The organism is Enterococcus hulanensis (assembly GCF_005405485.1).
GTDB lineage: Bacteria > Bacillota > Bacilli > Lactobacillales > Enterococcaceae > Enterococcus_A > Enterococcus_A hulanensis.
This window is the reverse complement of record NZ_BJED01000020.1, coordinates 1-86,856: the sequence shown is the minus strand read 5'-3', so window position 1 is coordinate 86,856 and position 86,856 is coordinate 1. Positions and strand designations below refer to the sequence as shown.

Sequence of the window (86,856 nt, the reverse complement as noted above, 5' to 3'; positions counted from 1 at the left end):
TTGAAGCGCTACCAAAAGTCTGATCGCGCTGTCGCTGTCATTCGTTTCGTTATAGAAATTGCTAATGCGTTTTTCTAGTGTTTTACGCTTTAACGAAAAAATCTGTTTGCAGCTCAAGCCATACTCATCCATTAAAACTCCTCCTTTTCCATTTGATTCTATTTATTCAAAGTGCGTGTTATCAGTCACGCAAAACAGCAGTCTTATCCTCAATCACCCAATCAAGCACCGATCCCTCATCAACACAAATCAAACATAAACGATAATTCTCAAAAATTCTAATCCAAATTTTTAAAAATAATTTTAAAATAAGAGTTGTTATTTACTGATAACGGCTAATTAAGGATAAAATAATTATTTCTCCTTATTATAAGCAAACTGGTAGTTGACAAAATTTTTCCATAAAAAAGAGACCGCATAGATTCATGCGATCTCTTAAATAGTCTTTATTCAGCAGCAACTTTGCGTTTCTTCGCTGCTTTTTCACGTTCTGCTTTGTTTAGAATTTGTTTACGTAGACGAATGCTTTCTGGTGTTACTTCACAGTATTCATCGTCATTCAAGAATTCTAATGATTCTTCTAGCGTTAAGATACGTGGTTTTTTGATGACTGACGTTTGGTCTTTGTTAGCTGAACGAACATTGGTCATTTGTTTAGCTTTGGTAATGTTAACACCTAAGTCCTTATCACGGCTGTTTTCGCCGACGATCATTCCTTCATAGACTTCGGTAGTTGGTTCAACGAAAACTGTACCGCGTTCTTCCACGCTCATGATTGAGTACATCGTTGCTTTACCATTATCAACAGATACTAATGCACCATTACGACGTCCGCCGATCACGCCTTGGATCATTGGCAAATATTGATCAAAGGTGTGGTTCATGATTCCGTAACCGCGAGTCATTGATAAGAATTCAGTAGTGAATCCGATCAAACCGCGAGCTGGTGCCAAGAAGATCAAACGAATTTGACCATTGCCTGAATGGATCATGTCTTGCATTTCTGCTTTACGTTGTCCTAAAGCTTCAATTACACTGCCCATGTATTCTTCCGGAGTGTCGATTTGCACACGTTCAAATGGTTCGCATTTCACGCCGTCAACGACTCTTTCGATAACCTCAGGACGAGAAACTTGTAATTCGTAGCCTTCACGACGCATGTTTTCGATCAAGATCGATAGATGCAGTTCACCACGACCGGATACTGTCCAAGCATCTGGTGAATCAGTATTTTCAACCCGTAACGAAACGTCTGTATGCAGTTCTGACATCAAACGTTCTTCGATCTTACGTGAAGTCACATATTTCCCTTCGCGACCCGCAAAAGGCGAGTTATTAACTAAGAAGGTCATTTGTAAGGTTGGTTCGTCAATGTGCAAAATCGGCAGTGCTTCTTGATGATCGATCGGTGTCACTGTTTCACCAACGAAGATGTCTTCCATACCAGAAACGGCAATCAAATCGCCGGCTTTTGCTTCTTGAACTTCCAAACGCTGCAAGCCGAAGAAACCAAAGATTTTTGTTACACGGAAGTTTTTAATCGAACCGTCAAGCTTCATTAAAGATACTTGGTCGCCGACCTTCATTTTTCCGCGGAAGATACGGCCGATACCGATACGTCCTACGTAGTCATTGTAATCTAGTAAAGAAACTTGGAATTGCAAAGGCTCGTCGCTATTATCAACAGGAGCTGGAATTTTTTCAATAATCGTATCAAAAACAGGAGCCATCGTTGGTTCTTGTTCTGCAGGATCATCGGATAAGCTAGATGTTCCGTTGATCGCTGAAGCGTAAATAACTGGGAAATCTAATTGGTCGTCATCCGCACCTAATTCGATAAATAATTCTAGCACTTCATCAACAACTTCTTCTGGACGTGCAGAAGGCTTGTCGATTTTATTTACGACTACGATTGGTGTTAAATGCTGTTCCAACGCTTTTTTCAATACGAAACGCGTTTGCGGCATCGTACCTTCATAAGCATCGACGACTAATAACACACCATCAACCATTTTCATGATACGTTCCACTTCACCACCGAAGTCGGCGTGTCCTGGTGTGTCCATGATGTTGATTTTGTAATCTTTATAGTTTACAGCCGTATTTTTGGCTAAGATCGTGATACCACGTTCTTTTTCGATTGCATTTGAATCCATTGCACGTTCTTGTAAGCTAACGTGGCTGTCAAGGGTATCAGATTGTTTAAGCATTTCATCAACTAGTGTTGTTTTACCATGGTCGACGTGGGCGATGATAGCCACGTTGCGGATATCTTTTCTGTAATTCAATTTTAATTGCTCCTTTTCTTGTAACGCGAGACTCACTCGATTGACAATTATAACAGAAAATCATTAAGAGTGTTAGTAAAACATTTTCATTTTTTCAGAAAAAGTAGTTTCTTAAAGATTTTCTTTATCAAACGCTTGAATATCGGCCATCGCAGCCTGCGTTGCGCCTATGAAAAACTCCCGTCCTTGGAAGCTTAACGGCTGCTGATTTTTTCCGATAACAGTCATTCCCAACTGTTCCATCATAATCTTGCCGGCGGCGTAATCCCACGGGCTCAGCATGCTGACATAGCCAATCTGTGTCCCCTTGATGATGGCGATAAAATCCAGTCCGGCACAGCCTAATACGCGGATACCCATCGATGTCTGACCAATTTCTTGCGCATGATACAAATTTTTGCGATAAAGGGCCGCGTTCATACCGATTAAGCCTTCACTTAACGACTGATTGGCAGGAGCCGCAAGTTCTTCCTTATTAAGGAAGACTTTTCCGACTTTAGGTCCGCCCCAGAAAAGCTCATCTTGCATCACATCATAAATAAACCCTAATTGGCCTACGCCATCTTCATAGACAGCGATCATGATACAAAAATTTTCTTGCTGCATCACAAAATTCAGCGTCCCGTCAATCGGATCGATGACAAAAACACGCCCTTTATCGATCGGCGTCTGATCTTGTCCATTTTCTTCACCTAAAATCAATGCATCTGGATCATAGGCATTGATTTTTCCGACGATAAAGTCTTGGACCTCTTTGTCCACGTTCGTCACTAAATCCGTGCGTCCATTTTTCTGATCGACCTTCAGCGCATCCCCTAGTCCTGATTTGATTTTTTCAGCTGCCTCATAGATCCAGCCAATAATTTCTTTTTCCATCCTGATCTCTCCTAATAAGTCTGATTCTTCTTACCTATAGCTAACAAATTTACATTTTAAAACGTTTCGTAGTCGCTGCTTTAGCCTTTTGTACCGTGCGATAGATTGAATAATCGCTGACCGCTTCAAATTCTCGACCGATTCGTTTTTCTTCTCCGATACTTTTGACTACTGTTTTAAATTTTTTATGGCCGTTTAAAAAAGCTTCTTTATCTACACCATTTTCGTTCGCTTCCTCGACTAAATTCAAGAAATTGATAACGGTCGTGATCTCCTCATGTGTCCAATCCTCATCGATTGGGTAACCATAATTTGCCATTGATCCACACTCCATTCGAAATTAGTTTACCATAGAATCATCCATGCGCTGATTAAAGCCGCTTTTAAGTTAGCGTACGCTTAGATTGATAACCCGTTTTGTCTTGTTCAGTGATCTCTCTTAACACACGACAAGGATTTCCGACTGCGATTACATTATCCGGAATATTTTTTGTTACCACGCTGCCAGACCCGATGATTGTATTTTTCCCAATCGTCACACCTTGATTGATGGTAACGTTGGCACCTACCCAAACATTATCTTCTATCACGACATTTTTCGAATAACAGCCACCTGCCGCTCGTTCTTCTGGATCAGTCGCATGATTCGTTGTAAAAATCCCTACCCGCGGACCAAATAATACATCATTGCCAATCATGATTTCTCCGCCATCTAACAAGATGCAGTCAAAATTAGCGAAAAACCGATCTCCAAGATGGATATTTTTTCCAAATTCACAACGAAAATCTGGTTCAAAGAAGGGGGACTCGCCTGCTGAGCCTAGAATATTTCGCAAAATCGCTTCTCTCTTCTGCTCATCCTTTCCATACAGCGCATTGTACTCAGTCGTCGCCTTCACTGCTTGCTTCCGCATTTCGCTAAATACAGGCGAAAGGTCATCATACATTTCACCTGATCTTGATGCTTCAAAACCTAAAATTTCATTCATATATCTGCTCCTCGCTTATTACGACTGCTTAGCTTGCGCTAAAGTTGATTGATAGACAATATTCAGACGATTACCATAGTTTAAATAACCGCAATCCTCTACAAATATCTCAATGACTCGCTCGCACTGCCGCGCTCCTCTTGGATCATTCTTTTTGATCAAAAGCAGCCCATAGACAAATTTAGCGTACAGGTCATGATGAAGATATTTCAAATCACGATTCGGTGTCAAGTTTTTTAAATAGGCTAACATAATTTTTTCTGCCGAAGCCAACTGATTCTCGTCAATTAAATAACGGACAAGATGCAAGACAGCATCGAAGCGCCACTTTCGAACTTCAAAGCTGCCATGCTGTTGTGTTACTAATTGATTGGCGTAAAAGAAAGCTTCTTCCGGCTCGAAAAGATCACTATTATAAGTGATCAAGAAAAATTCAAACTTCCCCCATGTCTCCGTCTCTCTTAAATAATTGGTGATCGGCGCTAAATCAACTGTATAGCTTGGCAAAAAAATATAATTATAGAAACGTTTGCCGATAAGTGCCGCAAACAAGAAGCGTTCCTCCTTTGTTTGCTGATAGAGTTTTTCTTGTTTTTGCACAAATTTCTTCAAGGAAAATGAATTTCCGGCATGATAGGCTTGATCAATTTCTTCTTCGATTTCATACAACCAAATATCCAAACTTTCTTCAATCTCAAAGATGAACTCATCGATGGTGGTATTCAGCCGATTTAATAACTGGACTAAATTCGAAAAACGAATATCACCATTTTCCCGTTCGTATTTTCTTAAAAACTGAGGTGTTACGATCCCCTCAGACGTATTCATGATTGATTGATTTTTCTTTTCTCTGATTTCTTGGAAAAATTTTCCAGTCATTGGATTCAGCTCCTTGTCGCTTTTTTCATTTAATTATTCTCTTGCTAGCAGATTGAGCTAGCAAAAAGGAAACTTTTGTTTCTGCATTCTTAGAATACCATGAAAAAAAAGCGAGAAAATCAGAATTTTGAAAATATTGTTTCGAAAAAATAGATTTTTCCACTCCAAGCTTATACTTAGATCAAAAGAATAAAGGAGCGAGACAATGAAAAATTTAAACTTATCACAACAATACCTGCTCTTTACCATGAATCGAAATGGAAAAATTTCTTCTATTAATTATTATGTTGGCATGTGTCTGGTCATGGCAGGACTGCTTGATTTACAGGAAGCGCAGGTAATCGAACTTGAACAAAAGGAAATTATCATTTTAACGGATCAACTGCCAGAAGAACTGGAATATCTGAATTGCCTATTTGAAAAAATCACTCAGCTGAAAAAGAAACGCATCGACAAACTTGCCACGGCTTACGGCGCAACCTTTTTCGAAAAAGACTTGAAGCTGTTGGTCGCTCAAACTCGCAACTCATTAATCGACCTTAGAGAAATTACTGTCGAAACAGATGGAAATACGCTTTCTTACTTAGCAAAGGAAAAAACGATCGCGCAATTAGTTGCTCGCCTAGAGAATTTAAATTGCTTAGATTATGACGGTCTAAAGTTGGCGATCCTTTTAAAAAAATCCTCTTACTTGAAAAAGTACATTGAAAAGCCAGAACGGAAAATGCTGGAGGCGAAAATAAAGGAAGTAAAAAGTGATCCTGTAGCCAAGCAAACGCAAGTAATGATCTCACAGCTAGATTGGCTGATGGGGGCAATGGTGGCAATTACGGCGGTTTAAAGGTCGATTCGCGGAAAGTGTTAAGCATTTTGATTATAAAAAAAGCCAAAATCCTGTTAAGTGGATTTTGGCTTTTTGCTTTAAATATGGATCGGCATACCTAATGCTAACTCAGAAGCATCCATTACGATCTCACCTAATGATGGATGTGGATGAATTGTTAGAGCGATATCTTCCGCATTCATGCCTGATTCGATAGCTAAGGCTAATTCAGAGATCATATCACTGGCACCAACACCTGCGATTTGACCGCCGATGATAACATTGTCTTCAACCGTAGTTACCAAACGGATAAAGCCTTCTGTCTTGCCTAATGATAGTGCACGACCATTACCAGAGAATGGGAATTTGAAGGCTTTCGCTTCCAATCCGGCTTCCTTCGCATCTTTGATCGTCATACCGACAGTCGCTAATTCTGGATCAGTAAAGGCAACTGCTGGCATAGCTTTATAGTCAACGGCAACTTTCTTGCCAGAAATCGCTTCAGCAGCGATTTTAGCTTCGTAGCTGGCTTTATGAGCTAAAGCAGCACCAGGAACGATATCGCCGATTGCGTAGATGCTAGGTACGTTTGTGCGTCCTTGTTTATCAACTGTGATTAGACCGCGGTCTGTCATTTCAACACCAGCTTGTTCCAAGCCCATGTCGTTTGTGTTTGGACGACGCCCAACTGTTACCATTACGTAATCTGCATCGATCGTTTCTTCTTTTCCGTCAACTTCATAATGAACAGTCACGTTATCGCCATTATCAACAGCTTCACGGGCCATCGCAGAGGTAACGACTTTGATGCCTTTTTGCTTGAAGTCTTTTTCTACAAGCTGCACCATGTCTTTTTCGTAAGTCGGTAAAATTTGTGGTGTTCCTTCAAGAATCGTGACTTCAGCACCTAGATTGGCATATGCGCCGCCTAATTCAGCACCGATAACGCCGCCACCAATAATCACAAGTTTTTCCGGAACAGCTTCTAACGCTAAACCGCCTGTAGAATCCAACACACGTCCGCCAAACTTGAAGCCAGGAATCTCGATTGGACGAGAACCTGTTGCGACGATCGCATTATTGAAAGAATAAGTTTGAGCAGAATCAGGATGAATCACACGCAAGTTTTTGTCATCTACGAAGAAGGCTTCTCCTTCAATGATTTCTACTTTGTGTTTCTTCAACAGGAATTTTACTCCAGTCGTTAATTTATTAACGACTTCGTTTTCTTTCCAATCTTGGGTTTTAGCAAAGTCTAGCTTTACATTTTCACTAGTCACACCAAACATCGATGAATCAAGCGAATCTTGATAATGATGTCCAGCAGAAATCAACGCTTTTGACGGAACACAGCCGACGTTTAAACAAACACCGCCGATATATTCTCGTTCAATGATCGCTACTTTCTGTCCCATTTCAGCGGCGCGGATGGCGGCAACGTAGCCGCCGGGTCCAGCACCGATTACAACTGTATCTAATTCAATGGCAAAATCTCCAACTACCATGATTTTATCATCCTTCCATTAATAATAATTCTGGATCAGCCAACAAACGCTTGATATTGTTCATGGCTTTTTGCGCTGTCGCGCCATCAACGATTCGATGGTCGAAGCTTAATGAAAGTTTCATCACACGGCCAACCGCTAATTCGCCTTCATCGTTCACGATTGGTTGTTGCGCAATCGTTCCGACACCAAGGATCGCAACTTCAGGGTAGTTGATAACTGGAGTGAACCAGCCGCCGCCTACTGAACCGATATTTGAGATCGTGATTGTGCCGTTACGCATATCATCAGCAGCTAATTTGCCATCATGTGCCAGAGCAGCTTTTTCGTTGATTTCGTCTGCGATCTTGAACATGCCTTTAGTATCAGCATTCTTCACATTCGGTACATACAATCCATGATCAGTATCTGTTGCAATACCGATGTTGTAGTAATTTTTATAAACAATTTCTTGAGCAGCATCATCGATTGACGCGTTCAAGACTGGGTATTTCTTCACTGTCGCAGTCAAAGCTTTCACTACATATGGTAAGAAGGTCAATTTCGTGCCATTATCCAAAGCCACTTGTTTGAATTTCTTACGGTGATCCCAAAGCTTAGAAACTTCTACTTCATCATGCAAGGTTACATGCGGAGCAGTATGTTTGCTGTTGACCATTGCTTTTGCGATCGCTTTACGTGTAGGTGTCATCTTCTCACGCGTTTCCATTTCACCCATATTTGAAGTAAATGGTTGCGCAGGTTTTTCAGCTTTCGCTGGCGCTGCGTTCGAAGCTGCTGCTGTCGTTTCAGTTGTTTGTGCTTCTGCTTTTGCAGGGGCTGCTTGTCCGCCGCCAGAAACAAATGCATCGATGTCTTCTTTAACGACGCGCCCGCCTTTTCCTGTAGCAGTTACTTGAGTAATATCCACGTCTTTTTCACGCGCATATTGACGAACAGACGGCATCGCTAAGACGCGTTTGTCTGGATTGCTGGCTTCTACTACTGAAGAATCGCCTTTTGCTTCAGCTTTTGGTGCTTCCGCTGGAGCTGCTGATTCTGTTGAAGCAGCACTGGAATCATTATGTCCTGGTGCGTCAATTTCAACCAATACATCACCGACGTTGGCAACTGTGCCTTCGTCTACGATGATTTTTTTGATTGTTCCTGTGACTGGAGATGGAATTTCTTCCACTGATTTGTCATTTTGTACTTCTAATAGGGTATCGTCTTCTTCGATCTTGTCGCCCGCTTTGACGAACCATTTAACGATCTCGCCTTCTGCAATTCCTTCACCGATATCTGGTAATTTGAATTGGAAAACGCCGCCGCCATCATTAGCTTCGCTGCTTGCGCTAGCGTCAGCAGGTTCAGCCGCTGGAGATTCCGGTGTTTGTGATTCTGCCGCCACACCAGAGTCGCCTTCGTTATCTTCATGTCCAGGGGCATCGATTTCAACCAAAACATCACCGACGTTGGCAACTGTGCCTTCGTCTACGATGATTTTTTTAACCGTTCCTGTAACTGGAGATGGAATTTCTTCCACTGATTTGTCGTTTTGTACTTCTAATAAGGTGTCATCTTCATTGATCGTGTCGCCTGCTTTGACGAACCACTTCACGATCTCGCCTTCCGCAATGCCTTCACCGATGTCCGGCAATTTAAATTGGTAAGCCATGTTTTTATCGCTCCTATCATATTTCAGTAATTATTTTTTCAAAAATCGAAAAAATAAGTTTGATTGTTGTGTCATATACCATTTCACAAACCTTTTAAAGCAGGAAGTGAAACTGGTTGCTAAAATTCTACGATTTCTTTTACTTTTGCTTCGATATCTGCTGCATTTGGCAACCAAATACCTTCTGCTTGTCCGAATGGGAAAATCGTATCTGGAGCAGACACCCGTCCGATCGGTGCTTCCAATGAAAGAATTGCCCGTTCTGAAATTTCTGAGATTACTTGTGCAGAAACGCCTGCTTGTTTTTGTGCTTCTTGAACAACGACCACGCGACCAGTTTTTTCAACTGATTTGATGATTGTTTCAACATCAAGGGGAGCTACTGTACGCAAGTCAATAATCTCTGCGTTAATGTTTTCTTTTGCTAAGTTGTCCGCGGCTTTAATTGCCTCACGAACCATCGCACCGTAAGTAATGATTGAAACATCTGTTCCTTCTTTAGTAACGGCTGCTTTATCCAACGGTACTTCGTAAATTCCTTCTGGCACTTCTTCACGGAATGAACGGTAAAGCTTCATGTGCTCTAAAAATACTACTGGGTCATTGTTGCGAATCGATGCGATCAATAGACCTTTAGCATCATAAGGATTAGATGGAATAACCACGCGCAAGCCTGGAGATTGAGCCATCAAGCCTTCTAAGTTGTCTGAGTGAAGTTCTGGTGTATGCACGCCGCCGCCGAATGGTGCGCGAATCGTGATTGGCAAGTTACGTGTATTGCCCATACGATAACGCGTACGAGCCATTTGTCCAACGATCTCGTCCATCGCTTCAAACACAAACCCAAAGAATTGAATTTCAGGAACTGGACGGAAGCCTTGCAAGGCTAAACCAAAACCAAGTCCGGCAATTCCAGATTCAGCCAATGGTGTATCGAAAACTTGATCTTCACCGAATTTTTCTTGAAGACCTTCAGTCGCACGGAAAACCCCGCCGTTTTTACCAACGTCTTCACCGAAAATTAAAACTTCTTTGTCTTTTTCAAGCATCAGAGCTAAGGCATCTGTAATTGCTTGGATCATTGTTTTTTGTGCCATGATTATTTCGACTCCTTCGCTTCATAGAATTCAATTTGTTCTTTGATGTTTTGTGGTTGAACTTCGTACATGTTTTTCAAGAAATCAGAAACTTTTTGTTTTGGTACACGGTCAGCATCTGTGATCGCTTGTTTGATTTCTTCTTTTGTTGCTTCAATTACTTTTTCTTCTTGTTCTTCTGACCATAGGCCTTTATCTGTCAAATATTTGCGGAAGCGAACCAATGGATCTTTCTTCGTCCATTCGTCATCCATTTCTTTTGAACGGTAGCGAGTAGGATCATCCCCTGATAGTGTATGTGGACCGTAACGATAAGTTAATGTTTCGATCAATACCGGACCATTGCCGTTAGCTGCCCATTCACGAGCTTTTTTAGATACATAGTAAACAGCTAATGGGTCCATACCATCGACTTGGATACCAGGAATTCCAGCTGCAACAGATTTTTGTGCTAATGTTTTAGCGGCTGTTTGTTTTTCACGCGGTGTCGAAATAGCAAAGCCGTTGTTTTGGATATAAAATACAGCGTTTGCATGGTAAGCCCCTGCAAAGTTGATTGCTTCATAGAAATCACCCTGAGATGAACCGCCGTCACCTGTATAAGTGAAGACAACATTTTTACTGTCGCGTTTCTTCAAGCCTAGAGCCACACCGGCAGCTTGTACATATTGAGCTCCGATAATGATTTGAGGTGGTAAAGCTTGTAAATCAGCAGGATAGTTATTTCCGGCAACGTGACCGCGTGACCATAAGAAAGCTTCTGCTAAAGGCAGGCCGTGTTTGATTAGTTGTGGAACATCACGATAACCTGGTAATAAAACGTCTTCTTTTTCAAATGCAAAATGGCTGGCTAATTGGCTGGCTTCTTGTCCAGCAGTCGGTGCGAAGAATCCTAAACGACCTTGACGGTTTAATGCCGTAGAACGTTGATCTAACACACGTGACCAAACCATAGAAGTCATCAATTCCACAAGTTCGTCATCGGATAAGTCCGGAACCAGATTTTCATTCACAATCTTTCCATTCTCGTCCAGCGCTTGGTACACGGGGAAATCCGCGTTTACATCTTTTAGTAAGGCTTCAAAATCAATCGTTAACTCTTTTTCTGCCATGGTGTCACACTTTCCTCTCTTAATTTAAGTCTTGTTATCAGTGCAACAGCAAGTCAATCTGTATTATTGCTATTGCCCCTTCTTCTCTAAATTAGCATTTTTATATTCAATTGACAACAAACTTGCTCACCGATTCTGAACGAATTGAAGCGTTTCACTTTTTAACCTTGTGAAACCACGCGCAGCTTGTTTTTTTCAAAAAAAATTTGTCTATTAAATAGTAGCGGTCGAGTGCCTTGATAAATCGATATTTTATAATTATTTCACTCGTTTGCTTTTAAAAAAGGACTTAAATGGAATTTGTGAGAGGTACTTGAGGCTATTCATTTGTTGTAATTTTTCACAAAAAAAGAAACAGAATGGCAACACAGGCCATTCTGTTATAGTATTGGGCTAAATGAGCTAGCTTTTCAATTTAGATCCATTCTTTTGCTATTCTTATATAGATTACCTTACCTAATTGCGTTGCCAACATATAAGCAACCACGATACCGACATACCATACCCAATAGCTGCTTGGAAGATGAACAAAATCAAATTGTTCAGCAATCGGCGTTAAAACAACTAAGGCACCTACCACCACAGCCATTAATAAGCTGGCGAATACTTGCGGCGCTGGCCGGCTTTGAATAAATGGAATCTTCTTCGTCCGGACCATCAAGACAACTAAGGCTTGTGTCGTCAAGCCGATCATGAACCAGCCTGTTTGGAAGAGGTTTTGCGCCCCAACTGTATTGGCGCCAAAGATAAACCACATAACTAAGAATGTAATGATGTCAAAAACAGAGCTGATCGGTCCGATACAGACGGTAAATTTCAATAATCCTCTCGTTTCCCATTTCGTCGGAACTTCTAATTCTTCCTCATCCACGTTATCCCACGGAATTGTCAATTGCGCGATATCATAGATCAAATTTTGCAGCAGCAATTGAATCGAAAGCATCGGCAGAAACGGTAAAAAGGCGCTGGCAACTAAAATTGAGAAAACATTCCCGAAATTCGAGCTGATCGTGATCTTGATATATTTCATCATGTTGCTGAAGACACGACGGCCTTCGATCACGCCGTTTTCTAAAACACCTAAGCTCTTTTCCAATAAAATGATCGAGCTGGCATCTTTAGTGATATCGGCTGCGGTATCAACAGAGATTCCCACGTCTGCTTTACGCAAAGCTGGTGCATCATTGATTCCGTCACCCATAAAGCCAACCGTATGACCTTTTGTTTGCAGCGATTCGATGATTCGCGATTTTTGCATAGGATTTAATTTCGCGAACAAATTGACTTTTTCTGCCGCTTGATACAATTCATCGTCAGACATTTCATCAATCTGGCTCCCTAAAACAAAGTCCTCGGCAGGAATTCCAACATCTTGGCAAACTTTTTGTGCCACGATAGCATTATCACCAGTTAAAACCTTCACGGTAACACCATGCTGGTGCAGCGATTTGATCGCTGGTTTCGCCGAAGCCTTAGCCGGATCAAGGAAACCCATAAATCCGATCAAGGTCATATCTTTTTCGTCATCTGTTGAATAGATCGCTTCCTCATGAGCGTCACGACGAACAGCTACAGTGATTACCCGCATGCCTTGCCGGTTCATTTTTTCGTTAACAGCTTGCAGCTGCTGACGAATTTCAGTCGTCAATTCTAGAATTTCGCCATTGATTTCAACATATTTACAGATGGTCGCCATTTCTTCAACGGCACCCTTGGTGATCATTAATTGATGTTCGTCAGTTTTCACTACGACAGTTAAACGACGCCGTGAGAAATCAAAAGGGATCTCATCAATTTTTTGGACTGTTTGATACGGCAAACGACGATCCTGTTCTTCGAAATAATTGATTACGGCGATGTCCATCAGATTTTTCCAGCCGGTTTGATAGGTCGAATTCATAAATGCCAAGTCTAAAACTTGTTCATTCTCATTGCCCAATGGATCTAAATGTTGTACCAGCACCACGCGATCTTCGGTGATCGTCCCTGTTTTGTCGGTACATAAGACATCCATACTGCCTAAGTTTTGGATCGAAGCCAGTTCTTTTACGATGACTTTATGCTTTGAAAGAGTCAAAGCTCCTTTTGCCAAGTTAGAGCTTACGATCATTGGCAGCATTTCAGGTGTCAATCCTACCGCTACCGCAATCGCGAAGAAAAACGCACTGCTCCAATCACCCTTTGTTAAACCATTGATCAAAAACACAAGGGGAAATAGCACCATTACCATCCGCAGTAATAATTTACTGACCTTGGCTAAACCAATATCAAAGGATGTTTTTCCTCGTTTCGATGTCGCATTTTTCGCGATATCTCCGAAAAAGGTTTGTTGGCCTGTTTTTAAAATAATCGCTTTTCCTTGACCACTTAACACATCTGTACCCATAAATACCAGATTCGTTAAGTCCAATGCGGTTGTTTCTTCTGTCAATTCGGTATCTTTTGCCAGGTACTTTTCGACAGGCATTGATTCTCCCGTTAACGATGATTGGTTGACGAAAAGGTCTTTCGTCCAAATCAAGACGGCATCTGCCGGGATCATGTCACCCGTCGCTAACGTCAAAATGTCACCAGGTACGACTTCATCCATAGGTATTTCCTTTGTTTCACCATTACGTGTGATCGCCGCTGTGTTTTCGATCATTTCCTTTAATTCGATACTTGCTTTTTGAGAGCGGTATTCTTGAATGAAAGTAATCAAAACACTCGCCAGAATCATAATTGTCATTACGATTGCCGCTTCAATATCATTCGTCAATAAAGAAACAATTGCTAAAAGAGCTAATACATAAACAAATGGATCATTGAATGCTTGTAAAAACAATAAAATTCCAGGTGTTGGTTTTTGCGCAGAAACTTCGTTGGGACCATATTCTTCCAAACGGCTTTCCGCATCCTCTTCAGATAAGCCTTGTAGCGATGTCCGCAAGTTTAGGAAAAGGTCACGATCAGATAGGATCGCTAATTTTTTCAATTCTTGATCTTTGTTGATTTTGCGAGCAAGAAGGTTTTTTTTGTTCATCATAGTTGTTCCTCCTAAAATTCAGGACAACTGAAGTCGCCCCGTTATATTTATCTTTCGGTCGACTATCTTCATAATCCATCTTCCTCACATCCTTTCATCTATTATCTGTAGTGAATAATTGAAAACTGACGGTGGGCTTTAAAATTGCACATGCTTGTAGCAAAACGTTGGAACGGCAGCTATCTCGTTTCAAATGGATTTATTTTTCGAAAACCACGAAAAATAAGTCTGATTCTCACCACGCATACCATCCAACTAAGTATCTGCCCTATTATCTGATTTAAAATCCTTTTTTTGCCACCAAACTTTGAGCAACTGCGAAAAGTTGGACTGGCAGCTATCTCGTCTCGAGGTATTAACTTTTTCAAAAAACGAAAAAGTTAATTTTATTCTCGTTTCGCATACGATTTTTCTAACCTGCTAAAGCAGGAAGAAAGTTGAACTAGCAGCTATCTCGTTTTAATGGATTCATTTTTCGAAAACCACGAAAAACAAGTCTGATTCTCGCCACGCATACCATCCAACTAAGTATCTGCCCTATTATCTGATTTAAAATCCTTTTTTTTGCCACCAAACTTTGAGCAACTGCGAAAAGTTGGACTGGCAGCTAACTCGTCTCGAGGTGTTAACTTTTTCAAAAAACGAAAAAGTTAATTCTATTCTCGTTTCGCATACGATTTTTCTAACCTGCTAAAGCAGGAAGAAAAACTCGCAAAAAAGCGCGCACTCGAAAATGAGCACGCGCGAAAATTCATTCATGTTCATCGTCGAGCTTTAGCACTATAGGGCGTAGACAAAATCTGTCAGCTACGTTATGAATCACCTTCACGATGATCCCTGTTCTACCCATTGGCGTCTCTCGACATTTTTGGGCAGCAGCCTGTGTCCATATAGGAGCCTCACCTAACAATTATTCTTATTTACATCCTTACTATATGTTACTTACCTTCCGGTGTCAAACATTAACTGAAAAACTTTTTCGTTTTCAGAAACTCGTCAATTTTCTGATTAGGTTTGTTGCTAAAGTAGTCCGCAAATTTTTTACTCCAAATTTTGGTTTCCCGAGCTTCAGCAAATTTTTCCATTGTATCATCATAGTCTTCGATCAGCTGATAGTCATAGTCTTGGTACGTATCATAATGAATGACAGCTTCTTCAGGCAAACGGGGTTTGCTTCGCATTTCCACATTTGGCTTGCCAATGCTTAATCCAGCAATCGGCAGTACATACTCAGGCAGGTTCAGCAGCTCGCTGACCTCTGCAATATCTTTTCTGATCGAACCTACAACTACTGAACCCAGACCTAGGGCTTCTGTCGCAATCACTGCATTTTCTAAAGCTAAAGCAGCATCTGTCACAGCTGTGATCAACGGATCAAGTCCTTCATTAATAGGATAATCTACACCATAATGCTCAGCAACTTTTTTCGTCCGCTTCAAATCTGCCGCAAATACTAGGAAAACCGAACTATGCAGCATATGAGGGTTTCCAGGATTCAACGCCACCATTTTTTCGCGAATTTCCCGATCCTTTACAACAATAATGCTATACATTTGCCCATTCATCCAACTTGGTGCTTGCCGGCTTGCTTGTAAAATATTTTGCAGCTCATCATCAGTTATCTGATAGTTTTCATCAAAATTCCGATAAGTTCGGTGCTCCTTCAAAACCTCTAGTGCTTTCATTTAATTCCTCCTTAGTTCCTTTGAAATAGTCTGCAGCTTCGAAAAAAACTTTTCTCGTGTTCTTTCTGTTAACCGAGTGTAGTTCACTCTCATTGCCATTGTATCATTACTAAACAAAAATGCGGGGGCGATCAATAATTTTTCTCTCAAAAAAATTTCCCAGTCCGTTCGCGTCAATTTTTGATGTCGCCAAGTGAAATAAACATAGATTCCACCATCAATCGCAGAAAACTCCCAGTCTTCGGCCACAACCTGTGCCGCCTCAATAAATGCCGCAGCTCTTTGTTCCAGCTCAACGACCAGATTTTTTTGGTTTTGTTCAAACCGCGGATCAGTTAAAGCCGTATGAGCAATGACCTGAGGAAAGACACTGATAGAAAAATCCATCATCTGCTTGGCCTCAGACAATCGTTGAATCAAATCCCGATCAGCCACGATCCAACCAATTTTGATAGACGAACCAAAGATTTTCGACAACGAGCCTAAATGTATTACTTGATGAGGAGCCAGTTCCTTCAAAGAAGGCGGAATTTCGTCAAAATTCATTTCGCTGAAGACTTCATCTTCTACGATCGGCAGCTGATATTTACGGCTAAGTTCGATCAATTCATTTCTACGTTTTTTTGACATTGTTGAACCTGTCGGATTTTGAAAAGTAGGATTAAGAATGATCAGCTTGATTTTCTTAGTCAGAATCAATTGTTCAAGTTTATCGATTCGCATGCCCTCTTTGTCCATTTCTACACCATAAAGCTTGATTCCGGCAGTCGCGAAGATCGGCAGTGAATAAAGGAAGGACGGATCTTCAATAGCAACACTATCCCCGCTTTGCAGCATTACCTGCAATAATAAAAACATCGCCTGTTGCGCACCGGATGTGATCAAGACTTGATCCGAAGAAACCTCGATTTTTTGATCCGCCTTGATCCGCTGGCAAATAACCTGCTGCAACGGTCGATACCCTAATGGACTTTGCTTGCGTTCTTCCAACAATAATTCTTCCCATGTATAGGAAGGAAAACGAAAATCAGGGATCAAGTTCAGTGGTAATTCTCCAGAATAAAGATCAACCGCCTCCGGATCATTTAATAATTGCTGAAGCTTCTCTAAAAAAGGTTCTTTCGGATGTGATTCCTGCGTGAATAAACTTCGCCAATCAACACGAGGGATTGTACTTCTTCCCCAGTTTCCTTCATTGACGACCGTTCCACTCCCCTGACGCCGCAACACCCAACCGAGACTCACCAATTCATCTAATGCATGCACAACTGTTGAACGATTCACTTGATAATAATCTGCCAATTTCCGTTCAGCCGGCAATCGGTCTCCCGGCTGTAAGGTCCCATCTTGAATATAAGTAATAATTTGCTCCATGATCTGTTGATAGATCGGTGTTGATTTATTTTCTGATAGCTCCCACATAGTATTCCCTCATTTATTATTGGATGACTTAACGCTAACCCAATTATGAAAGACTGTCAATTATTCGTGCAAAAAAAGCTCATGCCAAAAATCAGCATGAGCTTTTAAAGTCTTCTAAAAATCTTTAAATCGTATCTCCATTAAAGATCGAATTTTTAACAACTACATAATCAACCTTTTGCAGCGCTTCTAAATCATTTCCGCCTGCATAAGAAATTGATGATTGTAAATCTTGCTGCATTTCAACTAAAGTGTCTTTTAAAGAACCTTTATAAGGAATCCAGATTTTTTTACCTTCAACATTTTTCTTTTCGCCTTTTTGAAACTCAGAGGCACTGCCGAAGTATTCCTTATATACAACACCATCTTCAACCATTGTTTCGCCAGGTGATTCTTCGTGACCTGCGAATAATGAACCAATCATCACCATCGTCGCGCCAAAGCGAATTGATTTCGCGATATCACCATGCGTACGGATTCCGCCGTCCGCGATAATAGGTTTGCGCGCTGCTTTTGCACACCAGCTCAACGCCGCCAGCTGCCAGCCGCCTGTACCGAAGCCGGTCTTGATTTTAGTGATACATACTTTACCAGGTCCAATGCCCAGTTTCGTCGCGTCAGCTCCAGCATTTTCTAATTCACGAACAGCTTCAGGCGTACCGACATTTCCGGCAATCACAAAAGTCTCTGGTAACAATTTTTTAATATGCTTGATCATATTGATTACCGGATCAGAATGTCCGTGAGCAATATCGATCGTAATAAAATCAGGGTTCAATTTCTCATCTGCTAATTGTTTTACAAAATCATATTCATATCCTTTTACACCAACACTGATTGATGTAAATAAGCCGCGAGATTGCATTTTCTTTATGAAGGGAATTCGTTCGTCTTCATAAAAGCGATGCATAATATAGAAGTAACCATTTTCCGCCAAAAATTCTGCAATGTTCTCATCGATGATCGTTTGCATATTGGCAGGTACAACCGGCATCTTAAAACTAAATTTCCCTAATTGTACAGTCGTGTCACATTCTGAACGACTGTTTACAATACATTTATTCGGGATCAACTGAATATCTTCATAATCAAATACTTTCATAATGGCCTCCAATGAATAAGATAGCTATCTCATTTTAATGTCTTCATTTTTTTGTTTTTTCACTCTGCAAACTGTGAAAAGCGTGACAGATAAAAAAACATAGGGCGTTATCGCCCTATGTAATTTACAACATATTCACTTAAAAAGCAAGCTGATTTTGAATTTTATAGCAAAAAACACGAACATTAACTTTTTAGACTAAGGCATTCCTTAATTTTTTTGCCTGCAGACTAACTAAAAAGATAACATCTTCCATTTCTTCCTCATTGGTCACTTTCATTTCGATCTGCTGAGTATTTTTTGACACATCTTCGAATTTTTCTTTAAACTCATCAGACATTACTTTTACCATCGGGGTTAAGTAGTTTATCCCGAAATCCGGGAATGGTGTGATCACTGAAAAATACTCCTCGTGGATCTTAATGCGGCAAAGCAGTCCATCATATTGTTCAATTACAAGCTGCCAGCCTGTTTGTTTTTGGAAAATATATTTTATTTTCGGATCATAATGTCTCATGATTTGAGCTAATAAAATCTTTAAATACTGAGAATTGGGTAGTCCGGACAAAATCGTCTGCAATTCGTGCTTCTCATCATCAGCTTTGGATCGTTTTCTTTCCATGGTCCTCTCCTCTTTCAATACACTCTGGAACGAAAAATAATTCTAACTAATGCAACTGCCTGTATGAGTTAAATTCAGTTTATTTTTCTTCGAATTCATATATTTTTTTAACGCTTTTTTCATATTTAGTTTACCACTTTTAATCAAAGCTGTCATTTTTTAAATCTCGCCTGCTTTTGCACGCAAAAAAACGACCCTAAGGCCGTTTTTCTGCTTATTTTATTGATTTAGCTCCAATATCTTTGCGATAGAAATAACCAGTGGTATCTGCTTCGTTCAAAGCTTGATACACTTTGGTTTGAGCTGCTTCAATGCTGTCTGCTTCGGCTTCGACTAAAAGAACTCGTCCGCCTGAAGCTTTTGTTGCTCCTTGCTCCTCTGTTACACCTGCATAATAGACCGTTACTTGATCATCAAAGCTTGGAACAGGCATTCCTTTTTGATATTCATTAGGATAGCCCTCGGCTGCCAAAACAACACCGACTGCTGCTTGGTCGCTCCAAATCAATTCAGGCTCTTGATCCTTCAACAGTGAATCGATAACTTGTGCAAGATCGCTCGCCAAGCGCGGCAAAACAACTTGCGTTTCAGGATCGCCAAAACGGGCATTGAACTCAATGACTTTTGGTCCAGCTTCGGTCGCGATCAAGCCAGCATACAAAATACCAGTAAATGGTGTGTCATTCTTCATCATACCAGTTGCCGCTGGCTTCAAGATTTTTTCGACTGCATTTTCGACCATTTCATTTGAAATCTGCGGTACCGGCGAGTAAGCACCCATCCCGCCTGTATTTGGTCCTTGATCATCGTCATACGCACGCTTATGGTCTTGCGAAATTACCATTGGATAAACTTTTTCATTTTTTACAAAGGCAAGCAATGAGAATTCCTCACCATCTAAGAATTCTTCTACAACGACCTTGTCGCCGCTTTCGCCGAAGCGATGATCTGTCATCATTTCTTTTAACGCCTGCAATGCTTCATCCAGCGTCATTGCGACCGTCACACCTTTACCAGCAGCTAAGCCGTCTGCTTTGATAACAATTGGCGCTCCCTTTTCTTTTACATAGTCGCAAGCGGTCTGATAATCGGTGAATGCTTCATAGTCAGCAGTAGGAATATCATTGTCCACCATGATTTTTTTTGCGAATTCCTTTGAACCTTCGATCATCGCAGCCGCTTTATTCGGTCCGAAAATCTTAAGCCCGGCTGCTTGAAAATCATCCACGATACCTTTCAGCAAAGGAATCTCCGGTCCGACAAAAGTCCAATCGATCGCATGTTCTTTAGCAAAGGTAATCAATTTTTCGTGATCGTCTTCTGCAATGTCCACTAATTGGATATCGTCATTTCTCATACCAGGATTTCCTTTAGCACAATAAACATCCGTTACCTGCGGACTATTCAGCATTTTCTTCGCGATCGCATGTTCACGACCGCCGCTGCCAATAATTAATACTTTCATTGAATCCTCCTCAAATTAATGTCTGAAATGACGGACACCAGTAAAGACCATCGCGACGCCGTATTTATTTGCCATAGCAATCGAGTCTTTGTCGCGGATACTTCCGCCAGGTTGAACGATCGCTTTAATCCCATGCTGAGCAGCGTATTCTACACTATCATCCATTGGAAAATACGCATCACTAGCTAAAACAGCACCGTTCATTCGACCTTTCGCTTCTTCCAAAGCGATCTTGACTGAACCGACACGATTCATTTGTCCGGCACCGACTCCGACAGTCTGATGCTCATTTGCAACAACGATCGCATTTGATTTCACGTGTTTTACCGCTCTCCAAGCAAATGCCAAAGCTTTTAACTCTTCTTCTGTTGGTTTACGATCGGTAACGACTTCCCACTCTTCAGGAATCTCTTCAATTACATCTTGGTCTTGAACCAGCAGACCGCCTAAGACAGAAACGACTTCTGGCTGATTGTTCACTTGGTCAGCAAAGTCTAACGTCATTAAGCGCAGGTTTTTCTTACCAGATAAAACATCAAAAGCCTCTTTGCTGAAACTTGGTGCGATGATGATCTCTAAGAATAATTTATGCATCTCTTCCGCAGTTTCCAAATCAATTTCCCGATTTGCTACTAAGATACCGCCAAAAATTGAGGTTGGATCAGCTTCATAAGCAAACTGATACGCTTCTGAAATCGTGCGTCCGCTTCCGATACCGCAAGGATTCATATGTTTCAACGCCACGACCGTCGGTTCACTAAATTCACGGGCAATACGAATAGCTGCATCGGCGTCTTTGATGTTGTTATAAGACAATTCTTTCCCATGAAGCTGATGAGCACTGGCGATTGAATAAGGTACTGGCAATGCATTCTGATAGAAAGCAGCTGTTTGATGGCTGTTTTCGCCATAACGCAGAGTTTGCTTCAATTCATAAGTCAGCGTTAATTTCTCTGGTTCTACTTCGCTGACACTCTTCGTTAAGTAATCCGCGATCAAAGCATCATATGCCGCTGTGTGACGGAATACTTTTGCAGCTAATCGTTTACGTGTTTCTAAGGAAGTCGCTTGATTACTTTTTACTTCGGCCAAAACTAGAGCATAGTCTTTCGGATCGACTACCACAGTTACCGAGCTGAAGTTTTTAGCAGCAGAACGCAGCATGCTAGGTCCGCCGATATCAATGTTCTCGATTGCATCTGCTTCAGTCACGTCTGGCTTAGAAATCGTCTCTTTAAATGGATACAAATTCACACAAACAAAATCAATCGGTTGAATATCGTGTTCCTTCATCGCATCCATGTGCGTTGCTAAATCACGTCGGCCTAATAATCCGCCATGGATCTTCGGATGCAATGTTTTTACCCGACCATCCATCATTTCCGGAAAACCGGTTACTTCATCAATACTCAACGTTGGAATGCCCGCTTCGTCTAAGACTTTTTTAGTTCCGCCGGTTGAAATAATTTCAACGCCTGCCTGAACCAATCCTTTAGTAAATTCTACAACTCCGGTTTTATCTGAAACGCTAATCAATGCTCTTGTCATCATGACACTCCTTCTATCTTACTAACTAGAATATTCCCTTTTATAATTTTGAGTTCGCTTCTTTTACAATATCTGCAAGAACTTGCGGATAGAGCTGATGCTCCACCTGATGAATCTTTGTTTCTAAATCACTCAAGCTGTCATTTTCTGAGACTTGGACTTTGCCTTGAGCAATGATCGGACCAGTATCTACACCGCTGTCGACATAATGGATGGTGACTCCTGTTTCCTTCACGCCTGCTTCATAAGCATCCTTAATCCCGTGCAGGCCTGGAAAATTAGGTAATAACGCAGGATGGATATTGACGATCCGGTTAGGAAACTCCGCTAGTAAGTCTTTGCCGATAATTCGCATATAGCCTGCTAAAACAACGAGCTCCACATCATATTTCTTCAATAGCGCTAATAATGCAGCCTCATAGCTTTTCTTATCCGAAAATTCTTTCAGCTCAAAGCTTTCACAGGTGACTCCGAATTTCTTTCCGCGCTCCAATACATAAGCATCGTGGTGATCAGAAAATAATAGTACCAACTCTGCTGGGATTTCTTTGTCTTTGACTGCTTGGGCGATCACTTCAAAATTAGACCCGTTGCCTGAAGCTAAGACAGCTATTCTCATGCCTTCGCTCCTTTGAAAACAATCGCCGCTTCTTGTTTTTCAGTCACTTTCCCAATAACGAATGACGCTTCGTTTCGTCCATTTAAATCTGCCTGCAGCTCCGCTAATTTTTCTGGTGCAACCGCTAGGACCATACCGATTCCCATATTAAAGATCTCATACATTTCCATTTCAGGAATTTCGCCATATTTGGCTAACGCATCAAAAATCGGTAAAACTGGCCATGTACCTAATTCGATTTCGCAAGCCAGATTTTCCGGCAGCATCCGCGGCAAGTTTTCGACAAAGCCTCCGCCAGTTACGTGTGCAATACCGTTCACTAATTCTTTTTTGACTAAAGGCAGAATCGCTTCAACATAGATTCGTGTCGGCGTTAAAATTTCATTTCCCAATGTTTCAGCTAATTCCGGTAATTTTTCGTCAACTGAAAAATTATGTGTTTCAAAGAAAATTTTTCGAACAAGGGAATAGCCGTTTGAATGAATCCCTGTTGAAGGCAAACCGACTAAGATATCTCCAGCTTTGATTTTCTCGCCGGTGATCATTTGACTTTTCTCAGCAATACCGACTGTAAAACCAGCTAAATCATAATCATCCTCGCCATACATACCAGGCATTTCTGCTGTCTCTCCGCCAATCAAGGCAGCGCCAGCCTGAACACACCCCTCTGCCACGCCTGCAACTACTTGCTCTAATCGGGCGGGAACATTTTTACCTGTCGCGATATAATCTAAAAAGTATAACGGTTCTGCGCCTTGAGCCACGATATCATTCACACACATGGCGACACAATCGATCCCGATCGTATCATGCTTATCTGCTTGGATCGCCACCATTAATTTTGTTCCTACTCCATCTGTTCCAGAAATTAAAACAGGCTCTTTCAATTGAAATTGACTTAGATCGAAGCAGCCGCCGAAACCGCCGATTGCTCCCATTACACCTAAACGTTCGGTTCTCTTTACATGCTTCTTGATGCGTTCAACTACTTCATAACCAGCTTCCACATCAACGCCAGCTTTAGAATATGCATTTCCCACTCGATTCGCCCCTTACTCATAATTAAGTATTCATTTTTAATAAAATGAAGTTTTTTCTTTTAGTGTTGCTTGATAATGTGCTTCATAATCATATAGCGGCGTTGGATAATCTCCATTGAAATATGCCATACATAATCCTGAATATGGTGCATCGAAATTTAATCCGATAGCATTGATCAATCCGTCTTCGCTTAGGAATGACAATGAGTCTGCGCCGATCATTTCGCGAATTTCTTCGATTGAATGGTTCGCAGCGATCAATTCTTTGCGTGTTTGAATATCAATGCCGTAAAAACATGGATAGCGTAAAGGTGGTGAAGCAATTCTTACATGAACTTCTTTCGCACCGGCCTCTTTTAAAAGATTTACAATTCGGCGGCTGGTCGTTCCTCGTACAATCGAATCATCAACCATAATCACCCGTTTTCCTTCAACGACACCCCGCACAGCAGAAAGCTTCATACGCACACCTTGCTCCCGCAATTCTTGGGTTGGCTGAATGAAGGTTCTTGCAACATATTGATTTTTTACCAAACCCATCTCATAAGGAATACCAGATTCCTCCGCATAACCACTCGCGGCTGATAGTGAGGAGTTAGGAACACCGACAACCATATCCGCCTCAATCTCTGCTTCATGTGACAAAATGCGTCCCATATTTTTTCGAGCGCTGTGGACATTGACACCGGCAATATTTGAGTCAGGTCGAGCAAAATAAATATATTCCATTGAACAAATCGCATGCTGAGTATCCTCAGTGAAGCGTTCCACTTTCAATCCGTCATCATTGATCGTAATGATCTCACCAGGATTAACATCTTGGATAAATTTTGCGCCAACAACTTCTAATGCGCATGTTTCAGAAGCGACAACATAAGCACCATTGACCATTTGACCAATTGACAACGGTCGAAAACCATTCGGATCAAGAGCAGCAACCATCGATTCCTCAGTTAACATCAAATAAGCAAAACCGCCTTTTACGGTGTTTAACGCTTCCTTCATTCGCTCACATAACGTTTCCTTTTGACTGCGGCGAATCAAATGCATCAAGATTTCCGTATCAGAGTTCGAATGGAAAATCGCACCGTCGACCTCCAGCTCTTTTCGCAAACTTTTCGCATTCGTCAAATTTCCATTGTGGGCTAAAGCAAAGTCTCCATCATAAAAATTAAACAAGAAAGGCTGAATGTTATCAACACTGCTGGTTCCTGCCGTTGCGTAACGTACATGACCGATGGCTGCTTGGCCGGTCAATTGATTTAATTGGCGTTCGTCTTTAAAAACCTCTGACAACAAGCCTAATCCTCGAGTGCTGATCAAATTCCCGCCGTCATTACTGACAATCCCAGCACCTTCTTGACCTCGATGCTGCAAACTATGCAAGCCAAAATAAGTGACGCGAGCAGCATCTGGGTGACCCCAGATGCCAAATACGCCACATTCTTCATTTAAACTTCTTACTTCATTAGACATGGAATGGCTTCCTCCCATAATTCTTCTGCCTTTTGCGTAGCAACCTTGATTTCACCGCCGTCAGCAGTTACTTTCAATTCACCAGTATTGGTTGTTTTACCGATTTTCACTGCTTTTTCGCCGACTAAAGCTTCAAAGGCTGCTTGATCTTCAGAATGAATCGATAAAACGAAGCGTGATTGGGTTTCTGCAAAAAGATTCTCAACCGGCATCGCTGCTTCAACATCAACACCTAATTGATTATTAAAAGCTGCTTCTGCAATTGCCACGGCTAAGCCGCCTTCTGCACAATCATGCGCGCTTGCTACTAAACCGGCTTTGATTGCTGAAAGTACCAATTCTTGATTTTCTTTTTCAACAGCTAAATCAAAGTCCATCAATTTACCTTCGATCAACCCTTTTTGCATTTTTTGAATCTCTGTGCCGTTAAAGTCAGCATTTGTTTCTCCGATTACATAGATCAAATCATCGGCTTGTTTGAATTCTTGCGTCGTAATATGATTCAAGTCTTCAATCAAACCTACCATACCGATCATTGGTGTCGGGTAGATCGCTTTACCGTTCGTTTCGTTATACATCGAAACATTTCCAGAGATAACTGGTGTATTCAACGTACGACATGCTTCAGATATTCCATCGGCTGAAGTCCATAGTTCCCAGAAGCCTTCTGGTTTTTCAGGTGAACCATAGTTCAAGCAGTCTGTAATTGCTAAAGGCTGTCCACCAGACGCTACGATATTACGAGCCGCTTCTGCAACCGCAATTTGTCCGCCAACTTCTGGATTTAAATAAAGATAACGAGCATTACAGTCAGTCGTCATCGCCAACGCTTTATTCGTTCCACGCACACGCATTACTGCTGCATCGCTTCCCGGACGCACGACAGTATTCGTCCGAACCTGTGAATCATACGTTTCGTAAATCATTCTCTTCGAAGCAATCGTCGGCTGCTGTAATAAAGCAAGCAATGTTTCACTCGCATCTTTTACTTCTGGTTTGAAAACTGCCATGTTCGCAAATTCTTGAATACGCGCAGGCTCTTTCTTTTCATTCTCATAAACAGGAGCATCCTCGGCCAAAGCATCAACTGGTAAATTGGCTACTTCTTCGCCATGGTGATATAAGCTATACATGCCATCATCTGTAACTTCACCGATCGTCACAGCATCTAACTCATAACGTTTGAATAATTCAACAACTTCTTCTTCGTGTCCTTGTTCAACACAAATCAGCATCCGTTCTTGTGATTCTGACAACATCATTTCGTATGGTGTCATATTCGTTTCCCGTTGCGGTACATCATCCAAATAAAGTTTCAAGCCTGAACCAGCTTTAGAAGCCATCTCTGAACTAGATGAAACTAACCCAGCTGCTCCCATGTCTTGAATGCCGACTAAAATATCAGAATGCTCCAGAATAAGTTCCAGACACGCTTCCAATAATAATTTTTCCATAAAAGGATCGCCTACTTGAACGGCAGAACGTTGTTGTTCTTCTCCTTCAACAAATTCCTCAGAGGCAAAGGTCGCACCATGAATCCCATCACGGCCGGTTTTTGCACCAACATACATGATTGAGTTGCCGACACCTTTGGCTTGTCCTTTTTGAATGTCTTTATGGTCCATCAAGCCCACACACATAGCATTTACTAAAGGATTTCCCTCATAACAAGGATCAAAAGCAACTTCACCGCCGACAGTCGGAATTCCGATACAGTTGCCGTATCCGCTGATTCCAGCGACGATTTCTTCTAATAAATACTTAGTACGAGGTGTATCTAATTCACCAAAACGCAGCGAATCTAAAATAGCAATCGGGCGAGCACCCATACTAAAGATATCGCGAATGATTCCGCCGACACCGGTTGCCGCTCCTTCATAAGGTTCAACTGCTGATGGGTGATTATGGCTTTCCGCTTTGAAAACGACTGCCTGTCCATCGCCAATATCGACGATCCCAGCGCCTTCACCTGGTCCTTGCAAAACCTGCGGACCATCGGACGGGAATTTACGTAAAACTGGTTTTGAGTTTTTATAAGAACAGTGTTCGCTCCACATTACAGAGAATAGTCCTGTTTCAGTATAATTGGGCAGGCGACCAAGAATGTCTTCTGAAATTAAGCGATATTCTTCATCGGTCAAACCCCATCCAGCGTAAATACGCTGATCTTTGATTTCTTGAGCCGTTGGTTCTAATTTCATCATTAGTTTGCAGTCACCTTTCCAAAATTAGTTAAAATAGAAGCAAAGAATTTCTTGCCATCATCCGAACCTAGCAATTTCTCCATTGCTCGTTCTGGATGGGGCATCATTCCTAAAACATTTCCTGCTTTGTTGGTAATTCCAGCGATGCTTTCCACGCTGCCGTTGATATTTTCACCTTCATAAGTAAAAACGATTTGATTATTTTCCTTCAACTCAGCCAAAGTTTCTTCATCACAATAATAATTTCCTTCACCATGGGCGACAGGAATTTGGATTACTTCATCTGCAGCATATTCGGATGTAAATTTTGTTTGGTTGTTCACAACTTTTAACGGCGTAATTTTGCTGATAAATTTTAATGACTCATTCCGACGCAAAGCCCCTGGTAATAGACCGGCTTCTGTCAAAATCTGGAATCCATTACACGTACCGAAAACTGGCTTACCTTCTTCCGCGAAACGAATGACTTCGGACATAATATTGGCAAAACGAGCAATCGCTCCACAACGCAAGTAATCCCCATAAGAGAACCCACCCGGCAATAGCACACCATCGAAGCCCTCTAAGCTGTCTGCATCATAGCGAACATACTCACAATCAGCTCCCATGATTTCTTTCATTGCCCAGTACATATCCAGATCACAATTTGAGCCAGGAAACACAATGACCGCAAATTTCATGTTAAACTTCCTCCGATGTTAAAATTTCATAACGATACGTTTCCATATTGACGTTGGCTAACAATTTGTCGCAAACTTCTTCAATCATTTCTTCAACTGGCCGATCGCTTTTAGCAACTTTGATTTCGAAGTACTTGCCGATTCGAACATCTTCAATTTCATCATAACCTAAGCGGTGAACAGCGCCCTTTACTGCTTCTCCTTGTGGGTCCAATACAGAGTCCTTATACGTTACATAAACTTTTACAAAATACATCCTTATTTTCCTCGCTTTTCTAATCTATTTAGTACTTCTTGGTAAACCGGAATGATGTCGCCTAAGTCGCGACGATAAATATCCTTGTCTAAATGATCGTTCGTCTTTTTATCCCACAAACGACAAGTGTCTGGCGAAACTTCATCTGCCAATAAAATTGTACCGTCTTTTTGACGACCAAATTCTAACTTAAAATCAATCAGCTTAATGTCTATCGAGTCAAATAGTTCGATCAGCGCCTCATTAACTTCCAGAGCCATTTGACGCAATTGCGCAATCTCCTCAGTCGTTGCAATTCCCAAAATTCTGATGTGATCGTCAACGACCATCGGATCATCCAACTCGTCGTTTTTGTAATAAAACTCTACGATAGGTGTTTTTAAAGCTGTGCCCTCTGGAATAGCTAGTCGTTTTGAAAAGCTGCCCGCTGCGACATTGCGCACGACTACTTCTAAAGGAATAATTCCAACTGTTTGGATCAGCTGTTCGTTCGTGGAAAGTTGCTGGATAAAATGATTCTTAATTCCTTTACTTTTCAAGAAAACAAAAATCAATCCAGTGATTTGATTGTTAAGTTCGCCTTTACCGCTGATTTGGTCTTTCTTAGCACCGTTCAAAGCTGTCGCTTGGTTCAAATATTCGACCCAGATAACTTCTGGATCATCCGTTCGGAATAATTGTTTTGCTTTTCCTTCATACAATAAAGTTCCTTTTTCCACGTCATAACGCTCCCTTTTGATGAACATTCTAAAACAAATCATTAAAAATCGTTCGTTTCTCAATTTCATCTTTAGTGTAACAACAGGAAAAAAATATTTCAACAATTTATCGGATATTATAATGAAATAAACTATCTAATGTTCGTGTTTAAAACCTTGTCTATTTAGTTAAAAATCAAACCCACTCTAAGAGAGCGTTTACATTTTGTGAAAATGGTGCTATATTTAATTCGAATGAAATATATGGGGGAATTATTATGTTAGATGCGCCGGCAGCAGCTCAAAAATTTCTAAACTCAATGAACGAAACAGATAAGCAACATTTATTAAATGCTTTATTAGGATTAGATACGACCCACAATCTTAATCGCAACACGAGCTTTTATTCCTACCGTAACCTAAAAAAACTTTTGCATCCAAGACAATCTCAAGCTATGCAATCTCTGCAGTTTGCTAATACCGCCCAAGATAAATTAGTTATTCGACAATTTAAGGATCATTCTTTCCTAAAGAATTCTTATCGGATTGAAATCCTGCTGAATTCAGAGAACTATGACTATCAATTGATTGATTGCCTTTTAGCAAAGCTTCACGAAAGTTGTTTTGTAGATGTCTATTCATACGCATAAATAAAAAAATCTCTTGCCCAGCGGCAAGAGATTTTTTTTATTTGATTCCTACACGTTCGAAAATTTTATCGACGTTTTTCAAATGATAGTTATAGTCAAACGCATCATCTAAATCCGCAGCTGATAAAATGCTGGTGATTTTTTCATCGTCTTCCAGTAACGGACGGAATTGTGTTTGATGATCCCAAGCATAAGCCGTCTTGGGTTGAACTAAATCATAGGCTTGTTCACGTGTCATTCCTTTATCAATCAACTTCAACATCACACGTTGGCTATAGATTAAACCAAAAGTAGCTTGCATGTTGCGCTTCATATTTTCTGGGAAGACCGTCAAATTCTTAACGATGTTGCCGAAACGATGCAGCATATAATCCACTAAAATAGTCGTATCTGGTGTAATGATCCGCTCCGCTGAAGAATGAGAAATATCACGTTCATGCCACAAAGCTACATCTTCAAAAGCAGTGATCAAGTGTCCACGCACCACTCGGGCCAAACCAGTCATGTTTTCAGAACCGATTGGGTTGCGTTTATGGGGCATAGCAGAAGACCCTTTTTGCCCTTTCGCGAAAAATTCTTCGACTTCACGCGTTTCAGATTTTTGTAAACCACGGATTTCAGTGGCAAAACGTTCGATTGATGTTGCAATCAATGCAAGACTTGAGAAGTATTCCGCATGCAAATCTCTAGGTAAAACCTGTGTTGAAATTTCTTGTGGTCGAATCCCTAATTTCTCACAAACATATTCTTCCACAAATGGCGGAATATTCGCAAACGTACCAACCGCTCCTGAGATTTTTCCTGCTTCAACACCTTTAGCCGCATGTTCGAAACGTTCGATATTTCGCTTCATTTCTGAATACCAAGTAGCTAATTTCAGTCCAAATGTTGTTGGCTCCGCATGAACACCATGAGTTCGCCCCATCATTACAGTGTTTTTATGCTCTTTCGCCTTTTCACCAATGATTGCTAAAAAGTCTTGTAAATCTTGGCGCAAAATATCATTTGCTTGTTTATATAAATACCCGTACGCAGTATCCACCACATCGGTACTGGTCAAGCCATAATGAACCCACTTGCTTTCTTCTCCTAGAGTTTCAGAAACAGCACGGGTAAAAGCTACCACATCATGCTTTGTTGATTGTTCGATCTCTAAAATACGATCAATATCAAATCCGGCATTTGCACGAATTTTTTCTACATCGGCTTTTGGAATCTCTCCTAACTCAGCCCAAGCTTCATCCGCTAAGATTTCCACTTCCAGCCATGCCTTATAACGATTTTCATCGCTCCAAATATTTGCCATTTCAGCTCTTGCATATCGAGGTATCATTATATTTCTCCTTGCTCCTATTAATGTAGTCATTTTTTCCTATGAAAAAATGAGTCTGATTGTCGCGCCGTATATCATTCTGCTATCTGTTTTTACGCTGATATCATAAAACTTTGGTGTTACATGCTTTACTTAGTTAACTGGGAAGAGCAGAACTGACATCCTTGCTCCTATTAATGTAGTCTTTTTTTCCTAAGAAAAAATGAGTCTGATTGTCGCGCCGTATATCATTCTGCTATCTGTTTTTACGCTGATAGTTTAATGGTTTGTTGTTCCACTATTTACTTAATTTACTGTTGCTTGTGATTACTAATCCCAAGTTTCGGTTTTTTTAACATCGTCTAAGGTTCGTTGAATACTGTCGGTCAGAATGGTAACGTGTCCCATCTTGCGACCTTTTTTCGGCATTGCTTTGCCGTAATAATGGAAATGCCAGTCTGGCCATAAATCAATCATTTCGTATGTCTTCAAAAGATTTTCCCCTAAGACATTGACCATTACTGCGTTTGATAATAACTTTGGTTCACTCAACGGCCAGCCGCAAATTCCGCGAATATGCGCATCAAATTGACTCATGCTGCAGGCTTCAATCGTGTAGTGTCCCGAATTATGTGGCCGAGGGGCAATTTCATTCACGTATAATGCGCCTGCTTTTGTAAGGAAGAATTCTACACATAAGGTGCCGACTAAATCCACACCTTGCGCAATCACTTTCGCGATACGAGTCGCTTCCTTCGCCACAGCTGTATCAATTCCTGCTGGTGCAATCGTTTCATGAAGAATATTATTACGATGAACGTTTTCTACTACTGGAAATGTTACGTAATCACCGATATTATTTCCTGCCACTTGAACAGACAATTCCTTTTCAAAAGGAATCCACGCTTCCAAAACACAGGTTCCTTGCCGCAGCAGATTCATCGAAGGTGCTAAATCAGCCGTGCTTTTCAACACGTACTGACCATGTCCATCATAACCGCCGCGCGTTGTTTTCAACACACAAGGATAACCGATACCCTCGATAGCATCTTGGATATCCGTTGGACTGATGATCGTCGCGTATGGAGCGATCACAATATTATTGTTTTCTAAAAAAGATTTTTCCATCAAACGATCCTGACTGATTGCTAACAAGTCGGTCCCTTGAGGAATATTCGCGAAATGCTGGATATGATTGATCGTGTCCACATCAACATTTTCAAACTCATACGTAATAACTTGTGATCTACGAGCCATTTCTTCCAAAGCCGTTTGATCATCATAATCAGCTACGATATGCCAATCCGAAACTTGCGCAGCCGGACAATCTTCTGTCGGATCGATCACGCCCGTACGAAAACCCATTTCCTTTGCGCTGATAGCCATCATCCGGCCCAATTGTCCTCCGCCTACGATACCAATCGTAGAGCCTGGTTTTATCGATTTAACCAAGTTGCTCACTACTTTCCAATACAGATTGTGTCATTTGCTGGCGCTTTTCTTCCAAGCGCTCAGCTACTTTTTTATCATACATTGAAAGCATCTGTGCCGCAAGTAGTCCGGCGTTAGTTGCACCAGCTTTTCCAATGGCTGTCGTAGCAACTGGAATTCCGCCCGGCATTTGCACGATCGACAACAGAGAATCCAAACCGTTCAATGCCTTCGATTGAACGGGTACGCCGATTACTGGTAAGGTGGTCTTCGCGGCTACCATTCCCGGTAAGTGCGCTGCACCGCCAGCACCTGCGATAATCACTTTGATTCCTTTTTCGCGAGCTTTTTCTGCAAAGTCGAACATTAGATCAGGTGTTCGATGTGCCGAAACGACCCGTTTTTCATATGCGACACCTAATTCATCAAGGCTTTCACACGCATGCTTCATCGTTTCCCAATCAGAGGTACTGCCCATAATAACTGCAACTTCTGGATTCATAAATTGCTCCCTTCTCCTGTTAAAGGCTTGATTCCTTTAGAGAAATCAAGTCAATTGATAAGCTTTACCATTATTCAAACTTATTTTAGCAAGACCCCTATGGTAAGTCAAAACGTAATTCGAATATTAAAAGTGATTTTTAATCTAATGTTCGTGTTTTTAATGATTAAAAAAGTAAGCACGACAAAAGCCGCGCTTACTTTTTATTTCGTTTCCTTTTTATACCCATGAAATAAAAGATTCAATACTATTGCTGACAAGCTGCTCATGACGATACCATTGCCGGTAAACATTTGAACAGTCTCCGGTAACTTCGCGAACAATGTTGGTAATGCGTTAAAGCCTAAACCAAAACCGATCGAGATCGCAATGATCAATAAATTCTTTTCATCGTTGAAATCAACTTTAGACAGCATCTTCATTCCCTGTACAGCCACCATGCCGAACATTACCAGCATCCCGCCGCCTAAAACAGGTTCAGGAATAATTTGAGCCAGTGCGCCTACCTTGGGAAAAAGTCCTAGAATAATCAAAAAGATAGCTGAAAAATAAATTGGACGTCGCGTTTTGATACCAGATAGTTGTACTAGTCCAACATTTTGTGAAAATCCGGTATAAGGAAATGTATTGAACAATCCGCCTAAGATAACGGCTAATCCTTCTGCACGATACCCGCGCTTCAAATCATCCTCTTTTACCTCTTTACCAACAATATCGCCTAAGGCAAAATAAACACCTGTTGATTCCACCATACTTACAATCGAAATAATGATCATTAATATAATCGAAAATGGCTCAAACTTTGGGGTACCAAAATAAAATGGTTGAGGTACGTGGAACATCGGTGCATGACCGATAGCCGCTAGATCAACTTGACCTAAAAGCGCCGCAAGAACCGTTCCGCCAACTAAACCGACTAGCACAGCGATTGATCGGATGAACCCCCGTCCAAAAACCTGCACGGCTAAAATCAAAATAATCGTTACAAAAGCTAATAATAAGTTCGTTGTATCACCAAAAGATTTCGCCGCAGCATCGCCACCGCCCATTTTTGTGACCGCAACGGGAATCAAAGTCAACCCAATCGTTGTAATTACAGTTCCGGTTACGATTGGCGGAAATAATTTTTCTACCTTAGAAAAAATACCTGAGATCAATACAACAAAAATCCCAGCAGCAATAATTGACCCATAGACGGTTCCAACACCATGTGTTTGTCCAATCAAAATCAATGGTGCTACAGCTTGGATGGCACAGCCTAAAACAACCGGTAAACCGATACCGAAAAATTTATTTACTGTCAATTGCAGCAAAGTGGCAATACCGCACATAAAAATATCGATAGAAATCAAATACGTCATTTGCGCTTCATTGAATCCCAAACCTGTTCCGATCAAAAGTGGTACCGCTACTGCTCCTGCATACATCGCTAATAAATGCTGCAGACCTAATACTGCTGATTTTCCATTTCCTGTCTCGCTTGTCACTCTATGCGTCCTCCTCGATAAATGTTACTTTACCGTCATGTAAGGAAGAGATTCTCGCTAGGGAAACAACTGGAATATCCATGTCTTCAATCAATTGGCGGCCATCCTGGAATGATTTTTCAATCAAAATCCCGATTCCGGCAACACTAGCACCAGCTTGCTGACACAATTCAATCAATCCCTTTGCGGCTTGACCGTTCGCTAAAAAGTCATCGACTAATAGGACATTATCCTCTGCAGAAAGGAATTTACGAGAAATAGAAATAGTACTTGTCACCTGTTTGGTAAAAGAGTATACAGAGGCCGTCAATAATTCTTCGTCCATTGTCAGGCTTTTTGATTTGCGGGCAAAGATCATAGGCACTTTTAATGCTTGGGCTGCGTAGACTGCCGGGGCGATTCCCGAAGCTTCGATAGTCACTACTTTAGTGATCTTTTTGTCGGCAAACACATCAGCTAGACGCTTTCCCATTGCATCCATCAATTCAGGATCTACTTGGTGGGTGATGAATTCATCAACTTTGAGTACCCCTTCACCTAAAACACGGCCGTTGTTCTTGATACGATCTGTCAATTCTTTCATTATACTCTTCTCCTTTTTTGTCGTTTTTTGATTAATACAAAAAACGCACCTTATCTGCAAAGCAAAAAAGGTACGTAACCGTACGATTTTTACTTATAGTCTTGCGTTTACGGCACAAGGTAGAAACTGTCATCCATATTATGACGATATATAAGTGGTCTTCAATGAAAATTTTCATTGAAGTTTATGAAATATGAAGCCTATTATAGCAGATACAGGCTATCTGTAAACTAGAATTATTTCAAATGAGAAGAATTATAGCTGAATTAAATAATTATCTCACTTTTATCAAAAGCTCTTCCTATTATATAGGAAGAAATCCCTCGTTAACAAATTTAATGATTCAAAAAATTTGGCAATCATCGGCCAATTTGAGATGATTAGATAAACATGACTACATGATAAGGAGGTTTCTTCGTTGATTGATTACTTTTCTATTTCAAGTGAAGGAGTACAAAAAAATATTCGCGAAGGTAATTGGTTATCGGTCTGCAATCCAACCGACCGTGAGAAAGAACAATTACATGAAGCTTATGAATTACCCAAAAATTTCTTTTCCCTCGGAGAAAAATATTCCCATGTCTCCTTTTTCAAGAAATATCAAACCGAAGATGAAAAACCGCATTGTCTAATGCTCTTTATCAACATTGACTCCATTGATGAACCAGAGTCACGATCCTCGGCCGTTACAGTTTTCCTAACACAGGATGTTTTGATTACCGTGAGCGAGAGCCCGTTGATTGATGAGGTTTTAGATAATTACAAATCAGAAATTTTTACTAAAGCAGGCTTGATCCTGCATACTTTGCAAATTATCAATGAACATTATCTGATTTTTTTAAAAAAACAGCGAGAAACAATTGAAGTGATCAGCCAAGGTACATCAAACGGCTCTAATAAAAATATTTTAGAAAAAACCACCCACACTGAAAAAAATTTAGTCTACATCGATAATCTCTTAAAGGAACAACGTAAGACGATCACCCATCTTTTAGATTCTAGCTTAGTTGCTTCGGATCGAGATTTAGCGATCGAGATTGAACTGCAAACAAAACAAGCGACTACCTCGGTCCAAATTTATCGTGAGATGTTAAGCTCCATCAGCGGCTTGATTGACAGTATGATGGACAATCGGTTGAATCAATTGATGAAATTTCTTAATACTGCCTCTCTTTTACTGGCGTTGCCGACTTTGATTTTCAGTCTATGGGGGATTAACACAGGTGGGCTGCTATGGCGCGATTCGGAGATTGGCTCGATCATGGTCGTTCTATTGGCGTTGCTTGTCTCCATCGTAAGCGGGATTTATCTATTTAAAAAAGATTACGATGCATAAAATGATTTTTCGAATTCAATCCATAAAAAAGAAGTAACGACAGCTGCCGTTACTTCTTTTTGCTGATCTATTTTAATTCATTTGCTACTGAGAAGTGTCCGATAACATCAGTGATGCGGTTCAAGTCAACGTTTCCGCCGGATACGACAGCAACAACTTTTTTACCGTTCACATATTTATCCACTTTACCTGAGAGAATCGCTGCTGTAGCCAAAGCGCCAGCCCCTTCAACGACGATTTTTGTCCGTTGAATCAAATCCTTCATCGCAAGTTCGATCTCTTGTTCAGAGACAGTTACCATATCATCTACTAATTCTTCGACAACTTCAAAGGTAAGATTCCCTGGGAACTCTACCGCACAGCCATCAGCGATCGTCGCAGCTTTTTTATATCCTACTTTATGACCAGCGCGGAAAGAAGCGGTCATTCCATGAATATTGTCTGCTTGGACACCGATAATGTTGATATTTGGGTTAAATGTTTTCATTGCGACTGCAATACCAGCGATCAATCCACCACCGCCGACTGGCACGATCACAGTATCAACATCCCAGATTGAATCTAGAATTTCAAGACCGATCGTTCCTTGTCCTGCCATTACGAACTCATCATCATAAGGTGGAATGTAGGTCACACCAGTTTCTTCAACGATCTTTTCGCAATAAGCTTTTGCATCATCAAAACCAGCGCCGTGCAAGATTACTTTTGAACCATAGCCTTCCGTTGCTTCAACCTTTGCTTTAGGTGCAGTTTCCGGCATGACGATCGTGCTTTGGATTCCTAATAGTTTAGAAGTCAAAGCAACTCCTTGTGCGTGGTTACCAGCAGAAACAGCGATAACCCCTTTATCTTTTTCCGCTTTAGTTAAGTGAGCGATTTTGTTAAATGCGCCTCGGAATTTAAATGAACCAGTCAATTGCATATTTTCCAACTTCATGAATACTTGACCGCCGGTTTTGGCAGTTAGAAACATTGATTGGATCAATGGTGTTACACGGCCGTATTGTTTTACAACATTCTTGGCTTCATGAATATCTTCAATAGATACAGGCAACTTTGTCATTGTATCAGTCATTACAGAACATCTCCTACCTCGGTATAAGTAACATCGATTGAATCTGCTAAAGCTTTAGAAACGACTTTTCCGTTGTAAACACTCAAACCTGATAATAGTGATTCATCAGATTTCAAGGCATCTTCCAAACCTTTCACGCTAACATCTTTAAGGAATGAGATATTTCCTTTAGCTAATGCGATCGTTGCTGTTCTTGGTGTTGCGCCTGGCATATTTGGAACCGCATAATGGATAACTCCATGTTTAGTAAATACAGGATCTGCATGGTTCGTTGGTTTGTCGATTGTTTCAACCGTACCACCTTGGTCGATCGCGATATCAACGATTACAGAACCCGGTTTCATTGATTCAACCATGTATTCTTTAACTAATTTGGGTGGTTTAGCTCCTGGAATCAAGACAGTTGAAATAAATACATCAGCTTCTTTGATTTTTTCTGCTAAGTTTTCTGTATTTGAAACAAGTACATCCACGTTATGATCTTTGTAGCGATCTTGCAATTGTTTGATACGGTTTTCGTTCACTTCAAGAATAATTACGTGGCAACCAATACCAACAGCCATATCTGCTGCATTTTCAGCCGCATTACCGCCGCCTAAAATGACAACCGTTCCAGCTTCAACACCATCGATACCCGGAAGTAGAATTCCTTCACCACCGTGTTGTTTTTCTAAATAATATTGTCCTAAGTTTACTGCACGGCGTCCAGCGATCGCGCTCATTGGTTTCAATAATTCTAAAACACCGTTGATTGAAATATTTTCGCCTGATAAAGCCGTTACGCCAACTTCCATCATTTTTTCAACGCAGGCTTTATTGGCGGCTAAATGCAAGAAGCCCCAAATGATTTGTCCTTTTTTGAAATAGTGATATTCGCTTTCCATTGGTTCTTTAACTTTCACGATCAGTTCTGCAGTCCATGCAGTATCTGTATCGACAATTTTACCGCCTGCTTCAATATATTGTTCATTAGTAAAGCCTGAACCTGCACCAGCATTATCGTCCACTAATACTTCATTTCCTGCTTCTACTAAAATCTTTACGTTTTCAGGTGTCATGCCTACACGTGCCTCACCTTGTTTTGGATCTTTAATTACGCCAATTTTCACTGTAAATCACTCCTATAGATTTATTATTGAAGTTCTTTAACTTCGGAACAAGTTTAATATATCACAATGCCTTTTATAAGCAACGATCATGCCTCAAGTGTTATTGATATCTCATTTATTTTAAATACATCTTCATTTAAATAAAAAAAAATACCCAAAAACGCTGTTATATCAGCATTATTAGATAAGAATACTTTCATTTTAGTTTTATATCTTCTCTTAAAAAAGTTCTTTTAATAAAAAATACAGCAAACGCTGCCATAAAATTATGTGATTACTCTCATTAGTTGAAATGGATTTTCTGTTATCTTAAATGATAACAAAAAAAGCCGAGGAATTATTCCTCAGCTTTTTTTTGGCAATCTGGACATAAACCGTATACTTCTAAGCGATGCTTATTAATCTGATAACCTGTCAATTTACTAGATGCCATTTCAACATCTTCCAGCCCAGGATAGAAAAAGTCAACGATCTTCCCACAGTCAGTACAAATTGCATGATAATGCTGCTGATTCGTAAAATCAAAACGACTTGCTGCATCACCATAATTCATTTCCTGAACGATACCAATCTCAACAAATTTTCTCAAATTGTTGTACACAGTAGCCACGCTCATATTTGGGAAGCGGCTTTCTAGTGAACGAAAAATTTCATCAGCTGTTGGATGATTACGGTACTGGATCAAATACTCTAAAATGGCATAACGTTGTGGCGTGATTCGGACTCCGCCGGCCTTCAATTCCTTGACCGCTTTATCGACTGCCTCATTTACCATATAAGCCCCTCCTAATTGGATTCTATATTAAAATGATACTATTATCTGAGGGGAAATACTAGTTCGATTCAAAAATTAAAAGTTTTTGTAAAATTATTGGTTAAATTCAAATAATTCGGTCGATAGATAGCGTTCGCCATTATCCGGTAATAAAACCAATACTTTCTGATCAGGACTCATTTCTTTTGCTACCTTCAACGCTGCAAACAATGCCGCACCTGAAGATACACCTACTAGAATCCCTTCTTTTTTCGCGATTTCTCTAGCCGTTTCCATTGCATCACTGCTGTTTACTGGTAAAACCTCATCATAGATCTCTGTATTTAAAATACTTGGAACAAATCCCGCACCAATTCCTTGGATTTTGTGAGGACCTGATTGTCCGCCTTCTAAAACAGGAGATTCTTCTGGTTCCACCGCGTAAATCTTGATGTTTGAATACATCCGCTTTAATTCATTTCCAACACCTGTGATAGTACCGCCAGTACCTACACCTGCAACAAATGCATCCAATTCATTTTTTTCAAAGGCGTTAACGATCTCTTTAGCCGTTGTTTCTTCATGAACTTTGGGATTTGCTGGATTGTCAAACTGTGCTGGAACGAACCAACCATTTTCATCTGCTAGTTCTTTCGCTTTTGCGATCGCGCCCTTCATCCCCTCTGATCCGGGCGTTAAAACTAAATTGGCACCATAAGCTTGCATCAACTTGCGACGTTCAATACTCATCGTTTCCGGCATTACTAAAGTGACAGGATAACCTTTTGCTGCGCCAACCATTGCTAGACCAATTCCAGTATTACCAGAAGTTGGTTCTATAATTGTCATTCCAGCTTTTAGCTTACCACTTTTTTCTGCGTCTTCAATCATTCTCAATGCGATTCGGTCTTTAACACTGCCGCCAGGATTAAATGATTCTACCTTAACATAAATTTGCGCCATCTCGTCGGTTGTCATGTGTCTCAGTTTTACGATAGGTGTCTCGCCAATTGTATCCAAAATCGAATTATAAATTTTTGTCATTTTTCCTCGCTCCATTTCTTACCTTATGTAAGTTATCTTAACGAATAATAAGAAAAGATGCGAGAATTTCGACTTTAAAAGCTCTATACAGACATTTTCTTAAGGTTCAATCAACGAACCTCTATACTTATTATACCAATTCTTAGATCAATCTAAAAGTGTCCCTAGCATTTACGAGAAATTAAATCGACAAAAAAATGGAGCAGATTGCTCCATTTTTAGAAGTTAAATGACAATAGTGTCGCCTGGCATGATTGTTGAATCAGTAGTCCAACCATTGTCCGCCAATAATTGATCGACACTGATACCGAATTTTTCAGCAATCCCCCAGATTGAGTCACCAGATTGAACAGTATAAGATTGACCGCTCGCTTGTGATGAAGATGTCGTTTGAGTAGCCTGCTGTACTCCTTGATCAGCTGCAGTCTGGGTTTGATCCGTTGTCTGAACCGCTGTGCCTGCTCCCGGTGTGTCAAAGCGGGTCAGATTGTAGCTTTGGATCAATGAGATCAATTTGCTGGCATAGCTAGGGTCTGTTGCATAACGACCAGTTAAATAAACTGCCGCATCTTGGTAACTATTTGTGTGGCTTTTCCACGCGCCTGCATAATAAGAGCTGGCTAATAAGCTGGCATGAGCTTGGAATGATTCAGCATAACTGCTGTAAACAGCGAATGGTTCATTCATTGTTACCCATTGCCCATTTAAATATTCTTGTGTACTCATGGTTACTGATGGTCCGCCGCTATATTCTTTTACCCCAAATAAATTGTAATAAGGTGCAGCAGATAAGGTAGAAGTACCAAAGCCGGTTTCAACCAAAGCTTGGGCCACCATGATTGATGCATAAAGATCGCTTGATGCTGAGACCTGCATCGCCGAAGCACCTAATTGCTCGATGAAGGCGGATTGATTTTGAACTTGACCAGTTTCAGCTGCGTTGGCTTTTACAGTGTTCATGTTTAAAACAGCGGGTGAAAGGATCATCGCAGTTCCTAACAAAGGAACTGTTCTTTTTGCTGTTTTCAGCCGTTTTTCTTTTTGCTGTGCTTTTATATAATTGTACTTTTCAATGCGGGTTTTAAATTGGTTCATTCTATACCTCCAAGAAACCTTTACAGAGCTCTCCATTTTTAATTACTTTAAAAGTATAATCCAAGAACAATTAACAAACAATTTAAATCCCACAAATTCACTAATTTGTCATTACTTCGTAACATGCGTAATGAAAAAGTTGTTATGTTTCGCTTTTAAACTACTTGATTTTTTTGTATCTAGCTTATTAACTGCGATAATTTTGTAAAAAAGTGAAACAGCAGAAAAAATGCTTCTGCTGTTTCACTCTTTAATTTCTAATTATATTTTGTTTACATAATTATTTTATGCGTCTAATTGTTGGTTCTGAAAAACCAATTGATCATCGAATAATTCGATGGAAACTTTTGTTTTCGGCATGACACGTCCAGCAATTATTTCTTTCGCTAGCGGCGTCTCTACTTCGCGTGTGATGAAACGTTTTAGAGGTCGTGCACCATATTGCGGTTCGTAAGCTTTTTCGGCGATCCAGCTCTTGGCATCTTCCGTAATAGCTAATTGAATTTCTTGTTCTTCCAAACGATGTGACAAATGCTGCACGATTTTCTCAACGATCCCTTTCACATCCTCTAAGCTTAACGGTGTGAAGAGAATCGTATCATCGATACGGTTTAAAAATTCTGGTTTGAAGTGGCCCCGCAGCATACTTAAAACTTGCTCTTTCGTAGCTTCGGGGATTTTTCCGTCAGCCGTCACTCCATCCAACAGCACCTGTGACCCGATATTGCTGGTCATGATCAACACAGTGTTTTTGAAATCAACTAAACGTCCCTTAGAATCTGTTAAACGTCCATCATCTAATACTTGCAGTAAAATATTGAACACATCAGGATGGGCCTTTTCAATTTCATCCAGTAAAATGATCGTATAAGGATTGCGACGAACAGCTTCGGTTAATTGTCCGCCCTCTTCATAACCGACATAACCTGGAGGCGCTCCAACAAGTCGTGACACTGAATGTTTTTCCATGTACTCACTCATATCGATCCGTACCATGTGGTCTTCCGAATCAAATAGATTTTCTGCTAGTGCTTTGGCAAGTTCAGTTTTACCTACACCAGTCGGACCTAAGAATAGGAAAGAACCTAGCGGACGGTTCGGATCTTGCAGACCCGCACGCGAACGTAATACCGCATCACTAACAGCGTCCACCGCTTCGTCTTGACCGATTACGCGTTTATGCAACGTACTGTTTAGACTCAAGAGTTTTTCTCGTTCACCCTCGACTAATTTGGTTACAGGAATTCCAGTTAAACGGCCGACAACTTGAGCAATTTCATTTTCAGTCACCGATTCTTGGACCATCTTGATGTCATTCTTTTGATTCTTTTCTTCCAATTCAGCTAGTTCTTTTTCTAAATTTGGAATCGTTCCATGACGAAGAACCGCAGCGCGTTCTAAATCGTAGTTGTTTTCAGCATCTTCTAATTCGTGCTTGGCCTGATCGATTTCGGCCCGCTTATTAGAAACCACATTAACTTCTTCTTTTTCGGTTTCCCATTGCAATTTCATCGCATTGGTTTCTTCCCGCAGATCTGCTAATTCTTCTTGCAGATTTTCTAGGCGTTTTTTACTTGCGTCGTCGCTTTCTTTTTTCAAGGCTGCTTCTTCGATTTCCAGCTGCATCAAACGACGAGTTACTTGGTCAAGCTCAGTCGGCATCGAGTTCATTTCCACTCGGATGCTGGCACTGGCTTCATCGACTAGGTCGATCGCTTTATCTGGTAAGAAACGATCGGTGATATAACGATCAGACAGTGTTGCAGCGGCCACCAAAGCGTTGTCGTGAATATTGACACCGTGATGGATTTCAAAACGTTCCTTCAATCCACGTAAAATACTGATCGTATCCTCAACTGTTGGTTCCTTGACTAATACTTTTTGGAAGCGGCGTTCTAAGGCCTTATCCTTTTCCATGTATTGACGATATTCGTCGAGCGTCGTTGCGCCGATCAAGTGCAGTTCACCGCGAGCCAGCATGGGTTTTAGAATATTTCCAGCATCCATGCTGCCTTCTGTTTTTCCTGCTCCGACAATATTATGAATCTCATCGATAAACAGCAAAATTCTACCGTCCGATTTTTTGACTTCTTTCAATACTGCCTTCAAGCGTTCCTCAAACTCGCCGCGGAATTTCGCACCGGCAATCAACGAGCCCATGTCCAATGAGAAAACTGTCTTATCTTTGAGGTTTTCAGGCACATCTTTACGCACGATCCGTTGGGCCAGTCCTTCTACGATGGCCGTCTTACCAACACCGGGTTCACCGATTAACACTGGGTTATTCTTTGTTTTACGTGAAAGTATCCGGATCACGTCGCGAATTTCTTCATCACGGCCGATAATTGGATCTTGCTTACCGTTTTTGACTTGCTGAACTAAATCAACGCCATATTTTTCTAATGCTTTATAAGTTTCTTCTTGATTTTGTGAGGTCACCCGATCCCCTCCTCGCATTTCTTCAATATTTTTTTGTACTTCTTTTTCATTCAAGCCTTGCTGGTTCAAATATTTCGTCAAGGAATAATTTTTTAATTTCATCAACGCTAAGATGACGATTTCCGTTGATAAGAAATCATCTTGAAATTTTTCACGTAATTTATCTGCTTCGTTTAACAGGTTAAAGAGATTTTGGCTAAGGTTTTGCCCATACTGAACGTTGCCGCCGCTGATGGTAGGATATTCATCCAAGGCCTTATCTACTTCCCGTTCAAATTGGTCAACATCAATCCCAGCATCCGTATAAAAATTTCGGCCAAAATGATTTGGCTGTAAAAAAATCTTCCACACATGGGCGATATCGATTTCTTGATGATGTCTTGTTACCGCGATCTGCTGTGCTTCTGCGATCGTCTCTTGTAAAGTTGTCGTCATTTTTTCGATATTCATAAACATACCTCCGACATAATCAATTTTTTACATATACTAGTATATAACTTTGGTCAGTAAAGGTCAAACAATAAAGCTCATCGTTTTCCAAGTTTATTATTATGAAGAAAAACAAAATAATGCTACAATTCTTTCATTACTAATAAGACGACAGTTAGTATATTTACGTTATAGCACATCAATTTTTTATAAGATGAGCTGTAAAATGCTAACTGGATTATTATAAAAACGTGAAAATCAAGCTCATCTTTCACTAAAAAAGGATGAGGGCTTTAGGATAAATAAGGAGAGTGATTCGATGATTTCTCGCGTAATCGGATTTGAAAGAGGATTTCAACTTAAGGATGGAAACCATTTTGAAAAATATGAAGTCATGCTGCCTAAATTAAATAAATTTGATCTTGTTGTAAGGAATCTGGCTGTTTCGATCAATCCAGTAGATACAAAACTGAGACAAGACAGCAAAAGTATACCAAAACCCCATATCTTAGGTTTTGACAGCGTGGGTATTGTGTCTCATTTAGGCAGTGACGTAAAAAATATCGAGATTGGTGATCGGGTATTATTTGCCGGTACAACGACACGATTCGGTAGTTATAGCAATAGACAAGTGGTCGATTCTCGAATCGTCGCAAAGGTGCCCGGCGGAATCTCAACCGACGAAGCAGCAGCGATGCCATTAACCTTTATAACTGCTTATGAAATGTTGTTTGAAAAAATGGGCTTAACACCTCAAGAAGGACAGAATGAAGGATCGATCCTGATCATCAATGGTGCTGGCGGTGTCGGATCAGTAGCTACCCAGTTAGCAAAATGGGCTGGGCTAACTGTGATCACTACTGCCTCTCGCAAAGAAAGCAAGGAGTGGTCAGAAAAAATGGGCGCTGACCATATTATCGATCATCATAAGGATCTGACTAAACAATTAAAGAAAATCGGTTACCAATCATTGCCTTATATTTTGATCCTACATTCAACCGATCGCTACTTTGATGAAATGAGCGACCTGCTTGAGCCTTTTGGTCATCTTGGCTCGATCGTTGGAACAAATAAAGACTTGAATTTGGCGAAATTGAAAAATAAATCCGGCAGCTTTGATTGGGAATACATGTTTGCTAAGACCGACTATGATCATAATATCGCCTCACAAGGAGCGATTTTAGAACTCCTCGTTCAACTGATGCAGGAGAAAAAAATCAAGAGTACCTTGACCAAGATTATTCCTGGGTTTTCACCTAGAGTCTTCTATCAAGCCCACCGATTTGTCGAAGAAGATACTATGATCGGCAAACTGGTTGTACATTACTAGATAACGAATATAGAAATTTTGACAAAAAAAGAAGTCAACGAAATCAGTCGTTCACTTCTTTTTTTGCTTCTTTAATTTCATGATTGATTTGACGCTGCTTATTGAAGAGCACGTAAATCATACCGATCAGAAATGGCAATAAATACGTAGCATAGCGGTATAGCAGCAAAGAAGACACCGCATCGACTTTCCCAACAACATGTCGGAATAATAGTACATAAACAAATTCAAAGCCGCCGATTCCTCCCGGTGCTGGTAAAATTCCTCCGATAATCACCGTAAAGCTGATCAATGCCACCGTCAACCACAGATCGATATCAGGATAATCTTTTACTAAAATAAAGAACGGCAGCGAATACCATACAACCAATTTTGCCATATTTGAACAAAAGACACGAAGAACCGCATTTCGATCCTGAATAAAAGTTTTGATTGCTCCTCGTAAAGAATAGACTTGATTGTTCACCTGATCCACAATATTCCGCAGCTTTTGACTTTTGAACAGCCGATTACAAATAATCACCAGCAACACTTGGGCATTGATATTCAAACTCAAAACTAATAGAGCTGAGATAATCAGCAAAGTCACCAGAATCCCGGCAAGCACCAAAAAAATCCCATTGGCAATATGCGCTTGAATCGCATTGCTTTTCACGACTAAGAAGAACAAAGCCCAAATCATCAGGGCAATTTTGTAGGTGACCATCCGCAAAGCACTCGTCCCTGTCCCTTCAGAGTACCTCAGATCCTTCTTATGATAATAGATCACCTCAGATACGATTGAACCCGTTCCGAAAGTAACGACCCGATAAAAGGTCGCGTATGCCGATGCAAAAAAACCATCGCGAACAGTAAAGTCTGGATTAAACTCTCCAGCAATATTTTTGATAGTATATCCTTCGATTACCTGACTAAGTAATCCCAATCCGGTCACACCTAAAAGCACCGGTAAAGAAGTTCTGCCAAGCTCAGTAAAAATATCGCTTAATGAATCACGGATCACAAAAATAATTACACCGATCATTACAACAAACAACAAGATATTTAGAATCAATTTACGATTGATTGATAGGTTCATTTTTAAAAAACTCCTAATTCCGATAAATGACTTTATTTCTTAAATAGCAATAAATCTATATCATTTCTCTTTATTGCTATAGCCTACCACATGCGAATGAGCAAAAAAAGAAAAAGCTTCAAGTTTCCTCAAAGCTTTTTCGAAATAAAACTATTTAGCATTGTTTTCAATGATCTTCACAATCACGTCAACGGCTTTTTCCATCGTTTGTAATGAAACAAATTCAAAGCGTCCATGCATGTTTTCAGCACCAGCAAAAATGTTTGGTGTAGGAAGACCCATGAAAGAAATCTTAGAACCGTCAGTACCGCCGCGAATTGGTTCAATAGTTGGTGTAACACCGACTTCTTCCATCGCACCTTTCGCTAGGTCGATGACGCTCATATCCTTCTCGATGATTTCCCCCATGTTGTAGTATTGATCATACATGTTTATTTCCACACGTTCTTCATCAAATTGGCTGTTTATTTTTGCTTGGATATCCGTAATCATTTGTTTCCGTGCTTCAAATTTTTCGCGAACATGGTCACGGATGATATAAGTCATTTTCGCTTCTTCCACATTTCCGTCTAAAGCAAGTAAATGATAGAAGCCTTGGCGACCATCTGTGTTTTCTGGACGTTCGTCTTCAGGTAATTGATTATGGAAATCAATCGCCATTTGCAGCGCATTGATCATCGTGTTCTTAGCTGTACCTGGGTGAACGTTTTTACCATGCATCGTAATTTCAGCTTGTGCTGCACTGAATGTTTCGAATTGCAATTCACCGATTGGTCCGCCATCCATTGTATAGGCAAAATCTGCTTTGAATTGGTCAACATCAAACTTATCAGCACCGATACCGATTTCTTCATCGGGACCAAAGCCGACACGTACTTCGCCGTGTTTGATTTCAGGATGATTAATCAAGTGTTCCATCGCGGTCATGATTTCAGCGATTCCAGACTTGTCATCAGAGCCAAGTAATGTTGAACCATCTGTTGTGATCAATGTTTGACCGGCATAATTTTTCAAGTTAGGGAAATCTTTGACATTTAATGTATATTTTCCATCAGCGTCTAATTTGATGGTTGATTCGCCATCATAATTTTCAACGATTTGCGGGTTGACACCTTCAGCATTGAAATCTGCGGTATCCATGTGAGAGATGAATCCGATAGTCCGCGCTTCTTTGTCAAGGTTGCTTGGCAAAGTCGCAATCACATAGCCATTAGTCTCATTATAAGTAATATCTTTCATGCCGATTTTTTCTAATTCTTTCATCAGCTCATGAGCAAAAGCTACCTGTGTTTGAGTTGTTGGTGTTGTGGTGCTTGTCGCATCAGAACGAGTTTCTGTCTTAACATAGTTTAAAAAACGCGGTAATAAATTTTCGTACATCTTACTCTCTCCTTTAATGCTAATTATTTAAATGAAAAAGGATTGGTGGAAGTCTCAGACACGAAGAAATCAACCTTCCAGTCCTCTTCATTTTTCCATTGATTAAATAGAGCCACCATTTTTTCTTTACAAAGCGACTCAATGTAATGCCCCGGATCAATTACCAGCATACCGGTCTCCTGCATATCATGAGCAGTATGATAATAAACATCTCCAGTAATATAAACGTCAGCGTTCGCAGCTATAGCATCGCGATAAAATTTCTCTCCGCTGCCGCCGCAAATCGCGACTCGTTTGATCATTTTCTTTTCATTATGAGGATAAATCACACGTAAACCTTCCAAATCGAACGTTTTTTTGACTTTTGTGATAAAATCTTCAGTCGGCATCGCTTCTTTTAACTCTCCGACACGTCCAATCCCGTAGTTTTCAGCGAGATTATCAAGCTGATAAATATCATAAGCCGGCTCCTCATAAGGATGCGCTGCTAACATCGCTGATTCAACTTCGGCTTGTTTTGTTTCTGGAAAGATCACTTCGATTTTACTTTCCTGAACCTGTTCCGGCACATTAGCCGAACCAATCGCAGGTATCGCTGCACTCGTCGGGGTGAAACGTCCAGTTCCATTTACCGTGAATGAGGTCGCTTGATAATTCCCTTGTTCGCCTGCACCCGCTTTTGCTAATGCTTCACGCATTGCTTTCGCATCAGTTTGAGGCACATAGACCGCAAGCTTTTTCATTTTTACAGTATGAGTATGAATTAGATAATCCGTATCAAAAACGTCTAAAGCCTCGCAGAACCAATCATTCAATCCATTATGGATGATATCCATATTTGTATGCGCCGCATAAACAGCAATGTCGTGTTTGATTAAATCAGCGTACATTTTCGTTTGAACGTCATCCGTTGTTAAACGTGAAACGGGACGAAAAATCGGCGGATGCTTCACGATCAGCAAATCGATTTTCTTAGCGATCGCTTCTTCAACAACTGCCGGGCGAACATCTAAACTCATCACGATCCGATCGACCGTTTTATTCAAAGTGCCGATATGCAGCCCGACTGGATCGCCTTCTTCAGCTAACCACTCAGGGCAATACTGCTTAAAACGTTGGATAAATTCACTTCCCTGCATCTGCAAGTACCTCCTTGATCCATTCAATTTCTTGTGCAATTTCTTGAATTTTTTCAGCGACATCCTGATCACTTTGGTGCAAGCTCGCTAGGATCTTTTCGCTTTTTTCTAATTTGTGCTGCCACTTCGCAATGAAAACAGCATTTTTATCATTTAATAGCATTGGTCCAAAAAAGAGCTCTTTAGCTGAATACTCAGGAGCCTCTGAAAGTTTGTCAGCTACGATTACTTCATACACTTTATTATTTTCTTCAATAATGGCTTCATGGGTAATCGTATAATGTTCATTTACCAGCCATTGTCGTAATTGACGCTCACCAACATTCGGCTGCAAAATCAGCCGTTCTTTTCCTGATAAACGATTTGTATCTTTCCCGCGCTGTAAAATATCGCGGATCAGTACACCGCCCATTCCGCAAATGGTAATAGCGGAAACTTGATCACTCAACTCTACGGCTTCAAGTCCATCGGCTAAGCGAACATCAATTGATTTTTCTAATCCATTTTTGGCAACTTGCCTTTTGGCAGATTCATACGGACCGACAACAACTTCACCGGCGATACCATACGAAATTTTTTCTTGCAGCATCAAAGCAACCGGTAAATAGGCATGGTCCGAGCCGATGTCGGCTAGACGCGCATCCTGCGGTACAAATTCTGCTGCTTTTTGTAAACGAAGCGATAAATCTTTGGCGTTCATTTTTTCACATCCTAAAATTGATTATAACACTCCTTAAAAAAAGCGCCCCCTAAAAAGAGCTAAATGACAGCGCTTTTTAATAGGGCGTTTTCCTTTTTCTAAGAGAATTTTCTTTTTTTAACCATTTCGGCGATTTTCACCAATCACCCAAATTTCCTTACTTAAATAGCGGATACGTTCCATGATGCGTTTAGCCTTTAATGGTTCTTCATCTCCTCGTTGCGTAACAGACAAGTGCTGCTCCAACTGATTCATATTGAAATTAGAAGAAAAGAACGTCGGCAATTGCTCCTGCATCCGATGCTGCAAGATCACACCTAAAACTTCATCACGAATCCAGGCGCTCATCGAGTCCGCGCCAATGTCGTCGATCATTAAAATCGGCGCACGCTTCACTTCATCCAGCTTAGGACCGACTTTATCATTCGATATTGCCTGCTTCATTTCACCAGCAAAGGTTGGAAAATGCAAGAGCGTTGTTTCAAAGCCTTTGACAGCCAGTTCATGGGCAACAGCTCCTAATAGATACGTTTTGCCGACACCAAAATCACCAACTAAAAACAATGCCTTATGAAACATTTTGGGACTTGCTTCGTATTGATTGATAAAATCCAGTGACGCTTCCAAAGCTTCGCTGCGGCCGGAAGTAACTTCGAATGTCCGAATAGAAGCTTTGCGAATATCCTTTGGCATATCTAATGAGTTCACACGATTACGAATCTCTTCTTCGCGTTTTACTCTAAGCAACTCATCAGTCGGAACATAAGTCACATCGATAAAATGAAAATTAAGACTTAATTGCGGTTCATAACCGGGTGCAATCATCGAGGAATCGCCTGCCAAATATTTCTTCTTCTCTTGGACAAACTCATAGAGCTTAGCAAAGGATTTTTCGATATCTTCCTGAGTTAGTTTTTCTTTGTGCTCTTCAATAAATTGACGAACATCTTGGTCGGCCAAAATCTCCTCCATCATTTGGCGGTAACGACCATCGACCCCACGGCTTCTAATGATGCGATTCAATTCTTTTCCTACATCTTCCATCAATCGTCACCTTCTTTACTCAAATATTCCGCTAACTTACGGTTTAGTTCTGCTTCTTTTTCGGGTGTTAATTTCTTTTCTTGCGGCGGCTGCTTGATATGCTCTGGCAAAGCCTCTTTTCTTCCAGCTCCGCGTTTTTGATAAGCTGGTCGGCTTGCTTGCGGTTTGCGAACCAATTTTTGACTGTTTTCCCGCACATGGGTGATCGCTGCTTCTGGAGTCGCGATTTTCTTCTGCGCCCAGTCATTGGCGATCGCATTTAAATAGTTTGCATTGATAACCGCCTGATTTTGGATTACCAAAATATAGTTGATAATAATATTAATCACACTTTTGGGTAATAAATTACGACCAATCAGCTCTTCCAATAAACGGACTTCCGTATTAGTCTCGAATCCGCCCTTCTCTCGTTTAATCGCACGTAAAAAAGTAACTGGTGCAATTTTTTTACTTTGGGCGATAATTTCTAGTTCCTGCGGCGAAAAATTACTGCCATTTGTCGAACTCTCTGCTGGTGTTTCTTTAGGAGCAGCAGCAACATTCGGACGTTTTTCTTTATTGATCAGCTGACGCAAGTAATTGAAGTTCAGTCCTGCTTTTTCACCGGCACTGGCTTTGGCGACATATTCTGCTAAATCTAGTTCATTCAATCCGTACAAAGTTTGAAATGTCTGCAGTTTCTCCCGCTCTTCCAAAGTCAAAATCAAGCTGAAGCGTTTCAATTGTTGTGTGAATAATGACCAATCAAAATCTGATTTGTCAGCAAATTCTTCTTGTGTTTGTTCTAAAGCCTCGCTATGACTGGCAAAAGCTGTTTCGTCGAAGCGATAAACATCACGAAAACGTTTGGTGATGCTTTTCGCTGTGCCTTTTTCAAAACTGTTAGGTTTAAAACGTTCAACTAGTCGTTCATAACGGCGCTTTCCAACTTTATCCATCAGCAAATAGGCCATCAAAGGGTCTTGAAAGAATTTTTTGGGTCCAAGCGGCAGACGCAATTGATAAATCAAGCTCAAACCGATCTCACTATCGGTCTTTTCGTAGGCTTCTAATAAACCAATGCCTTCGAGCTGTTCTCGCGCCTTCACTAGATTCATTAACCCAGTATCAACGGCCGCCAATAAATCGGTGTGCATCAAACCGGGACTTTTACCTTCTAACGTAATATCACTCATCAAAGTCAAATACAGACTCAATGCAGCATTTCCTATGATCGGTTGATATAAATACAGTAAAGCATCTTGTTTACTTTGATCAAGCTGTGGCTCACCATAGACCGTATAAAAGGTGCTGGGTTTTAGTTCTTCTGCCACTTAAAATGCCTCCTACTCTTCATCCGTTGATTTCGCTTTATCAACGATCTCCTGTAATTCCTTCAAGAACACAGACATATCTTTAAACTGGCGATAAACACTCGCAAAACGGATATAGGCGATTTCATCAACTTCCATTAAATCTTCCATGACAAATTCACCGATTTGACTTGTCGGAATCTCATTTTCACCCATGCTGCGGACACGATTTTCTACTCGATCCACGATTTGCTCCATCTGTTCCATTGCTACTGGACGTTTTTCGGCAGAACGAATCAATCCGCGTAAAATCTTGTCGCGGTTGAACTCTTCACGGTCCCCATTACGTTTAACGACTAATAAAGGTGCTGCCTCGATCCGTTCAAAGGTTGTAAATCGGAATCCGCAGCTTTCACACTCTCTACGACGGCGAATCGCTCGCCCGTCATCAGTTTGTCTACTATCAATTACTCGAGAATTATTATGATTACATCTTGGACAACGCATAATTTCACCCACACTTTCCTAATATTGACTAAATTCACTTGTTAAACGTGAAATCTTTTTTGTTATATAGAATAATTTTTTAAAAACAAAAGTTTGTAGAAAGAAAAAAATTATCTGTTTATATAACATGAGTTTACCATAACCAGCGCGCTAAAAAAAGCGTCGTAAGGCTACGACGCTGAATTCTTTAAGAAACATATTTATTTTCTTTTAGCCAATCAAGCACTTGCTGGCGCGTTGTTTCTTGTGAGCCGCAATTATCGATAAGAATATCGGCTCGTTCTTTTTTTTCATTTAATGAAAGCTGACTGTTGATTCGTTCTAAGGCTTCTTTTTTAGTCAACTTATTTCTTGCCATCAAGCGGTTTAGTTGGATTTCCGGTGTGACATAGACCACGGCCGCTTTATCCATCATCACTTCGTACTTTCCTTCATACAACAACGGTACATCGACAATTACCAAGTCATTTGACTTTTTCGCTTCTTCCGTTTGTCGTTTGATTTCTCCGCGAATAAAAGGATCGAGCGTTTTATTTAACAGGTTTCTTTTTTCCTCATCATGGAAAATGAGCGCGCCTAATTTTTTGCGATCTAAACCACCTGTTTTTTCTATAATCTCTGAACCGAAAGCTTTTTCCAATGCCTTCAAGCCTTCTGTTCCTGGTTCGACTACTTCTCGTGCCACAATATCACCATCTACGATTGGAAAACCCTTTGCTCTGAAAAAATCTACAACTGTCGATTTTCCGCTGGCGATTCCGCCAGTGATACCTAGTACAAAACTCATCGTTACACCTTCTTTAATTTCTGACAATGGGGACAAAGATGCGTTCCTCTTTGAGCAACTTTTATTTTAATGATTGGTGTTCCACAACGCGAACAAGGAGTCCCCGTCTGACCATATACATGCAGCTCTTGTTGGAAATGACCAGCTTCTCCTAGTGCATTTAAATAGGTTCGAATCGTCGTTCCGCCAGCTTCTTTAGCTTTTGTGATCACCTCGATGATTGCTTCTCGCAAGCGTCGCACAGTTTGAGCACTCAGCGTATTCGCAGGCTGTTCTGGATGGATTTTTGCCAACCATAAAACTTCATCAACATAAATATTTCCTAATCCTGCTACAACTTTTTGATTCAATAATAGAGTCTTGATCATCGTCGAAGAATTTTTTAGCTGCTCTTTGAAATCGGCTAAGTTAAAATCTGCGTCCGTTGGTTCCGGTCCTAGCTGCATTAATCCCTTATACTCGTTTGCAGTTCCTTTTTTTAATAAGGCCATGCGTCCAAATTTTCGCACATCATGATAAACCAGCTCCGTCCCATCTGTAAAAATAAACCGTACATGGCTATGCTTATCTAACGGTGTGGGTTCATTAAAATATTCATATTTTCCTTCCATCCGTAAATGGGAGACCATTTCGCAATGAGTAAATTGAAAAATCAAATATTTCCCGCGTCGTTCCACCGTTTCAATGGTCTCGCCAACCAATTGCTGCTGAAAAATTTCAACTTCGGGAAACTCAATAATTCGCGGCCAATAAACATCTATTTTTGCAATGGTCTTCCCCTTAACTAAAGAAACCAAGCCTTTTCTGACCGTCTCAACCTCTGGCAATTCCGGCATATCTATCATCCTAACTCTCATTAATTTATTGATTCTTTTGAACTTGCTGCATACTTAAATAGTGAACAGCGTGTTCATATTTACGTTATCATTTTTCGGAAAAAGCAAGAAATGATTTGTTTTGCAATACAAAACTGGACTAGTTTCACTAGCATCGTTTTCATTCTTTAAAGTAATTAACTGGCAAAAAAGCTGGAATTTCTTCCAGCTTTACTTTATTTCGCTTCGTACCAAGTTTTTCCCCAATTGCTATCTGTCAATAATGGCACATCTAAATGAACAGTGTTTTCCATTACTTCTTTAACCAGCTTATCTAATTGCTCTAATTCGCTCTCTGGCACCTCAAAAACAAGTTCATCGTGTACTTGTAATAACATTGTCGCCTGCAGCTTTTCTTCTTTCAGACGCTTAGCCATTTCAATCATCGCTAATTTCAAAATATCTGCCGCACTTCCTTGGATCGGCGTGTTGATAGCCGTTCGTTCTGCAAATGAACGCAGATTGAAATTACGAGCATTGATGTCCGGCAAATAGCGTCGGCGATTGTATAAGGTTGCTGAATAGCCTTTGTCTTTTGCTTCGCGTACACTTTCTTCCATATAGCGTTTCACATCTGGATAGTTCTCAAAATAGGTATCGATATACTCTTGAGCTGCTTTACGAGTGATTCCCAAGTTTTGTGACAAACCATAATCAGAAATACCATACACAATCCCAAAGTTAACGGCTTTCGCGTTTCGACGCATATTCGGCGTTACTTCTTCTTCAGAAACATTGAAAACACGCATTGCAGTACTAGTATGGATGTCCATCCCATCACGGAACGCTTGCTTCAAATGTTCGTCACCAGAAATATGAGCTAAAACGCGTAATTCGATTTGCGAGTAATCGGAAGAATAGATCAGCCAGTTCTCATCTCGCGGAACAAACGCCTGACGAATTTTCCGCCCTTCCTCCAAACGAATCGGAATATTTTGCAAGTTTGGATCAACAGAACTTAAGCGGCCTGTTTGAGTCAGTGTTTGGATATAACGCGTATGAATTTTATTGTCACCTTGGATCACTTTCAGCAATCCTTCGACATACGTTGATTGAATCTTAGCAAGTTGCCGATAATCTAAAATATGCTCCACGATCGGCGCTTGCTCTCGCAACTGTTCTAAAACATCTACAGCAGTCGAATAACCGGTTTTTGTCTTTTTAATTACTGGCAGCTGCATTTTTTCAAATAGGATGACACCCAGTTGTTTAGGCGAATTGATGTTAAACTTTTCGCCGGCTTCTTGATAAATCTTTTGCTCGATTTCCTGTAATCGCTTTGAGAATTCTCCTCGCATTGCTTGTAAGCGTTGCGCATCGACAGTAATCCCGGCAATCTCCATTTCTGCTAGAATCCGAGAAAGCGGTAGTTCCATTTGATAGAATAAATTGTCTTGTTTCTTTTCTTCTAATTCGCTTTCTAGTTTATCATTCAAGAAATGGATCGCTTTAATCTTACGTGCCAAATGACCAAAGAATACTTCATCATCTTCCGGCAAGCCTTTTTTAGCGCCTTTGCCGTAGATTTGTTCGTCCGTTTGGATTTCTGTGTAACCATAATACTGTGCTACCCCAGCAATATCGTTGCTGTTGTCATTCGTATCTAACAGATAAGCAGCCAACAAAACGTCAAAGTTGATTCCCTCTGTTTTAGTAATATAGCGATTTAGCGCCACATAGGTGCGTTTTGCATCATAAACTTTTTTACCGTTGGCAGTTTCTAACCACTTTTTAAAGACAGCACTCTCAAATAGCGCTAATTCATTGCTCACATAGATTTTTTCTTTCGTCCCCCATGCCACACCAACGATATCTGATAGATGGTAATTATCTTCCAACATCTCAACATATAAGGCAGAATCCGCACTGAACATGTCCTCAGTAAACTCATCAACTACGTCAAATGTAATATCTTCTAGTTCAACTTCCTCTTCTTCAACATTCAGTTTACTTAAGAAGCCTTTGAAATCCATCTCCTTAAAGAAAGGAACCAGCTTGTCTAAATCTTTTCCGTTATAAACTAGTTCATCAATTGAAATATCGACAGGTGCATCCAATTTAATTGTTGCTAATTCTTTTGAAAGAAAAGCCTGATCTTTATCATTGATCAAGTTCTCCTTCATTTTGCTTTTCTTCAGTTCATCGATATTTTCGTAAACACCTTCGACGCTGCCGAATTGCTTCAATAATTTGATCGCAGTTTTTTCTCCGACCTTTGTTACACCCGGATAATTATCTGATGTATCCCCAGCCAAGCCCTTCATATCGATAATTTGATTAGGGGTCAAGCCATCATATTTTTCCGCCACATGTTCAGGTGTGTAGGATTCGATTTCACTAACACCTTTTACTGTGATATCGACCTTGATTTTATCTGTCGCTAACTGCGTCAAGTCACGGTCACCAGATAGAACGACTACATCGAACCCTTCTTCTGCTCCACGATGGGCCAATGTTCCGATAATATCATCGGCTTCATAATTATCTAATTCATAGTGCTTTACGCCTAAACCGACTAATAATTCGCGTAAATAAGGCATCTGCTCACGGAATTCTCCCGGCGTTTTTGAACGACCGCCTTTGTATTCAGAATACATCGCTGTCCGAAAAGTCGTATTTCCCGCATCAAAAGCGACTAATACGTGAGTCGGTTTTTCCCGATCCATTACATTTTCAAACATATTGTTAAACGCATAAATTGCATTGGTGTGCAAACCATTTTTATTTTTAAAACGCTCCAAAGAATTATGCAGGGCAAAAAAAGCACGGAACGCAACACTGTTTCCGTCTACTAATAATAATTTTTTTTCACTCATAGCTTCGACTCCTAATTCCAATTAATATATTTTTTCTCGTATACCCTCAGTTAAATAAAATAGCAAAATAAGAAAACTCACTAAACCTTCACGCTTCATTTTAACAAAGTATCGAACGAAATGAAAAGAATGCAGCCGATTTTTTCAGGATTCTTATCATAAAGACGTATCCAAAAAAAATAGAGACGAATATTCGCCTCTATTTGCTGTTTCCAAAAATTCGTAAGAATGAAATGAACAGGTTGATGAAGTCCAAGTAAAGCTGCAGGGCCATAAAGACAGCCACGCCATTTCCGGCTTCACCATTCGTTCCATGATAAATTTTACGGATCATTTGATTGTCATAAGCTGTGATACCCGACATGATCACTACCATTAAAATAGAAATAAAGAAATCAACTGCACTGCTGTGTAATACAAAGACGTTTAATAGCATTGCAATGATAATTCCCAACAAGCAGCTTAGAGCCGCGCGTCCCATTCCCGATAAATCGCGTTTCGTAAATGAACCGACAAGCGACATGACTAAAAATGTTGCCGATGCAGTCACAAATGCTTGCGTTACAGTACCCAAATCATACATTGCTAGTGTGACAGCCAAAGTCACGCCGTTCAAAGCTGAATATACGATAAAGCCGCTAAGTGCTAATGTTGGATTCTTTTGAGCTTTTGCGCCAAGAAAAATAACCAGCGCAATCTCTGCGATCCAGATTCCCCAGAAGCCTAACGGAAAATTATTGATGAAGCTTGCAACTTGATAAGCCCATGGTCCTAAAGCCATGTATGAAATTACTGCGCTGATTCCAATACCTAAAGCGAGGAACGCGTAGATTTTTCCGTAAAAACGATTCAATCCGTAAACTTGAGTTTCTTGATTATTCATTTATCTCATCTCCTATGTGTGCTTGCGGCGGTTTTACCATTACCACAGCATCCAAGATACGTTTCTCTTCATTGTCAGTAGCTTCCACTGCTTCCACAGAAATAGTAACGACATCTTTCATTTTATCTACTTTGATTACTTCAAACTCAAAGGTCAATGTTTCATAGTGAAAAACTGGATCAATAAAATTGATCGAGAAGTTCACAACGTGAGAACCCGGTCCTGGTAAATGTTTAGAAATCGCACTTGTTATGATTCCCATCAGCATGATCGATGGCACAAGCGGTTGCTCATACTCAGTTTCTTTCGCGTAGTCGTGTTGGATGTACAAAGGATTCGCATCATTTGTCAAACCTAAGTATAAAAGAATCTGATTATCTTCGATCGATTCCGTTAACGATAACGAGTCACCTTCCTCAATCTCGTCAATCGTTTTGCCTATTTTCCGAGCCTTCATATTATACAAATTCATTCCCTCCGTATTATGTTCTATCCATTATTTTATCAGAACGTAAGTAAAACACAAGTTTGTACATATCTAGTATAAAGAATTCTAAAGTTAAAAAGCGTTTCTTAGGTTAGAAAGAAGGGCCCTGACAAAAAATGTCCGAACCCTTCTTCTTTTATTTATAATACATTACGTGTTGTGTTGCTTAAAAGATTTTCATAGGCACGTTCAAATTTTTGAACATCGCCGGCACCCATAAAGATCACTACTGCATTCTCATGATCTAATAATGGAGACATGTTTTCTTCTTTGATTACTTGTCCGCCTTTTTGAATCTTTTCTCCTAAGTCTTCAATTTTTACATCGCCGGCTGTTTCCCGAGCAGATGAGAAAATATCGCATAGATACACCTTGTCTGCTCGATCTAAAGCCTCAGCAAACTCATCCATCAAAGCGATCGTCCGAGTAAAGGTATGCGGTTGGAATACCGCGATCAATTCTTTTTCGGGATATTTTTGACGAGCAGCATCGATCGTTGCTTTGATTTCAGCTGGATGATGCGCATAATCATCAACGATAATCATGTCGGCAACTTTCTTTTCAGTGAAGCGGCGTTTTACGCCAGAGAAAGTCAACATTTCTTCTTTGACCTTATCCATATCTAACCCTTCAAAGTAAGCCACTGCGATTACAGATAAAGCATTTAAAATATTGTGTTTGCCAAATGACGGAACGGCGAAGCGTCCGATGAATTTTTCTTTATGATAGACATCGAAAGCTGAACCATTCGTAGTGCGAACGATATTGCGTGCTTGAACGTCATCATTTTCGGATAATCCGTAATAATAAATCGGAACATCCGCTTTTAGCTTACGTAAATATTCATCATCGCCATAAGCGAAAATGCCTTTTTTAACTTGTGAAGCCAATGTCTGAAACGCTTCGAATACATCGTCGATACTCTTGAAGTAATCTGGATGGTCGAAATCGATGTTCGTCATGATTGAATAATCAGGAGCGTAGGCAAGAAAATGACGTTGATATTCACATGCCTCAAACGCGAAGAATTTCGCATCGGGAACACCATGCCCTGTTCCATCCCCAATCAGATAACTCGTCGGTGCTAAACCATTTAATACGTGAGCCAATAAGCCCGTCGTGCTAGTCTTCCCATGTGAACCGGTCACGGCAATGCTTGTATAAGGCTGAATAAATTGTCCAATGAAATCATGGTAACGTACGATCTCTAGACCTAATTCTTTTGCCCGAGCAATTTCTTCGTGGGTATCTGGAAAGGCATTTCCCTGAATGATCGTCATGCCTTCTTTAATATTGTCTTTGTCAAATGGCAAAATAGTAATGCCGGCTTTTTCTAAATCACGTTGTGTAAAAAAATATTTTTCGACGTCAGAACCTTGTACATCGTAGCCTTTTTCATGTAAAACCAAAGCTAGCGAGCTCATACCTGAACCCTTGATTCCAACAAAATGATAAAGCGTATCTTTATTATTCATTTAATCCTCTTCCTTATATGTACAAAATTGTTTGCGGTTCACATTATCATATAAATCAGCAAAAATAGCAATCTTTTATTCTCCCTGCAGCTTTGATGCAGTTAGGCTTCAATTGTCTTCAAAAATTTAAGTTTTCCCAGACAATCTCCGCATACGTATCTTTTTGTATCGAGTTTCCGACGACGCTTGACCTCTTGACCACATTTCTCACATAGATAAACTTGGTAAGTCATCGTTACCAGCGGCGGTGTAAAACGGGAGCCACCAGTTTTTTTCAATAACTGCTTAAATTCTCGATCTTTATGCTGATAGCCGCGACCCGCCATGTGCAAATGATAATGACAAAGCTCATGCTTGATTACTTTGGCCAATTCTTCCACACCATATTTTTCAAATACTAGATGATTGAAGTCTAAGTCATGACTTTTCAGATGATAGCGTCCACCTGTGGTTTTCAATCGTTGATTAAAGCTGGCTTTATGACAAAACGGCTGTCGAAAAGATTCTTGCGAGATCTTTTCGACTAGAGCCTGTAATTCTTGATTAGTCATTTTTATCACTTTGAATCATTGTCAAACTGATGCGTCCTTTTTTCACATCGACGCCTTCGACCCAAACGGTTACCACATCACCAACGGATACGACATCTGTCGGATGTTTGACATATTTTTTGCTCAATTTTGAAATATGAACTAAACCATCTTGTTTTACACCAATATCGACAAAAGCACCAAAATCGATCACATTTCGTACTGTACCCTGCAATTCCATTCCTGGTTTTAAATCTTCCATTGATAATACATCTTGTCTTAATAACGGTGCCGGCATTTCATCGCGCATATCGCGTCCAGGCTGAAGCAGCGCCTGTAAAATATCCTTGATCGTTTCTTTGCCGACCTCAAGCTCTTGTTGTAATTGATTCAATTGCAGCGCCTTGATTTTTTCTGTTGCTTCTGCTGAACCTAATGACTTCAAATCAACGTCAGCCAATGCCAAGATTTCTTTTGCACTTGCGTAGCTTTCCGGGTGAATCGCAGTCGTATCCAAGATATTTTTTGCGCCTGGAATCCGCAAGAACCCAATCGCTTGTTCATAAGCTTTTGGTCCTAAGCGCGGAACTTTCTTCAACTGTGGGCGTGAAGTAAAAGCGCCGTTTTCTTCCCGGTAGTTTACGATATTTTGCGCAGTTGTCTTGTTCAGACCTGACGCATATTGTAAAAGCTGCGGACTGGCTGTATTAACGTTTACACCAACTTGGTTCACGGCCGTTTCCACTACAAAATCTAATCTTTCAGATAAACGTTTTTGGGAAACATCATGCTGATATTGACCAACGCCGACCGCTTTCGGATCAATTTTAACCAATTCTGATAATGGATCTTGTAGACGTCGCGCGATGCTGACCGCACTCCGTTCTTCAACTTGCAGATCAGGAAATTCCGTCCGCGCAATATCGCTGGCAGAATAAACTGATGCGCCAGCTTCATTGACGATTACATAGAATACCTCTTGTTGAATTTGTTTCAATTGTTCTGCTACAAATAATTCAGATTCACGACTAGCTGTACCATTTCCGATTGCTACCATCTCTACACCATGTTTTTTGATCAGTGTTTGGAACGCAGGGCCTGCAGCCTGACGTTTTGCTTGCGGAGCCGGTTTATGAGGATAGATCACCTCGATAGCTAAAACTTTTCCAGTTTCATCGACAACTGCTATTTTGCATCCAGTACGATAAGCTGGGTCAAAGCCCAATACAACCTTTCCTTTCAGTGGTGGCTGCAATAATAGATTACGTAAGTTTTCACCAAAAATATTGATTGCTTGTTCATCGGCATCTTCTGTTAATTCATTACGAATTTCCCGTTCAATCGCTGGTCCGATAAAACGTTTATAGCTATCCTTATAAGCTTCACGCACAAATTCAACTGTGATTGACCGATTGTTTGCCACCAAATGACGTTCCAAATAATCAAAGATTTTTTCTTCTTCCACCAGAATGGAAACCTTTAAAATTTCTTCCTTTTCGCCGCGATTAGAAGCTAATACTCGGTGCGAAACCATTTTATTGATCGGCTCGGCAAAATCATAATACATTTCATAGACGCCTTTTTCATCTTTATCAGCATCCTTAACTTTGCTTTGATAGACCCCTTTGTTCTTCGTAAAGGTGCGAACCCATGTCCGAAAATCTGGATTGTCGCTGATTTGCTCAGCAACGATCTCGTGCGCTCCTTGTAAAGCTTCTTCGGCACTTGCAACATTTTCTCCGATGAATTCTCCAGCTTTAGCATAAACATCGCCAGATTCTGGAAAACTCAGTAGATATTCTGCTAAAGGCTCTAAGCCGTTTTCCTTAGCAATCGTCGCTTTGGTCCGGCGTTTTTGCTTATAAGGACGATATAGGTCTTCAACTTTTTGGACTTTGACTGCTTGCTGGATTTTTTGTGCCAATTCTTCAGTCAATTTTCCTTGTTCATCAATTAAGCGCAAGACTTCTTGTTTACGCTTCTCCAAATTTTCCAAATAATTGTAACGCTCTTCAATCTCACGGATCTGTACTTCATCCAGCGTTCCCGTCATTTCTTTTCGATAACGAGCAATAAACGGAACCGTATTACCTTCATTTAATAAATTTAATACAACTTTGATTTGCTGCGGACGATAATCCGTCAATTCTTTATTCAATAGTTGAATGATTTCTTGGTTTAAACCTTCTGCCATTTCCATTCCTCATTTCATCCAAAATCCTATTTATTTTATCATATATCCGCTAAGATTGCTTCATTCGCTAAAACGAAAAAACTCACAACCTGAGGAAGTGAGCGAAAAGCGTTACCTTATTCTTTTTCTTTGACGCAAAAGGTTGGGCAGTTCGGATAGAACCAAACCAGTTAGTGTCAATAAAATTCCAAATGCTGACTTGATGGTCAAGGTTTCTCCCAGTATCAACACAGACGCTAATGTTGTCAACATGGGAATCGAATAAATATAAACCGTTGCCCTAACAGCGCCGAGATTTTTCACTGAAAAATTCCACGTAACAAAGCATAAGGCCGATGCACCTACGCCTAAGAACAATAGATTCCCCAAATTTACTGTCTCACTAAAGCGAGCAACATCAAATGAATCCACACTAAAAAATAAAACTGGCAGCATAAACAGCAGACCATAAAAGAAAATGCGCTGTGTTGTCGCGATCGTACTGTAGCCAAATTCGCTGATTTTTTTAATAATCAAAGAATACGATGCCCAGCAAACAGTCGCAATCAAAGCCAATCCGTCACCAATCGGATGAACATTCAAGGTTCCCGAGAAGCTAATCAATGAGATACCGATCATTGAACAAACAAAGCCTAAAACAAACAACCTAGGAATCTGTCCCTGTTTTAATATGAAACGGCTGATCAATGCAGTCATGAACGGACTTACTGACCCGATGATTCCAACATTCATTGCCAGCGTATAGGTTAAAGCAACGTTTTCTAAATAATAATAAAGAAATACTCCAAACAAACCGGCGATCATAAAATAAAATTCTTCCTGCCAACCCTTAAATTTCAAAACTTTTCTGGAAATCACCGTCAAGACGATAAAGCCGATTAAAAAGCGAATAAATAGAATTTCAATCGGTAAAAAAGCCTGTAGCAGAACTTTGGTAGAAATAAAAGTCAATGCCCAAATAAAAATAGTCAAACTGGCAGATAAATGTCCCTTCACTGTTTCTGACATAATCGTCCCCCTTCTCAGCTTATCCTAACTCATCTCAAAAAGATTCTCTTGTAAGATATTGATTCCTTTTTAAAGTATATAAAAAATACTATGTCATTATGCAAGAAATTAAGCAATAGGCTGCAGAAAAAAAGCGAGATTCCCTCGAATCCCGCTTGGTATCAAAAATCAGGCTGCCATGGTCCCCTCGTATTTGGAATCTCATAATCGTGAACGATACCGGAATTATCAAAAACTACGCCATGGAGACTTCCGCCAAAGACCGCACCTCCGTCAATGCCGATTTTCCCATCAGATTGCCAAAGAGCTGTGGTCTGCATATCGCCATACAGCATAGGCGTTATCGTATGACCAAAAACTATTGTTTTCCCAGTATTATTTTTGCCCTCATGGAACGGCTCGCGAATCCATAAAAAATCTTGTACAGAAGTTTCATGCCAATCTTTTGTTAAATCTACACCAGCATGAACAAAAAGATAATCTCCCCACTCGCAATATAACGGTCGCTCATTCAAAAATTCCAGCAATTTCTTGTAGCGACTGCGAATCATCATGGCAATCTCCGTTGGTGAATACTCCTCAGTCGCACCTTTGTGCAGCAAACTTTCGATCGTTTCCTTACCGCCATTATACAAATAGCTTGGAAACCAATCTTCAGGACTCTCCATAAATTCCAGAAAATATTGTTCGTGATTGCCCCGTAAATACACCGCTTGATATTTTTCTACCAGTTCCATAGCTAATAACCAACAATCCTTGCTTTTACGGCCTCGATCATTCAAATCGCCAATCAAAATCAACTGCTGTTTATCTGGTTGAAACTTTTTTAAAATCTCCTGAAACAGCTCGTATTCACCATGAATGTCACCAATCACAAAAACTTGTTTCATTTATCTCCGCCCCTTCCAACCAAGGCCTCCGTTATCTTCCTGAAACGACAAAGTAATTCCCATCCGCATCAACAAAATTGAATACATACTCCTCACCGATTTGCGCTAAATCTCCTAACTGCACGTCGATAGTTTGTAATTTTTTGTACAAAGCAACCACATCATCACTGCCAAAAATCAAAGCTGGTGATGGCTCAGTCGCTTCGTCGTCATTTTTCTCAATAAAAGCACGATCATAGATTACTAAATGGGTAGTGCTGTTTTTGCTCATAGCCACTTCGGCAACCTGTGAACCGTCCAATTCCTCAAAACTAATTTCCACAAAACCTAAACTTTGCCAAAAAGAACTAGCTTTCTTTACATCATTAGCATATAAAATTACTTTGACCTCTTCATTAAACAAATCATTTCGCTCCTTATTCAATCATTCCGTTATTTTGAACTTATAATATCAAAAAAAGTGTACCAAAAAAGGCTTGGTCGCGCTAGCCAAGCCTTTCAAATAATTATGAATTCACTTCAATTGAAGCATTTTCGTCATGTAGGATATCGCGGTTCAACTCATGGATTCGCTCACTAGTTACGACACCTGCTACCATACTGCCGCTAACATTCACAGCTGTACGAGCCATATCGATCATTGGTTCAACAGAGATTACTAATCCAACGATAGCTACAGGCAAGTTCATAGCACCCAGTACAATTAATGAAGCGAAAGTCGCACCACCACCGACACCAGCTACACCAAATGAGCTGATAGTTACGATAGCGATCAACATCACGATAAATTTCAAATCAAAAACATTCACACCAACAGTTGGTGCTACGATTGTCGCAAGCATAGCGGGATAAACACCGGCACAGCCGTTTTGACCAATCGAGATACCAAAGCTGCCAGCAAAGTTTGCTGTCGCTTCGTCAACACCTAATGCTTTCGTTTGCGTTTCAATGTTCATCGGCAAAGTTCCGGCACTTGAACGGGAAGTAAACGCAAAGCTTAACGCTGGAAAAGCTTTCTTAAAGAAATTGATCGGATTTACTTTGACACCTAAGAGAATCACAGAATGTACTAAAAGCACAACAATCAATGCACTATAAGAAGCCAAAATAAATTTACCTAAGTTAACAATTGCTTCAAAATCACTCGTTGCTAAAACATTCGTCATTAATGCGAAAACACCATATGGAGTTAAGCGCAACACTAATGTTACGATACGCATAACGATTTTATATAGACTGTCAATCAGATTCGCAAAAAATTCTGCTTCTTTTGGTGCTTTACGACGTACTCCTAAAAAGGCGATGCCAACAAAAGCCGCAAAAATTACCACACCAATCGTACTAGTTGGACGAGTGCCTGCAAAATCAGCAAAAACATTGGTTGGTATGAAGGATAGAATTTGTTGCGGGATTGAGAAGTTTTGAACCATTGTTTGGCGATCCGCCAATTCTTTGATTCGAGCAGTTTCTGCAGCTCCCTTAGTAAATGTCGCGCCATCTAGTCCAAAGACCATAACAGCCAAAATTCCGATCAAAGCAGCGATTGCGGTTGTAGCTAATAGTGTAACTAACACATTCGCACTGATCTTACCGAGCTTCTTGCTGGATTTCATTTTGGTAAAAGCACCAACGATTGAAATAAATACTAGGGGCATAACCAACATTTGTAATAAAGAAATATAACCATTACCAACGATCCCGATCCATTCCATCGCTTGAGAAATGACCTTACTACCATTACCTAAAAGTAATTGTAAAATTCCGCCAAAAATAATTCCGGCGCCTAATCCCGCAAATACACGATTAGAAAATTTCACATGTCTTTTTTGCATTTGATAGAATGCCACAAGCAATGCAACGAACACTAAGATCACTAATACAGTGAACAGAGTTGTCATTGTATTCCTCCTTAAAATAACTTTCTATAATGACAAGTCTGTCAAAGGAAGTAAAGGTTCCCGGTACTCACTCTTCAGTGAAATACCCTAAAATATAGCTGCGCGATTCCTAAATTTTAGTGACTTAAGAATTATAACCTAGATAAAATAATCTGTCTTACATTTTGCACTGTTGCATGGAAATTTTCATAATGATATTCATAAAAAAAACCACTTTGACTAGACTCTAATAACACGAACTAGAAGTCCCTCAAAGTGGAGGTAAAATTATCGTTTTAAATAGTATTTGAAGAAAAATTGATTTTTACGCCTGGCTTATCCAAAGCAATTTCGGTGATTTCATAAACCATTCGCTCAATCAATCTTAAAATTGGACGAATCATCTCATTGGCCTCAGCCTCGGTCAAATCATTTTGTTGTTTAACTTGGCGCCCAATCACATGGATGACTTGAGAAAATACACCGCCAATAATAAACTCTTCGAAAGGGAGTACGAACTCAATCCGAACACCCATAATACTATTTTCAGCTGGATATCCCGGGTCCATTGCTTCCAATGGACTAAAATTAATCAGCAATTTCTGTTTTACTACTTGGTCTTTCGGAGGAAGTCCATAATTAAATGACTCTACGACTTCCTGATCGCGTTGTAATTCCATTTCGCACCTCCTTGTTCAAATTAATCAAATAGTAAAAATTGTAGCTTATTATTTTTACTAATAGCTATTTTACCAACTGTTTCCTTACTCTAATTATAGCTTTCTGCTCAGAAAATTTGTACCATTTCTTTTAAATTATTTATAAAATAAGCTGACTTAATATCCTGTTTAAAATAATCTATATCAAAGAAGACCGTCTGAACACCTGCATTATTTCCTGCCTCAATGTCTAACTTGCGATCTCCGATCATTACTGTTTTATTCCGATCTAATTGATAGTTATCAATAAAAGAATTGATCGCGGATGGATCTGGTTTTCTAGGATAATTTGAATCACTGCCGATAATATCGACAATCAATGCATCCAATCCATCTCTTTTTAACAGATTCCAGGTCGATTCGACCGTTCGATGGGTTAAAATAAAATGCTGTCCACCCCTTTCCTGCAGTTTTTCTAACGTTTCTTTGGTTTCTGCAAAGGGATAAGAGGCTTTGTTTTGCTCTGCCTCGTAAGCATGGTACTTTTGATCAAAATCAGGCGCAGGCAAATGCCAATCGACGATCATTTGTCGAATCGATTCCATTTTTATCTTTTTGTAGACTGTTTCTTCATCCTTGTTTATATCAAACTCTTTAAAAGTCCGCATTAATGCCTTCAACATAATTGGATAAGTATCATACAATGTGCCATCAAAATCCCAAATATAATTCATACGAATCCTTTCTAAGTAAACATAATAATTTTATAGAATCTCTTTTTGAATAATTTCTAAGCGCGAATTAAATGTGTAAACTATCGGAGTCGCATTAGGAATATCGATTTGATCGACTTGATCGGTTGGAACAGCTTCAAGAAATTGAACCAACGCACGCAAACTATTTCCATGACCACAAACTAACACTGTTTTTCCATCCATCAAATTCGGTGCTAACTGATCCTGCCACAACGGTACGACACGTTGCGAAGTCATATGCAAACTCTCTCCGGTCGGGATCAATCGAGGATCAAGCTGATTATATCGTCGATCGAAATGATTATCTTTTGTTAAAGGCGGAACTTCATCAAAGCCCCTTCGCCACTTCTTTACTTGGTCAGCTCCAAAATGCTGGGCAATAATATCCTTATTCTTCCCAACTAATGCACCGTAATGACGCTCATTTAAACGCCACGTTTTATATTCTGGAACAAAGCTTGCATCTGCTTCCTGCAAGATCATTTTTGCGGTTTTGATCGAGCGTTTAAGAACAGATTCAAACGCCACATCTATTAATAAGCTCGCATTTTTTATTCTTTTGCCAGCCTCTTTAGCCTGTTCGATCCCTTTTTCTGTTAAATCTACATCCAGCCACCCAGTCCAATAATTTTGGAAATTGGCTTCACTTTCGCCATGACGGACTAAAATTAGTTTCATATTCTCACCTTCTCGTTGTAAGAATATCAGAAAAAGCCTAGTTTTAAAAACTAGACCTTCTTTACGAATTGCGTATGACAATTTTTACAAGTTACTTTGATTTTTCCTCGTCCTTTTGGTGCACGCAATTTTTGTTTGCATTCGGGACATTTAAAGTAACGATACGTACCATTCTTTCCTTTGAAGAAATCCTTCATCTGAGCAATCCATTGGATGAATTTTTGGTTTTCATTGCTTCGTGGATAGATTTTCTTCGAACAAAACCGATAAATCACTAACGCAAAAGCTGCTAACGCTAAAGTGTTCCCGATGTAAAACGGAATCCAACGGTCAAAAATCATCATCACTGCCCAAACAATCAATAATGCCTTATTGATTTGATCCAATCTGCCATAACGTCCGCGCATCAAATACGCATATTTTTGATAAAATTTTGTTAGCCGCTGCATCCAAATACTTCCCAATGAAATTGCCCCTTTCTGTAATGCTACTTGTTATAAATCTTTGGTCCTTTACGCATGTTCTTGCGATCGTTTTTCGGCGTTTCCATTTTTTGGGAACGTCCGCCGCCTTGTTTCTTTTTGATCAGCTCTAACATTTTCTCTTTTTGATTCATATTTACACCGCCTTTATCAGTAAAGTTACTGATTCTACATGATATGTTTGCGGAAATAAATCTACTGGCTGAACCTTAACTGCATGGTATCCAAGATCTTCATATCTTCGCAAATCTCTAGCTAAGGTAGCAGGATTACATGAAATATAAACGATTTTTTGAGGATTTACTGCTACTGATGCTTCAATGAATTTTTCATCCAAGCCTTTTCTTGGCGGGTCAACAAAAATCACAGAAGGTTCGATGCCTTCACGAGCCCAGCGCGGCATAAGTTTTTCTGCCTTCCCAATCTCATAATTGGCATTTTCAATCCCATTAGCTTTTGCATTTGCTTTCGCATCCTCGATAGCCTGAGGAACGATTTCAACACCATAAACATGTTTGACTTTATTCGCTAATGACAAACCAATTGTTCCAATTCCACAATAAGCATCAACTACGATATCTTCAGAATCTAACTCAGCAAATTCAATAGCTGTTTGATAAAGCACTTCTGTCTGTTCCGTATTTACTTGATAGAACGACTGCGGTGAAATTTGGTAAGTTTTGCCTAATAATGTATCATTAATCGCTGATTTGCCGTACAACACTTTTTCTTCTCGACCCATGATGACATTCGTCTTTTCTGGATTGATGTTTTGGATCACAGAAACCACTTCAGGTAGTTCGGCTTTGATTATTTCAGCAATTTCAGTTCCTTTAAAGAACCGTTCTGTTCTAGTAACCAGAATCACCATCATCTCATGACTGTAATGACCACGACGAATAATGATGTGACGAATAAAGCCAGTATTTTCACGTTCATTGTAGGCTTTGACGTTAAACCGCCGCAAAATATTCCGAACTGCGATGATTGCTTGGTCAATTTTTGGATCTTGAATCAGATAATTTTCAATTGGTAATAAAATATGTGAATTTTTGCGGTAAAAACCAGTCATCAATTGATCGTCAACTTTTTGAACAGGAATCTGTGCCTTGTTGCGATATTCAAAGGGGTTCTCCATGCCTAAAGTTGAAGCTACTGGTAACTCAGGCAACTTCGCAATTGTTTTCAGAACCTTTACAACTTGCTGTTGTTTAAAGCGTAATTGATAATCATAAGTCATATGGCTTAAAGGTGCGATCCCACTTCTTAAAAGATCTAGATCTTTCACTTCTTGACGTTCAGGGTTTGCGTTGAAACGCTCCATTACTTTTCCATATCCGAATTTCTTTCCGACTTTAACTGCTTTAACTTTTATTTCCTCTTCCGGCAAAGCATTTTCAATAAATAGCGGATAACCATCGATATGCGCGACACCTAAACCTTCATGTGATAAATCATCGATCGTGACGGTGTATGTTTGATTTTTTTCTACTGTGGTCATTTCATTCTCCTTCAAGGCTGATTTGTCTATTCTAATGAATTCTAATAGAAAAAGCAAGGTAACATCAAGTCTATACTCTTAAGAGTTCCATAAGAATGAACCCTAGCCAGTTCATTAATAAATGAGAACACAAAAAACGTTCCCGTCTTACGACAGAAACGTTTAGATATTACTCGTCTGAATCTTCATCTTGGATTTTTTCATATTCTTTAACTAGTTCAATTCCGGCTTCACGCTTTTGATCATCTGGGCCTAAAATTGCGTCATCGTTAATTTCATCCGTATTGGCATAAAATTCAATATGCTGATGCAAATTCTCAAATCGCATCGGTGCATCGCCGCCGTATTCGCCATCTAAATTGATCATCATTTTCTTATCCGTATCAATTAAACTGGCATCCAGAAAGCTTGTCTTAACATACAAAACTTTTGAATCATTAACGTGCTTTCCGCCATTTAAGACTAACGTAATCAAACGAACGATTTCAAAAAGATTTGCTGTTTTCACTACGATCAATGAAAATTTGCCGTCATCTAATTTAGCATCCGGAGCAATCGTTTCAAAACCACCGATAGAATTTGTTAATCCTAGGAAAAACATCGAAGCATTGCCTTCGTATTCGCCACCCTCATAAACCAAACGCATTTTAGTCGGTTTGATTCGTGGAAGCATTTCGGCCCCTTTAGCTAAATAAGCTAAATAGCCAAAAATACTTTTCAATTCAGATGGCACCTCATATGTTAATTCAGTTAATGAGCCGCCGGCAGCAATATTAATAAAATAAGTGTCAGCCGCCTTACCAATATCCATTTTAACTGTTTGTTGTTTTTGGATAACTTCAGCCGCGGCCTTCACACTATTACGCGGGACTTTCAGAGCGCGAGCATAGTCATTGGTTGTGCCGGCTGGAATGATCGCCATCTTGGGGCGTTCTTCTAAGCCAGCAATTCCATTGACAACTTCGTTAATGGTTCCATCTCCCCCTGCCGCAACGACTAGTTCAAAACCAGCTTTAGCAGCACGAGTAGCCTCATTTTTCGCTGAATCAGGTTCAGGAGTCGTAGCAAAGGCACTTGCTTCATAACCTGCTTTTTCGATGGCATCTAAAATATCTGCCAAATTATTGCGCATGATCTCTTTTCCAGATACTGGATTATAAATCAGTCGTGCTTTTCTCATGGTCGAGCTCCTTGTTCATTTAAAATAATTATTCTAAAAAAAGTTCACGTCGAATACAGTTCCACCAAGTGAATTTAAATTCATCGGTGAAACTGATATTGACATTTTTTACCTTTTCGCTAATTCCTCTTGAAGCAATTTATTTACTACGCCTGGATTAGCTTTTCCTTTAGTTGCTTTCATGATTTGTCCAACTAAGAAACCAACAGCTCGATCTTTTCCGTTCTTAAAGTCTTCAACGGATTGATCATTATTATCAAGCACTTCATTAATCATTGGCAATAATTGAGCTGGATCAGATAGCTGAACAAGTCCTTTCGCTTCAACAACCTCTTTTGCGTCTCCACCATTTTGGATCAGCTCACGGAAGACTTTCTTCGCGATCTTAGAACTGATAGTGCCGTCTGCGATCAGCGTAATCATGCCTGCTAAATTACTTGGTGTTAATTTAGTATCGGCTAACTCCAGTTTTTCACTATTCAAATAAGCAGACACTTCACCCATCAACCAGTTAGATGCTTGCTTAGCATCTGCGCCTTCCTTCAGTGTGTCTTCAAAGAAGTCAGACATTTCACGGCTCAAGGTTAGAACCATTGAGTCATATTCTGGTAATCCTAAATCATTCACATAACGTTCGCGACGTGCCGCTGGCATTTCAGGTAACGTTTCACGAACTTCTTCAATCCATGCATCATCGATTTCAAAGCGCGGAATATCTGGTTCTGGGAAGTAACGATAGTCACTTGAACCTTCCTTAACACGCATCAAAATTGTTTTATTGGTTCCTTCGTCATAACGGCGTGTTTCTTGTTGGATTGTTCCACCAGAAAGCAAAACTTTGGTTTGACGTTGAACTTCAAAGGTCAAGCCTTTTTTAACGAAACTGATTGAGTTCAGATTTTTCAATTCTGTTTTTGTACCAAATTCTTCTTGTCCATAAGGACGCAAAGAAATGTTGGCATCACAGCGCATTGATCCTTCTTCCATCTTCACATCACTGACACCAGTAAATTGGATGATTGACCGCAACGCTTCTAAATAAGCATTTGCTTCTTCAGGCGAACGCATATCTGCCTCAGACACAATCTCGATCAATGGTGTCCCTTGACGGTTTAAATCGACATAGGAATAGCCGCCGATACCATGCATGTTTTTACCAGCATCTTCTTCTAAGTGAACTCGTTCGATGCGGATTTTTTTCTTCTTACCGTTAACATCAATTTCGATCCAACCATCATGACCAATCGGTTCGTCAAATTGTGAGATTTGATATGCTTTTGGGTTATCTGGATAGAAATAGTTCTTACGGTCAAAGTGCATATTTTTTGAAACTTCGCAGTTTAAGGCAAGAGCGGCTTTCATTCCAAATTCAATCGCAGCTTTATTCATGACCGGCAAGACACCTGGATAGCCCCAGTCGATAATATTTGTATTGGTATTTGCTTCTGCACCAAAGTGAGCGGGCGCAGGTGAAAAGATTTTAGAGTTTGTTTTTAATTCCACATGGACTTCAAGTCCAATGACAGTCTCTAAGTTCATTATTTGTCCCCCCCTAAAATCACTGGTTTTTGCTTATGGAAATCAGTTGCTTGTTCAAAAGCATAAGCAGCTTTATACATAGTTGATTCATCAAAATGTTTTCCGATGATTTGCAGACCAACAGGCAATCCCTCTGAGAAGCCGGCTGGAACTGACATACCTGGTAATCCTGCTAAGTTCACAGGGATCGTTAAGATATCATTTAGATACATTGTAATTGGATCATCAATGTTTTCACCGATGCGGAAAGCAACAGTTGGAGATGTTGGACCAATGATCAAATCATAATCAGCAAAGACTTTATCGAAGTCCTGTTTAATCAATGTACGCACTTGTCCCGCTTTTTTGAAATACGCATCGTAGTATCCTGCTGAAAGTGAGAATGTTCCCAACATGATCCGACGTTTTACTTCATCGCCAAAACCTTCAGTACGTGTATTTACATAAACATCTTCCAAGTTTTGCACATCTTCTGAACGGAAACCATAACGGATACCATCGAAACGCTGCAAGTTAGAGCTAGCTTCAGATGAAGCGATGATGTAATACACTTCTACCCCATATTTTGAATGTGGCAAGCTGACTTCTTCAACGGTCGCACCTAAAGCTTTAAAAGTATCAACCGCTTTAGTGATTGCCGCCTTAACACCAGGTTCGATTCCTTCTGCCATGAATTCTTTTGGCAAAGCAATCTTCATTCCTTTGATATCACCAGTTAAACCAGAAGCAAAATCAGGTACAGAAACACCTGCTGAAGTGCCGTCTTTTGGATCATAGCCGCTGATAGCATTCAGTGCTAAAGCATTGTCTTTAACTGTACGAGTAAATGGTCCGATTTGGTCTAACGATGATGCAAAAGCAATCAAGCCAAAACGAGACACACGTCCATAAGTTGGTTTCAATCCTACAACACCATTGAAAGCTGCAGGTTGTCGAATACTACCGCCAGTGTCGCTCCCTAAAGAAACTGGTACTTCACCTGCCGCTACTGCTGCGGCCGAACCACCAGAAGAACCGCCGGGAACCTTTGTTTGATCCCAAGCATTTTTTGTCTTCTTAAAATAAGAGGTCTCGCTTGAACTTCCCATCGCAAATTCATCCATGTTCAGCTTACCAACTGGAATTAAATCCGAACTATATACTTTTTCCATGACTGTCGCATCATAAATTGGTTCGAAGTTTGATAAAATTTTAGATGCTGCAGTCGTTAATAGGCCTTTTGTTACGATATTGTCCTTAATCCCGATCGGAATACCAGCCAATACGTTATCTTCTGTGATTCCTTTTGCATCAACGGCTTTTGCCATTTCTAATGCTTTTTCTTCATTCAAAGTAATGAAAGCATCAATATCTTTTTCTGTTTCCTTGATGCGATCAAAGGTTTCAGTTGTTAAATCAGTCGCTGTGATTTCTTTTGATACTAGCAGACTGTGTAATTCTTCAATCGATTTGTCATATAATTTTTCCATTATGCACCAGCCTCTCCATTGTCAATGATTGCCGGAACCTTGATGAAGCCATCTTCACTTTCCGGAACATTTTTCATTAACTCATCACGCGACCAGCCTTCATCGGCAACGTCTTCACGCATGACATTAATTGTTTCTAATACATTGGAAGTAAATGGCACACCTTCTGTATCAACTTCCCCAAGTTGTTCGACCATGTCGATTATTTTTCCTAATTGATCCGTAAAACCGGTCAATTCATCATCTGAAAAAGAAAGCTTCGCAAGTTTTGCGACATGTTTCACTTGTTCTTCATTAATTGCCATAATATCCCTCTTTCTTTTGTCAATTTTCAATCATTTTATCATATCTCTGTTAGAATTCACGTTTTTTTCTTGAAATTTTTTGAAAAATCGTTCAATTCAAACAAGTTTAAAATAATCGTATTCTAATAGAGTCAACGCTTTTTATAATACTCGTTCGTTAATAGAATCGTCAACAGCCTTCTAGACAAAACTGTTTAGTCTGTCTGACTTTCTTCAATAGCTTGGATCATTTGTTTTTCGTCCCAAACTTCAACACCCAAACTTTGTGCCTTTGTCAGCTTACTCCCAGCTTCTTCGCCGGCGACCACAATATCAGTCTTTTTAGAGACACTGCCGGTTACTTTTCCGCCAAGATTTTGAATTTTTTCTTTTGCTTCCTCACGAGTATAATCGATCAGCTTGCCCGTCAGTACAACCGTTTTGTCTTTAAATGGTGACTCGATTTCTGCTAATTGACTTCTCCGGATTCCATTATATTTGAGATTTACACCTCGTTCAGCTAGTTCTTGCATCAGCTCATGGACTTCTTCATTTTCAAAGTAGGTCACAACACTGTCCGCGATCGTTTCCCCAATCGTGTTTAGATCAACGATTTCTTCTTTAGTTCCTTTGCTCATCGCTTCAAGACTGCCGAAATGCTCGGCCAATATTCCCGCGGCTTTCGCACCTACATGGCGGATACCTAATCCAAAAATCAAACGTTCTACTGAGTTTTCACGACTAGCATCAATCGCTTGTAAAATATTTTCTGCCGACTTATCTTTGATCTTATCCAAAGTCAGTAACTGTTCCTTGTCTAATGCATAAAGATCAGCTACATCAGAAACTAATCCCTTATCAAACATTTGCGCTAATACGCGAGGCCCTAAACCTTCGATATTCATCGCATTGCGAGAAACAAAATGACTTAAGCCTTCTTTGATTTGTGCAGGACATTTCGGATTGATGCAACGAAGCGCTACCTCTTCATCCAAATGAACTAACTCACTGTCACAGATTGGGCAATGGGTAGGTACTGGATAGGGTTCGCTGTCTGCTGGTCGTTTTTCCAGAATGACTTGTGCTACTTCAGGAATAATATCACCAGCTTTGTAAACTAGAATGGTATCCTGCAAACGAATATCTTTTTTCTCGATGTAATCACTATTATGAAGACTTGCGCGACCAACTGTCGTTCCTGCTAATCGCACTGGTTCCATGATTGCTGTAGGTGTCAAAACACCTGTGCGTCCAATCGTCCAGTCAATGTCCAGTAAAGTAGTCTGAGCCTCTTCAGGGGGAAACTTGTAAGCTGTTGCCCAACGCGGGGCTTTTACAGTGAAACCTAATTCATCCTGCAGCTCAAATTCATTTACCTTGATTACAATACCGTCGATTTCGTAAGGCAATTGATCTCTTGTCTCATGAAAGGTTTCAATATAGTCCCAAACTTCATCGATCGTATCACAAACCCGATGTTCAGGATTTGTTCGGAAGCCCAGACGAGACATTTCATTCAGTGCATGATCTTGTGTCGTAGATTCCAGCGGGCCGAAATCAGCGAGTGTATATAAAAACGTACTCAAATTCCGCTTAGCTGCAATCCGTGTATCTAATTGTCGTAAACTTCCAGCAGCAGCGTTACGAGGATTCGCAAAAACTTCTTTGCCTTCTTCTTCCCGTTGTTGATTCAGTTTCACAAATGAAGACTTAGGCATGTAGCACTCACCGCGAACTTCGATGGATAAAGGTTCCTTCAATCGTAACGGAATTGATTTCACTGTTTTTAAATTCTCTGTAATATTTTCACCGACTGTTCCATCACCCCGGGTTGCTCCTTGAACAAAAACCCCATTTTCATATTTTAAGGAAATAGACAAGCCGTCGATTTTTAACTCGCAGCAATAAGAAACCGGATGGCCTAAAGCTTTCTTTACACGTTCATCAAAGGCAATCAACTCTTCTTTGCTAAAAACATCATTTAAGCTATATAAAGGAATATCGTGCACAACTTTTTCAAAGCCTTCTAACACTTTTCCTCCAACTCGTTGGGTAGGTGATTCAGGTGTGATCAAATCAGGGTACTCTGTTTCGATCTCAACTAATTCTTGATACTTTTTATCGTAAACAAAATCTTCCACCGAGGGTTGATCTTGCACGTAATATTCATGGGCATACTGATTCAGTTCGTCGCGGAGTTCTGCCGAGCGTTTTTCCGCCGCTTGAAAGGTCATTGATTCCAAGAAGGTCCCTCCTAATTTATTTTATATGGAAAGTTTTAGATTTTTTCAATTGGTGCAAAAGCAGCTAACAGTCGTTTGACACCTTGCTGTGGAAATGCGATATCTAATTCAACGTCTTTAGCATTACCGCTGACTTTTACAACAGTCCCTACGCCCCATTTCTTATGCTGAACTTTATCACCAGGGTTCCAACTTTCATTTTCTCCCCCAGATGCTGTCTTGCTGGTAACAGGTTCACGTGTAGCATGCTGATATTTTGGCTGCATGATTTTACTTTGGAACGGATTACTGTAGCTCGCTTTAGGTTGAGGCTGCATACCAACAGCGTTTAATAAACTGTCGTCAATCTCAGCGACAAAACGGGAAGGCTGGTTGTATTGAGTTTTTCCATAAAGGGTCCGGGAAAACGCATTGGTCAAATACAAACTTTCTTCTGCACGAGTAATTCCGACATAAGCAAGACGGCGTTCCTCTTCTAGTTCGGCTTCTTCCATTAAAGAACGGGAAAGCGGGAAGATTTTTTCTTCCATACCGATTAAAAAGACAATAGGAAATTCTAGTCCTTTCGCTGCATGCAGCGTCATCAAAGTGACTTGCGCACTTTCTTCTTGATAATCATCTAAATCTGATACCAAGGCTAAGTCATTTAAGAACACTGCTAATTTTTCTTCAGGTGCTTCTTCTTCATCTTGTGTCTCATTACGTTTATCAAATTCTTGCGTGACAGTTCGAAACTCCTCTAAGTTTTCTAAACGCGACTCAGCTTCTAAGGTACGTTGATTTTTTAATTCATCTAAATAACCAGTCCGCTCCAATACTTGGTCAACTAAATCAGTCACTGGCAAATAAGTAACCATTTCTTGGAACTGTGTGATCATCGTGCCGAATTCACCGATCATACGACCCGCTTTACCTGAAATATTAGCCAAATCAATATTCTGTGCAGCTTCTACCATCGACCAATCATGCAGCGTTGCAAAGCTTCTTAGCTTTTCAACAGAAGCAGCGCCGATCCCGCGTTTAGGAGTATTAATCACGCGTTCAAAACTGACGCCGTCTCGAGGATTATTGATGATATTCAAATAGGCGATGATATCTTTGATTTCCTTACGGTCATAGAATTTATGTCCGCCAACCATCGTGTAGGGAACGTTTGATTTTACTAACGTATCTTCAATCACCCGAGATTGGGCATTGGTTCGATACAATACTGCAAAATCATTGTAGCTGCGATTATTGCTTTGAATTTCTTCTTTGATCTTGCTAACGATAAACTGCGCTTCATCTCGTTCACTATCGGCACGATAATACGTGATTTGTTCGCCAGCCTGATTGTCCGTCCAAAGGCTCTTGTCACGCCGATTACTGTTATTTTTAATAACTTGGTTGGCCGCATCTAGGATACTTTTAGTTGAGCGGTAATTTTGTTCTAATAAAATAACAGTTGCATCATTGTAGTCTTTTTCAAAATCCAAAATATTCTGCATATCCGCACCGCGCCAGCCGTAGATACTTTGATCGGCATCTCCTACGACACATAAGTTGCGAAAGCGTGCCGCTAGCATATTTACTAAGGTATATTGAGCATGGTTGGTATCTTGATATTCGTCGACATGCAGGTAATGAAATTTATTTTGATAATAGGTCAAAACTTTTTCATTTTCTTCGAACAAGCGAATCGTGTTCATAATTAAATCGTCAAAATCCATACTTTGATTATTTCTCAGAGCTTTTTGATACGCATCATAGCAGCGTGCCACGATTTCTTCAAAGAATGAACCTTGCCGTTCAGCATAAGTTTCTGGTGTCAGAAGCTCATTTTTGGCATTGCTGATTGCTCCTAAAATCGAGCGCGGATCATATTTTTTGGGATCAATGTTTAATTCTTTTAGAATTCGCTTCATTAAGGTTAATTGATCTGAACCATCCAAGATCGTAAAATTCCGGTCATAACCAATCGCATCTACATCGCGCCGTAAGATTCTTACACACATCGAGTGAAAAGTTGAAACCCACACATCCTCGCCGCCCTGACCTAGAATGCTGTTGACCCGTTCCTTCATTTCTCTTGCCGCTTTATTGGTAAAGGTGATCGCTAGGATATTCCAAGGATTCACATTTTTTTCTTCTATTAAATAAGCAATACGATGGGTCAGAACTCGCGTCTTTCCACTTCCTGCCCCCGCCATAATCAATAACGGTCCTTCGGTATGAAGCACCGCCTCTTTTTGTTTAGGGTTTAGTCCTGCTAACAACTCCTGTTTGTTTGGCATGCAAAACGTCCTTTCTCTATTCAATCTTTTTTATTATAGCATCTCAGAAAGTTTCGCGACACTAGCAACATTTCAAAAAAACGAATTCATTGAATGATACTTGTTTTTCTTATAAATTCGCGCTAAGTTTAATAAGGGTATGGAGGGAAAACATGAAGAAAGAACATGAAATTAAACGTTTAGATAGTACCAAGGTCATTTTTATTTTAAAGGGTGTCCTGATCGGAGCGATCGCCGGCGTTATCGTCAGCCTTTTTCGATTGCTGATCGAAAAAATGATGGAACACATCGTTACTCTTTACCAATGGTTCCACGACAATCCTCTATGGTTAATCCCTTGGGCTTTAGTGATGCTGGCATTCGCCATTATCGTTGGAGCTTTGATGAAGTCAGAGCCTAATATCAAGGGCAGCGGAATCCCGCAGGTTGAAGGAACCTTGCAAGGCGAGATCAAGCTCAATTGGTTTTCCATTCTTTGGAAAAAATTTGTCGGCGGAGTATTATCAGTCGGCTCTGGTCTATTTCTCGGCCGAGAAGGTCCTTCCATCCAGTTAGGCGCAATGGTGGGACAAGGCTTCGGTGAATACACACATGCCTCTACTTCGGAAAAGAAAATTTTTATTTCCAGCGGTGCAGCAGCTGGATTAGGCGCGGCCTTTAATGCCCCAATCGCTGGTTTGCTCTTTGTGATAGAGGAAGTGCATCATCATTTCTCGCCTTTAATTTGGCTTACTTCACTGACGGCAGCCTTAACCGCAAATTTAGTGTCACTGAACTTTTTCGGTTTAAAGCCAGTTTTATTCATTGCGAATGTTCCTTCGCTGCCATTGAAATATTATGGTTTATTGATTCTGCTGGGAGTTATTTTAGGGGTTCTCGGGTATATTTATCAAGTTGTCCTTTTAGCGCTGCCGCAAATCTATAAAAAGACCCATTTGCCAGACTATCTTTATGGGATTATTCCATTTCTATTAATTATTCCTATCGCTTTCTTTTTCCCGATTTACTTGGGCGGAGGAAATCAGATCGTTTTAGCCATTGGTGAAAATGTATTTCCCTTAACCGTGCTGATTTTTTTATTTTTCCTACGCTTCATTTTTTCAATGGTTTCTTATGGGGCAAATCTTCCGGGAGGGATTTTTTTACCGATTCTAACTTTGGGGGCTTTGATCGGCGGGATTTATGGGACTATTTTGCATCAATGGTTTGGCTTAGATTCGATGTTGATTCGTGACTTTGCAATCTTTGCGATGGCTGGCTACTTTACCGCTATCGGTAAAGCGCCGTTGACTGCGATTATTTTAGTAACTGAAATGGTCGGCAATATCACTCATTTAATGCCGCTGGCTGTTTGTTCCTTAACAGCTTATGTCATCAATGATCTATTAGGCGGAAATCCAATTTATGAATCATTACTTGAACGTCTGCTTAATGGACATCTGCCCAGTATTACTGGAAATAAGACGATCATTGAATTCCCCGTTACTGCCGAAAGTACATTAGATGGCACGATGGTAAGAGACTTTAACTGGCCGAAGGAAATGCTATTGATTTCGATTCGACGAGGTTCGACGGAAATATTGACCCATGGCGATACTGTCATGAAGGTTGGTGATCTGTTAATGATTCTTACGGATGAAGGCTATACGCAAAAAATCACCAAACAGATTCGTGAACGTTCCGAAGCAGCAATCGCTAAAAAGCAAGACAAAGCAATACGAGGCTGAGCTATGCTCAACCTCGTATTTTTTCTGCTAATTTTTCATTTACATAAACAGATACCTGTCCATCGTTGACCGGAAATATTCCTTGACCGTTTTCATCTAAAACAACTTTTGCCTCATTGTTTCCTAACAAGTCGACAAACGTTGCTCCTTCGTGAATCGCACTGACGGTCATTTCCTTTTCTCCGCCTTTTGCGTTAGTCATGACAATCGCCGCACCAGATTCAGCATCGTCAAAATCGCCTGTCAATGTCCAACCAATCACATCTGGATCATCAAAATAATCTGCTTGATTACCGAAGTTTAGAGTTTCACGTAATTTAATCAAGGCATTCAGTCCTTCTCCAACTGCCTCAGCATTTTCAGTTCCATAAAGATCACCCCAGAAAACAACCGGGGTCCCCTCATTTCTCAACAAGATCAGGCTATAGGCGTGTAATTTGAACCAGCCTTCGACCCACGATTCTAAGCTTTGCCCATGCTGGGTATCGTGGTTGTCGACAAATGTTACGGCCCAATCAGGTCGTGTTTCAATCAACGTACCGGCAAAGATTTGCCGCATGTCGAATTCTCCCATAGTCGAAGCTGCTTGAAATAAATTAAAGTGCAGCGGTACATCGAAAAGTGAAATCAAGTTGCCAGACGAATCTAAGTATTCTTGTAGCTTCTCTAATTCGTCAGACCAATACTCGCCGACGACAAAAAGCTCTTCAGCTTTTTCTTCGCGTCGATGTAAAATCCAATCAACGAACAAATCAAATCGAATATGCTTTACAGCATCCAACCGATATCCGTCAACACCGGTCAACTCTTGATACCATTTACCCCATTTGTCTAATTGTTCAACCGTTTCAGGATTTTCCATATCCAGGTTGCAACCCATCAAGTAGTCAAAGTTTCCATTCTCATCATCGACCTTCGGCTCCCAGCCTTTATCGGCAAAATTAAAAATCGCATGATCTTTTTCACGCGCATCATAATCAACGCCAGAAAAATTCTTCCAGGTCCATTGATAGTCATTATATTTTCCTTTTCGGCCGGGAAAAGTGAATTTAGTCCACGCTTCGATTTCCTCTTCACCTGAACTTGGCTTGGTTCTATCATCAAAGTGATAAGAAACTGCAGAAACCACTTCCGTTTCATCTGCTCCCATAAAATGATCGAAGACGATATCCGCATAAATCTTTAATCCAGCCTTCTTCAATGCAACGATACTGCTTAAATACTCTTCCTTTGTTCCGTATTTCGTAGCAATGCTGCCTTTTTGATCGAACTCGCCCAGATCATAAAGATCGTAAGTTCCGTAACCAACATCATTGGCTCCCTCTGATCCTTTATATGCTGGCGGCATCCAAATTGCATTCAACCCCAGATGGTGCAGCTCTTCCGCTTTTTCGGCTAACGTTTTCCAGTGGTTGCCGTCTGCAGGAAGATACCATTCAAATCCCTGTAAAATTGTTTGTTTTCTCATAACCTTCACCTCTATATCCATCATACCTAAAATGAGAGTTCTTTCATAATAAGACGGCCCAAAAAATAATCTTTAAATGTTTTTGAACGTTTATGACTGTTTATGGTTGAATTACGAAAACACTTGTGGTAGTATTTCAATTGAAGGAGGATTGAAAATGCTTACAGAAGAACGACATAGAAAAATAATTGACTGGCTAGAACGTGATGGATTAGTAAAATCACAGGATTTAATCCAATGGTTACATTCCTCAGAGTCGACAGTTCGCAGAGATTTACAGGAATTGGAAGATATGGGAATGTTAGAACGCATCCATGGCGGTGCGAAACGTCCGCAACATTTAGAGCAAGAACTGGGTATGATCGAAAAATCCGCCAAAAACGTTCATCAGAAGAAATTGGTTGCTAAGTATGCAGCAGACTGCATCACTGAGGGTGACGTAATCTATCTGGATGCCGGCACAACGACTTCCGAAATGATTCCCTTTCTGAAAGATCGTGCAGTAACGGTTGTAACGAATTCCGTTGGTCTTGCCGCCCACTTAGTTGAAGCGCAGATCGCTACGATCGTCTTGGGCGGCCGCATAAAACTTACTACTGACGCAGTTGTCGGTTCACAGGCGTTAGAACAATTAAAACAATATCGTTTCAATAAAGCCTTTATGGGTATGAATGGTGTGCATCTCGACAGCGGCTACTCTACTCCCGACCCTGAAGAAGCGATTTTGAAAAGAGCAGCGATCCAGCAAGCAGAAGAAGCTTTTGTTCTTGTTGATCATAGTAAGTTTAACCAAACCAGCTTTGTCAGTGTCGCGCCGCTATCAGCAGCTTCAATCCTCACAGATACCTGTCCTTTGGTTATTCACGATCAAATCACAGAGCAAACTACCTTGAAGGAGGTTTCTGTATGATTTATACAGTGACACTAAACCCATCGATCGACTATATTGTGCACGTCGATCAACTTGCGATTGGCGACGTCAATCGAATGAAAAGCGATTTGAAATTACCCGGCGGAAAAGGCATTAACGTTTCACGAATCTTAAAACGAATTAATAATGAATCAACAGCCTTAGGTTTCCTTGGTGGTTTTACCGGAAACTTTATTAAAGAATGGCTGGAACGTGAAACTATAAAGACAAACTTTACTCCTGTTGCTGACGATACACGAATCAATATCAAGCTAAAGGCCAATGAAGAAACTGAGATCAATGGACAAGGCCCGGCCGTTTCAGCGGATGAAATGGATGAATTGAAAAAAGTGTTGACTCATTTAACTACTGACGACATCGTGGTGTTATCAGGCAGCAAGCCTGCCAGCATACCAACCGGCTTTTATCAAGAATTAATTGAGATCATTAAAGCTCAAGGTGCTGCTTTTGTCATTGATACCACTGGTGCTGATTTGATGGATGCTTTAGAAAAGAGTCCTTTATTAGTGAAACCAAATAATCATGAATTAGCAGACCTATACCAAACAACATTCCACTCAGTAGAAGATATTTATCCCTTTGGTCAACGCTTATTAGACGAAGGTGCTCAACATGCTCTAGTTTCAATGGCTGGCGACGGTGCATTACTTTTTACCAAAGATGGGATTTATCGTTCAAATGTCCTAAAACGCCCAGTTAAGAATTCTGTCGGTGCAGGCGACTCAATGATTGCTGGTTTTGTCGGCAACTTCACTAAAACGCAAGACCCAGTTGAAGCATTCAAATGGGGCGTCGCTTGCGGCAGTGCCACTACTTTTTCCGATGATTTAGCTACCGCAGAGTTTATTCAAGAATTATTACCAGAAGTACAGATCACAAAAGTAAACTAATTTGGATCTTCTCTTCTGTAAAAATATGTATCAAATTAAAATTTGGAGGAATTATGATGGATATTAACGATTTATTAATCAAAGATGCCATGATCATGGATTTGCAAGCGACAACCAAAAAAGCAGCAATCGATGAAATGGTTCAAAAAATGTATGATGCCGGCCGGATTTCAGATATCGCTGTTTATAAAGAAGGTATTTTAAACCGTGAAGCGCAAACGTCTACTGGTCTAGGCGACGGCATCGCTATGCCTCACGCGAAAAACAGCGCCGTAAAAGAAGCAACCGTTTTATTCGCTAAAAGTAAAAATGGTGTAGATTATGAATCACTAGATGGTCAGCCTACTTACCTATTCTTTATGATTGCTGCTCCAGAAGGTGCCAATGATACTCACCTTCAAGCCTTGGCTGCATTATCCAGACTTTTGATTAACCCTGATTTTGTAGCAAAACTAAAAGCTGCGGAAACTCCTGACCAAGTTCAAGCAACCTTTGATGCCGCTGAAAAAGCAAAAGCTGCAGAAGAAAAAGCAGAAGCCCAAGCAGATGCAGAAGAAAAAATCAAAGACACGAATCGCCGCTACGTTGTTGCCGTAACAGCCTGCCCTACTGGTATCGCCCATACATACATGGCCGAAGACGCTTTGAAGAAAAAGGCGAAGGAAATGGGCGTGGATATCAAAGTTGAAACAAACGGCTCTGAAGGAATCAAACATCGTCTGACAGATGAAGAGATCGCTCGTGCCGACGGAGTTATCATAGCCGCAGATAAAAAAGTTGAAATGAATCGCTTCAATGGAAAAGAATTAGTCAACCGACCTGTCAGCGATGGGATTCGCAAACCAGAAGAATTAATCAACTTAGCGTTGAGCGGCAAAGCCCCTGTGTATCACGGAAGCGGAGAAGATACTTCTGCTGCTGAAGAAAAAAGTGATAACGGAACTGTAGGTCAACAGATCTATAAAGATTTAATGAACGGCGTTTCTCATATGCTGCCATTCGTTATCGGCGGCGGCATCATGATTGCATTATCCTTCATGATCGACCAATTTATGGGTGTGCCTCAATCAGAACTTGCGAATCTAGGTAATTACAATCAAGCTGCCAGCTGGTTCAACCAAATCGGCGGTGCTGCATTTGGCTTCATGCTTCCTGTCCTTGCTGGATTTATCGCATCAAGTATCGCTGACCGTCCTGGTTTGATCGCAGGTTTTGCTGCTGGTGCTTTAGCTAACGCCGGTGGTGCTGGATTCTTAGGTGCATTAATTGGTGGTTTCCTAGCTGGTTATGTCATCATCTTCTTGAAGAAATTGTTTAAAAACCTGCCTAAATCACTTGAAGGAATCAAAGCGATTCTTTTCTATCCATTCTTCGGCTTGATGATTACCGGCTTCTTGATGCTATTAGTCAATGTTCCCATGAAAGCGATCAATGACGGCTTAAATGGTTTCTTAACTGGACTAAGCGGCTCAAACGCTATCTTATTAGGTGCTTTGCTTGGCGGAATGATGGCGATCGACTTAGGCGGTCCTATTAACAAAGCTGCATATGTATTCGGAACTGCCACTTTAGCTTCAACTGTTGCTCAAGGCGGCTCAATCGTAATGGCGGCTGTTATGGCCGGCGGAATGGTTCCTCCATTAGCTATTTTTGTTGCTACTCGTTTGTTCAAAAACAAATTTGAAAAGAGTCAAGTTGATGCTGGTTTGACGAACATCGTCATGGGGCTTTCCTTTGTAACAGAGGGAGCAATTCCTTTTGCCGCGGCCGATCCTATCCGTGTGATCCCAAGTTTCGTCGTTGGTTCAGCTTTAGCTGGCGGCTTAGTTGGTGCTGTAGGAATCAAATTGCTTGCTCCTCACGGCGGAATCTTTGTTGTTCTGCTGTTAAGCCATCCATTGCTTTACCTTTTATTCATCGCCATCGGTGCAATCGTTTCAGGTGTTATCTACGGTTTAGTTAAAAAGCCGGTAGCACAATAACAATAAAAAAAATCCACTCTCTATGTAGTGACCCCAAAAAGTTAGACTTTTTTCGGAGTGGAGAAATCCACTCCTTTTTTTGTTGCTTTTATTGCCAATTCTAATTAGGCAGCTTTCAATGCCGTCTCTCTAAATTGTACCGGACTCTGCCAATTGAGTTTTCCTTTCATACGTTCATGGTTATAGTAG

General features: G+C 40.4%; 74 protein-coding genes and 2 riboswitches. Of the genes, 8 read left to right on the top strand and 66 right to left on the bottom strand.

All coding sequences use genetic code 11. The features are described from left to right. Positions 1 to 446: 446 nt before the first annotated feature. The 5 genes from typA to FFR60_RS18945 form a co-directional block, all read right to left on the bottom strand. A complete protein-coding gene (typA, locus tag FFR60_RS18965; RefSeq protein ID WP_088932650.1) occupies positions 447 to 2,288 on the bottom strand; it encodes a translational GTPase TypA in 1,842 nt (613 codons plus the stop codon). 111 nt (positions 2,289 to 2,399) lie between these two features. Continuing rightward, a complete protein-coding gene (locus tag FFR60_RS18960) occupies positions 2,400 to 3,164 on the bottom strand; it encodes an inositol monophosphatase family protein (protein WP_088932651.1) in 765 nt (254 codons plus the stop codon). 49 nt (positions 3,165 to 3,213) lie between these two features. Continuing rightward, positions 3,214 to 3,483: a UPF0223 family protein gene (locus tag FFR60_RS18955; protein WP_137665360.1), complete on the bottom strand. Its 270-nt coding sequence runs from the start codon at positions 3,481 to 3,483 to the stop codon at positions 3,214 to 3,216. Between the two features lie 64 nt (positions 3,484 to 3,547). Further along, on the bottom strand, positions 3,548 to 4,153 hold the full coding sequence (locus FFR60_RS18950) for a sugar O-acetyltransferase (protein ID WP_137665359.1): 606 nt from the start codon (positions 4,151 to 4,153) through the stop codon (positions 3,548 to 3,550). Positions 4,154 to 4,171: 18 nt separating this feature from the next. Further along, entirely contained in the window at positions 4,172 to 5,032 is an 861-nt protein-coding gene (locus tag FFR60_RS18945; RefSeq protein WP_137665358.1) for a helix-turn-helix domain-containing protein, read from the bottom strand. Between the two features lie 205 nt (positions 5,033 to 5,237). Here FFR60_RS18945 and FFR60_RS18940 point away from each other — a divergent pair, with 205 nt between their 5' ends. Beyond that, positions 5,238 to 5,873, top strand: a complete 636-nt coding sequence (locus tag FFR60_RS18940) for a GPP34 family phosphoprotein (protein WP_137665357.1) — start codon at positions 5,238 to 5,240, stop codon at positions 5,871 to 5,873. 80 nt (positions 5,874 to 5,953) lie between these two features. Here FFR60_RS18940 and lpdA read toward each other — a convergent pair whose 3' ends face one another. The 18 genes from lpdA to purC form a co-directional block, all read right to left on the bottom strand. After that, positions 5,954 to 7,360, bottom strand: coding sequence for a dihydrolipoyl dehydrogenase (lpdA, locus tag FFR60_RS18935; protein ID WP_137665356.1), 1,407 nt, complete (start codon positions 7,358 to 7,360; stop codon positions 5,954 to 5,956). Positions 7,361 to 7,367: 7 nt separating this feature from the next. Then, the gene (locus FFR60_RS18930) at positions 7,368 to 9,017 is read right to left on the bottom strand and encodes a dihydrolipoyllysine-residue acetyltransferase (protein ID WP_137665355.1); all 1,650 of its coding nucleotides are present in this window, start codon (positions 9,015 to 9,017) and stop codon (positions 7,368 to 7,370) included. Between the two features lie 119 nt (positions 9,018 to 9,136). Beyond that, a complete protein-coding gene (locus FFR60_RS18925) occupies positions 9,137 to 10,114 on the bottom strand; it encodes an alpha-ketoacid dehydrogenase subunit beta (protein ID WP_088932658.1) in 978 nt (325 codons plus the stop codon). Between the two features lie 2 nt (positions 10,115 to 10,116). Further along, on the bottom strand, positions 10,117 to 11,226 hold the full coding sequence (pdhA, locus tag FFR60_RS18920; protein ID WP_088932659.1) for a pyruvate dehydrogenase (acetyl-transferring) E1 component subunit alpha: 1,110 nt from the start codon (positions 11,224 to 11,226) through the stop codon (positions 10,117 to 10,119). A gap of 415 nt (positions 11,227 to 11,641) precedes the next feature. After that, entirely contained in the window at positions 11,642 to 14,248 is a 2,607-nt protein-coding gene (gene mgtA / locus FFR60_RS18915; RefSeq protein WP_171004979.1) for a magnesium-translocating P-type ATPase, read from the bottom strand. A 756-nt stretch (positions 14,249 to 15,004) separates the two neighbouring features. Further along, a riboswitch (M-box (ykoK) riboswitch) is annotated at positions 15,005 to 15,169 on the bottom strand. A gap of 44 nt (positions 15,170 to 15,213) precedes the next feature. Further along, positions 15,214 to 15,936, bottom strand: a complete 723-nt coding sequence (locus tag FFR60_RS18910) for a nitroreductase family protein (RefSeq protein WP_137665353.1) — start codon at positions 15,934 to 15,936, stop codon at positions 15,214 to 15,216. Next, positions 15,937 to 17,358 carry an aminotransferase-like domain-containing protein gene (locus FFR60_RS18905; RefSeq protein ID WP_137665352.1) on the bottom strand — a complete coding sequence of 474 codons (1,422 nt, stop codon included), beginning with the start codon at positions 17,356 to 17,358 and terminating at the stop codon, positions 15,937 to 15,939. It lies immediately after the preceding gene. Between the two features lie 124 nt (positions 17,359 to 17,482). Then, on the bottom strand, positions 17,483 to 18,460 hold the full coding sequence (gene guaC, locus FFR60_RS18900; RefSeq protein WP_088932663.1) for a GMP reductase: 978 nt from the start codon (positions 18,458 to 18,460) through the stop codon (positions 17,483 to 17,485). Positions 18,461 to 18,653: 193 nt separating this feature from the next. Then, a complete protein-coding gene (locus FFR60_RS18895; protein WP_137665351.1) occupies positions 18,654 to 19,082 on the bottom strand; it encodes a DUF3788 family protein in 429 nt (142 codons plus the stop codon). Positions 19,083 to 19,296: 214 nt separating this feature from the next. Further along, positions 19,297 to 20,547, bottom strand: coding sequence for a phosphoribosylamine--glycine ligase (gene purD / locus FFR60_RS18890; RefSeq protein WP_137665350.1), 1,251 nt, complete (start codon positions 20,545 to 20,547; stop codon positions 19,297 to 19,299). Positions 20,548 to 20,562: 15 nt separating this feature from the next. Then, positions 20,563 to 22,095: a bifunctional phosphoribosylaminoimidazolecarboxamide formyltransferase/IMP cyclohydrolase gene (gene purH / locus FFR60_RS18885; RefSeq protein WP_171004978.1), complete on the bottom strand. Its 1,533-nt coding sequence runs from the start codon at positions 22,093 to 22,095 to the stop codon at positions 20,563 to 20,565. Positions 22,096 to 22,135: 40 nt separating this feature from the next. After that, on the bottom strand, positions 22,136 to 22,714 hold the full coding sequence (purN, locus tag FFR60_RS18880; protein WP_137665348.1) for a phosphoribosylglycinamide formyltransferase: 579 nt from the start codon (positions 22,712 to 22,714) through the stop codon (positions 22,136 to 22,138). Next, positions 22,711 to 23,754 carry a phosphoribosylformylglycinamidine cyclo-ligase gene (gene purM / locus FFR60_RS18875; RefSeq protein WP_137665347.1) on the bottom strand — a complete coding sequence of 348 codons (1,044 nt, stop codon included), beginning with the start codon at positions 23,752 to 23,754 and terminating at the stop codon, positions 22,711 to 22,713. The genes purN and purM overlap by 4 nt, the downstream gene beginning before the upstream one ends. A gap of 36 nt (positions 23,755 to 23,790) precedes the next feature. Beyond that, a complete protein-coding gene (gene purF, locus FFR60_RS18870) occupies positions 23,791 to 25,230 on the bottom strand; it encodes an amidophosphoribosyltransferase (protein ID WP_137665346.1) in 1,440 nt (479 codons plus the stop codon). After that, complete coding sequence (gene purL / locus FFR60_RS18865; RefSeq protein WP_137665345.1) at positions 25,215 to 27,434, bottom strand: phosphoribosylformylglycinamidine synthase subunit PurL; 2,220 nt, start codon at positions 27,432 to 27,434, stop codon at positions 25,215 to 25,217. Before purL ends, purF begins: the two co-directional genes overlap by 16 nt. Then, positions 27,434 to 28,114 carry a phosphoribosylformylglycinamidine synthase subunit PurQ gene (gene purQ / locus FFR60_RS18860; RefSeq protein WP_137665344.1) on the bottom strand — a complete coding sequence of 227 codons (681 nt, stop codon included), beginning with the start codon at positions 28,112 to 28,114 and terminating at the stop codon, positions 27,434 to 27,436. The genes purL and purQ overlap by 1 nt, the downstream gene beginning before the upstream one ends. Before the next feature lies 1 nt (position 28,115). Then, positions 28,116 to 28,370 carry a phosphoribosylformylglycinamidine synthase subunit PurS gene (gene purS, locus FFR60_RS18855; protein WP_088935906.1) on the bottom strand — a complete coding sequence of 85 codons (255 nt, stop codon included), beginning with the start codon at positions 28,368 to 28,370 and terminating at the stop codon, positions 28,116 to 28,118. A 2-nt stretch (positions 28,371 to 28,372) separates the two neighbouring features. Continuing rightward, positions 28,373 to 29,089 carry a phosphoribosylaminoimidazolesuccinocarboxamide synthase gene (gene purC / locus FFR60_RS18850; RefSeq protein WP_137665343.1) on the bottom strand — a complete coding sequence of 239 codons (717 nt, stop codon included), beginning with the start codon at positions 29,087 to 29,089 and terminating at the stop codon, positions 28,373 to 28,375. A gap of 257 nt (positions 29,090 to 29,346) precedes the next feature. On the opposite strand from purC, the gene FFR60_RS18845 reads away from it, so the two are divergent. Beyond that, the gene (locus FFR60_RS18845; RefSeq protein WP_137665342.1) at positions 29,347 to 29,718 is read left to right on the top strand and encodes a hypothetical protein; all 372 of its coding nucleotides are present in this window, start codon (positions 29,347 to 29,349) and stop codon (positions 29,716 to 29,718) included. A 37-nt stretch (positions 29,719 to 29,755) separates the two neighbouring features. Here FFR60_RS18845 and purB read toward each other — a convergent pair whose 3' ends face one another. From purB to FFR60_RS18820, 5 genes are all read right to left on the bottom strand, one after another. Further along, positions 29,756 to 31,051, bottom strand: coding sequence for an adenylosuccinate lyase (gene purB, locus FFR60_RS18840; RefSeq protein WP_137665341.1), 1,296 nt, complete (start codon positions 31,049 to 31,051; stop codon positions 29,756 to 29,758). Between the two features lie 309 nt (positions 31,052 to 31,360). Then, complete coding sequence (gene purK / locus FFR60_RS18835; RefSeq protein ID WP_171004977.1) at positions 31,361 to 32,482, bottom strand: 5-(carboxyamino)imidazole ribonucleotide synthase; 1,122 nt, start codon at positions 32,480 to 32,482, stop codon at positions 31,361 to 31,363. Further along, entirely contained in the window at positions 32,475 to 32,963 is a 489-nt protein-coding gene (gene purE, locus FFR60_RS18830; RefSeq protein ID WP_088932672.1) for a 5-(carboxyamino)imidazole ribonucleotide mutase, read from the bottom strand. Before purE ends, purK begins: the two co-directional genes overlap by 8 nt. Positions 32,964 to 33,166: 203 nt before the next feature. Beyond that, positions 33,167 to 34,450, bottom strand: coding sequence for a nucleobase:cation symporter-2 family protein (locus tag FFR60_RS18825; protein WP_088932673.1), 1,284 nt, complete (start codon positions 34,448 to 34,450; stop codon positions 33,167 to 33,169). A gap of 1 nt (position 34,451) precedes the next feature. Next, positions 34,452 to 35,033 (bottom strand): xanthine phosphoribosyltransferase, encoded by a 582-nt coding sequence (locus tag FFR60_RS18820; RefSeq protein WP_137665339.1) that lies wholly within the window; start codon positions 35,031 to 35,033, stop codon positions 34,452 to 34,454. Positions 35,034 to 35,109: 76 nt separating this feature from the next. Next, positions 35,110 to 35,207, bottom strand: a riboswitch (purine riboswitch). A gap of 244 nt (positions 35,208 to 35,451) precedes the next feature. On the opposite strand from FFR60_RS18820, the gene FFR60_RS18815 reads away from it, so the two are divergent. After that, on the top strand, positions 35,452 to 36,369 hold the full coding sequence (locus tag FFR60_RS18815; RefSeq protein WP_137665338.1) for a magnesium transporter CorA family protein: 918 nt from the start codon (positions 35,452 to 35,454) through the stop codon (positions 36,367 to 36,369). 67 nt (positions 36,370 to 36,436) lie between these two features. Here the strand turns inward: FFR60_RS18815 and tdcB are convergent, their stop codons facing one another. The 6 genes from tdcB to clpB form a co-directional block, all read right to left on the bottom strand. Beyond that, complete coding sequence (gene tdcB, locus FFR60_RS18810) at positions 36,437 to 37,444, bottom strand: bifunctional threonine ammonia-lyase/L-serine ammonia-lyase TdcB (protein WP_137665337.1); 1,008 nt, start codon at positions 37,442 to 37,444, stop codon at positions 36,437 to 36,439. Further along, positions 37,444 to 38,553: an alanine dehydrogenase gene (ald, locus tag FFR60_RS18805; protein WP_088932677.1), complete on the bottom strand. Its 1,110-nt coding sequence runs from the start codon at positions 38,551 to 38,553 to the stop codon at positions 37,444 to 37,446. The genes tdcB and ald overlap by 1 nt, the downstream gene beginning before the upstream one ends. Before the next feature lie 337 nt (positions 38,554 to 38,890). Further along, positions 38,891 to 39,328 (bottom strand): Fur family transcriptional regulator, encoded by a 438-nt coding sequence (locus FFR60_RS18800; RefSeq protein ID WP_137665336.1) that lies wholly within the window; start codon positions 39,326 to 39,328, stop codon positions 38,891 to 38,893. Positions 39,329 to 39,421: 93 nt separating this feature from the next. After that, positions 39,422 to 40,351 (bottom strand): cysteine synthase A, encoded by a 930-nt coding sequence (gene cysK, locus FFR60_RS18795; RefSeq protein WP_137665335.1) that lies wholly within the window; start codon positions 40,349 to 40,351, stop codon positions 39,422 to 39,424. Positions 40,352 to 40,576: 225 nt separating this feature from the next. After that, positions 40,577 to 41,446, bottom strand: coding sequence for a glucosaminidase domain-containing protein (locus tag FFR60_RS18790; RefSeq protein ID WP_137665334.1), 870 nt, complete (start codon positions 41,444 to 41,446; stop codon positions 40,577 to 40,579). Between the two features lie 285 nt (positions 41,447 to 41,731). Next, a complete protein-coding gene (clpB, locus tag FFR60_RS18785; protein ID WP_137665333.1) occupies positions 41,732 to 44,335 on the bottom strand; it encodes an ATP-dependent chaperone ClpB in 2,604 nt (867 codons plus the stop codon). A gap of 298 nt (positions 44,336 to 44,633) precedes the next feature. On the opposite strand from clpB, the gene FFR60_RS18780 reads away from it, so the two are divergent. After that, positions 44,634 to 45,644 carry a zinc-binding alcohol dehydrogenase family protein gene (locus FFR60_RS18780; RefSeq protein WP_137665332.1) on the top strand — a complete coding sequence of 337 codons (1,011 nt, stop codon included), beginning with the start codon at positions 44,634 to 44,636 and terminating at the stop codon, positions 45,642 to 45,644. Between the two features lie 43 nt (positions 45,645 to 45,687). On the opposite strand, the gene FFR60_RS18775 is transcribed toward FFR60_RS18780, so the two are convergent. The 31 genes from FFR60_RS18775 to pcrA form a co-directional block, all read right to left on the bottom strand. After that, positions 45,688 to 46,722, bottom strand: coding sequence for a lysylphosphatidylglycerol synthase transmembrane domain-containing protein (locus FFR60_RS18775; protein WP_088932681.1), 1,035 nt, complete (start codon positions 46,720 to 46,722; stop codon positions 45,688 to 45,690). 150 nt (positions 46,723 to 46,872) lie between these two features. Further along, positions 46,873 to 48,102: a peptidase T gene (gene pepT / locus FFR60_RS18770; protein WP_137665331.1), complete on the bottom strand. Its 1,230-nt coding sequence runs from the start codon at positions 48,100 to 48,102 to the stop codon at positions 46,873 to 46,875. A gap of 23 nt (positions 48,103 to 48,125) precedes the next feature. After that, complete coding sequence (locus tag FFR60_RS18765; RefSeq protein WP_371853746.1) at positions 48,126 to 49,247, bottom strand: Nif3-like dinuclear metal center hexameric protein; 1,122 nt, start codon at positions 49,245 to 49,247, stop codon at positions 48,126 to 48,128. Next, positions 49,228 to 49,941: a tRNA (adenine(22)-N(1))-methyltransferase gene (locus FFR60_RS18760; protein WP_137665329.1), complete on the bottom strand. Its 714-nt coding sequence runs from the start codon at positions 49,939 to 49,941 to the stop codon at positions 49,228 to 49,230. Before FFR60_RS18760 ends, FFR60_RS18765 begins: the two co-directional genes overlap by 20 nt. A 117-nt stretch (positions 49,942 to 50,058) precedes the next feature. After that, positions 50,059 to 50,985 carry a primosomal protein DnaI gene (dnaI, locus tag FFR60_RS18755; RefSeq protein ID WP_088932685.1) on the bottom strand — a complete coding sequence of 309 codons (927 nt, stop codon included), beginning with the start codon at positions 50,983 to 50,985 and terminating at the stop codon, positions 50,059 to 50,061. Further along, on the bottom strand, positions 50,985 to 52,298 hold the full coding sequence (locus tag FFR60_RS18750; RefSeq protein ID WP_137665328.1) for a DnaD domain protein: 1,314 nt from the start codon (positions 52,296 to 52,298) through the stop codon (positions 50,985 to 50,987). The genes dnaI and FFR60_RS18750 overlap by 1 nt, the downstream gene beginning before the upstream one ends. Positions 52,299 to 52,310: 12 nt before the next feature. Continuing rightward, a complete protein-coding gene (nrdR, locus tag FFR60_RS18745; RefSeq protein WP_088932687.1) occupies positions 52,311 to 52,784 on the bottom strand; it encodes a transcriptional regulator NrdR in 474 nt (157 codons plus the stop codon). A gap of 187 nt (positions 52,785 to 52,971) precedes the next feature. Continuing rightward, the gene (coaE, locus tag FFR60_RS18740; protein WP_137665327.1) at positions 52,972 to 53,571 is read right to left on the bottom strand and encodes a dephospho-CoA kinase; all 600 of its coding nucleotides are present in this window, start codon (positions 53,569 to 53,571) and stop codon (positions 52,972 to 52,974) included. A gap of 2 nt (positions 53,572 to 53,573) precedes the next feature. Then, a complete protein-coding gene (mutM, locus tag FFR60_RS18735) occupies positions 53,574 to 54,407 on the bottom strand; it encodes a DNA-formamidopyrimidine glycosylase (RefSeq protein WP_137665364.1) in 834 nt (277 codons plus the stop codon). 215 nt (positions 54,408 to 54,622) lie between these two features. Continuing rightward, a complete protein-coding gene (gene polA, locus FFR60_RS18730) occupies positions 54,623 to 57,262 on the bottom strand; it encodes a DNA polymerase I (RefSeq protein ID WP_137665326.1) in 2,640 nt (879 codons plus the stop codon). A gap of 199 nt (positions 57,263 to 57,461) precedes the next feature. Continuing rightward, positions 57,462 to 58,145, bottom strand: a complete 684-nt coding sequence (locus FFR60_RS18725) for a Bax inhibitor-1/YccA family protein (protein ID WP_088932688.1) — start codon at positions 58,143 to 58,145, stop codon at positions 57,462 to 57,464. Next, positions 58,138 to 58,617 (bottom strand): MaoC family dehydratase, encoded by a 480-nt coding sequence (locus tag FFR60_RS18720; RefSeq protein ID WP_088932689.1) that lies wholly within the window; start codon positions 58,615 to 58,617, stop codon positions 58,138 to 58,140. The genes FFR60_RS18725 and FFR60_RS18720 overlap by 8 nt, the downstream gene beginning before the upstream one ends. A 155-nt stretch (positions 58,618 to 58,772) precedes the next feature. Continuing rightward, positions 58,773 to 60,107 (bottom strand): UDP-N-acetylmuramate--L-alanine ligase, encoded by a 1,335-nt coding sequence (murC, locus tag FFR60_RS18715; RefSeq protein ID WP_088932693.1) that lies wholly within the window; start codon positions 60,105 to 60,107, stop codon positions 58,773 to 58,775. A 101-nt stretch (positions 60,108 to 60,208) separates the two neighbouring features. After that, entirely contained in the window at positions 60,209 to 60,658 is a 450-nt protein-coding gene (locus FFR60_RS18710; protein WP_137665325.1) for a SprT family protein, read from the bottom strand. After that, on the bottom strand, positions 60,651 to 62,831 hold the full coding sequence (locus tag FFR60_RS18705) for a Tex family protein (RefSeq protein ID WP_137665324.1): 2,181 nt from the start codon (positions 62,829 to 62,831) through the stop codon (positions 60,651 to 60,653). Before FFR60_RS18705 ends, FFR60_RS18710 begins: the two co-directional genes overlap by 8 nt. 111 nt (positions 62,832 to 62,942) lie before the next feature. Then, positions 62,943 to 63,839 (bottom strand): DMT family transporter, encoded by an 897-nt coding sequence (locus FFR60_RS18700; protein ID WP_088932696.1) that lies wholly within the window; start codon positions 63,837 to 63,839, stop codon positions 62,943 to 62,945. Positions 63,840 to 64,000: 161 nt separating this feature from the next. Continuing rightward, the gene (locus FFR60_RS18695; protein WP_137665323.1) at positions 64,001 to 64,729 is read right to left on the bottom strand and encodes a metallophosphoesterase family protein; all 729 of its coding nucleotides are present in this window, start codon (positions 64,727 to 64,729) and stop codon (positions 64,001 to 64,003) included. 31 nt (positions 64,730 to 64,760) lie between these two features. Further along, positions 64,761 to 65,132 carry a VOC family protein gene (locus tag FFR60_RS18690; RefSeq protein ID WP_137665322.1) on the bottom strand — a complete coding sequence of 124 codons (372 nt, stop codon included), beginning with the start codon at positions 65,130 to 65,132 and terminating at the stop codon, positions 64,761 to 64,763. 103 nt (positions 65,133 to 65,235) lie between these two features. Continuing rightward, on the bottom strand, positions 65,236 to 66,627 hold the full coding sequence (locus FFR60_RS18685) for an L-cystine transporter (protein ID WP_088932699.1): 1,392 nt from the start codon (positions 66,625 to 66,627) through the stop codon (positions 65,236 to 65,238). A gap of 275 nt (positions 66,628 to 66,902) precedes the next feature. Next, positions 66,903 to 67,286: a DUF1149 family protein gene (locus tag FFR60_RS18680; protein WP_088932701.1), complete on the bottom strand. Its 384-nt coding sequence runs from the start codon at positions 67,284 to 67,286 to the stop codon at positions 66,903 to 66,905. 107 nt (positions 67,287 to 67,393) lie between these two features. Further along, positions 67,394 to 67,999 (bottom strand): HAD-IA family hydrolase, encoded by a 606-nt coding sequence (locus tag FFR60_RS18675; protein WP_137665321.1) that lies wholly within the window; start codon positions 67,997 to 67,999, stop codon positions 67,394 to 67,396. A 30-nt stretch (positions 68,000 to 68,029) separates the two neighbouring features. Then, positions 68,030 to 68,698 (bottom strand): 2,3-bisphosphoglycerate-dependent phosphoglycerate mutase, encoded by a 669-nt coding sequence (locus FFR60_RS18670; RefSeq protein ID WP_137665320.1) that lies wholly within the window; start codon positions 68,696 to 68,698, stop codon positions 68,030 to 68,032. A 50-nt stretch (positions 68,699 to 68,748) separates the two neighbouring features. Continuing rightward, the gene (locus FFR60_RS18665; RefSeq protein WP_249355043.1) at positions 68,749 to 69,162 is read right to left on the bottom strand and encodes a hypothetical protein; all 414 of its coding nucleotides are present in this window, start codon (positions 69,160 to 69,162) and stop codon (positions 68,749 to 68,751) included. Between the two features lie 23 nt (positions 69,163 to 69,185). Continuing rightward, a complete protein-coding gene (locus tag FFR60_RS23110; RefSeq protein WP_283205013.1) occupies positions 69,186 to 69,314 on the bottom strand; it encodes a hypothetical protein in 129 nt (42 codons plus the stop codon). Positions 69,315 to 69,316: 2 nt separating this feature from the next. After that, positions 69,317 to 70,681: a 23S rRNA (uracil(1939)-C(5))-methyltransferase RlmD gene (rlmD, locus tag FFR60_RS18660; protein WP_137665319.1), complete on the bottom strand. Its 1,365-nt coding sequence runs from the start codon at positions 70,679 to 70,681 to the stop codon at positions 69,317 to 69,319. 169 nt (positions 70,682 to 70,850) lie between these two features. Continuing rightward, a complete protein-coding gene (locus FFR60_RS18655; RefSeq protein ID WP_137665318.1) occupies positions 70,851 to 71,861 on the bottom strand; it encodes a diacylglycerol kinase in 1,011 nt (336 codons plus the stop codon). A gap of 108 nt (positions 71,862 to 71,969) precedes the next feature. Further along, positions 71,970 to 73,400: an Asp-tRNA(Asn)/Glu-tRNA(Gln) amidotransferase subunit GatB gene (gatB, locus tag FFR60_RS18650; protein WP_137665317.1), complete on the bottom strand. Its 1,431-nt coding sequence runs from the start codon at positions 73,398 to 73,400 to the stop codon at positions 71,970 to 71,972. Beyond that, on the bottom strand, positions 73,400 to 74,869 hold the full coding sequence (gene gatA, locus FFR60_RS18645) for an Asp-tRNA(Asn)/Glu-tRNA(Gln) amidotransferase subunit GatA (protein ID WP_137665316.1): 1,470 nt from the start codon (positions 74,867 to 74,869) through the stop codon (positions 73,400 to 73,402). The genes gatB and gatA overlap by 1 nt, the downstream gene beginning before the upstream one ends. Next, complete coding sequence (gene gatC, locus FFR60_RS18640; RefSeq protein ID WP_010744987.1) at positions 74,869 to 75,174, bottom strand: Asp-tRNA(Asn)/Glu-tRNA(Gln) amidotransferase subunit GatC; 306 nt, start codon at positions 75,172 to 75,174, stop codon at positions 74,869 to 74,871. Before gatC ends, gatA begins: the two co-directional genes overlap by 1 nt. A gap of 194 nt (positions 75,175 to 75,368) precedes the next feature. After that, the gene (ligA, locus tag FFR60_RS18635; RefSeq protein ID WP_137665362.1) at positions 75,369 to 77,387 is read right to left on the bottom strand and encodes an NAD-dependent DNA ligase LigA; all 2,019 of its coding nucleotides are present in this window, start codon (positions 77,385 to 77,387) and stop codon (positions 75,369 to 75,371) included. Between the two features lie 44 nt (positions 77,388 to 77,431). Continuing rightward, a complete protein-coding gene (gene pcrA, locus FFR60_RS18630) occupies positions 77,432 to 79,669 on the bottom strand; it encodes a DNA helicase PcrA (RefSeq protein ID WP_137665315.1) in 2,238 nt (745 codons plus the stop codon). Positions 79,670 to 79,821: 152 nt separating this feature from the next. Between pcrA and FFR60_RS18625 the strand changes: the two genes are divergently transcribed. Continuing rightward, positions 79,822 to 81,396, top strand: a complete 1,575-nt coding sequence (locus FFR60_RS18625) for a ClC family H(+)/Cl(-) exchange transporter (protein ID WP_137665314.1) — start codon at positions 79,822 to 79,824, stop codon at positions 81,394 to 81,396. Positions 81,397 to 81,403: 7 nt separating this feature from the next. Here FFR60_RS18625 and FFR60_RS18620 read toward each other — a convergent pair whose 3' ends face one another. Continuing rightward, the gene (locus tag FFR60_RS18620; protein ID WP_137665313.1) at positions 81,404 to 82,864 is read right to left on the bottom strand and encodes an alpha-amylase; all 1,461 of its coding nucleotides are present in this window, start codon (positions 82,862 to 82,864) and stop codon (positions 81,404 to 81,406) included. 157 nt (positions 82,865 to 83,021) lie between these two features. Here FFR60_RS18620 and FFR60_RS18615 point away from each other — a divergent pair, with 157 nt between their 5' ends. From FFR60_RS18615 to FFR60_RS18605, 3 genes are read left to right on the top strand one after another with little or no spacing between them, the layout of a single operon-like run. After that, complete coding sequence (locus FFR60_RS18615) at positions 83,022 to 83,774, top strand: DeoR/GlpR family DNA-binding transcription regulator (RefSeq protein ID WP_137665312.1); 753 nt, start codon at positions 83,022 to 83,024, stop codon at positions 83,772 to 83,774. Beyond that, positions 83,771 to 84,685, top strand: a complete 915-nt coding sequence (gene pfkB / locus FFR60_RS18610; protein WP_137665311.1) for a 1-phosphofructokinase — start codon at positions 83,771 to 83,773, stop codon at positions 84,683 to 84,685. Before FFR60_RS18615 ends, pfkB begins: the two co-directional genes overlap by 4 nt. Before the next feature lie 56 nt (positions 84,686 to 84,741). Then, the gene (locus tag FFR60_RS18605) at positions 84,742 to 86,667 is read left to right on the top strand and encodes a PTS fructose transporter subunit IIABC (protein WP_137665361.1); all 1,926 of its coding nucleotides are present in this window, start codon (positions 84,742 to 84,744) and stop codon (positions 86,665 to 86,667) included. Positions 86,668 to 86,856 lie beyond the last annotated feature (189 nt).

What these genes read in the sequence shown, in the direction of transcription:
- rlmD (WP_137665319.1), bottom strand. Translation starts at nt 70,681, where the DNA reads ATGACCACAGTAGAAAAAAATCAAACATACACCGTCACGATCGATGAT.
- gatC (WP_010744987.1), bottom strand. Translation starts at nt 75,174, where the DNA reads ATGGCAATTAATGAAGAACAAGTGAAACATGTCGCAAAACTTGCGAAG.
- purQ (WP_137665344.1), bottom strand. Translation starts at nt 28,114, where the DNA reads ATGAAATTTGCGGTCATTGTGTTTCCTGGCTCAAATTGTGATCTGGAT.
- mgtA (WP_171004979.1), bottom strand. Translation starts at nt 14,248, where the DNA reads ATGAACAAAAAAAACCTTCTTGCTCGCAAAATCAACAAAGATCAAGAA.
- FFR60_RS18955 (WP_137665360.1), bottom strand. Translation starts at nt 3,483, where the DNA reads ATGGCAAATTATGGTTACCCAATCGATGAGGATTGGACACATGAGGAG.
- FFR60_RS18700 (WP_088932696.1), bottom strand. Translation starts at nt 63,839, where the DNA reads ATGTCAGAAACAGTGAAGGGACATTTATCTGCCAGTTTGACTATTTTT.
- FFR60_RS18845 (WP_137665342.1), top strand. Translation starts at nt 29,347, where the DNA reads ATGTTAGATGCGCCGGCAGCAGCTCAAAAATTTCTAAACTCAATGAAC.
- FFR60_RS18655 (WP_137665318.1), bottom strand. Translation starts at nt 71,861, where the DNA reads ATGAGAAAAGCACGACTGATTTATAATCCAGTATCTGGAAAAGAGATC.
- FFR60_RS18925 (WP_088932658.1), bottom strand. Translation starts at nt 10,114, where the DNA reads ATGGCACAAAAAACAATGATCCAAGCAATTACAGATGCCTTAGCTCTG.
- FFR60_RS18725 (WP_088932688.1), bottom strand. Translation starts at nt 58,145, where the DNA reads ATGAATAATCAAGAAACTCAAGTTTACGGATTGAATCGTTTTTACGGA.
- FFR60_RS18625 (WP_137665314.1), top strand. Translation starts at nt 79,822, where the DNA reads ATGAAGAAAGAACATGAAATTAAACGTTTAGATAGTACCAAGGTCATT.
- purH (WP_171004978.1), bottom strand. Translation starts at nt 22,095, where the DNA reads ATGACAAGAGCATTGATTAGCGTTTCAGATAAAACCGGAGTTGTAGAA.
- gatB (WP_137665317.1), bottom strand. Translation starts at nt 73,400, where the DNA reads ATGAACTTAGAGACTGTCATTGGACTTGAAGTCCATGTGGAATTAAAA.
- FFR60_RS18960 (WP_088932651.1), bottom strand. Translation starts at nt 3,164, where the DNA reads ATGGAAAAAGAAATTATTGGCTGGATCTATGAGGCAGCTGAAAAAATC.
- FFR60_RS18780 (WP_137665332.1), top strand. Translation starts at nt 44,634, where the DNA reads ATGATTTCTCGCGTAATCGGATTTGAAAGAGGATTTCAACTTAAGGAT.
- FFR60_RS18905 (WP_137665352.1), bottom strand. Translation starts at nt 17,358, where the DNA reads ATGTGGGAGCTATCAGAAAATAAATCAACACCGATCTATCAACAGATC.
- FFR60_RS18685 (WP_088932699.1), bottom strand. Translation starts at nt 66,627, where the DNA reads ATGACAACTCTGTTCACTGTATTAGTGATCTTAGTGTTCGTTGCATTG.
- FFR60_RS18800 (WP_137665336.1), bottom strand. Translation starts at nt 39,328, where the DNA reads ATGGTAAATGAGGCAGTCGATAAAGCGGTCAAGGAATTGAAGGCCGGC.
- tdcB (WP_137665337.1), bottom strand. Translation starts at nt 37,444, where the DNA reads ATGACTGATACAATGACAAAGTTGCCTGTATCTATTGAAGATATTCAT.
- FFR60_RS18720 (WP_088932689.1), bottom strand. Translation starts at nt 58,617, where the DNA reads ATGAATTTGTATAATATGAAGGCTCGGAAAATAGGCAAAACGATTGAC.
- purF (WP_137665346.1), bottom strand. Translation starts at nt 25,230, where the DNA reads ATGTCTAATGAAGTAAGAAGTTTAAATGAAGAATGTGGCGTATTTGGC.
- purD (WP_137665350.1), bottom strand. Translation starts at nt 20,547, where the DNA reads ATGAAAGTATTAATTATTGGCAGCGGCGGTCGTGAACATGCGATCGCG.
- FFR60_RS18670 (WP_137665320.1), bottom strand. Translation starts at nt 68,698, where the DNA reads ATGAAACTAATTTTAGTCCGTCATGGCGAAAGTGAAGCCAATTTCCAA.
- pcrA (WP_137665315.1), bottom strand. Translation starts at nt 79,669, where the DNA reads ATGCCAAACAAACAGGAGTTGTTAGCAGGACTAAACCCTAAACAAAAA.
- FFR60_RS18605 (WP_137665361.1), top strand. Translation starts at nt 84,742, where the DNA reads ATGGATATTAACGATTTATTAATCAAAGATGCCATGATCATGGATTTG.
- FFR60_RS18930 (WP_137665355.1), bottom strand. Translation starts at nt 9,017, where the DNA reads ATGGCTTACCAATTTAAATTGCCGGACATCGGTGAAGGCATTGCGGAA.
- gatA (WP_137665316.1), bottom strand. Translation starts at nt 74,869, where the DNA reads ATGGAAAAATTATATGACAAATCGATTGAAGAATTACACAGTCTGCTA.
- ligA (WP_137665362.1), bottom strand. Translation starts at nt 77,387, where the DNA reads ATGACCTTTCAAGCGGCGGAAAAACGCTCGGCAGAACTCCGCGACGAA.
- nrdR (WP_088932687.1), bottom strand. Translation starts at nt 52,784, where the DNA reads ATGCGTTGTCCAAGATGTAATCATAATAATTCTCGAGTAATTGATAGT.
- pdhA (WP_088932659.1), bottom strand. Translation starts at nt 11,226, where the DNA reads ATGGCAGAAAAAGAGTTAACGATTGATTTTGAAGCCTTACTAAAAGAT.
- FFR60_RS18950 (WP_137665359.1), bottom strand. Translation starts at nt 4,153, where the DNA reads ATGAATGAAATTTTAGGTTTTGAAGCATCAAGATCAGGTGAAATGTAT.
- purN (WP_137665348.1), bottom strand. Translation starts at nt 22,714, where the DNA reads ATGAGAATAGCTGTCTTAGCTTCAGGCAACGGGTCTAATTTTGAAGTG.
- mutM (WP_137665364.1), bottom strand. Translation starts at nt 54,407, where the DNA reads ATGCCGGAATTGCCAGAGGTTGAGACGGTCAGAAAAGGCTTGGTTTCT.
- FFR60_RS18680 (WP_088932701.1), bottom strand. Translation starts at nt 67,286, where the DNA reads ATGGAATTACAACGCGATCAGGAAGTCGTAGAGTCATTTAATTATGGA.
- murC (WP_088932693.1), bottom strand. Translation starts at nt 60,107, where the DNA reads ATGAATAATAAAGATACGCTTTATCATTTTGTTGGAATCAAGGGTTCA.
- FFR60_RS18695 (WP_137665323.1), bottom strand. Translation starts at nt 64,729, where the DNA reads ATGAAACAAGTTTTTGTGATTGGTGACATTCATGGTGAATACGAGCTG.
- FFR60_RS23110 (WP_283205013.1), bottom strand. Translation starts at nt 69,314, where the DNA reads ATGAATCAAAAAGAGAAAATGTTAGAGCTGATCAAAAAGAAACAAGGC.
- purS (WP_088935906.1), bottom strand. Translation starts at nt 28,370, where the DNA reads ATGTATTTTGTAAAAGTTTATGTAACGTATAAGGACTCTGTATTGGAC.
- coaE (WP_137665327.1), bottom strand. Translation starts at nt 53,571, where the DNA reads ATGAGTTTTGTACTAGGTATCACTGGCGGAATCGCCAGCGGAAAATCG.
- clpB (WP_137665333.1), bottom strand. Translation starts at nt 44,335, where the DNA reads ATGAATATCGAAAAAATGACGACAACTTTACAAGAGACGATCGCAGAA.
- FFR60_RS18820 (WP_137665339.1), bottom strand. Translation starts at nt 35,033, where the DNA reads ATGAAAGAATTGACAGATCGTATCAAGAACAACGGCCGTGTTTTAGGT.
- FFR60_RS18760 (WP_137665329.1), bottom strand. Translation starts at nt 49,941, where the DNA reads ATGAACGCCAAAGATTTATCGCTTCGTTTACAAAAAGCAGCAGAATTT.
- FFR60_RS18620 (WP_137665313.1), bottom strand. Translation starts at nt 82,864, where the DNA reads ATGAGAAAACAAACAATTTTACAGGGATTTGAATGGTATCTTCCTGCA.
- FFR60_RS18790 (WP_137665334.1), bottom strand. Translation starts at nt 41,446, where the DNA reads ATGAACCAATTTAAAACCCGCATTGAAAAGTACAATTATATAAAAGCA.
- FFR60_RS18940 (WP_137665357.1), top strand. Translation starts at nt 5,238, where the DNA reads ATGAAAAATTTAAACTTATCACAACAATACCTGCTCTTTACCATGAAT.
- pfkB (WP_137665311.1), top strand. Translation starts at nt 83,771, where the DNA reads ATGATTTATACAGTGACACTAAACCCATCGATCGACTATATTGTGCAC.
- purL (WP_137665345.1), bottom strand. Translation starts at nt 27,434, where the DNA reads ATGATGAAATTAGAACCAACGGCTCAAGAAATCAAAGATCAGCGTATT.
- guaC (WP_088932663.1), bottom strand. Translation starts at nt 18,460, where the DNA reads ATGAAAGTATTTGATTATGAAGATATTCAGTTGATCCCGAATAAATGT.
- FFR60_RS18675 (WP_137665321.1), bottom strand. Translation starts at nt 67,999, where the DNA reads ATGAATTATATTTGGGATTTTGATGGCACATTGTATGATACTTATCCA.
- purB (WP_137665341.1), bottom strand. Translation starts at nt 31,051, where the DNA reads ATGATACCTCGATATGCAAGAGCTGAAATGGCAAATATTTGGAGCGAT.
- FFR60_RS18710 (WP_137665325.1), bottom strand. Translation starts at nt 60,658, where the DNA reads ATGACTAATCAAGAATTACAGGCTCTAGTCGAAAAGATCTCGCAAGAA.
- FFR60_RS18615 (WP_137665312.1), top strand. Translation starts at nt 83,022, where the DNA reads ATGCTTACAGAAGAACGACATAGAAAAATAATTGACTGGCTAGAACGT.
- FFR60_RS18945 (WP_137665358.1), bottom strand. Translation starts at nt 5,032, where the DNA reads ATGACTGGAAAATTTTTCCAAGAAATCAGAGAAAAGAAAAATCAATCA.
- FFR60_RS18775 (WP_088932681.1), bottom strand. Translation starts at nt 46,722, where the DNA reads ATGAACCTATCAATCAATCGTAAATTGATTCTAAATATCTTGTTGTTT.
- purE (WP_088932672.1), bottom strand. Translation starts at nt 32,963, where the DNA reads ATGAATCCAGAAGTTGCAGTTATTATGGGCAGTACCTCTGATTGGGAA.
- FFR60_RS18705 (WP_137665324.1), bottom strand. Translation starts at nt 62,831, where the DNA reads ATGGCAGAAGGTTTAAACCAAGAAATCATTCAACTATTGAATAAAGAA.
- polA (WP_137665326.1), bottom strand. Translation starts at nt 57,262, where the DNA reads ATGAGTGAAAAAAAATTATTATTAGTAGACGGAAACAGTGTTGCGTTC.
- lpdA (WP_137665356.1), bottom strand. Translation starts at nt 7,360, where the DNA reads ATGGTAGTTGGAGATTTTGCCATTGAATTAGATACAGTTGTAATCGGT.
- cysK (WP_137665335.1), bottom strand. Translation starts at nt 40,351, where the DNA reads ATGACAAAAATTTATAATTCGATTTTGGATACAATTGGCGAGACACCT.
- pepT (WP_137665331.1), bottom strand. Translation starts at nt 48,102, where the DNA reads ATGTACGAAAATTTATTACCGCGTTTTTTAAACTATGTTAAGACAGAA.
- FFR60_RS18910 (WP_137665353.1), bottom strand. Translation starts at nt 15,936, where the DNA reads ATGAAAGCACTAGAGGTTTTGAAGGAGCACCGAACTTATCGGAATTTT.
- FFR60_RS18895 (WP_137665351.1), bottom strand. Translation starts at nt 19,082, where the DNA reads ATGGAAAGAAAACGATCCAAAGCTGATGATGAGAAGCACGAATTGCAG.
- dnaI (WP_088932685.1), bottom strand. Translation starts at nt 50,985, where the DNA reads ATGGAAGATGTAGGAAAAGAATTGAATCGCATCATTAGAAGCCGTGGG.